The sequence below is a fragment of the Haloferax chudinovii genome (assembly GCF_042663345.1).
GTDB classification, from domain to species: domain Archaea; phylum Halobacteriota; class Halobacteria; order Halobacteriales; family Haloferacaceae; genus Haloferax; species Haloferax chudinovii.
The window spans coordinates 16753-126869 of sequence record NZ_JBHTAB010000001.1; the positions used below are offsets into that span (position 1 = coordinate 16753).

The 110117-nt window shown below is 68.0% G+C and carries 108 protein-coding genes and 5 pseudogenes (1 of these 113 running past the window's edge); 46 read left to right on the forward strand and 67 right to left on the reverse strand.

Annotated features, from left to right (window positions below; translation table 11 throughout):
• Together sod and ACFQI8_RS00125 are read right to left on the reverse strand one after the other, a co-directional pair.
• Nucleotides 1–272, reverse strand: a pseudogene (gene sod, locus ACFQI8_RS00120) (superoxide dismutase [Mn]); the annotation flags it as partial.
• A gap of 106 nt (nt 273–378) precedes the next feature.
• Entirely contained in the window at nt 379–1374 is a 996-nt protein-coding gene (locus ACFQI8_RS00125) for a halo transducer protein (protein WP_390242030.1), read from the reverse strand.
• A gap of 185 nt (nt 1375–1559) precedes the next feature.
• Between ACFQI8_RS00125 and ACFQI8_RS00130 the strand changes: the two genes are divergently transcribed.
• From ACFQI8_RS00130 to ACFQI8_RS00150, 5 genes are all read left to right on the forward strand, one after another.
• Nucleotides 1560–2753, forward strand: a complete 1194-nt coding sequence (locus ACFQI8_RS00130; RefSeq protein WP_390242031.1) for a substrate-binding domain-containing protein — start codon at nt 1560–1562, stop codon at nt 2751–2753.
• 62 nt (nt 2754–2815) lie between these two features.
• Complete coding sequence (pstC, locus tag ACFQI8_RS00135) at nt 2816–3949, forward strand: phosphate ABC transporter permease subunit PstC (protein WP_390242032.1); 1134 nt, start codon at nt 2816–2818, stop codon at nt 3947–3949.
• Nucleotides 3949–5571 carry a phosphate ABC transporter permease PstA gene (gene pstA / locus ACFQI8_RS00140; RefSeq protein WP_390242033.1) on the forward strand — a complete coding sequence of 541 codons (1623 nt, stop codon included), beginning with the start codon at nt 3949–3951 and terminating at the stop codon, nt 5569–5571. Before pstC ends, pstA begins: the two co-directional genes overlap by 1 nt.
• A 2-nt stretch (nt 5572–5573) precedes the next feature.
• Nucleotides 5574–6521 carry a phosphate ABC transporter ATP-binding protein PstB gene (gene pstB / locus ACFQI8_RS00145; protein ID WP_390242035.1) on the forward strand — a complete coding sequence of 316 codons (948 nt, stop codon included), beginning with the start codon at nt 5574–5576 and terminating at the stop codon, nt 6519–6521.
• 229 nt (nt 6522–6750) lie between these two features.
• On the forward strand, nt 6751–7839 hold the full coding sequence (locus ACFQI8_RS00150) for a PhoU domain-containing protein (RefSeq protein WP_390242037.1): 1089 nt from the start codon (nt 6751–6753) through the stop codon (nt 7837–7839).
• A gap of 123 nt (nt 7840–7962) precedes the next feature.
• Here ACFQI8_RS00150 and ACFQI8_RS00155 read toward each other — a convergent pair whose 3' ends face one another.
• Nucleotides 7963–8550, reverse strand: coding sequence for a DUF2238 domain-containing protein (locus ACFQI8_RS00155; RefSeq protein WP_390242038.1), 588 nt, complete (start codon nt 8548–8550; stop codon nt 7963–7965).
• A gap of 72 nt (nt 8551–8622) precedes the next feature.
• On the reverse strand, nt 8623–9669 hold the full coding sequence (locus ACFQI8_RS00160) for a pyridoxal-phosphate-dependent aminotransferase family protein (RefSeq protein WP_390242039.1): 1047 nt from the start codon (nt 9667–9669) through the stop codon (nt 8623–8625).
• A gap of 177 nt (nt 9670–9846) precedes the next feature.
• Here ACFQI8_RS00160 and ACFQI8_RS00165 point away from each other — a divergent pair, with 177 nt between their 5' ends.
• The 3 genes from ACFQI8_RS00165 to ACFQI8_RS00175 all read left to right on the forward strand — a co-directional run bounded on the left by ACFQI8_RS00165 (nt 9847) and on the right by ACFQI8_RS00175 (nt 13239).
• A complete protein-coding gene (locus ACFQI8_RS00165) occupies nt 9847–10884 on the forward strand; it encodes an AIR synthase family protein (protein ID WP_390242041.1) in 1038 nt (345 codons plus the stop codon).
• A gap of 168 nt (nt 10885–11052) precedes the next feature.
• Nucleotides 11053–12381, forward strand: a complete 1329-nt coding sequence (locus tag ACFQI8_RS00170; RefSeq protein WP_390242042.1) for a cobyrinic acid a,c-diamide synthase — start codon at nt 11053–11055, stop codon at nt 12379–12381.
• A gap of 138 nt (nt 12382–12519) precedes the next feature.
• Nucleotides 12520–13239, forward strand: coding sequence for a cob(I)yrinic acid a,c-diamide adenosyltransferase (locus ACFQI8_RS00175; protein WP_390242043.1), 720 nt, complete (start codon nt 12520–12522; stop codon nt 13237–13239).
• Between the two features lie 54 nt (nt 13240–13293).
• On the opposite strand, the gene ACFQI8_RS00180 is transcribed toward ACFQI8_RS00175, so the two are convergent.
• From ACFQI8_RS00180 to ACFQI8_RS00215, 8 genes are all read right to left on the reverse strand, one after another.
• Entirely contained in the window at nt 13294–14385 is a 1092-nt protein-coding gene (locus ACFQI8_RS00180; RefSeq protein WP_390242045.1) for a LeuA family protein, read from the reverse strand.
• Nucleotides 14386–15636 (reverse strand): CaiB/BaiF CoA transferase family protein, encoded by a 1251-nt coding sequence (locus ACFQI8_RS00185; protein WP_390242046.1) that lies wholly within the window; start codon nt 15634–15636, stop codon nt 14386–14388.
• Nucleotides 15633–16781 (reverse strand): ABC transporter ATP-binding protein, encoded by a 1149-nt coding sequence (locus ACFQI8_RS00190; protein ID WP_390242048.1) that lies wholly within the window; start codon nt 16779–16781, stop codon nt 15633–15635. The genes ACFQI8_RS00185 and ACFQI8_RS00190 overlap by 4 nt, the downstream gene beginning before the upstream one ends.
• Nucleotides 16781–17647, reverse strand: coding sequence for a carbohydrate ABC transporter permease (locus tag ACFQI8_RS00195; RefSeq protein ID WP_390242049.1), 867 nt, complete (start codon nt 17645–17647; stop codon nt 16781–16783). The genes ACFQI8_RS00190 and ACFQI8_RS00195 overlap by 1 nt, the downstream gene beginning before the upstream one ends.
• A 1-nt stretch (nt 17648) precedes the next feature.
• A complete protein-coding gene (locus tag ACFQI8_RS00200) occupies nt 17649–18578 on the reverse strand; it encodes a carbohydrate ABC transporter permease (RefSeq protein ID WP_390242051.1) in 930 nt (309 codons plus the stop codon).
• The gene (locus ACFQI8_RS00205; RefSeq protein ID WP_390242951.1) at nt 18575–19810 is read right to left on the reverse strand and encodes an ABC transporter substrate-binding protein; all 1236 of its coding nucleotides are present in this window, start codon (nt 19808–19810) and stop codon (nt 18575–18577) included. The genes ACFQI8_RS00200 and ACFQI8_RS00205 overlap by 4 nt, the downstream gene beginning before the upstream one ends.
• 295 nt (nt 19811–20105) lie before the next feature.
• Nucleotides 20106–20744, reverse strand: coding sequence for a helix-turn-helix domain-containing protein (locus tag ACFQI8_RS00210; RefSeq protein WP_390242052.1), 639 nt, complete (start codon nt 20742–20744; stop codon nt 20106–20108).
• Nucleotides 20745–20888: 144 nt separating this feature from the next.
• On the reverse strand, nt 20889–21761 hold the full coding sequence (locus ACFQI8_RS00215) for a universal stress protein (protein WP_390242053.1): 873 nt from the start codon (nt 21759–21761) through the stop codon (nt 20889–20891).
• A gap of 125 nt (nt 21762–21886) precedes the next feature.
• Here ACFQI8_RS00215 and ACFQI8_RS00220 point away from each other — a divergent pair, with 125 nt between their 5' ends.
• From ACFQI8_RS00220 to ACFQI8_RS00230, 3 genes are all read left to right on the forward strand, one after another.
• Nucleotides 21887–22570 carry a hypothetical protein gene (locus ACFQI8_RS00220; RefSeq protein WP_390242055.1) on the forward strand — a complete coding sequence of 228 codons (684 nt, stop codon included), beginning with the start codon at nt 21887–21889 and terminating at the stop codon, nt 22568–22570.
• A gap of 124 nt (nt 22571–22694) precedes the next feature.
• Entirely contained in the window at nt 22695–23834 is a 1140-nt protein-coding gene (locus tag ACFQI8_RS00225) for a DUF7118 family protein (RefSeq protein WP_390242056.1), read from the forward strand.
• 69 nt (nt 23835–23903) lie between these two features.
• Entirely contained in the window at nt 23904–24677 is a 774-nt protein-coding gene (locus ACFQI8_RS00230; protein ID WP_390242057.1) for a hypothetical protein, read from the forward strand.
• Between the two features lie 51 nt (nt 24678–24728).
• Here ACFQI8_RS00230 and ACFQI8_RS00235 read toward each other — a convergent pair whose 3' ends face one another.
• Both ACFQI8_RS00235 and ACFQI8_RS00240 read right to left on the reverse strand, forming a co-directional pair.
• Nucleotides 24729–25196, reverse strand: a complete 468-nt coding sequence (locus ACFQI8_RS00235; RefSeq protein ID WP_390242059.1) for an FKBP-type peptidyl-prolyl cis-trans isomerase — start codon at nt 25194–25196, stop codon at nt 24729–24731.
• A gap of 116 nt (nt 25197–25312) precedes the next feature.
• The gene (locus ACFQI8_RS00240; RefSeq protein ID WP_390242060.1) at nt 25313–25747 is read right to left on the reverse strand and encodes a rhodanese-like domain-containing protein; all 435 of its coding nucleotides are present in this window, start codon (nt 25745–25747) and stop codon (nt 25313–25315) included.
• Nucleotides 25748–25849: 102 nt separating this feature from the next.
• On the opposite strand from ACFQI8_RS00240, the gene ACFQI8_RS00245 reads away from it, so the two are divergent.
• On the forward strand, nt 25850–26464 hold the full coding sequence (locus ACFQI8_RS00245; RefSeq protein WP_390242061.1) for a class I SAM-dependent methyltransferase: 615 nt from the start codon (nt 25850–25852) through the stop codon (nt 26462–26464).
• A 300-nt stretch (nt 26465–26764) separates the two neighbouring features.
• Here the strand turns inward: ACFQI8_RS00245 and ACFQI8_RS00250 are convergent, their stop codons facing one another.
• The 5 genes and pseudogenes from ACFQI8_RS00250 to ACFQI8_RS00270 all read right to left on the reverse strand — a co-directional run bounded on the left by ACFQI8_RS00250 (nt 26765) and on the right by ACFQI8_RS00270 (nt 31340).
• Entirely contained in the window at nt 26765–28372 is a 1608-nt protein-coding gene (locus ACFQI8_RS00250) for a hydantoinase B/oxoprolinase family protein (RefSeq protein ID WP_390242062.1), read from the reverse strand.
• The gene (locus tag ACFQI8_RS00255) at nt 28369–30384 is read right to left on the reverse strand and encodes a hydantoinase/oxoprolinase family protein (protein WP_390242063.1); all 2016 of its coding nucleotides are present in this window, start codon (nt 30382–30384) and stop codon (nt 28369–28371) included. The genes ACFQI8_RS00250 and ACFQI8_RS00255 overlap by 4 nt, the downstream gene beginning before the upstream one ends.
• A pseudogene (locus ACFQI8_RS00260) lies at nt 30384–30524 on the reverse strand (divalent metal cation transporter); the annotation flags it as partial. The gene ACFQI8_RS00255 and the pseudogene ACFQI8_RS00260, both read right to left, overlap by 1 nt.
• Nucleotides 30513–30641: pseudogene (locus ACFQI8_RS00265) on the reverse strand (ribbon-helix-helix protein, CopG family); the annotation flags it as partial. The pseudogenes ACFQI8_RS00265 and ACFQI8_RS00260, both read right to left, overlap by 12 nt.
• Before the next feature lie 270 nt (nt 30642–30911).
• Nucleotides 30912–31340 (reverse strand): DUF7575 domain-containing protein, encoded by a 429-nt coding sequence (locus tag ACFQI8_RS00270; protein ID WP_390242064.1) that lies wholly within the window; start codon nt 31338–31340, stop codon nt 30912–30914.
• Nucleotides 31341–31449: 109 nt separating this feature from the next.
• On the opposite strand from ACFQI8_RS00270, the gene ACFQI8_RS00275 reads away from it, so the two are divergent.
• From ACFQI8_RS00275 to ACFQI8_RS00285, 3 genes are all read left to right on the forward strand, one after another.
• On the forward strand, nt 31450–31656 hold the full coding sequence (locus tag ACFQI8_RS00275; RefSeq protein ID WP_390242065.1) for a hypothetical protein: 207 nt from the start codon (nt 31450–31452) through the stop codon (nt 31654–31656).
• 81 nt (nt 31657–31737) lie between these two features.
• On the forward strand, nt 31738–32337 hold the full coding sequence (locus tag ACFQI8_RS00280; RefSeq protein ID WP_390242067.1) for a TetR/AcrR family transcriptional regulator: 600 nt from the start codon (nt 31738–31740) through the stop codon (nt 32335–32337).
• A 61-nt stretch (nt 32338–32398) separates the two neighbouring features.
• Entirely contained in the window at nt 32399–33379 is a 981-nt protein-coding gene (locus tag ACFQI8_RS00285) for a DUF1028 domain-containing protein (RefSeq protein WP_390242069.1), read from the forward strand.
• Nucleotides 33380–33500: 121 nt separating this feature from the next.
• Here the strand turns inward: ACFQI8_RS00285 and ACFQI8_RS00290 are convergent, their stop codons facing one another.
• From ACFQI8_RS00290 to ACFQI8_RS00300, 3 genes are all read right to left on the reverse strand, one after another.
• On the reverse strand, nt 33501–33989 hold the full coding sequence (locus ACFQI8_RS00290) for a TQO small subunit DoxD (protein WP_390242952.1): 489 nt from the start codon (nt 33987–33989) through the stop codon (nt 33501–33503).
• A gap of 145 nt (nt 33990–34134) precedes the next feature.
• On the reverse strand, nt 34135–34722 hold the full coding sequence (locus tag ACFQI8_RS00295; RefSeq protein ID WP_390242070.1) for a nitrous oxide reductase accessory protein NosL: 588 nt from the start codon (nt 34720–34722) through the stop codon (nt 34135–34137).
• Nucleotides 34723–35017: 295 nt separating this feature from the next.
• On the reverse strand, nt 35018–36634 hold the full coding sequence (locus ACFQI8_RS00300; protein WP_390242071.1) for a long-chain-fatty-acid--CoA ligase: 1617 nt from the start codon (nt 36632–36634) through the stop codon (nt 35018–35020).
• 190 nt (nt 36635–36824) lie between these two features.
• Here ACFQI8_RS00300 and ACFQI8_RS00305 point away from each other — a divergent pair, with 190 nt between their 5' ends.
• From ACFQI8_RS00305 to ACFQI8_RS00315, 3 genes are all read left to right on the forward strand, one after another.
• Nucleotides 36825–38357 carry a cobyric acid synthase gene (locus ACFQI8_RS00305; protein WP_390242073.1) on the forward strand — a complete coding sequence of 511 codons (1533 nt, stop codon included), beginning with the start codon at nt 36825–36827 and terminating at the stop codon, nt 38355–38357.
• Between the two features lie 159 nt (nt 38358–38516).
• Complete coding sequence (locus tag ACFQI8_RS00310; RefSeq protein WP_390242074.1) at nt 38517–39173, forward strand: lactate utilization protein; 657 nt, start codon at nt 38517–38519, stop codon at nt 39171–39173.
• 269 nt (nt 39174–39442) lie between these two features.
• Nucleotides 39443–39586, forward strand: a complete 144-nt coding sequence (locus tag ACFQI8_RS00315) for an HVO_A0556 family zinc finger protein (protein WP_004967850.1) — start codon at nt 39443–39445, stop codon at nt 39584–39586.
• An 84-nt stretch (nt 39587–39670) separates the two neighbouring features.
• On the opposite strand, the gene ACFQI8_RS00320 is transcribed toward ACFQI8_RS00315, so the two are convergent.
• Nucleotides 39671–40939, reverse strand: coding sequence for an ABC transporter substrate-binding protein (locus ACFQI8_RS00320; protein WP_390242076.1), 1269 nt, complete (start codon nt 40937–40939; stop codon nt 39671–39673).
• Between the two features lie 95 nt (nt 40940–41034).
• Here ACFQI8_RS00320 and ACFQI8_RS00325 point away from each other — a divergent pair, with 95 nt between their 5' ends.
• Nucleotides 41035–42267, forward strand: a complete 1233-nt coding sequence (locus ACFQI8_RS00325; protein WP_390242077.1) for an ABC transporter substrate-binding protein — start codon at nt 41035–41037, stop codon at nt 42265–42267.
• Nucleotides 42268–42343: 76 nt separating this feature from the next.
• Here ACFQI8_RS00325 and hutH read toward each other — a convergent pair whose 3' ends face one another.
• Genes hutH through hutU form a run of 4 tightly spaced genes read right to left on the reverse strand, consistent with a single transcriptional unit; the run spans nt 42344 to nt 47915 of the window.
• Nucleotides 42344–43930, reverse strand: coding sequence for a histidine ammonia-lyase (gene hutH / locus ACFQI8_RS00330; RefSeq protein ID WP_390242078.1), 1587 nt, complete (start codon nt 43928–43930; stop codon nt 42344–42346).
• Nucleotides 43923–45161 carry an imidazolonepropionase gene (hutI, locus tag ACFQI8_RS00335; protein WP_390242079.1) on the reverse strand — a complete coding sequence of 413 codons (1239 nt, stop codon included), beginning with the start codon at nt 45159–45161 and terminating at the stop codon, nt 43923–43925. Before hutI ends, hutH begins: the two co-directional genes overlap by 8 nt.
• Complete coding sequence (gene hutG / locus ACFQI8_RS00340) at nt 45154–46104, reverse strand: formimidoylglutamase (RefSeq protein WP_390242081.1); 951 nt, start codon at nt 46102–46104, stop codon at nt 45154–45156. The genes hutI and hutG overlap by 8 nt, the downstream gene beginning before the upstream one ends.
• Nucleotides 46101–47915 carry a urocanate hydratase gene (hutU, locus tag ACFQI8_RS00345; protein ID WP_390242083.1) on the reverse strand — a complete coding sequence of 605 codons (1815 nt, stop codon included), beginning with the start codon at nt 47913–47915 and terminating at the stop codon, nt 46101–46103. Before hutU ends, hutG begins: the two co-directional genes overlap by 4 nt.
• 87 nt (nt 47916–48002) lie before the next feature.
• Between hutU and ACFQI8_RS00350 the strand changes: the two genes are divergently transcribed.
• Entirely contained in the window at nt 48003–48653 is a 651-nt protein-coding gene (locus ACFQI8_RS00350; protein ID WP_390242084.1) for a helix-turn-helix domain-containing protein, read from the forward strand.
• Nucleotides 48654–48656: 3 nt separating this feature from the next.
• Here the strand turns inward: ACFQI8_RS00350 and ACFQI8_RS00355 are convergent, their stop codons facing one another.
• Nucleotides 48657–49058 (reverse strand): VOC family protein, encoded by a 402-nt coding sequence (locus ACFQI8_RS00355; protein ID WP_390242953.1) that lies wholly within the window; start codon nt 49056–49058, stop codon nt 48657–48659.
• Between the two features lie 372 nt (nt 49059–49430).
• Between ACFQI8_RS00355 and ACFQI8_RS00360 the strand changes: the two genes are divergently transcribed.
• The gene (locus ACFQI8_RS00360) at nt 49431–50564 is read left to right on the forward strand and encodes an MFS transporter (RefSeq protein ID WP_390242954.1); all 1134 of its coding nucleotides are present in this window, start codon (nt 49431–49433) and stop codon (nt 50562–50564) included.
• Nucleotides 50565–50665: 101 nt separating this feature from the next.
• Here the strand turns inward: ACFQI8_RS00360 and ACFQI8_RS00365 are convergent, their stop codons facing one another.
• From ACFQI8_RS00365 to ACFQI8_RS00400, 8 genes are all read right to left on the reverse strand, one after another.
• Complete coding sequence (locus ACFQI8_RS00365) at nt 50666–51202, reverse strand: 3-isopropylmalate dehydratase small subunit (protein WP_390242085.1); 537 nt, start codon at nt 51200–51202, stop codon at nt 50666–50668.
• Nucleotides 51199–52512: a 3-isopropylmalate dehydratase large subunit gene (locus ACFQI8_RS00370; RefSeq protein ID WP_390242086.1), complete on the reverse strand. Its 1314-nt coding sequence runs from the start codon at nt 52510–52512 to the stop codon at nt 51199–51201. The genes ACFQI8_RS00365 and ACFQI8_RS00370 overlap by 4 nt, the downstream gene beginning before the upstream one ends.
• 1 nt (nt 52513) lies before the next feature.
• Nucleotides 52514–53473 (reverse strand): hydroxymethylglutaryl-CoA lyase, encoded by a 960-nt coding sequence (locus ACFQI8_RS00375; RefSeq protein WP_390242088.1) that lies wholly within the window; start codon nt 53471–53473, stop codon nt 52514–52516.
• Complete coding sequence (locus tag ACFQI8_RS00380) at nt 53470–54675, reverse strand: CaiB/BaiF CoA transferase family protein (RefSeq protein ID WP_390242090.1); 1206 nt, start codon at nt 54673–54675, stop codon at nt 53470–53472. The genes ACFQI8_RS00375 and ACFQI8_RS00380 overlap by 4 nt, the downstream gene beginning before the upstream one ends.
• 175 nt (nt 54676–54850) lie before the next feature.
• The gene (locus ACFQI8_RS00385) at nt 54851–56251 is read right to left on the reverse strand and encodes a dihydroorotase (RefSeq protein WP_390242091.1); all 1401 of its coding nucleotides are present in this window, start codon (nt 56249–56251) and stop codon (nt 54851–54853) included.
• Complete coding sequence (locus ACFQI8_RS00390; RefSeq protein ID WP_390242092.1) at nt 56248–56907, reverse strand: isochorismatase family protein; 660 nt, start codon at nt 56905–56907, stop codon at nt 56248–56250. Before ACFQI8_RS00390 ends, ACFQI8_RS00385 begins: the two co-directional genes overlap by 4 nt.
• A 66-nt stretch (nt 56908–56973) precedes the next feature.
• Nucleotides 56974–57951, reverse strand: coding sequence for an LLM class flavin-dependent oxidoreductase (locus ACFQI8_RS00395; RefSeq protein WP_390242093.1), 978 nt, complete (start codon nt 57949–57951; stop codon nt 56974–56976).
• Nucleotides 57948–58355 carry a nuclear transport factor 2 family protein gene (locus tag ACFQI8_RS00400; RefSeq protein ID WP_390242095.1) on the reverse strand — a complete coding sequence of 136 codons (408 nt, stop codon included), beginning with the start codon at nt 58353–58355 and terminating at the stop codon, nt 57948–57950. Before ACFQI8_RS00400 ends, ACFQI8_RS00395 begins: the two co-directional genes overlap by 4 nt.
• A gap of 223 nt (nt 58356–58578) precedes the next feature.
• On the opposite strand from ACFQI8_RS00400, the gene ACFQI8_RS00405 reads away from it, so the two are divergent.
• The 9 genes from ACFQI8_RS00405 to ACFQI8_RS00445 all read left to right on the forward strand — a co-directional run bounded on the left by ACFQI8_RS00405 (nt 58579) and on the right by ACFQI8_RS00445 (nt 68687).
• Complete coding sequence (locus ACFQI8_RS00405) at nt 58579–60012, forward strand: FAD-dependent oxidoreductase (protein WP_390242096.1); 1434 nt, start codon at nt 58579–58581, stop codon at nt 60010–60012.
• Nucleotides 60013–60176: 164 nt separating this feature from the next.
• The gene (locus tag ACFQI8_RS00410; RefSeq protein WP_390242097.1) at nt 60177–61499 is read left to right on the forward strand and encodes an ABC transporter substrate-binding protein; all 1323 of its coding nucleotides are present in this window, start codon (nt 60177–60179) and stop codon (nt 61497–61499) included.
• 93 nt (nt 61500–61592) lie between these two features.
• Nucleotides 61593–62558 carry a branched-chain amino acid ABC transporter permease gene (locus tag ACFQI8_RS00415; protein WP_390242098.1) on the forward strand — a complete coding sequence of 322 codons (966 nt, stop codon included), beginning with the start codon at nt 61593–61595 and terminating at the stop codon, nt 62556–62558.
• Complete coding sequence (locus ACFQI8_RS00420; protein WP_390242099.1) at nt 62555–63631, forward strand: branched-chain amino acid ABC transporter permease; 1077 nt, start codon at nt 62555–62557, stop codon at nt 63629–63631. The genes ACFQI8_RS00415 and ACFQI8_RS00420 overlap by 4 nt, the downstream gene beginning before the upstream one ends.
• Complete coding sequence (locus tag ACFQI8_RS00425; RefSeq protein ID WP_390242101.1) at nt 63631–64422, forward strand: ABC transporter ATP-binding protein; 792 nt, start codon at nt 63631–63633, stop codon at nt 64420–64422. The genes ACFQI8_RS00420 and ACFQI8_RS00425 overlap by 1 nt, the downstream gene beginning before the upstream one ends.
• The gene (locus tag ACFQI8_RS00430; RefSeq protein WP_390242103.1) at nt 64415–65119 is read left to right on the forward strand and encodes an ABC transporter ATP-binding protein; all 705 of its coding nucleotides are present in this window, start codon (nt 64415–64417) and stop codon (nt 65117–65119) included. Before ACFQI8_RS00425 ends, ACFQI8_RS00430 begins: the two co-directional genes overlap by 8 nt.
• Before the next feature lies 1 nt (nt 65120).
• Complete coding sequence (locus ACFQI8_RS00435; protein WP_390242104.1) at nt 65121–66449, forward strand: MmgE/PrpD family protein; 1329 nt, start codon at nt 65121–65123, stop codon at nt 66447–66449.
• Nucleotides 66450–66473: 24 nt separating this feature from the next.
• Nucleotides 66474–67847 (forward strand): MmgE/PrpD family protein, encoded by a 1374-nt coding sequence (locus ACFQI8_RS00440; protein WP_390242106.1) that lies wholly within the window; start codon nt 66474–66476, stop codon nt 67845–67847.
• A gap of 69 nt (nt 67848–67916) precedes the next feature.
• A complete protein-coding gene (locus ACFQI8_RS00445; RefSeq protein ID WP_390242107.1) occupies nt 67917–68687 on the forward strand; it encodes an IclR family transcriptional regulator in 771 nt (256 codons plus the stop codon).
• Nucleotides 68688–69384: 697 nt separating this feature from the next.
• Here the strand turns inward: ACFQI8_RS00445 and ACFQI8_RS00450 are convergent.
• Nucleotides 69385–70473: a guanosine monophosphate reductase gene (locus ACFQI8_RS00450; RefSeq protein ID WP_390242108.1), complete on the reverse strand. Its 1089-nt coding sequence runs from the start codon at nt 70471–70473 to the stop codon at nt 69385–69387.
• A gap of 418 nt (nt 70474–70891) precedes the next feature.
• On the opposite strand from ACFQI8_RS00450, the gene glmU reads away from it, so the two are divergent.
• From glmU to ACFQI8_RS00465, 3 genes are all read left to right on the forward strand, one after another.
• Complete coding sequence (glmU, locus tag ACFQI8_RS00455; RefSeq protein ID WP_390242110.1) at nt 70892–72172, forward strand: bifunctional sugar-1-phosphate nucleotidylyltransferase/acetyltransferase; 1281 nt, start codon at nt 70892–70894, stop codon at nt 72170–72172.
• Between the two features lie 95 nt (nt 72173–72267).
• A complete protein-coding gene (locus tag ACFQI8_RS00460; protein WP_390242111.1) occupies nt 72268–72489 on the forward strand; it encodes a hypothetical protein in 222 nt (73 codons plus the stop codon).
• A gap of 82 nt (nt 72490–72571) precedes the next feature.
• Nucleotides 72572–73015, forward strand: coding sequence for an Rrf2 family transcriptional regulator (locus tag ACFQI8_RS00465; protein ID WP_390242112.1), 444 nt, complete (start codon nt 72572–72574; stop codon nt 73013–73015).
• A 26-nt stretch (nt 73016–73041) separates the two neighbouring features.
• On the opposite strand, the gene ACFQI8_RS00470 is transcribed toward ACFQI8_RS00465, so the two are convergent.
• From ACFQI8_RS00470 to ACFQI8_RS00480, 3 genes are all read right to left on the reverse strand, one after another.
• Complete coding sequence (locus tag ACFQI8_RS00470) at nt 73042–73413, reverse strand: winged helix-turn-helix transcriptional regulator (RefSeq protein ID WP_390242114.1); 372 nt, start codon at nt 73411–73413, stop codon at nt 73042–73044.
• Between the two features lie 128 nt (nt 73414–73541).
• Nucleotides 73542–73898, reverse strand: a complete 357-nt coding sequence (locus ACFQI8_RS00475) for a hypothetical protein (RefSeq protein WP_390242115.1) — start codon at nt 73896–73898, stop codon at nt 73542–73544.
• Between the two features lie 114 nt (nt 73899–74012).
• Complete coding sequence (locus ACFQI8_RS00480; RefSeq protein WP_390242116.1) at nt 74013–74762, reverse strand: DICT sensory domain-containing protein; 750 nt, start codon at nt 74760–74762, stop codon at nt 74013–74015.
• A gap of 163 nt (nt 74763–74925) precedes the next feature.
• Here ACFQI8_RS00480 and ACFQI8_RS00485 point away from each other — a divergent pair, with 163 nt between their 5' ends.
• Complete coding sequence (locus ACFQI8_RS00485) at nt 74926–75159, forward strand: harpin-binding protein (protein WP_390242118.1); 234 nt, start codon at nt 74926–74928, stop codon at nt 75157–75159.
• Between the two features lie 39 nt (nt 75160–75198).
• Here ACFQI8_RS00485 and ACFQI8_RS00490 read toward each other — a convergent pair whose 3' ends face one another.
• From ACFQI8_RS00490 to ACFQI8_RS00510, 5 genes are all read right to left on the reverse strand, one after another.
• The gene (locus tag ACFQI8_RS00490; RefSeq protein ID WP_390242119.1) at nt 75199–75765 is read right to left on the reverse strand and encodes an ArsR/SmtB family transcription factor; all 567 of its coding nucleotides are present in this window, start codon (nt 75763–75765) and stop codon (nt 75199–75201) included.
• A 191-nt stretch (nt 75766–75956) separates the two neighbouring features.
• Nucleotides 75957–77774: a glutamine--fructose-6-phosphate transaminase (isomerizing) gene (glmS, locus tag ACFQI8_RS00495; protein ID WP_390242120.1), complete on the reverse strand. Its 1818-nt coding sequence runs from the start codon at nt 77772–77774 to the stop codon at nt 75957–75959.
• Nucleotides 77774–78943 carry a sugar phosphate nucleotidyltransferase gene (locus ACFQI8_RS00500; RefSeq protein WP_390242123.1) on the reverse strand — a complete coding sequence of 390 codons (1170 nt, stop codon included), beginning with the start codon at nt 78941–78943 and terminating at the stop codon, nt 77774–77776. Before ACFQI8_RS00500 ends, glmS begins: the two co-directional genes overlap by 1 nt.
• A gap of 511 nt (nt 78944–79454) precedes the next feature.
• Nucleotides 79455–80105 (reverse strand): DUF7344 domain-containing protein, encoded by a 651-nt coding sequence (locus ACFQI8_RS00505; protein WP_390242124.1) that lies wholly within the window; start codon nt 80103–80105, stop codon nt 79455–79457.
• A gap of 473 nt (nt 80106–80578) precedes the next feature.
• Entirely contained in the window at nt 80579–81112 is a 534-nt protein-coding gene (locus tag ACFQI8_RS00510; protein ID WP_390242125.1) for a DUF7344 domain-containing protein, read from the reverse strand.
• Between the two features lie 346 nt (nt 81113–81458).
• Between ACFQI8_RS00510 and ACFQI8_RS00515 the strand changes: the two genes are divergently transcribed.
• Nucleotides 81459–81737 (forward strand): PadR family transcriptional regulator, encoded by a 279-nt coding sequence (locus ACFQI8_RS00515; protein WP_390242126.1) that lies wholly within the window; start codon nt 81459–81461, stop codon nt 81735–81737.
• Between the two features lie 641 nt (nt 81738–82378).
• Nucleotides 82379–82798, forward strand: a complete 420-nt coding sequence (locus ACFQI8_RS00520) for a lactonase family protein (protein ID WP_390242128.1) — start codon at nt 82379–82381, stop codon at nt 82796–82798.
• A 71-nt stretch (nt 82799–82869) separates the two neighbouring features.
• Here the strand turns inward: ACFQI8_RS00520 and ACFQI8_RS00525 are convergent.
• From ACFQI8_RS00525 to ACFQI8_RS00560, 8 genes and pseudogenes are all read right to left on the reverse strand, one after another.
• Nucleotides 82870–83029, reverse strand: a pseudogene (locus ACFQI8_RS00525) (nitrous oxide reductase accessory protein NosL); the annotation flags it as partial.
• A 43-nt stretch (nt 83030–83072) separates the two neighbouring features.
• Complete coding sequence (glmM, locus tag ACFQI8_RS00530) at nt 83073–84398, reverse strand: phosphoglucosamine mutase (protein ID WP_390242130.1); 1326 nt, start codon at nt 84396–84398, stop codon at nt 83073–83075.
• A gap of 181 nt (nt 84399–84579) precedes the next feature.
• The gene (locus ACFQI8_RS00535) at nt 84580–84894 is read right to left on the reverse strand and encodes a HalOD1 output domain-containing protein (protein ID WP_390242131.1); all 315 of its coding nucleotides are present in this window, start codon (nt 84892–84894) and stop codon (nt 84580–84582) included.
• A 176-nt stretch (nt 84895–85070) separates the two neighbouring features.
• Nucleotides 85071–85712, reverse strand: a complete 642-nt coding sequence (locus tag ACFQI8_RS00540; RefSeq protein WP_390242133.1) for an NADPH-dependent F420 reductase — start codon at nt 85710–85712, stop codon at nt 85071–85073.
• A gap of 82 nt (nt 85713–85794) precedes the next feature.
• A complete protein-coding gene (locus tag ACFQI8_RS00545; protein WP_390242134.1) occupies nt 85795–87105 on the reverse strand; it encodes an MFS transporter in 1311 nt (436 codons plus the stop codon).
• Nucleotides 87106–87377: 272 nt separating this feature from the next.
• On the reverse strand, nt 87378–87500 hold the full coding sequence (locus ACFQI8_RS00550) for a hypothetical protein (protein WP_390242979.1): 123 nt from the start codon (nt 87498–87500) through the stop codon (nt 87378–87380).
• Nucleotides 87501–87745: 245 nt separating this feature from the next.
• Complete coding sequence (locus tag ACFQI8_RS00555; protein ID WP_004040969.1) at nt 87746–87952, reverse strand: cold-shock protein; 207 nt, start codon at nt 87950–87952, stop codon at nt 87746–87748.
• A 156-nt stretch (nt 87953–88108) separates the two neighbouring features.
• Nucleotides 88109–88701 (reverse strand): annotated as a pseudogene (locus ACFQI8_RS00560) (TetR/AcrR family transcriptional regulator).
• A gap of 140 nt (nt 88702–88841) precedes the next feature.
• Here ACFQI8_RS00560 and ACFQI8_RS00565 point away from each other — a divergent pair.
• Both ACFQI8_RS00565 and ACFQI8_RS00570 read left to right on the forward strand, forming a co-directional pair.
• On the forward strand, nt 88842–89138 hold the full coding sequence (locus tag ACFQI8_RS00565) for a hypothetical protein (protein ID WP_390242135.1): 297 nt from the start codon (nt 88842–88844) through the stop codon (nt 89136–89138).
• A gap of 3 nt (nt 89139–89141) precedes the next feature.
• Entirely contained in the window at nt 89142–89657 is a 516-nt protein-coding gene (locus ACFQI8_RS00570; RefSeq protein ID WP_390242137.1) for a winged helix-turn-helix transcriptional regulator, read from the forward strand.
• 41 nt (nt 89658–89698) lie between these two features.
• On the opposite strand, the gene ACFQI8_RS00575 is transcribed toward ACFQI8_RS00570, so the two are convergent.
• The 8 genes from ACFQI8_RS00575 to ACFQI8_RS00610 all read right to left on the reverse strand — a co-directional run bounded on the left by ACFQI8_RS00575 (nt 89699) and on the right by ACFQI8_RS00610 (nt 96560).
• The gene (locus ACFQI8_RS00575) at nt 89699–90238 is read right to left on the reverse strand and encodes a hypothetical protein (protein WP_390242139.1); all 540 of its coding nucleotides are present in this window, start codon (nt 90236–90238) and stop codon (nt 89699–89701) included.
• Nucleotides 90238–90528: a hypothetical protein gene (locus tag ACFQI8_RS00580; protein ID WP_390242140.1), complete on the reverse strand. Its 291-nt coding sequence runs from the start codon at nt 90526–90528 to the stop codon at nt 90238–90240. Before ACFQI8_RS00580 ends, ACFQI8_RS00575 begins: the two co-directional genes overlap by 1 nt.
• Nucleotides 90518–91393, reverse strand: a complete 876-nt coding sequence (locus tag ACFQI8_RS00585) for an FAD:protein FMN transferase (RefSeq protein ID WP_390242141.1) — start codon at nt 91391–91393, stop codon at nt 90518–90520. Before ACFQI8_RS00585 ends, ACFQI8_RS00580 begins: the two co-directional genes overlap by 11 nt.
• Nucleotides 91383–91688 carry a hypothetical protein gene (locus tag ACFQI8_RS00590; RefSeq protein WP_390242143.1) on the reverse strand — a complete coding sequence of 102 codons (306 nt, stop codon included), beginning with the start codon at nt 91686–91688 and terminating at the stop codon, nt 91383–91385. The genes ACFQI8_RS00585 and ACFQI8_RS00590 overlap by 11 nt, the downstream gene beginning before the upstream one ends.
• 164 nt (nt 91689–91852) lie before the next feature.
• Nucleotides 91853–92770, reverse strand: coding sequence for a DMT family transporter (locus ACFQI8_RS00595; RefSeq protein WP_465261703.1), 918 nt, complete (start codon nt 92768–92770; stop codon nt 91853–91855).
• Between the two features lie 258 nt (nt 92771–93028).
• Nucleotides 93029–94456: an FAD-dependent oxidoreductase gene (locus ACFQI8_RS00600; RefSeq protein WP_390242145.1), complete on the reverse strand. Its 1428-nt coding sequence runs from the start codon at nt 94454–94456 to the stop codon at nt 93029–93031.
• A 132-nt stretch (nt 94457–94588) separates the two neighbouring features.
• A complete protein-coding gene (locus tag ACFQI8_RS00605) occupies nt 94589–95947 on the reverse strand; it encodes a hypothetical protein (protein ID WP_390242146.1) in 1359 nt (452 codons plus the stop codon).
• Between the two features lies 1 nt (nt 95948).
• The gene (locus tag ACFQI8_RS00610) at nt 95949–96560 is read right to left on the reverse strand and encodes a hypothetical protein (protein ID WP_390242147.1); all 612 of its coding nucleotides are present in this window, start codon (nt 96558–96560) and stop codon (nt 95949–95951) included.
• A gap of 110 nt (nt 96561–96670) precedes the next feature.
• Here ACFQI8_RS00610 and ACFQI8_RS00615 point away from each other — a divergent pair, with 110 nt between their 5' ends.
• Nucleotides 96671–97243 (forward strand): hypothetical protein, encoded by a 573-nt coding sequence (locus ACFQI8_RS00615; protein ID WP_390242148.1) that lies wholly within the window; start codon nt 96671–96673, stop codon nt 97241–97243.
• Between the two features lie 38 nt (nt 97244–97281).
• Nucleotides 97282–97740, forward strand: a complete 459-nt coding sequence (locus ACFQI8_RS00620; RefSeq protein ID WP_390242149.1) for a hypothetical protein — start codon at nt 97282–97284, stop codon at nt 97738–97740.
• Nucleotides 97741–97761: 21 nt separating this feature from the next.
• Here the strand turns inward: ACFQI8_RS00620 and ACFQI8_RS00625 are convergent, their stop codons facing one another.
• From ACFQI8_RS00625 to ACFQI8_RS00645, 5 genes are all read right to left on the reverse strand, one after another.
• Nucleotides 97762–98226, reverse strand: coding sequence for a high-potential iron-sulfur protein (locus ACFQI8_RS00625; RefSeq protein ID WP_390242150.1), 465 nt, complete (start codon nt 98224–98226; stop codon nt 97762–97764).
• 110 nt (nt 98227–98336) lie between these two features.
• On the reverse strand, nt 98337–101018 hold the full coding sequence (locus ACFQI8_RS00630; RefSeq protein ID WP_390242152.1) for a heavy metal translocating P-type ATPase: 2682 nt from the start codon (nt 101016–101018) through the stop codon (nt 98337–98339).
• A gap of 95 nt (nt 101019–101113) precedes the next feature.
• A complete protein-coding gene (locus tag ACFQI8_RS00635) occupies nt 101114–102523 on the reverse strand; it encodes a hypothetical protein (protein ID WP_390242153.1) in 1410 nt (469 codons plus the stop codon).
• Nucleotides 102520–102777 (reverse strand): DNA-binding protein, encoded by a 258-nt coding sequence (locus ACFQI8_RS00640; protein ID WP_390242154.1) that lies wholly within the window; start codon nt 102775–102777, stop codon nt 102520–102522. Before ACFQI8_RS00640 ends, ACFQI8_RS00635 begins: the two co-directional genes overlap by 4 nt.
• A gap of 105 nt (nt 102778–102882) precedes the next feature.
• Nucleotides 102883–103947, reverse strand: a complete 1065-nt coding sequence (locus ACFQI8_RS00645) for a DUF7350 domain-containing protein (RefSeq protein ID WP_390242156.1) — start codon at nt 103945–103947, stop codon at nt 102883–102885.
• Between the two features lie 191 nt (nt 103948–104138).
• On the opposite strand from ACFQI8_RS00645, the gene ACFQI8_RS00650 reads away from it, so the two are divergent.
• Entirely contained in the window at nt 104139–105794 is a 1656-nt protein-coding gene (locus tag ACFQI8_RS00650) for a PAS domain-containing protein (protein ID WP_390242157.1), read from the forward strand.
• A gap of 89 nt (nt 105795–105883) precedes the next feature.
• Here ACFQI8_RS00650 and ACFQI8_RS00655 read toward each other — a convergent pair whose 3' ends face one another.
• Nucleotides 105884–106300 (reverse strand): VOC family protein, encoded by a 417-nt coding sequence (locus ACFQI8_RS00655; RefSeq protein ID WP_390242158.1) that lies wholly within the window; start codon nt 106298–106300, stop codon nt 105884–105886.
• A 181-nt stretch (nt 106301–106481) separates the two neighbouring features.
• Between ACFQI8_RS00655 and ACFQI8_RS00660 the strand changes: the two genes are divergently transcribed.
• The 5 genes from ACFQI8_RS00660 to ACFQI8_RS00680 all read left to right on the forward strand — a co-directional run.
• A complete protein-coding gene (locus ACFQI8_RS00660; protein WP_390242160.1) occupies nt 106482–106850 on the forward strand; it encodes a DUF7964 domain-containing protein in 369 nt (122 codons plus the stop codon).
• A gap of 432 nt (nt 106851–107282) precedes the next feature.
• Nucleotides 107283–107714 (forward strand): type IV pilin domain-containing protein, encoded by a 432-nt coding sequence (locus tag ACFQI8_RS00665; protein ID WP_390242161.1) that lies wholly within the window; start codon nt 107283–107285, stop codon nt 107712–107714.
• A gap of 239 nt (nt 107715–107953) precedes the next feature.
• On the forward strand, nt 107954–108394 hold the full coding sequence (locus ACFQI8_RS00670) for a type IV pilin domain-containing protein (RefSeq protein ID WP_390242163.1): 441 nt from the start codon (nt 107954–107956) through the stop codon (nt 108392–108394).
• Nucleotides 108395–108553: 159 nt separating this feature from the next.
• The gene (locus ACFQI8_RS00675) at nt 108554–109891 is read left to right on the forward strand and encodes a M20 family metallopeptidase (protein ID WP_390242164.1); all 1338 of its coding nucleotides are present in this window, start codon (nt 108554–108556) and stop codon (nt 109889–109891) included.
• Nucleotides 109892–109989: 98 nt separating this feature from the next.
• Nucleotides 109990–110117, forward strand: partial view of an aminotransferase class V-fold PLP-dependent enzyme gene (locus ACFQI8_RS00680; RefSeq protein ID WP_390242165.1) — the beginning only. 988 nt of this gene lie beyond the right edge of the window; 128 of the gene's 1116 nt are visible here — the first part of the coding sequence; it begins with the start codon at nt 109990–109992; its stop codon lies beyond the right edge, outside the window.

Here is a 110117-nt window from a genome sequence, read left to right on the forward strand (position 1 = left end):
GGCTCGTCGCCGCCTTCCGGCGACATGTTCTGCCAGAACAGGTCGTGCAGAATGTGTCCCGAACCGTTGTGGGTGACGTTGCGGAGCGCGCCGGCGGACGAGCCGAACTCGCCTGCTTCGCGGTTGTCGGCGAGGGTCTCCTCGGCCGCGTTCCAGCCGTTGACGTAGCCCTGGTGGTGGGTGTCGTGATGCCACGTCAGCACCTGCTCGGAGATGTGGGGTTCGAGGGCGTCGTACTCGTACGGAAGCGGGTCGAGTTCGTAGTCTGACATTGGTGTTCGCAGGTAGACCGAGGGAACGAACACACATGTACTTTCGCTGAACGCGATTTACGTAGTGGATGTGATATGTGTGGTTTCGAATAATCTCAGCGCTCGCTCACTCCTCGTCACCGACTCTGGCGTCGTCGAGTTCGGCCTGCACTGCGCCCCACGACACCGGCGGTTCGAACGCGGCGAGCGTCTCCTCGAACGACTCGATTCGCGCCCCGTACTCGTCGGTCCACGGCGGTCGGGCGAGTTCGTCGAGGCGCTCGCGGAGTCGCTGTACGCGGGCGTCGAGGTCGTCGAGGTCGGCGGCGGCCTCGTCGAGACCGTCGGTCTCCGCCTCCGACTCGGGAGCCAGCTCCCGGAGGTCGGCGAGTTCGGCTCGCACGTCGTCGACCAACAGGGCGGAGACGCGGACGCGGAGCGCGGCGTTGCACCACTCGGTCGCGCGGTCGTCGTCAGCGTCCCCGGCGGCGTCGGCGCTGTCTTCGGAACCCTCCGTGTCGGCGACGGCCTCGACCCGGTCTTCGAGTCCGTCGAGCGACTGTTCGAGCGCCGCCACGTCGCCGTCGAGCCCGCGCACGCGAACGTCGTGGTTCGAGAGCCACCGCTCGAACTCCTCGATATCGAGTTGTATGTCGTCCGCGTGCGCGGTGAGCGCCTGCGACTCGGACGCGACCTCCCGGAGCCCGAGCACGATGTCGTAGACGGACCGAGAGTCCTCGCGCCAGTCGGAGAGCCCCTGTAGCTCCTCGCCGAGCGACTCGACCCGCTCGCTCGCGTTCGCGACCTTCGCCTCGAACACGTCGAGACGGGACCGCACGGCACCGACGGCCGCCTCGTCGCCGGCGACCTCGCGGGCGTCGTCGAGGTCGATAGACGCGAGTTCGACGCGCGTCTCCGCGGTCGACAGAATCATCGACGTGTCCGTGACCGCCGAATCGACACCCTCGGCCGTCACCGCGCCGTCTTCGGTCACGTGACTGAGTACCGCCCGAACGGTGTCCGGGTCTCGGGAGTCGTCAGCGTCTACGACGCGGTCGACCGCGTCAGGTTTCGACAGACCGATGATACGTTCGGACCCTGTGGTTCCGTCCTGCTGAGCCATCGTCCGTACGTATCTCGGGAGCCGTTATATTTTCTGTCGTCTCGGTTACGTTCGAGTATATAGTTCTCCGTACTAATGTGTGAGCTAATATCGAACTATTTCGTCTCTTAGTGTTACGGTGAACTCTGATAGAACTAAACCGGTATTATAAACGCATTTTATTTAAAACCGGGTCAGTCCACGTGATGGCGCAAGATTCCAAGAAGTTTGCAGGCAGCGTATCACGTCGGCAGTTCCTCGTCGCGTCGAGTGCGGCGGGCGTCGCGGGGCTCGCGGGTTGTTCGGGGCAGTCGAACTCCGAGACCGACGCACCGGCGACCGAAGAAACGGAGACGGAAGCTCCGGAGACCACGACCTCGACCCCCGAGGAGACGAGCGAATCGAGCGCGCCGCAGATGCTCACCGCCGAGGGTTCGTCGACAGTGTATCCCATCGCGAACAAGGGGAGCTCCTACTGGAACTCCAACGCACCACCGAGCGACGGTGAGTACTGGGGTACGAGCGACGAATCTACCGTCCCCGGCTGGGACGAACTCGGCGCACCGGACATGCGTCTGGCCGACTACTTCGCATCCCTCTACGGCTTCGAGCCGACCGAGACGCAGGCGAACCCCGCGTTCGCAACGTCCATCGGCCTGAGCCACTCCGGGACGGGTTGTAAGTCCGTCCGCGACGGTCTCGTCGACATCGGTAACTCGTCGGGTCCGATCACGGCAGAACTCGGCATCAGCGAAGACGAGCGCGACGCGAACTACGTGGACCACGTCCTCGGCCGCGACGGCCAGCCCGTCGTCGTCTCGAAGGACGTTCACGACGCGGGTGTCACGGAGCTCACCGGCGAAGAAGTCCGCCAAATCTACCAGAACGAGATTACCAACTGGAGCGAAGTCGGCGGTCACGACCAGGAAATCTACGTGGTCGGCCGTGCGGAAGGCTCCGGGACGGACACCTCGTTCCGCCTCAACATGCTCGGTAGCGCCGACGCCTCGATGGAGGGTGTCGACACCCGTAAGGGCCAGAACCAGCAGGTTGCGACCGTCGTCCAGCAGAACGACGGTGCCATCGCGTACATGGCGCTCGCGTTCACCGGTCCGGAAGTCATCCCTGTCGGTATCAACTTCGAGGGGACGCTCTACGCGCCGGACAAGAGCGCGGAGCACACCATCTTCGACAGCGACTACCCACTCAACCGTGACCTCCACCAGTACACGACCATCACGGAGGACACCCCGAGCGGGACGGACATGCGCGAAGCCGCCTTCATGAACATGTTCCTGACCACGTTCGGTCAGAAGCTGTTCGTCGAGGACAACAACTACATCCCACTGCCTGACAAGGACCTCCAGTCCGAGAAGGACAAGCTTCCGAGCCAAGCGTAACGCGACTCGGACGCGGTAGCGGTTCCTGAACCTCGTTCTTTCCATTCATTGACGCTCCAATCATGAACATACTTCCAAACTCCGACGGTGCCGGCCTCCGAGCGGCGGCTCGGCGAGGGCTCCGGCGCGGTCGCGACTTCGTCGACGAGACGCCGCCGGACGCGCTCGTCACGGTCACGGTCGCGGCGGTGTCGCTCCTCGCGGCGTTCGCGGGCTTTCTGGCCGCCTCGTCGCTGACGGCCGTCCCGTTCGCGGTGTTCCTCGTCGCGACGGGCTACGGCTGGCTCAGACATCAAGAATTGACAGCGCGCGTGCTCACACTGACGACGACGGTCTCGACCATCCTCGTCCTCGGTCTCATCCTCGTCTTCATCTTCGCGGAGGCGTGGCCGACCGTGCAGTACGCGACCGTGAACGTCTTCGGCGTGCCGATTCCGGGCCTGCGGCTCTTCATCGAGACGCGCTGGAGTCCGGTGACGCCGCCGATTCAGTACTCGCTCGTCCCGATGATTCACGGGACGGTGCTCGTCACCATCATCGCGACGGCCGTCGCCGCCCCGCTGGGCGTGGCCGCGGCGCTCTTTCTCAGCGAAATCGCGCCGAAGACCGTCCGCGAGGTCGTCAAGCCGGGCGTCGAGATTCTGGCGGGCATCCCCTCCATCGTCTACGGCTTCATCGGCTTTACCATCCTCAGCCCGTGGGCGGCCGACCAGTTCGACATCGTCGGCCAGGGGACGTACCTCTTCGTCGGCATCGTCGTCGGGCTGATGGCGCTTCCGACGGTCGTCTCGGTCGCGGAGGACGCGCTCAACAGCATCCCCGAATCGATGAAAAGCGGCTCGCTCGCGCTCGGCACGACCGACTGGCAGACGATGACCTCCATCACCCTTCCGGCGGCCTTTTCGGGCGTCTCGGCCGCGGTCCTCCTCGGCGTGGGCCGCGCCATCGGCGAGACGATGGCGGCGACCGTGATGCTCCGCGGCAGTCCGGGGCTCACGAAGCCGCTGTACAACGTCTTCTACGGTAACGACACGCTCACGTCGCTCATCGCGGCGAACTACGGCGACGCCGACGGCCTCCAGCTCTCCGCGCTGTTCGTCGCGGGCGTCATCCTGTTCGTCACGGTGCTGTTCCTCAGCATCGGGTCGCAGTACATCGAGGCGCGCATGCGCCAGAAGCTCGGGGGTGCCGACTGATGGCGGGCGCGACCAAATCCGAGCTCGTCAGCGAAGACACCTCCGACACCGAGGCGGTCGCCGCCGGCGCGGTGGGACTCGCGGCGGTGCTGTTCGCCCTCTCGCTCGCGGCGATGTTCGAGCTCGTGACCGTCACCGACCCCATCGCGGGCGTGCCGATGGTCGCGCTCCTCGGCGGGCTGTTGGTCCTCCTCGGACTCGCGGTCATCGGCTTCGGCGTCGGCTCTCGACTCGGCTACGTCGCCACCAACCCCAGACCGACCGCCGGACTGGTCGCCTCGGGGGCGTTCGCGCTCATCTGGTTCGTCGTCGGCGGGCTGGTCGCCTCGCAGACGCTCGGGCTCGGGACGGCCGGGTGGGTCGTCGCATCGCTCGTCGCCGGTGGGGCCGCGTTCGCGGTGAGCGCGGTCCCCCGCGAGGACATCGGCTCGACGCTCCCCGCGGGCGCGCTCGCCGCGTTCGCCGGTATCGTCTTCCTCACCGGCGTCATCGGCCCGTCGTGGGTGTGGGACCTCGGGTGGGAACAGCAGGCGTCGTTCAACGCCGAGTTCACGATTCCGATCCTGACGGCGTTCTGTTCCCTGCTCGTCGGCTGGGCCGCCGCGAAGGCCTACGGCGGGTTCGGCGCGCGCGGCCGCCACATCGGCGCGTACGTCCTCGTCTACCTGAACGCCCTCTCCATCATCGCGGTGCTGTTCCTCCTCGTCGCGTTCACGGTCCTGAAAGGCCTGCCGGGGCTGTTCAACAGTCTCGCGTTCGGCGCGGGGGTGGGCCCCGAAGTGACGCTCGTCGGCGTGACGTTCTCGCTTCCCGTCTCGTGGCCGTTCGTGATGAACGGCGTCGCGCTCCTCAACGACGTGAACGGCGTCCTCCCGGCCATCGCGGGTACGATTTGGCTCGTCATCGGGGCGGTGCTGTTCGCCGTCCCGCTGGGTGTCGGCGCGGCCGTCTTCATCACCGAGTACGCGGACCGCGGGCGCTTCACGCAGGTCGTCGAAATCGCAACCAACGGCCTGTGGAGCACGCCCAGCATCGTCTTCGGGCTGTTCGGACTGGCGTTCCTCGTCCCCCGGCTCGGCAACAAGAAGTCGCTTCTCGCGGGGATGCTCACGCTCGGCTTCATGCTCCTCCCGCTCGTCGTCATCACGAGCCGGGAGTCGATGCTGGCGGTCCCCGACGAGTACCGCGACGCGAGCGCGGCCCTCGGCGTCACGAAGTGGCAGACCATTCGGAGCATCGTCCTCCCGGCGGCGCTCCCGGGCATCCTCACGGGCATCATCCTCGGCGTCGGCCGCATCGCCGGCGAGACCGCCCCGATTCTCCTGACTATGTCGGGGAGCGTCGCCCCGCCGGGCAGTCAGACGGTCGACGTGGTCGGCGGCTTCCAGTTCTCGCTTGCCCCGCCGTTCGTGACCAACCCCGAACTGATGCGGGCGACCTCGGCGCTTCCGTATCAACTCTACTCGCTTATCACCGCGGGCGTCGGGCAGTCGTCGAACATCGGCGCTATCGACGAGTTCCGGTGGGCGACGGCGCTCATCCTGCTCGTGGTCGTCTTGGGCTTCTACGCGGTCGGCATCGCGACGCGATACTACTTCCGGAGTAAACTGCAACACGAGTAACCATGAGTGAAACCAGACAGACGGCGGACGGCGGACAGACGACGACGGACAGTGAACCTGACGGCGCGAGCGCCGGCACCGACCAGCCGCTCGAGGTCACGAGCGGCGAGACGCGCGAGCGCACCCGCGAGGAGTGGGTCGAACACGAGTTCGAGGGCGACGCGAAGCTCTCGGTCTCCGACCTCGACGTGTACTACGGTGACGACCACGCGCTGAAGGGCGTCTCCATGGAGATTCCCGAGAACAGCGTCACGGCGCTCATCGGCCCCTCCGGCTGTGGGAAATCGACGTTCCTCCGGTGTCTCAACCGGATGAACGACCGTATCAAGGCCGCGCGCATCGACGGCTCGGTCCGGCTCGAAGGCGAGGAGATCTACCAGGAGGGCGTCAACCTCGTGGAACTGCGCAAGCGGGTCGGCATGGTGTTCCAGTCGCCGAACCCGTTCCCGAAGAGCATCTCGGACAATATCTCCTACGGGCCGCGGAAGCACGGCGACCTCGACACCGGCCTGCTCGCTAACCTGCTCGGCCGGAGCGACGACGACGCGGTCGACGAACTCGTCGAGCGCTCTCTCCGGCAGGCGGCGCTGTGGGACGAGGTGCAGGACCGACTCGACGACAACGCCCTCGGGCTCTCCGGCGGCCAGCAACAGCGGCTCTGCATCGCCCGCGCGCTGGCGACCGACCCCGAGGTGCTCCTCATGGACGAGCCCGCGTCGGCGCTCGACCCCATCGCGACCTCGAAAATCGAGGACCTCGTTCACGACCTCGCCGAGGAGTACACCGTCGTCATCGTCACGCACAACATGCAGCAGGCGGCGCGCATCTCTGACCAGACGGCGGTGTTCCTCACCGGCGGCGAACTCGTCGAGTACGGCGACACCGACCAAGTGTTCGAGGACCCGGAGAGCCAGCGCGTCGAGGACTACATCAGCGGCAAGTTCGGGTAGCGTTCGGGTTCGACCCCGAGCCGACGCCGACCCGCGCCGAGCGTCCCCGCGCTGACGACGCCGACTTCGACTTCCCGACGTGACGACGGTTCTCGACGACCTGCGGCCGTCGAAGCCGGATAGTCGGCGGCGGCGCTCGCGTTTCGTCAGTCGAATCGCTCCCTGCGGCGGGGCCGGCGTCACCGCGGAACTGGCACGCAGACAACACGGTTTCAGACACGCCAACACAATGGAGACACGCAAGATACAGCAGGTCAGCAACGGGACGTTCACCGTCTCACTCCCCAGAGAGTGGGCGGACGGCGAGGGAATCACCGCCGGCACCGTCGTCAACCTCCACACGCACCTCGACGGGATGCTGGTCATACAGGCACCCGAGTGCGAAGACGACTCGTCGATGCAGTTCACGGTGACCGTCCGCGGGACCGACGCCGAAGAGGGGGACGGTCCGGCCGACGGCGACTCCCTCGAACAGACGCTCCGGGCGGCGTACGCCGCCGGGTCGAAACAGGTCGTCGTCGAGGCCGACGGGACGTTCGACGCCGAACAGCGACAGGCCGTCAGGCGGGTCGCCCGGAACCTCGTCGGCGTGACCATCACGGAGGAGTCGGACGCGTCCGTCACGGTGCGGAACGTCCTCGACGCGAACGAGGTCTCCATCCGCCAGTCGGTCCGACAGCTCCAGTTCGTCGCCGCCTCGATGTACCGCGACGCGACTGCCGCGCTCACCGGTGCCGCCCCCCTCGACGGGTTCGCGGAGCGCGACGACCGCGCCGACCGGCTCTTTGCGATGGTCGACCGGCACTTCACCCGCGGGCTCGACCGCCTCGACGAGGTGGACGCCCTCGGCGAGACGCGCCCGGAGCTGTTCCGCCTCCACACCGCGGCCCGCGAGTTAGAGCGCGTCGCCGACCACGCCGAGCGAATCGCGACCGTCGCGTCGGCGGTGCCCGACCCGCTTCCTCCCGCGGTCGCCGACGAGGTGTCCGAGCTCGCCGAGCTCGTCCCCGAGGCGCTCGAAGCCGCGGTGCAGGTCGCGCTCGACGGCGAGGACCCCGACGCGGCGCGGGAGGCGCTGACGGCGCGAGACCGGGTCCGCGAGGGCGTCGGAGATATCGAGCGGCGGCTGTTCGAAGAGACGGACGCCGACGTCGACTACCGATTCGCCCACGCGCTCCACGCGCTCGAACGGGCGGCCGAACACGTCGGCAACGTCGCCGAGGTCGGCCTTCGGACGGCGGTCCGAACCCGCAATATGGACGAGCGACCGACCCGCGAGAGCGGGAGCGAGTCCACGGAACACACCCAGAGCGCCTGAACACGCAGTTTAGTGCCCCGCTGAAGCGATCAGTGGCTGTTGGTTTTGTGAGATTCCCCCGAGTGAGAGGCGCGCATCGCGCGAAATCCTAGTATCGAAACCGCGAGTCGACGGGCGGACCGCTTAGTCCTCCCTCAGCGGGACGAGGTTCGTCAGGGCGCGGTCGCCGAACAGGACGACGAGCGCCGCGCCGACGAGGTTAAACAGGAGGTCGAGCGCGGTATCGGTTCGGCCGTAAGAGACGAGCACGGGGTCGATGCCGAGCGCGTCGGCCCCGCGATGGATAGCGTACTCGGCGAGTTCCCAGAGCACGCCGGCGCAAGCGACAACCGCGACCACCCGCGTCGAGGGGTCGCGGCCGCGGCGACGCGAGAGCACGTGGACGACCCCGCCGAGAATCGTCGCGGAGTGAGTGTGGGTCAGGTGGTCCCACCACCACACGTCGTCGTAGGGACCGAGCATCCCGACCGAGTGGGTCAGCATCGCCGACTCGACGTAGACGCGTTGCCACGGGCGGAACTCGACGCCGACCAGTCGCTCGAAGGCGTCGGGGAGGTACGTGCCCGCGAGCGCGAACGCGGCGTTCACCATCGCCGCGGGGTTGCGACGGCGGAGTCCAGACAGAAACACGACGACGATTGCGTATCTGATGCCGTCGTCCGGTCGCCGTCGTCCCGTCGACTCGCTCGTCTCGGTCACGATTGTTCTCACGGTGACTGTCGTCGGCTTCGGGGAAAAACGTTGACGGCCGGACGGCGCTCGGTCGCAGACGGGACGCCGGTCTCAGACGACGGACGAGAGCGCGTCCATCACGCGGTCGACCTTCTCCACGTCGGCGTTGTAGCCCATGTGGCCGACCCGGAGAATGTCGTCTGCGAGGTCGGCGAGGCCGGTCGCGAGGACGATGTCGTGGTCGGTTTCGAGTTCCGCTTGGACGCGCTTCGCCTCGCCGGGGAGGTGGAACGCCGTCACCGTCGGGGCGCTCCGCTCGGCGTCGGTGTAGAGGTCGAGGCCGAGGTCGGCCCCGCGCTCGCGGCAGTGCGCGGCGGCCTCCTCGTGGCGCTCGTAGACGGCGTCGAGTCCCGCTTCGAGGAGCATCGACAGCGACTCGTCGAGGGCGGCGACGTTCGCGCCGAGGTGCGTGTACGGGAAGCCCTCGCTCGTGTCGCGCCACGGGAGCAAGTTCGTGTAGAGGGAGTCGGGCTCGCGCTCCTCGACGACCTCCCACGCGCGGTCGCTGACGGCGGCCGTCGTCAGCCCCGGCGGCGAGCTGAACGCCTTCTGGGACGCGCCGAGGTTGATGTCGATGCGCTCGCTCGGGACGGGCGTCCCGCCGAGCGAGGAGACGGCGTCGACGACGGTCAACACGCCGCGGTCGTGGAGGCGTTCGAGCACCGGCGCGATGTCGTTGAGTGCGCCGGTCGGCGTCTCGCAGTGGACCATCGTGGCGACGTCGAACTCGCCGTCGTCGAGCGCGGCTTCGACGCCCGCCGCGTCGAGCGGGTCGGTATAGTCGGCACCGACGACGGTCGGCTCGCCGCCGTAGCTCTCGACGAAGTCGGCGAAGCCGTCGCCGTAGAGGCCGTTCGAGACGCAGAGCACGTCGTCGCCGGGGGCGACCGTGGAGGCGATGGCGGCTTCGAGGCCGAGGATGCCCTCGCCGCCCATGACGACCACGTCGTCGTCGGTACCGTAGACGCGCTCGAGTTTCTCGCAGACCTCGTCGTAGGTGTCGAAGAAAGACTGCTCGATGTCGGGGTTCGGCATCGGGTCGCTCAGTCGGTCACGGACCCGCGGCGGGACGGCCGTGGGGCCGGGTGTCATCAGCATGGATTGCCGTTTACGGACAGAGCGTCTTAGCAGTACGGCATCGGCGGCGGGCGTCCGACCACCGCCCGCCCGTCAGGGGTGGCGGTCGGCGGACGCGGCCGGCTGGCGTCGAACGCGGCCGTCCGCGCCGGCGGCGGACGGGAAGGCACAAAAGCGCCCTCGCCGTCAGCCACGTGTATGGGCAAACTCTCACCTGCGGACCTCGACCGCTACGTCTTCTCGCGGACGGGGGCACCCAGCGACGACCTGCTCGTCGGGGCGAGGTACGGCGAGGACGCCGCCGCCGTCGCCACCGGCGAGGGGACGATGGTCGTCAGCACCGACCCCATCTCGCTCGCCGCCGAGCGCATCGGCACCCTCGGCGTCGCCATCGCCAGCAACGACGTGGCCGCCTGCGGGGGCGTCCCCGAGTGGCTCGTGAGCACCGTCCTCCTCCCCGAACCGGACGTGGACCTCCTCGACGACGTCACCGCCCAACTCGACGCGGAGGCCAGCAGACTCGGCATCAGCATCGTCGGCGGCCACACCGAGACGGTCGCCGGGCTCTCGCGCCCGCTCCTCTCGCTCACCTGCATGGGGCCGACCGACCGATACGTCCCGACGAGCGGCGCGGAACCCGGCGACGCGGTGATTCTCACCAAAGGGGCCGGCGTCGAGGGCACCGCCGTCCTCGCCACCGACTTCCGCGCCGACCTCGACGCGGCGGGCGTCGAACCCGCGGCTATCGACCGCGCCGCGGGCTTCTTCGACGACATCAGCGTCTTGCCCGAGTCGGCGGTGCTCGCGCCCGCCGCGACCGCGATGCACGACCCGACCGAGGGCGGCGTCCTCAACGGACTGGTCGAACTCGCCTGCGCCTCGGGCGTCCGCATCGAGGTCGAAGCAGACAATGTGCCCGTCCGCCCCGAGACGCGGGCGCTCTGCGACGCGATGGGCGTCGACCCGATGCGGATTCTCGGCTCCGGCGCGCTCCTCGCGGCGGTCCCCGAAGACGAGGCCGACGTGGCTCTCGACGCGCTCGACGACGAGGGAATCGAGGCGACGGTCGTCGGAACCGTCGAACCGGCTGACGACGGCGCGAACGCGGGCGCAGACGGAGACTCGGTGTCGGGGTCGGACACGGACTCAGACTCGGCGTCTGATGCGGGGGTCGTCTACGACGGGGTTCACTACGCCGACGGCGTCGAAGACGACATGTACGACCTCTGGAACTGAGGCGAACGCGAGTCGCAGACGCGGTTCGTCGACGACGGCAGAACCCAACACAGCTTTTGCTACTGAAAATACAGTTGCAGTAATGACGACCGAACGCCCGTCTCGACTCGCGAGCGACCCGCCGGACGCGCCGAAAGCGCCGCCAGCGGCCCGGACCCCGGTGGTCGGATGAAAGGCGTCGTCGTCGCTGGCACGGCCTCCGGCGTCGGGAAGACGGTCACGACCCTCGCGGTGTGCCGCGCGCTCGAACGCGAGGGCTACACTGTCCAGCCGGCCAAGGCCGGCCCCGACTTCATCGACCCATCGCACCACGCGGCAATCGTCGGGGAACCGTCGCGGACGCTCGACCCGTGGCTCGAAGGCGAAGACGGCATGCGCCGGACCTACGCCCGCGGCGAGGGCGATATCTGCGTCGTCGAGGGGATGATGGGCCTGTACGACGGCGACACGTCGACCGCGCGCGTCGCCGCCCTTCTCGACCTCCCCGTGGTCCTCGTCGCGGACGCGAGAGCCGGGATGCAGAGCGTCGCGGCGACGGCCTACGGCTTCCGAACCTACGCGGACCGGATGGGAATCGACGCCGACGTGGCCGGCGTCATCGCCTCTCGCGCCCACGGCGGCCGCCACGCCGAGGGCATCCGCGACGCGCTCCCCGAGGAACTGCCGTACCTCGGCCGAATCCCGCCGAGCGACGACCTCGAAATCCCCGAGCGCCACCTCGGCCTCCACCTCGGCGACGAGGCCCCGCTGTCCGACGCCGCGCTCGACGCCGCGGCCGACGGGATTCGCGCCGACGCGCTCGCGGACGTGGCGCGAGAACCCGAGTGGGACGCCGAGGAAGTCGAAGCGAGCAGTCGAGCCGAGTCATCCCAAGCGACGAACTCGGACGGTCCTACGGTCGCCGTCGCCCGCGACGAGGCGTTCTGTTTCGTCTACCCCTCGACCCTCGACAGACTGGAATCGCTCGGGACCGTCTCGTACGTCTCTCCGGTCGCCGGCGACGACCTCCCCGACTGCGACGGCGTCTACCTCCCCGGCGGCTACCCCGAGCGGTTCGCCGCGGAACTCGCGTCGTCGCCGACGCTCTCCGGGCTCGCCGACCGCGCGGCCGACGGCCTCCCGGTGTTCGGCGAGTGCGGCGGACTGATGGCGCTTTCCGAGTCGCTGACGACGACCGACGGCGACACCCACGAGATGGCCGGTATCCTCCCCGCCGACGTGACGATGCGGGAGCGCTATCAGGCGCTCGACCACGTCGAACTCCGCGCGACCGACGGGACGCTGACCGCCGACGCGGGCGAGACGCTCCGCGGCCACGAGTTCCACTACTCGTCGGCGGACCCGGCGGCGGACGCCCGGTTCGCCTTCGACGTGGAGCGCGGGACCGGCATCGACGGCCGCGAGGGGCTCACCGAGTACCGAACCCTCGGCACCTACGCGCACGTCCACCCGGAAAGCGGGGCGTTCGACCGCTTCGTCTCGCGGTTGGTGGACTGAGCGCGGCGAGAGCAGAGAGCGCGAGAGCGTAAAGCCGCGAGGGCGACGAACCCCTATATACCAAGCCGCGACAAGCACCGACCGACGACCGACCGACGACCGGCGACCGACTGCGACACCCACTTCGAACTCACTACGATGACCGACACACCCGACGGAACCCCCGAGACAGACGACGAGACCACCCCCGACTCGGTTCGGGCGAACACGCCCGGCCGCGGCGTCCGCCCCGAGGCGACCGCCATCGAACCCGCCGCGCCCGACGAGTTCGGCCTCGTGCAGGTGTGGTGGGGCGACGGCAAGGGCAAGACCACGGCCGCGATGGGCATGGGCTTTCGCGCCGCCGGCCACGGCTACCGCGTCCACATGCTCCAGTTCCTGAAGGGCGGCGCGGACTCCGTCGAGGCCGTCCGCGGGGAGTACAACGCCATCGCGGCGATGCCCGGCTTCTCCTTCGAGAACCTCGGCCACTACGGCTGGGCCGGGATGGCCGACGGGAGCGACGACGACGACCACGAGGCGCAGATCGCCGCCGGTCTCGACCGAGCGCGCGAACTCGTCGACGCCGCGGCCGACGCCGACCTCTCGGAACCGCTCGCCCTCGACGGCCCGCCGGAGGACGGTGTGCATCTGCTCATCGTCGACGAACTCCTCTACGCCGTCGCGATGGGACTGCTCGACGAGACAGACGTGCTCGACCTCGTGGAGCACAAGCCCAAGAACCTCGAACTCGTGTTGACCGGGAGCCACGAGGAGCCGACCTACCTCTCCGACGCCGCGGACCTCGTGACCAACGTCCGAAAGGAGAAACATCCCATCGACGCCGGCCAGCGCGCGAGAAGAGGGACCGAGTACTGAGAGCGGTGGACAGCCCGACGGAGCGTCGACTTCGCGCCGAGACGCGCTGACAACTCAGAGCCGTCGGGCGATGTCCAGCGCCTCGTCGGTCGGCACCGGCTCGTCGAGCGCCCGGAGCGTCTCGACGAGCGCCGCGACCAGCGATTCGTCGGGGTCGGGGTCGCCGACGCGCTCCAAGAGCCGTCGGGCCGCGCCGGTCCCGCTCTGCGGGCCGAAGTAGAGCGTCCGCGACCCGCCGAAGACGGCCGGGTCGAACGGCTCGAACGTCGCCGGGTCGTCGAGCATCGCCGCGGTGTGGAGCCCGGACTCGTGAGAGAACGCGTCCGCGCCGAGCACCGATTTCTCCGCCGGCACCGACTCGCCGAGCGCCGTCAACACGTCGTTCGCCCGGGGGATGAGCGTCGAGGCGTCGAGGGCAGGGAGGTTCACGGCGCGGCTCGTCTCGGCCGCGACGACGAACTCCTCGACGGGGACGTTGCCGGCGCGCTCGCCGATGCCGGCGACCGACACGTCCACCTTCTGTACGTCGTGGGCGACCGCGGTGAGCGCGTTGGCCGTGGCGACGCCGAGGTCGTCGTGGAAGTGGACGCCGAGGCGGGCCGGGTCGGCGTCGAGGTCGTGGAGGAACGACGACACCTCGAACGGCGTCTTCGAGCCCACGGTGTCCGCGATAGTGAGGTACGTCGCGTCTATCGAGTCGAACAGGCCGTCGAGGAACGCGGGGTCGGTCCGGAAGCCGTCCATCGCGGTGAAGTGGACTTCCAGCCCGGTCTCGGCCGCGGAATCGACCGTCTCGCCGACCAGCGAGCGCAGTTCGTCCTCGTCCGTCCCGAGCAGTTCGGTCCGCTGTCGCTCGCTGGTCGGCGCGAACACGTCGATGACGTCGACGCCGGCGTCGACCGCGGCCTCGACGTCCTTCGGGACGGCGCGGGCGATGCCCGTGAGCTTCGTCTCCACGTCGACGGCGTCACAGACCTCGCCGGTCTGTGCGCCCGCAATCGGGAAGCCGACCTGCACGTAGTCGACGCCGAGGCCGTCGAGGGCGCGGACGGCCGCGACTTTCTGTCCCGTCGCGTAGGACGCCCCGGGGCGCTGTTCGCCCTCGCGGCAGGTCACGTCGAGGAGGACCGGCTCCGCGGCGGCCACTCAGACCCCTCCCGAGCGCCGAAGCGCGTCGATGGCCGCGTCGTCGTAGCCGAGCGACGAGAGAATCGCCTCGGTGTGTTCGCCGAGCTTCGGCGGGTCGGTCGACTCGGGGCGGTCGAAGCCGCTGGCGACGACGGGAAACCGCGGGACACTGACCGACCGCGAGGTTCCCTCAGCGGTCTCGACCTCGGTGAAGAAGTCGGTCGCCCGTAGGTGGGGGTCGGTGGCGACCTCGTCCATGGAGTTCACCTTAGCGACGGGGACGCCGACCTCGCGCAGGCCGGCGACGAGGTCGGCCGCGGGGAGCGTCGCGCACTCGGCACGGAGCAGGTCCATGAGTTCGTCGAGGTTCTCCCGGCGGTCCGAGAGCGTGTCGAACCGCTCGTCCTCGTGGAGGTCGAGGCCGAGCGCTTCGCAGAGCGCAGTCCACTGGCGCTCGCCGGAGGGACCGATGAACACCCACTCGTCGTCGGCCGTCTCGAACACGTCGTAGGGTGCCCAGTTGGGGTGCGACGCGCCCATCGGCCCGGGCACGTCGTCGTAGGTCTCGGTGTACGCGAGCCAGTAGCCCATCATCGAGACGGTGGACTCGAACAGCGGCGCGGTCACCTTCGACCCCTCGCCGGTCCGGTCGCGGCGGTAGAGCGCCCCGAGGACCGCTATCGCGCCGTAGAACGACGCGGCCATGTCGGCGATGCTCGTGCCCGACCGGACCGGGGGCATCCCCTCGTGGCCGGTGACGCTCATCAGCCCCGACAGCGCCTCCGCGATGGGGTCGAGCGCGGGATACGACTCGTAAGGGCCGGGGTTGAACCCCTTGATGGAGCAGTAGACGAGGTCCGGGTGTGTCTCTTTCAACTGCTCGTAGCCGATTCCCAACCGTTCGGCGGTCCCCGGCGCGTAGTTCTCGACGACCACGTCGGTCTCGTCGAGCAGGTCGAAGAACGCGTCGAGCGCCGCGTCGGACTTGAGGTCGAGCGCGAGGCTCCGCTTGTCCCGGTTGACGTAGTTGAACGAGCTGTTTCCGACCGGCGACGACCCGCGGATGAGGTCGCCGCCCTCCGGGTGTTCGACCTTGATGACGTCCGCGCCGAGGTCGGCGAGGAGCATCGAACAGAACGGCCCGGCGATGATGTGGCCGAGTTCGAGCACGCGCACGCCGTCGAGCGGGAGCCCGCCCGTCCCAGAGGCTGTCCCAGACGCGGTCGCGTCCGCGGCAGTCTCGGTGCGCTCGGCGCTGTCGCCGCTCATGGAGTGACGCCCCCCGCCCCCGCGGGCGACGAGCGCTCGCCGGCGCGCTCGGAGCCGAAGAGTATCGTCTCGCCGTCCTCGCCGAAGACGAACGCGTTGGCGAGGTCGAACGACACGTCGAGGCGGTCGCCCGCGACCGCGTCGTCGACGGCGTCGCTCACCACGTCGAAGGAGGTGCCGTCTTCGAGGCGGCCGTGGACAACCGACTCGGTCCCGAGCGTCTCGACGACCTCCACGTCGACCGAGAGCCGACACGCCCCGTCGGAGCCCACGTCGAGGTACTGCGGCCTGATGCCGAGTCTGACGCGACCGGCGGTCGGGGCGTCGATGCCGGCCGGGAGCGAAAGCTCGAACCCGGGGCCGACGAGCGCGGTCCCGCCGTCCCCCGCCTCGACCGCGCAGTCGACGACGTTGGTCGAGGGCATACCGATGAACTGCGCGACGTACTCCGAGTTCGGGTAGTCGAACAGCTGTTTCGGCGGGTCGACCTGCGCGAGTTCGCCGTCCCGCAGGAGGACCACGTGGTCGCTCATCGTCATCGCCTCGGTCTGGTCGTGGGTGACGTAGACGACGGTCGTGTCGAGCTCCTGGTGGAGCCGCTGAATCTCGACGCGGAGGTCGGATTTGAGCTTCGCGTCGAGGTCGGACATCGGCTCGTCCAGAAGCAGTACGTCGGGGTCCTGCACGAACGCGCCGCCGAGGGCGACGCGCTGTTGTTGGCCGCCGGAGAGTTCCGCGGGCATCTTCTCCAACTGCTCCTCGATTTGGAGGACTGCGGCGGCCTCGTCGATACGCTCGTCGCGTTCGGCCTTCGGGACGCCGTGAACCTTCAGCCCGTAGCCGATGTTCTCGCGGACGGACATGTGCGGGTAGAGCGCGATGGACTGGAACACCATCGAGACGTTGCGCTCCTGCGGCGGGAGGTCGGTCACGTCCTCGTCGCCGAACGAGACCGTGCCCGAGGTGGGCGTCTCAAGCCCGGCCAACATGCGCAGGGTCGTCGTCTTCCCACAGCCGGAGGGGCCGACGAAGGTCGTAAACGAGCCTTCGGGGATGTCGAGGCTGAGGTCGTCGACGGCGACGTGCGTGTTTCCGAGGGTGCGAAACTCCTTTCTGACGGTGTCGAGGTGGATGCTGGTTGCCATTATTCGAGGCCTCCAACGCTGAAGCCCTGGAGGAGGTATCGTTGCAGGAACAGTGCGATGAGGAACGGCGGAATCGAGATGAGAAGCGAGACGGCCATCGTCTCGCCCCAGCCGATGTTGACGCGGTCCAAGAACAGTGACGCGCCGACGGTGATGGTGTACATCTCGTCGCGACTCATAACGACGCGCGCCATGGTGAAGTCGTTCCACGCGACGGCGAACGCGAAGATGGCCGCGGAGATGTAGCCGGGCCGGGCGACCGGCAGGACCACGTCTCTGACGGTGCGCCAGCGACTCGCGCCGCGAACCCACGCGGACTCTTCGAGCGCGATGGGAACAGTCTGGAAGTACTGCCACATCAGCCAGATACAAAAGGGCGCTGAGATGGCCGTCAGCGCGAGGGTGAGCGCGAAGTGGCTGTTGAGCAGGCCGAGCGTCGAGAAGACGACGTACAGCGGGATGGCGAGGACGATAGGGCTGAACATGTACGAGAACAGCACCGCCCGCGCCGCCAGCGACTTCCCGGTGAAGTCGAAGCGCGTCAGGCCGTAGCCGGCCGCGACCGCGATGGTCGTCGAGAGGACGGTCGACCCGAGGGTGACGACGAGGCTGTTGACGAAGTACCGAACCGTGTCGGTCGACCCGAGGAGGACGAGGAAGTTCCGGAGCGACGGCTCGGTGGGAAGCAGGTTCACCCGCCCGCCGGCGAACGTCGTCGCCGGTGACTGGATGGCGATGACCACCATCACGTACACCGGGACGATGGTGAACACCGAGATGAGAAGCGCCGTCAGGTAGACGGCGATTCGCTGGAGGCGTTTCTGGGTGTCGTGGGAGACGAGGCCGCGACCGGTGGACGTCGCCATCTCACGCCACCTCCGTTTCGGGGGCGAACGCCCGGAAGTAGACCACTGCGACGCCGGCGAGGAGGAAGAACATGACGCCGGCGAGCGCCGTCGCCATGCCGAAGTTCACCTCGCTGAACGCGAGTTGGTAGACCCGAATCGGGAGCGTCGTCGTCTGCTGGAGCGGGCCGCCGCGGGTCGAGAGGTAGATGATGTCGAACTTGTTGAACATCCAGATACCCCTGACGAGGAGGATGATGAGAATCGCGCCGCGGAGGTGCGGGAAGGTGATGTCGCGGAACGCCTGCCACGTGGTCGCGCCCTCGACCCGCGCCCGCTCGTAGAGGTCGGGGTCGATGGCCTGCAGGCGGGCGAGCAGGATGAAGAAGGCGAAGCTGGCGAACTTCCAGACGCTCGTGACGACGACCGCCGGCATGGCGAACTCCAAGGTCGAAAAGAACGCGATGGGCTTGTCGATGAGCCCGGCGTCGACGAGGAACTGGTTCAGAATCCCGATGTTGGGGTCGAGGATGAACTTCCACATGAAGATGACCACGAGCGTCGGCAGGAGGTACGGGAAAATCATCAGCGTCCGCAGGGCGTCGCCGCCGCGGATGCGCTGGTTGATAACGAGCGCGAGCCCCAGCCCGATGACGAGGCTCAGTCCGGTCGTCGCCACCGCGTAGACGACGCTGTTCCAGAGGAAGCCCCAGAACGCGCCGTTGCCGAGGAGTTCGGCGTAGTTGCCGAGGCCGACGAACTCGGGGCTCCGCACCGGCGACGCGAACAGGCTCATCCCGAGCGCGTAGACGATGGGGATAACCCAGACCACGACGAAGAACGCGAGCATCGGCACGAAACACGCCGCCAACAGGAGCGTCGTGCCGTCCACGTCGCGCTCTCGGAGGGCCGACCCGGCGGCCGCCAACCGCGATTTGAGGGCCGTACTCATTGCAACCCGCGGAGCTGGTCGGCCAGCCAGTCGACCGTCTCGTCGGGCGTGAGCCCGCCGACGAGAAGTTGGTCCGCGGCCTGTCCGAAGAGCTGTTCGCTGTAGGCGTCGGCCGCGACGATGTTCGGCGCGCCGTCATCACCCGTGGCGAGGACGCTCGTGAAGGCGTCCCAGTTGTCGCGGACGAGGGCCATCACGTCGGGGTGCTGTTGGATGACTTCGTTTTCGGCCACCTCGGGCGCGTCGAGTTGCGCCCGCGTCGGCGGGAACTGGAACAGCGGCGCGGAGAGCACGAAGTCGAAGAAGCGCGACGAACTCGTGAAGAAGTCGACGAACGCCTGCGCGCCCTCGGTGTTCTGGCCGTCGTTGCGGACGAGGTGGCCCTCCATGTACGACCACCACTTGTCCTGTCCGGCCCCGCTCGGCGCGGGGAACGGCATCGGGCTGAGGTTCTCGACGAGGTCGGGGCGGTTGGCCTGAATCGTGAGGACGGGGAGGCCGCCGACGCTGGCGATGGCCGCGGCGTTCTCCTGTTGGAGCGCGCCGATGGCGTCGCCCCACGCCCATCCCGAGCCGTTCGGCGAGTGCTCGGCCATCGACTGGACCCACTCGAACGTCTCGACGGCCGCCTGTCGGTTGTCGCCGTCGTCGAGTCTGACCTCGATGCCGTCGGAGGGGCCGCCGTACACCTCCACGTCGTTCTGCCAGAGGTACTGCGTCATCTGGGTGTCGGCGTTGTTCGTCTGTCCCGACTGGACGACGTAGCCCTCCATCGACCCGTTGGCCGACACCTCGTCGGCGGCGTCGACCCACTCGCTCCACGACGCGGGCATCTCCGAGTACACGTCGTTTCGGTACCACCCCATGAGCGGTTCGACCATCGCGGCCGCGAAGTACGACTCGCCGTCGACGGTGACCGGGTCGGGCAGGTCGTTGTCCTGAACGGCCGCCGTGACCGGCGCGAGGACGCCGTCGCGCTGGAGCCGATACGCGTCCGTCGAGGTGTCGAAAAGCAGGTCCGGCGGGTTGCCCGCGGCGACCATCTTCTGCATCTCGGCGTCCGAGGAGGTCCCTTTCGCCGTGTAAATCATCTCGACTGTGTGGTCGGTCTCCTCCTCGAACTCGGCGATAATCTCGTCCATCACGTCCTTCGAGTCGCCCCGGTCCGAGAGGTATCGAATCGGGTCGTTGGACGCGCCGCCACCGCCCCCCAGACAGCCCGCCGTCGTCACCGCCGCCGCGCTTCCGACCGCCGCGAGGAACGTCCGGCGCGACGACCCGCGCGTTGTCCGCCCGTCGTCACCGCGTGAGTGATTCCCATCTATCATGGTAATTGCAAACAATACGTACACCGGTAGAGGCCACGGGAGTAGTGCCTACCCCTGTTGGCTCTTTATATTGGAATGCCGCGGGTATGGTGACGTGTTTCAGGTGTACGAGGTCCGTAAAGACCGACGTGTGACCCGCAGAAAGTCGAGTAAAGTCCGACGCGTGACCCGCAGAAAGTCGACCCGGACCCGATTGGGGTCAGGTGCTGTCGGGGTTCGCGGGTGTCGTCGCGTCGGCGAGCGCGTCGCTGAGGAGTTTCTTTTCGGCCCGGCGGAGGTGTTCCAACACGGTCGGTCTGCTCACCTCGAACGCCGCCGCGATTTCCTCGACGGTGACGCCCCGGGGCCAGTCGTAGTAGCCGCGTTCGAGCGCGTAGCCGACGACCTCGGCCTGCCGCTTCGAGAGCCGCGTGGAGGGACCGACGAACGGTTTGAGTCGGCGGAGTTCGACCGTCCCGAGCGACCGGAGCCCCGAGATGATGGCCTTGAGGTCGGCCCGCCGGAACACGACCACGTCGAAGACCCGCGAGCGCCCGTAGAACTGGCTCATTCGTTGGAGCATCCCGTGGTTCTCTCGGATGATGGGGAGCGCGCCGGACGACCGCTTGGTGATGAGCAGTTGGTCGTCGCCGACGAGTTCGAGGTCGCGGACGACCTCGCTGGCGGCGAGCCGGTCGGCCATCTCGTCGCGGCGCTCCCCGGCGTCGACGACAAAGCGGATGTCCGTCTCGCCGAGCACCTCGCAGTTGGTCACGACGACCGGGCCGTCGACGAGGTCGCTCACGTGCGACAGCACGTAGTCCTCGTTCAGTTCGAGGAGGATGGTCGCGCGGAGCATCGCTACCGGGACCTCCGGCTGTCGGGAAGTCTGGGCGGGCGTCCGAGACGGTCCGTTTCGGCCACGGTTACTGCGCCGATACGTCGCCCGCGGGTAATAGCTGTATCCCGATGCGGACGACCCGCCGCCCGCGACCCGCTCGGGTTACTCCTCGTCGGGCGACACCGTGATGACGGGAACCGGGACGCTCCGGACCGTCTCCTCGGCGACGCTCCCGAGGAGGATGCGGTCGACGCCGCTTCGCCCCGTCGTCCCCATGACGACGGCGTGGATGTCGTTGCCCGCGACGTACTCCCGAATTGCCTCGCTCGGCGAGCCGTGTTCGATGGTCTCGGCGAGCTTCGTGACGCCGTGTTCGTTCGCCTCCTCGACGACCTGCGAAATCGCCTCGTTCGCCCCGCGCTCGCTCTCCTCGCCGGAGAGCATCGACCGCACGTCGAAGCCGAGCGCGGAGTCGTCGACCACCGAGAGGACGTGGACCGTCGCGTCGAGTTCGGCGGCGAGTGCGAGGCCGTGGCTCGTCGCCCGCTTCGCGGAGCGACTGCCGTCGGTCGGGATGAGGACGCGCTCGTAGGGGAACGTCAGCTCCTCGTCGGGCTTCATGCGGGCGGTGAGCACCGGGCGGTCCGACAGGCGGACGACCTTCTCCGTGACGCTCCCGCGGAGCTGTCGGGAGATGCCCTCCCGCCCGTGGGTCGGCATCACGATGAGGTCGTAGTCGTACTCCTCGGCGTACTCGGCGATGGTCGGTGCGGGGTTGCCCTGCACCACGTCAGTCGAGTAGTCGACGCCGAGGTTCTGGAGCGTCTGGGCCGCCTCCTCGACGACGCGTCCGCCCTCGCGTTCGAGCGCGTCGACCACGTCGTTGTCGACGACGGTGACGCTGTCGCGGGTCGTGTCGGCGACGAAGAGCAGTCGAATCTCCGCGTCGTCCCAGTGGGCGAGTTCGCTGGCGTGGTGGAGGACCGCGCTCGACGACGTGCTCTCGTCGACCGGCAGGAGGATGCGCTCGTACATGGCTTGTCATACACCCGGTCGCCCGTAAGTCCTTTCGCCGGACGACGCCCGTAGACCACCGTCTCCGGCGTCACGACCCTCGGCGCGCCACACAGTTATCAGACGGCAGTCACAACGGGACGGTGATGGCACCGACAGACGAGTCGTCCCGCGGCGGCGAAACGCGGCCGCGACGCAACCGACGCAACCGACGTCGACAGCGCGGCGACGACGAGACCGGTATCGACGCGTGGCTCGACGCGACGGTCTACTTCGGGCTCGGACAGCACCTGCTCCTCGCGCTTCCGATGCTCTGGGTCGCCTTCATGACCGTCTCGACGCCCGTGGTGGTCACGACAGCGGCCGTCGTCTCGCTGTCTACCGCCTGTCTCGCCGTCGGCGCGCTCCGGTTGGAAGCCGTCTCTGTCGGCGCGCCGTGGCACCGCATCGAGGACAGCGAACTCGGTCTCGGACCCGACGCGGGCTACGGCGCTCTCGTCCGACGAGCGGCCTACCTGAACGCGACCCTCGGCCTCGGGACGTTCCTCGGCGCGCGGGCCGACCTCGTCGGCGCGGGGCTCGTCGGCTCGGTGGCCGTCGCCGGCGGCGTCGCGCTCTGTGCGATGCTCGCGCTTCCACGACTGCGGGCCGCGCCGGCCCGCACGTCAGCCGCGGCCGCCGGTGCCTACTACGGCGTCTCGCTCCTCGTCGTGGCCGCGTTCCCGGGCATGGTCGACCTGTTTTTCCTCGCGCCGTCAGTCGGACTCTGCGTGCTCGCGGTCGCGGTCGCCGGCGCGTTCGACGTGATGACCGGTCGAGAACGTCGCTGACGGCCTCTCGGCTCCGCGGCGTCCCGCCGCCGTCCGCGGGCATCAAGTTTTCAACCCTCGCGCACCGACTCCTCGGCCATGACACCGATTCCGCGAACGGGACGCCCCCCCGAGGTGCCGCGGCGTGGCTGACGCCGCGCTCGCCGACGACCCCGTGGCGGCGCTCCGCACGGCGGCCGACACCCTCCGCGGCCGGCGCGAGGCGGTCGACGACGTCGGCCGCGAGGAGCTTCGAACGCTCGCGACCGCCGTCCGCGACGTGACGGGGATTCTCGACCGATACGAGGAGCGTGCGACCGACGACCTCGAGGGCTACGTCGAGTTCCGCGAGGCGCTGTCGAACCGGCTGGAGGAGGTCCCCGCCGACGTGCGCCACAGCGACGCGTTCATCGACGCCAACGAGTCGCTCACGACCGGCATCACCTCGTCGCTGTCGGCGTCTGACTTCGAGCGGGCCAGACGCGAACTGGACCCAGCCCGCGAGGAGGCGGCGCTCCTCGACGAGTTGGACGAGGCGAGAAGCGACTACCGGAGCGCCCGCCGGCGGCTACGGGAGCGCGCGGACGAACTCGACGCGCGAATCGACCGTCTCGAACGCGTGCGGGAACTCGGCGACGCCGACATCGACGCGCCGGTGGACGAGCTCCGCGACCCCATCGAGCGGTACGACGACGCCGTGACCGAGGCGTTCGACCGGTTCCGCGCCGAGTCATCGGCCCGCGAAGTGCTCGCGTGGCTGGCGGCCGCCGAGTCGTACCCGCTGGTCGAGACACCCAGTCCCCCCGACCGACTGCGCGAGTACCTCGAAACCGCCGCCATCGGCGACGAGCCGATTCCCACGCTCGTCGAGTACGCCGGCTACTCGCGGTCGAAACTCGACCACTACGTCGACGACCCGAAGCGGTTCTCCGCGGCCGTCGGGACGACGAAACGGTTTCTGGAGACGCTGGACGCCGACCCGCTGACCGTGTCGTGGCCGCCGGGGTCCGCCTCGGAACTCCGCTGGCGGACGAAAGAACTCGTCGCCGTCGTGAGTCGATTCGCCGACGACGAGACGGTCGCCCGCGCCCGGGAGGTCCACGAACTGACGTACGAGGAGTCGTACGACCGCCTCCGCGACGCCGCGGTCGCCCGCGCGGAACTCACCGAAGACCAGCGCGACCGCCTCCGGCGGGGCGTCGTCGAAGACGAGTTGGCCGCCGCCCGCGAGGAGCGCGAACGGGTCGGCGACTGCCTCGACGCGAACCCGGCGCTGGACGAGTAGGCGACTGCGGACGCGTAGAGGCCTGACAGCGACAGAAGACACTTACCCAAGTCGGCGGAACTCCCGACGATGCGTCTCCGGAAACTCGCCCTCCTTCTCGCGGTCGTCGGTCTCGTCTGTCTCCCCGCGCCGGCGTACCTGCCCGCGCTCGCGGACGCGACGTCGCCGCCCCCGAAAGTCTCGAATTCGTACCGAGCCGAGACGGTGTCGTTGGCGAACCAATCGGATGTCGAGCACATCGTGCGCCGTCACGGCCGGGCGGTCTCGATTTCGGTACATCAGGTGGGCCAGCGGTACTCGGCCGGCGAGTACCGCGCGCCGAACGAGACCCGCGAGACGCTGGAGACGGCGATGCGGAAGGGAACCGCCCGAACCGCGGCAGTGGGCGCGCAAGCCGACCTCCGTGCGATAGCGCGGAACAACACGTACGTCCACGACGCCTACGGCGAGCGCGAGCAGTACTACCGGTTCAGCGTGGAAGAAAACGGCTCGCTCGTCACCGCCCGAAACGTCACGCTCCAGCGCGTCGCCAACGCCACCGTCGAGCGAGGGGCGTACAGCTACGAGCGCCTCTCGCCGGAGGCGAGGGAGACGGTCGATAGAGTTCTCCGGAACTCCTCGGACGGGGACGGCTACCGGCCGCGGGTGAACGACGCCTTCGTGGACCGGCTCCCGGCACTCGTCGAGAAAGAGGGCACGCTCCACAGCATCACCGCCTACACGCACGTCGACGACTTCGGCTTCGGGACCGCGCTCGTCGTCGGCCTCGGAGTCGCGGGCGTCGGCGCGGTCCTGCTTCTCGTCGGGGGCGCGGTGTACGCCGTCGCGTGGTGGCGCGAGTAGCGGGAGAAAAAACGCACCGAGCCGCGAGACAGCGGCTCAGTTCAGTTCAGTTCAGTTCGCGTCGAGGATTTCGACGTCGAAGACGAGCGTCTCGCCGGCGAGTTCGTGGTTGAAGTCGATGCGGACCACGTCGTCGTCGGCGTGGACGATTTCGCCGAGGCCGCCCTGCTGGGTCTGGACGTACAGGCCCTCCTCGGGCTCGTCGCCGAGCACCTCGCGGAGCTGTTCGGTCTCGTGCTCGCGGATGAGGTCCTCGTCGTGCTCGCCGTAGGCCTTTTCCGGCGGAATCTCGATGCTCTCCTCGTCGCCGGCGGACATGCCGACGAGCGCCTCGTCGAGCCCCTCGATGACGGTTCCCGCGCCGACCTCGAGCGCGAGCGGCTCGTAGTCGCGGTCGGGCTGGGCCTCCGCGAGACCCTCGGCCTCGGCCACGTCCTGACGCGATGTGTCGAAAACCGTGCCGTCGGGGAGCTGTCCGACGTATTCGAGCGAAACGGAGTCGCCGGTTTCAATCGTCATACCGCGTACTCTCTGCCGGAGACGGATAAGTGGCCGTACTGCCGCCGAGGGTGTTATATCGATGTCATGTCGAGGCGAGGCGAGCGCCCACGCGCTCGGCGCGCCACAAGCGAGCCTCAGAACAGTCGCCAGACGAGCGACCGGAGTCTGTAGCTCAGCGACCCGCGCTGGTAGCCGTTCCACCCGCTCATGCCGCCCGCGAACGTCGCCGCGTCGTACCCCTCCTCGCGGAGGAGACTCGTCGCCCGCTTGGCGACGATGCCCATCTTACAGACGACGACCACGTCGCGGTCCCGGGGAATCTCGTCCAGCCGGCGCCGAAGCGGGGCGTCGTCGCCCGACCGGAGGTCGTCGTAGACGGGGACGTTTCGGCTCCCGTCGGGTCCGTTCGCTCCACTCACTTCCCCGACGTAGTCACGTTCGCTGACGCTCACGTGACTCCCGTCGATTGCGCCGCGCCGGTAGTTCGATTCCGGGCGGACGTCGAGAACGAAGAGGTCGTCCCCGTTGTCGAGGCGGGCGTCGAGCTCGTCGGGGCGAATCGAGGGCACGGAAACCACCACGTCGCTGGCGCGGAAAGCGCTGGTGCTTCCGCGTCCCGCCCGCCGAGACCGACGCCGTAGCTTGAACACGGCGGTCCGCGTAGCGCCCGTATGGAGTGGGACGAACGCTACCGGACCGGAACGTACCCGACCGACCCGGAGCCGTCGCCGGTGCTACGGGCGTACCTCGACGAACTGCCCGACGGCCGCGCGCTCGACGTGGCCGCCGGCAACGGCCGCAACGCGCTGTTTCTCGCCGCGAACGGCTACCGAGTGGATGCGCTCGACCAGTCCGGCGAGGGGCTGAGCATCGTCGACGAGCGCGCGCGGTCCCGCGGCTTCGCCGACCGCGTGGAGACGATTCGGGCCGACGCGACGACCCACGAGTTCCCCGAGTCGACGTACGACCTCGTCACGATCAGCTACTTCCGGACGCTGGACCGCCTCGCCGACATCAAGGCGGCGCTGAAACCCGGCGGCGTCCTGTTCTACCAGCACCACCTGCGGGCCGACCCGCCGGCGACGGTGGGGCCGAGCACCGACAGATACCGCTTCGATTCGAACGAACTGCTCCGCGCTTGTCTCGACCTCACCGTGCTCTACTACGACGAGTCGACCGAGCCGCGCGACGACCGGCAGTCCGCGACGGCGACGGTTATCGCGCGGAACACGCGGGGCGGGGCGCAGTCGTATCCGCGGCGCAAGCTGACGGGACGGGACGCGTGACAAGGCGGCGTGACTGCCCGCCTGTTCGACCCGACTCTCGGCCGTGAGTTCGCCATTCAGTTCTCTATCCAGAGAGTTCGTCGTCCCCGACGGGGAGACAGATGAAGGCGCGTCGCCGGACCGGGACGATGACCGAGCGGTGGCCTGACCAATCGCGTGACGCACGGCCGATGACCGTTCGAGCGGTTTACAAATTGTACAAATTGTGAACTGTGTGCCCCGACGCGGTCGGAGTCACCGATTCGAGAGCGGCGAGAGAGACGATTACGACCGCTCGAACGGGACGCGAGGCGGTCGACGCTACTCCGTCTTTTCGTCCTCGCGGTCCCGGCGGGCGGCGTCGACGTCGCGGTCGGTGGGGTCGCCGTAGCCGCCGCCGCCCGGCGTCCGAACCGTGACAGTCGTGCCGGCGGGCACGTCGCGGGTCGTCTTCGACGGGACCGCCTCGCCGTCGACGAGGTTCTGTCCCGTCGCCCCGTCCTCGCCGCCGGCGATGCCGCGGGGGGCGACCCGCCGGCGCTCGGTGAGAAGCGAGACGGTCGCGTCGGTTTCGACCGTGACCGACCGAACGATGCCGAGGCCGCCGCGGAACTCGCCGCGGCCGCCGCTTCCCTCGCGGAGGCCGTACGCCTCGACGAAAAGCGGGTACTCGGCCTCCAGGGCCTCGACCGGCGTGTTGAGCGTGTTCGTCATCCCGACCTGCACGCCGTCCATGCCGTCGCCGCCGGCGCGACCGCCGAACCCGCCGCCGATGGTCTCGTAGTACGTGAAGCCGTCCGAACCGCCGGCGCGACTGCCGATGGTCAGGTTGTTCATCGTGCCCTGTCCCTGCGCGGGGACGCGCTCGGGAGCCGCGTCGGCGAGCGCCGAAAAGACCACGTCGGTCACGCGCTGGCTGGTCTCGACGTTGCCGCCGACGACCGCCGCGGGGGCGTCGGGGTTGAGGAGCGAGCCCTCGGGAACCTCGACCGAGATAGGGTCGTAACAGCCCTGATTCGGCGGAATCTCCGGGTCTGTGACGCACCGAACGACGAAGTAGACCGCGCTCTTGGCGACCGCGAGTGGGGCGTTGACGTTGCCGGCGACCTGGTCGGCCGTGCCGCCGAAGTCGAAGGCGACGGTGTCGCCGTCGACCGTCGCGGTCACCTCGATAGGGATGTCTTCGTCGGTCACGCCGTCGCCTTCGAGCACGTCGCGGGCGCGGTACTCGCCGTCGGGCAGGTCGCGCAGTTCGGCGGTGACGCGGTTCCGGGAGTAGTCCATCACGGCGTCGAACGCCGCGAGGACGCGGGCGCGACCGTGTTCCGCCACGAGGTCGGCCAACCGCTCCTCGGCGCGCTCGTTCGCCGCGATCTGCGCGCGGATGTCGGCGCGGCGCTCGCCGGGGTTGCGGACGTTGGCTAAGAGGAGCGACAGCACGTCGTCGTTGGTCTCGCCGCCGGCGATGAGTCTGACCGGTGGCAGTCGGAGCCCCTCCTGATAGATTTCGCGCGCGCCGGCGGGCATGCTTCCGGGCGTCATCCCCCCCACGTCGGCGTGGTGCGCCCGCGAGACGGCGAAGCCGAGCACCTTGTCGTCGACCGCGAGCGGCGACACCATCGTCACGTCGGGCAGGTGCGTCCCGCCCTCGAAGGGGTCGTTGAGGACGAACACGTCGCCCGGCTCCGGGTCGTAATCGAGGACCGTGTCCACGGCTTCGGGCATCGCGCCGAGGTGGACCGGAATGTGCTCGGCCTGCGCGACGAGGCGGCCGTCGGCGTCGAACAGCGCCGTCGAGCAGTCGCGGCGCTCCTTGATGTTCGGCGAGTACGACGAGGTGATGAGCACCTGTCCCATCTCCTCGGCGACGCTCTCGAACTGGTTGCGTATGATTTCGAGCGTCACGGGGTCGACCTCGGGGTCGCTCATTCGCCGTCACCCCCGCCGGTGAGGACGAGCGTCCCGTCGGCTCCGACCGTCCCGCCCCACGCCGGGGGCACGACGACGGTGCTCTCGTGCTGTTCGAGGATAGCCGGCCCCTCCACGGTCGCCCCCGCGTCGAGACCGTCGCGGTCGTAGACGGGTGTCTCGCGGAACGCACCGTCGAAGAAGGCCTCGCGGGTGTCCTTGCGGGCGTCGCCGCCGCCGCGGTAAGTCACGTCGAGCGGGTCGCGCTCGACCACGGCGGTCGCCCGGACGTTGACGAGTTCGACCGGGTCGTCGAGGCGGTAGCCGTAGGCGCTCTCGTGGGCCTCGTGGAACCGCGCTTCGACCGCCTCGGCGTCGAACGGCTCGCCGACGGGCACGGTCAGTTCGAAGCTCTGGCCGACGTACCGGAGGTCGGCGGCGCGCCGAACCGCCGCGTCGGCGGGGTCGGCCACGTCGTCGAGCGTGTCGGCTTCGAGGTCGGCGTAGGCGGCGTCGACCGCCCCGGCGTCGAGGCCGGAAAGCGGGCGGCGGAGCGTCCGCACCGAGTCGTGTTTCTGGTCGGCCGCGAGCAGGCCGTACGCCGAGAGGACGCCGCAGGCCCGCGGGACGACAACGGTCTCGATGTCGAGGCTCTCGGCGAGCGCGGCGGCGTGCATCGGCCCGGCACCGCCGAAGGCGACGAGGCCGAACCGCCGCGGGTCGTGGCCGCGCTCGACGGTCACGGCGCGAATCGCCCGCGTCATGTTGGCGTTGGCGACGCGGTAGACGCCGCGGGCGGCCGCGAGCGCGTCGTCCAATCCGGCCTCGTCGGCGAGTCCCGCGAGCGCGTCGCGGGCGGCGTCCACGTCGAGGGAGAGTTCGCCGCCGAGGGCGGAACTGCCGCCGATATAGCCGAGGACGACGTTCGCGTCCGTCACGGTCGGGTCGGCCCCGCCGCGGCCGTAGCAGGCCGGGCCGGGGTTCGCGCCCGACGACCGCGGCCCGACGCGGAGCGCGTCGCCCGAGTCGACCCACGCGACGGAGCCGCCGCCCGCGCCGACGGTGTTCACGTCCACCATCGGCGTCTTGATTGGCCGGCCGTTGATTTCGGCGTCGGTGGTCCGCTCGACCTCGCCGTCGCGGACGAGGCTCACGTCGCTGGAGGTGCCGCCCATGTCGAAGGTGACGAGACCGGTGAGGTCGTCGCCGGAGTCGATCGCGGTCGCCGCCGCGCCGACGACGCCCGCGGCCGGCCCGGACAGCGTGGTCGTCACGGCGTGCTCGCGCACGGTCGAAGCCGGGGCGATGCCGCCGTTGGCCTGCATTATCTGTGGGACCGGGACGCCGAGGTCCGCGGCCCGCGATTCGAGGCGGCCGAGGTAGCTGTCGATGGCCGGCGTCACGTAGGCGTCGACCGCGGTGGTCGAGGTGCGCTCGAACTCGCGGAACTCGGCGAGCACCTCGTGAGACGACGAGACCGGCGCGTCGAGTTCCTCGCGGAGCACGTCGGCGACGACGCGCTCGTTTTCGGGGTGCTGGTAGGCGTGCAACAGCGAGACGGCGACGCTCTCCGCGCCGGCGTCGCGGATGTCGTCGACGAGCGCGCGAACCTCCGACTCGTCGACTTCGGTCTGGATGCCCTCGACGGTCGCCCGCTCTGTCACCTCGAACCGGCGGCGGCGCGGGACGAGCGGGGCGGGCTTGTCGGCGGTCACGTCGTAGAGGTCGGGGCGGGCCTGTCGGCCGATTTCGAGCACGTCGCGGAAGCCCTCGGTGGTGACGAGCGCGGTCGTCGCGCCGTCCTCTTCGAGGAGGGCGTTGACCGAGACGGTCATCGCGTGGGTGAACGCGTCCACCTCGGCCGGGTCGACGCCGGCGTCGTCGCAGGCCTTCTCGATGCCGCGGACGACGCCGACGCTCTGGTCGTCCGTGCTCGGGACCTTCGCGGTGACGAGCCGGCCCTCGGGAGTCAACAGCGCCACGTCGGTGAAGGTGCCGCCGACGTCGACGCCGATTCGCGTCTCTGTGTCCATCAGAACACCCCCATATCGGCGGCGACCGTATAGAGCGGGAGACCGAGCCAGACGACGAGAAGCGTCACTAGCCCGCGGACGATGTTCTGGAGCGTGGAGTTGGCGTGGGACCCGAGGCTGTCGCGGTCGTTCATCACGTAGCGGACGAGCGCCTCGCGGACGACCTCGCTTTGGGCCTTGTCAGTCCGACCGGCGAGCCCGTCGAGCGCCGACTGGGCGTCGTCGTCGAGCGACACCGTGATGCGATTCGTGACCATGAGACCCTAACTCTCGGTGGAGTTCTTAAGCGATGTGCAGACGACCGCCGTGAGCCGAAACGGCGTGACGAACCCAGCGGAGCCGTCAAAAAGTGTGGAAATCTTAGAAATTGTGCGGGTGATACGGGCGTCAGTCGTCGCTCCGCTGTCGCCGGGCGGGCGCGGAGTCCGAGAGCCGGACGAGAGACCGCCCTCGTAGGCGGGCCACACAGGAGTTCGACAGCCTGAGTCGTCTCGGTCGCGTTGGTCGTCTCGGTCGTCTCGGTCGCGTCAGTCTCGTCCGGGACCCCCCGCTGACGAGGGGTCGGCCTCACCGTCGAACTCGGGGGGCGAGTCGAGTTCGGTCGCGCACCACTCACAGAAGTCCAGCGACGGGTCGGCGGCGCGGCGGCAGTTCGGACAGGTTCGACCCGGCGTCTCGGACCGCTTCGACGCGCGGTTCTGGACCCGAGCGACCACGTACGCGTCGATAGTGGCGAGGAGGGTGACGACGAACAGCGGCGCGGCGGTCCAGACGTCGCCCGCGCCTCGGAGGTACGTCGCAATCGCGCCGGGACCCGCCAGGAAACCGACGCCGAGGAAGGCGGCGAGCCACGCGAACGCGCGCTTCCAGCGGCGGAGATACACCTGCCCGAGCCCCGCGACGAGCGACGAGAGGAGCGCGGCGAGAAGCGGATGCTTGACTGCGCGGTCATTCATATATTGAATATCTGTTCAGACACGTATAGCGGTTCGGGTCGCCGAACCGGTGTACCGCGACCGGTGGTTTAAATATTAAATTTGTGTTCAATAGCGACGTGAACTCGCAATGAACGACACAACAGCACGGAGATATCTCGCGGTCGGCGGGCTGAGCGCGGTGCTCTCGCTTTTCGTCCTCCCCATCGCGGGGGTCGTCTCAGTCTACAGCGGCTACAAGGTACACGGCCACGCGAAAAACATCTACAGTTACCTGCTGGCGGGGGTGGGTTCGCTCTCGGTGCTGTTCTGGGTGGCCTACTTGGTCCGGGTCTGAGCGCGGTCGTCGGCGGGATGACTCGCCGACGCCCGCGACGACCCGAAAGCGACACTTCCGTCGAACGCGAACTGCCCGAGTATGACGCAGGACGGCCGCGCCGAGGAGTTGGAGCCGGCGAAGCGACGCATCATGGAGGCGACGTACAGGGCGCTACGGAAGCACGGCTACGGCAACCTGACGATTCAGCACATCGCCGACGAGTTCGAGAACAGTAAGGCGCTCCTGTACTACCACTACGACGGGAAAAACGAGCTCCTCGTCGACTTCCTCGACTACGTCCTCGCGGAGTTCCTCGACGGCCTCCCGCGGGGGGACCGCACGCCCAGAGAGGAACTCGAAACGCTGGTCGACGCGCTCCTGCCCGAGACGCTCTCCGAGGAAGCCTACCGGCTCCAACTGTCGATGTTCGAACTCCGGGTGAACGCCCCGCACGACGAGAACTGCCGCGATGAGTACCGCCACGTCGACGCCGAACTCAAGGGGCTACTTCGAGACGTCCTCGAACGCGGAATCGAGGCCGGCGAGTTCGAGGCAATCGACCCCGACGCCGAGGCCGAGCTGTTCCTCTCGATTCTGACCGGGACGCGCGCCCGCCGGCTGACGGTGTTCGAGCCCGACGAATCCATCGAGTCGCTCCGGACGGCCATCGAGTCGCACATCGACCGCATCTCGACGTAAACGGGCGGGAGTCTCCTCGAACACCGAACTCTTATTCGCCCGGCGTCCGTCGGTTCCGCCCATGACACCGCGACCGTCGACCTTCTCCATCGTCGCCCGCGACCCCGAACAGGACGCCGTCGGCGTGGCCGTCCAGTCGAAGTTCGTGAGCGTCGGCTCCGTCGTTCCGTTCGTCAGCGCCGACGCCGGCGCAATCGCCACCCAGAGCTTCGCGAACGTCGCCTACGGCCCCGACGGATTGGACCTCCTGCGCGAGGGACGCTCGGCCGAAGAAGTCGTTTCCGAACTGACCGACGCCGACGACGAGGCCCCGAGCAGGCAGGTCGGCGTCGTGGGGGCCGACGGAAGCATTGCGGCGTTCACCGGCGACGAGTGCTTCGACGTAGCCGGCGACATCCAAGGAGAGAACTACACGGTCCAGGGGAATATCCTCGAAAACGAGGCGACGCTCGACTCGATGGCCGAGGCGTTCGAGACGACCGAGGGCGGGCTCCCGGAGCGCCTGCTCGCGGCGCTCCACGCCGGCAACGACGCCGGCGGCGACAAGCGCGGCGAGCAGTCCGCGGCGATGTACATCGCCAAGCCCGAGGGGGGCTACGACGGCGGCAACGACCGCTGGGTCGACGTGCGCGTCGACGACCACGACCGCCCGATAGCCGAACTCGAACGCGTGTTCAAGCTGTACGACATCACGCTCTTGGAGCGCGAAGCGCCCGCCGAAACCAAGTCGCTGTCGGGTGAGACGGCCGAAGCGGTCCTCGAAACGCTGTCGAACCTCGGCTTCTACGACGGGACGCCGAGCGGCGAGTTCGACGACGAGGCAGTCGCGGCGCTCGAATCGTTCCGGGGCATGAACAACTTCGAGAACCACTCGCTTTCCGTCCTCGAAGACGCCATCGCCCGCGGCTGGGACGAGGTCGACGGCGAGAGCGAGAGCGAAGGCGAACCGCCGGGAGAAGACGACGCGACGGACGAACTCGACGGGGAGACGAAGCTTATCGAGGCGATTTGGCAGGGGCTCAGCAGGCTCGACAGGAAGTAGTCGGGAAAATCAGTCTCGTCGTTCGGAGTGTTCTTTCGTTCGTCGAAGCGCGCCGGGCGCGGTGGCGTTGGTGGGTCACCGCGGCGCACCGACAGGGCCGCGCGGGGGAAGGAAGTCCCGCTCAGCCGAGGAGGTTCTTGAGCACGGGGTGCTGTTGAACGAACTCCATCTTCTCGATGACGGCGTCGAGGCCGAGGATGCGGCCCGCCGCGAGGGTCCCGACGATGGCGAACATCATCAGCCCGAACAGGTCGCCGTTGACCACGCCGTGGGCCCACTCGGCGTTCCCCAGGTAGAAGAACACCATCAGGACGCCGCCGAAGAAGGCGGCGAGCCGGACGAGTGCGCCCACGAGGAGTCCGAGACCGATGAGCGTCTCGCCCCACGGAACCATGACGTTCGTGAGGTCGAGGAGCCACGGAGTCGCGGCGGCCCACGCGAAGAAGCCCTGAAGGGGCGAGGCGGCGGGGGCGTTCGCGAGGTAGCCCGCGGCGCTGAACGGCTCGCCGACGATTTTCGTCACGCCGGCGTGGAAGAACCAGTAGCCGGTGATGAGGCGAGTCAGCACGAGCACGTAGCCCGTGACGCCCTGCGAGTAGTCGAAGTCCATTCTGTTCCCCAGCATCTCGATTTGTGAGTTAGCGGCCATTGTCTTTCACCTAACAAATGAACGAACGGCCGCCGAGAGCATATAAAGAGAGCGTGATTTCCGAATCTAAGGAATCGGGAACGACCGAAAGAGAGCGCCTGAGCGCTCAGCGCCGGACGATGAGGTCGCGCGAGATGTCGGCGCGCTCGTAGACGGCTCCGTCGTGCGCGTCGGCGAAGGTCTCGGCGTCGCCGTCGTCGGAAAACGGGACGAAGTCGGGGCCCATCGACCCGTTGACGTCGGTGCCGACGACGTAGACGAGTTCGGCCATCGGCGCGAACGCGTCGGCGTCGAGGTGCGCGGAGATGAACGTCTGGCCGCCGTCGTCGAACAGGTCGTACTCGACGCGACTGTAGTCCGTGAGGTAGCCGCCGGCGCGATTCCAACCGTCGTCCTCGCGGTCGAGCGCGTAGGAAAACGTCTCCCAGGCGCTACAGAACCGCGCCGGGTTGTCGTGACTCTCGGGGCTGTGGTCGTCGTAGAACAGTTGCCCGGCGGGGCCGGGGTACTGGTCGATGACCATCCCGCAGGCGTCGCACTGCTCGCCGCCGGTCAGTGCGATTGCCTCGGGAGCGTTGCCGCCGCCGTCGGTTCCGACGCCTCCCAGACACCCCGCCGTGGCGGCGACGCCCGCGGCACCGACCGCGGACAACACGGTTCGACGAGCGACGGGTCGGTCGCAGTCGTGGCACATACGCCAAGCTAGTCGGGGGGTGCTCAAATGGTGATTGGTGCGGAAAGCGAACCAAACGCCGCACCGTGCGGCCGAATCGTCACTCGTCAGCCGAATCGAGGACGGGCGAGGCGTCAGATTGCCGGGTCGCCGGATTGCCGGACTGCCGGGTCGCCGGACTGCCGGGTCGCCGGACTGCCGGGTCGCCGGGTTGCCGGATTGTCGGGTCGCCGGGTTGCCGGATTGTCGGGTCGCCGGGTCGCCGGACTGCCGAGTCCCCAAGCCACCGAGCCGCCGGACGGGTCGATGACGACGGCTACCCCTGTCCGACCATCCGCTCTTCGTCGTCCCACTCGCGTTTGCGGAGTTCGTACTTCTGAATCTTTCCGGTCGCCGTCTTGGGAATCTCCTCGACGAACTCGAACTCGCGGATGGCCTTGTAGCCGGCGAGGCGGTCGCGGGTGTACTCGGTCAGCTCCTCGACGGTGACGCCGGGGTTCTCCACGTCGCCGTTCGCGGGGACGACGAACGCCTTCGGCGTCTCGCCCCACTTCTCGGACGGAGAGGGGATGACCGCCACGTCGCCGACGGCGTCGTGGTCGAACAGCGCGTCCTCCAGTTCGACCGAGGAGATGTTCTCGCCGCCGGAGATGATGATGTCCTTCTTGCGGTCCTGAATCGCTATCATGCCGTCCTCGTTGACGACCGCGAGGTCGCCGGTGTGGTACCAGCCTTCGAGGCGGTCGTTGAAGGCGTCGTGGGTCTCGTCGGGCTTGTTCCAGTACTTCTCCATCACCTGATTGCCGCGGACGACCACCTCGCCGATGGTGGCGTCATCGCGCGGGACCTGCTCGCCGTCCTCGTCGACGACGCGCAGGTCGGTGCCGAGCGGGGCGACGCCCTGCCGCTGTTTGAGCGAGAAGCGCAGGCCTCCCTCGTCGGGGATGAGGCGGTTCGCGTCCGAGGTGGCGATGAGGGGGCCGGTCTCGGTCGCGCCGTACAGTTGGGTGAACTCCCAGCCGAACTCGGATTCGGTGTGACGAATCGTCGCGCTCGGGGCGGCGCTTCCCGCGGCGGTCACGCGGACCGGGTTGTCGCCGGCGTAGGCCGGGTCGTGCTCCTCGGCGTACTCGCGCAGGATTGACAGCACGGTCGGCGCACAGCAGAAGAAGGACACGTCTTCCTCGGTGATGGCGTCGAACACCGGCTCGGCGTCGACCCCCCGGGTGCAGACGTGTTTCGCGCCGCGGCCGGTGACGGCGTAGATGTGGCCCCAGCCGTTGACGTGGAACATCGGGAGCGTCCAGAGGTAGACGTCGTCGTCCGCGATGTGGTGGTGAATCGTCACCAGTTGGGCGTGGAGCGACTCGGTGCGGTGGGTTCGGCAGACGCCCTTCGGGTCGCCGGTCGTCCCCGAGGTGTAGTTGATGGTGATGAGTTCGTCCTCGGACATCTCGGGGCGCTCGTAGTCGTCGGCGTCGGCCTCGTCGAGGAACGCCTCGAAGTCGAGCCACTCGCCGTCGACGGCGGCGGGGTCGTTCGTCACGAACACCTCGGCGGGCACGTCGTCGCGGACGGCCTCGATGTTCCCCGCGTACTGGTAGTCGGCGTAGACCACGCTCGCGCCGGAGTCCGAGAGCAAGTACTCGTAGTCCTCGGTCGTGAGCCGGTAGTTCAGCGGGACGTGGAGCGCGCCGCACTGCATCGCGCCGAAGGCCGCTTCGAGGTGGTAGTGCGTGTTGGGGTCGAGCACCGCGACCCGGTCGCCCTTCTCGACGCCGCGCGATTGCAACGCCGCCGAAAACCTGTCCACCCGCTCGCCGAACTCCGCGTAGGTAAAGCGCTCGCCGTCGACGCCGACGACGGCCTCGTAATCGCCGTAGTACGTCCGGGCCCGGTCGAGGAAGTCCGTCACGAGTAACTGTTTTTTCATTCGTGATAGACCGGGCGGGCGAGCGAACTAAACGCACCACTTCCGGCAACATTTCACAGGGCCGACGTGACCGCCCCAGTATGACGGGGAAGGTCGTCGAGGGGCGGACCCTCAGCCCGACGAGGCGCGGTCGAACCCACCCGACGCCGAAACGAACACCTTTGAACCGAGCGGCCCTGACTCCCGGCAGATGACGACGCCGACCCTCCTCGTCGCGGGGACCGCGAGCCACGTTGGCAAGAGCACCGTCGCGGCCGGGCTCTGTCGCCTGTTCGCCGACCGCGGCCTCTCGGTCGCGCCGTTCAAGGCCCAGAACATGAGCAACAACGCCCGCGCGGTGGCGACCGCCGACGGCGACGGTTTCGGCGAAATCGGCGTCTCGCAGTACGTGCAGGCCCGCGCCGCGCGAGTCGCGCCGACGACCGACCACAACCCGGTCCTGCTCAAGCCCCACGGCGACGGGGCGTCGCAACTGGTCGTCCACGGCCGGGCGGTCGGCCTCAACTCCGCGGGCGGCTACTACGCGACCCACTGGGAGGACGCCCGCAACGCGGCGGTCGAATCGCACCGTCGACTGGCGAGCGCGGCCGACGTGGTCGTCGCCGAGGGGGCCGGCTCGATTGCCGAGATAAACCTCCACGACCGCGATTTGGCGAACATCGAGACCGCCCGCTTCGCCGACGCCGACATCCTCCTCGCGGCCGACATCGAGCGCGGCGGCGTCTTCGCCAGCCTGCTGGGAACGCTCGAACTCCTCCCCGACGACGTGCGCGACCGCGTCGTCGGCGCGGTCATCACGAAGTTCCGCGGCGACCCGAGCCTCCTCGAACCGGGGCTCGACGAAATCGAGGAGCGGACCGGCGTGCCAGTCCTCGGCGTGCTTCCCTACGACGACCCCGGACTCCCGGAGGAAGACAGCCTCGCGCTCCCCGCGGAAGGCGAGCGCGCCACCGTCGGCGACGACGACGGCGTCGCGGCCGAGCGCGCGGTCACCATCGGCGTGCCGCGACTCCCGCGCATCTCGAACGCGACGGACTTCGGCCCGCTCTCCGAGACGCCGGGCGTCCGAGTCGCTTACCTTCCGCTCGACGCGACGCTCGACGGTATCGACGGGGTGGTCCTCCCCGGAAGCAAGAACACGGTCGACGACCTGTTCGCGCTCCGCGACGCCCGCTTCGGCGACGAACTCGCCGCCTTCGACGGCCCGGTCGTCGGCATCTGCGGCGGCTACCAACTGCTCGGCGAGACCATCGAGAACGCCCACGTCGAAGGCTCGGGAGACGACGAGACGGTCGAAGGACTCGGCCGCCTGCCGATAGTCACGCGGTTCTCCCGCGACAAACGAGTCGAACCCGTCTCCGTCGAGTTCGACGGCGCGGGACCGCTGGCCGGCGCGACGGGGGCCGTCGACGGCTACGAGATACACATGGGTGACAGCCGAATCGTCGGCGACGCGACGCCGGTGTCGGGCGACGGCGCGGCGCTCGGGAGCGTCGCGGGGACGTACATCCACGACCTGTTCGCCAACGACTCGCCGCGGAACGCGTTCGTCGACGCCGTGTACGAGTCGGCCGGGCGCGAGCGGCCGGCGACGGGAGCGGCGGGAGCGGCCGAAGCTGACGCGGACGCCGGGGCGTCGGGCGACCCCTCCGACCGCGCCGCCGCGCTCGTCGCCGACAACCTCGACGTGGCGGCGCTCTGCGACGCGCTCGGACTAGGGTAGCGGGGTCGCCGAAGCGGCGTAGACTCATCGGCGCATCGGCGGGGCGGGCCGGTAACACGCCCGTAACCACCTGACACCGCCGTCAGCGAGCGTTTAACACCCGATAGACACTACAGTTGGTCGTCGGAGCACCCACCCAACTCCACCACCAACTCACACATGTCTCAACAGAAATCCGACTACGCAGACGACGCCGACATCGACGCCGACCTCGACCGACTCCCCGACGACGAGGCCGTCGAAGTGGCCGTCGAGAACCTCGAAGCGAGCGGGTTCGACGTCGTCGTCGTCGACACGGCCGACGAGGCCCTCGAAACTCTACAGTCGCACATCCCCGCCGGCGTCTCCGTGATGAACGGCCACTCGACCACCCTCGAAGAGATCGGGTTCGACGACTACCTGAGCGGGGGCGACCACGAGTGGGAGAGCCTGCCGGACCAGATTTGGAGCATCGACGACGACGCGGAGCGACAGGCCGCCCGCCGCGAGTCCCAGACCGCCGACTACTTCCTCGGCGGCATCAACGCCATCGCCCAGACCGGCGACCTCGTCGCCGCGGACCTCTCCGGGAGTCGCATCGGCGCGTACCCCTTCGCCGCCAGCAACGTCGTCATCGTCAGCGGTATCAACAAAATCGTCCCGACGCTCGACGACGCGCTGGACCGCCTCGAATCCGTCGCGTACCCGCTGGAAAACGAGCGCGCGAAGGAGGCCTACGGCGCAGAATCGATGATTGCGAAACAGCTCATCTTCCGGCAGGAAGTCGAGGAGGGCCGCACCACCGTCGTCCTCATCCGCGAGCAACTGGGCTACTAACGTCCGACTCGCTTTTCCCCCTCGACGCGTTCCCACGCTCTTCCGGGCGGCTTCGCCGTCGCCTCCGGGCACCCCCATCACCACGTCACCGGGCACCCCCACCACTACTTCATCGGGCCTCACCGTTTTGTGCGTCTCGCGTCTCACAGCGCGAGTCGAGACTGTCGCCGGCGGACCGACGACTCGAACGAGTCGGCCTCGGGAGTACTACGGTCGCGGATATATCGAACCGTAGAAATGTTCTTGGGACTGGAGCCGAATCGTGGGGTATGTCCGAACCCGCGCATCTGCTCGACACGTTCGACGAAGAAGACTGCACCTACTGCGACGGCGACCTCGTGACCGGGAGCTACAAAGACAACGACGCCATCGTCTGCGACGACTGCGGGACGCCCGCGGTCCAACTCTGGTAGGCGACAGACCGGGTCGAACGACGCGGGCGAACCGCCCGCCGGCGTCGAGCGGCGAGAGAGACAGCCACGGAAAAACCGATCGCCTCAGTCGCCGGTGACGATGTCGGCGACGCGGTCGCGGTCGAACAACTGCTCGTCCTCGGGAATTTCGGGATACGCGCCGCCTGCGTACTCCGGCCACGCGCCGAACCGGTCGGGATAGAGCTGTTTGGCCGTCATCTCGGTCTGGAACAGGTTCATAATCGGCCCCTGTACCGGCGTCCCCGAGGGGAAGACGCGGTCGTTCCGGACCGCGCTGAGTTCGCTCCCGACGGGGTGATCTTCGAGGCTCTGGCGAATCGACGCCACGTCGTAGTACGAGTCGATACCGTAGCTATGGAGCAGTACGTCGGGGTCGATTTCGAGCATCGTCTCGAAGTCGTATGACGTCTCGAACGTCACGTCACCGGCCGCGAAGGCGTCGGTGACGCCGAGCGGACGGATGTGCGAGGTCGCGAATCCGGGTGCGTCGATTTTCGTCGGGTAGAACGTCTCGTCCATGTAGATGACGACGCCGACGGTCGGCCGCTCCGATTCGGGCGGGAGCTCCGACTGAATGGTGCTGAGGAGGTCGTCCCGTACCGAGTGGAGCGCCGCGAAGCGGTCTGCCTCCCGGAACACCTGCCCGACTTTCTCGACGATTTCCCAGAGCGTGTAGTACTCGTAGTCGTCGGCGTACGGCTCGGGCGGTCGGGCGTGCGCGCGACTGTAGGCGTTGCCGAACCACGGCGCGACCTGCTCGCGAATCTCCTCGACGTCCGACCGGTCCCAGCCGTCGAAACTGGCCACGAGCGCCGGGTCGACGAGGTGCAGGTCGGAGTCCAGTTCGTAGACGACCTCCTTGTCGATGTCGACGCTCCCGGACCCCGAGTTGAGTTGCGCGAGGTCGCTCCGGTCGAACGAGACGCCGTCGAGGCGCTCGTAGTAGGCGTCGAGCGTCCGGCCGCCTGCATCGCTGTCGAAGCCGAGGGAGTTCACCGCGTCGCCGTGGCCGAAGGCGACCGCGGCGTCGGCGTAGACGAGGTTGTACACCATCACGCGCTCCGGGACCGACTCGAACGTCACGTCGCCGGCCGGCGACATCGACACCGTGTATCCGGCGGAGTCACCGTCGGCCGCAGTCTCCGCGTCGGAAGCCGCTTCGGTCGTGGTCGTCGTCGCGGTGGCGTCCGCCGCGTCCGCCGCGTCCGTCGACGAATCCGCGTCGTTCTGTCCGGCACAGCCAGCCAGCAGGCCGCCCGCGAACAGCGCGCCGCCGCGCTTGAGATACGCGCGCCGCGTGGGAGTCACCCGGCTGGTGAAGTCTCGGCTCATACTTTTTGGCTGGCCTAAACAAACAAATGCGTTTCGAAAGTTTCGGGGAGCCTAAATCGGTACGCATATATGGATTAGGTCGGCCTAAATATACGATGGCAGACAGCGACGAACCGACGCGCAGGAAGTTCTTGACCTACGGTGGCTCGGTTGCAGTCGGCGGACTGCTCGCCGGCTGTACGGGTTCATCCGGGTCGGACACGACCACGACGGATGCGGGCGCGGCGGACGCCACCGCGACCGACTCAACGACGACGAGCGAGTCGACCGCGGGGTCCGCGGGCGGCGGCGACTCGTACACGGTGTCGATGGCTCCGATGGGCGACGTGACGTTCGAACGCGTCCCCGAGCGCATCTTCACGCGGCTGACTCACCACGCGGGGATGGCGTTCGCGCTCGGCCGCGGCGACGCCGTCAACGCGATGCACGCCCCCGACTACTACGACGCGCTGTGGAACCAGTTCACGCCGCGACTCCCCGGCGTCGAACTCGACTGGAGCGGCCTGTACTCGTCGTGGGAGCCGTCGAAAGAGCGGCTCTACGAACTCGACAGCGACGTACATCTCGCCGACCCGGCCAGCGTCTCCGCGCTCGGCAGTTGGAGTCGGGCCGACCTCGACGAAATCGAGGAGAACGTCGGCCCGTGGTTCGGCAACGCGTTCAGCGCGCGGCACCAAGCGCCGCCGACCGAGTGGGCCGACGCCTACGACTACTACGGCCTCTGGGAGATATTCGCCAAGGTCGCACAGGTGCTCCGAGAGGAGGCGAAGTACGAGGCGCTCGCGGCGGTCCGCGAGGAACTGCTCGCAACGATTGCGGCGGACCTCCCCGCGGAGGCCGACCGCCCGACTGCGGTGCTCCTCGGCCCGAGCGACCTCGAGTCCATCTACGCCTACAACCTGAGCACGCCGGGGTTTCTGACCGCCCACACTCGCCCGCTGAAGCCGGTCAGCGCGTTCGGCGACGACGTGGAGTCCGGGACCACCGTCGACTTCGAGACGCTCCTCGAAGCCGACCCCGACGTGATTCTCACGCTCGGCGGGATGCATCCGAACACGAGCATGCCGGACATCCGGGCGGGCCTCCGCGACGACCCCGTCGGTGCCGAGATTTCGGCCGTGAAAAACGAGCGCGTCTACGCGCAGGGCGGCCGCTATCAGGGACCGATACTCAACCTGTTCCAGTTGGAGATGACCGCGAAACAGCTCTACCCGGACCGCTTCGGCGCGTGGCCGGAGTACAGCGAGGGGCCGTACCCCGAAATTCCCGGAGAAGAACAGCTGTTCGACCGCGACCGCGTCGCCGACATCATCAACGGGAACCGCTGAGTCGGCGACCACGGACACCGTGTCGGCGGCGACCTCGCGGCGGCGGCGAAGGTGGCGGCGACGACGCGCCCGCCGGTCAGCCGGAGAGCCCGGCGTCCGCGACGGCCGCGTGAATCGCGCCGAACCGGACGAGGTCGGCCGCGGTCTCCAGTTCGCCGTCGAGGCGGCGGTCCTCGTCGAGGGGCGGGACCACCGACCGAATCGCGTCGCGGACGGCCCCCGTGCCGGTGCCGAGGTCGAGGCCCTCGCCGAGGAACTCCGCGGCCTGCGCGCCGCAGAGGAGTTCGACGCCGACGATGGTCGCGACGTTCTCGGCGACCGTGCGGGCGTTGAGGGCGCTCTGGCCGCTCATGCTCACGTGGTCTTCCTGCCCGCCGCTGACGGGCGTCGAGTCGATGGATGGGCGACCGAGCGACCGGCACTCGTTGAGGAGCGCCGCGGCGGTGTACTGCGCGATCATGTACCCCGACCGGAGGCCGCTGTGTTCGGTCAGGAACGGCGGGAGATACGACTCCTGTACGTCCGGGTTGAGCATCCGGTCGGTCCGGCGCTCGGAGATGGCCGCGAGTTCGGTCAGCGCGCCGGCGGCGTAGTCGAGGCGGAGCGCCAGCGGTTCGCCGTGGAAGTTGCCCGCAGAGACGACGGCGGCCACGTCGGTGCCGGGCGCGCGCTCGTCCACCGCGCCCGCCGGGAAGACGAGCGGGTTGTCGGTAACGCTGTTGAGTTCGACTTCGACGGCCTCGCGGAGGTGCGAGACGGCGTCTCTGACCGCGCCGTGGACCTGCGGGAGACAGCGAATCGAGTAGGCGTCCTGCACGCGCTCGCAGTCCTTGTGCGATTCGAGGACGGTCGAGCCGGCGGTGAGGCGGCGAATCTCGGCCGCGCTCTCCTGCTGGCCGGGGTGGGGGCGGACCTCGTGGATGGCGGGGTCACAGTTCGCCGTGGTGCCCATCGTGACCTCGGTCGTGAGCGCGCCCGCGGCGTCGGCGGCCTCGATTGTTCGCTCGGCGTCGACGACGAACAGCGCGGCGAGGCCGACGGTGAGTTGCGTCCCGTTGATGAGCGCGAGGCCCTCCTTGGAAGCGAGCGTCACCGGCTCCAAGCCGACGGCGCGCAGGGCCTCGTCACCCGGCAGTCGCTCGCCGTCGACGCGGGCCTCGCCCTCGCCGATGAGGACGAGCGCCATGTGCGCGAGGGGCGCGAGGTCGCCGCTCGCGCCGAGGCTCCCGCGGGAGCGGACGACCGGCTGGACGCCCTCGTCGAGCATCGAGACGAGCAGGTCGACCACCGAGGGCCGAATGCCAGAAAAGCCCTTGGCGAGCGTGTTGGCCCGGCTGACCATCATCGACCGGACCTCCTCGCGGGTGAGTTCGCGGCCCGCGCCGGCGGCGTGGCTCCGGACGAGGTTCGTCTGGAGTCGCTCGATGTCCTCGCGGTCGATGTGGGTCTCCACGAGGTGGCCGAAGCCGGTGTTGACGCCGTACACCGGCTCGCCGGACTCGAGGACGGATTCGACGCGCTCGCGCGACTCGCGCATCCGCTCGCGCGACTCGGCGGCGAGTTCGACCGGGGCGTCGTGCCGGGCGACGGCGGCCACATCTTCCGGCGTCAGCGACGTGCCGTCGAGCGTGACCGACTCGGGGAGCGACGCGGCGTCACTCACGGGCGACCACCCCCGATTTCAGCACGGTCGAAACGGGGTTCGTGTCGAACCGGTACGAGAGGTGCGACGCGGTCGGTGCGTCGAGTACGACGGCGTCGGCAGGGGCTCCCGCGCGGAGCGTACCCGTGCCGTCGTCGAGGTCGAGCGCGCCCGCGGCGGCGCTCGTGACGCCCCGAATCGCCTCGTGGGGCGTCATTCGCATCCCGACGCTGGCGAGGGTGGCGACGAAGCTCATGCTTCGAGCGAAGCAGTTCGGGTTGAAATCAGTGGCGAGCGCGACCTCGTGGCCCGCGTCGAGGAAGCCGCGGGCGTCGGCGTAGTCGGCTCCGAGACCGAACGCCGTGCCGGGGAGCATGACCGGTGTGACGCCGGCGTCGACGAGCGCCTCGCGGCCCGCCTCGTCGGTGTGGAGCAGGTGGTCCGCGCTGGCCGCGCCGACCGCGGCCGCCACGTCGGTGCCGCCGATGGCGGCGAACTCGTCGGCGTGAATCTTCGGCGTGAGACCGCGGTCGCGGCCCGCGTCCAGAATCCGACGGGACTGCTCAGCGGTGAACACGCCGCGCTCGCAGAACACGTCGCAGAACTCGGCGACGCCCTGTTCGGCGACCGCGGGGAGTTGGTCGGCGACGACCGACTCGGTGTACTCCTCTGCGTCCGTCCCGCGCGGGACGGCGTGCGCGCCCATGAACGTCGGAATCACGTCCACCGGGTGGCCCGAGCCGGCCGCGTCGATGGCCGAGAGCATCCGCAGTTCGGTCTCGGTGTCGAGGCCGTAGCCGGTCTTCACCTCGACCGTCGTCGTCCCGTGGGCGAGCATCGCATCGAGGTGCCCGGTGAGGTTCGCCACCAACTCGTCGTCGGACGCCTCGCGGACCGCGTCGACGGTGCGGAGGATGCCGCCGCCGTCGGCGAGAATCTCCTCGTAGGTCGCGCCCTGTAACTTCGCCACGAACTCGTCCGAGCGGTCGCCCGCGAACAGCGCGTGGGTGTGCGGGTCGACGAAGCCCGGGAGGACCGTCTTGCTGGTCGCATCGATGGCGGTCTCGGCGTCTGCGACCGGGTAGTCCGAAAGCACCTCGTCCGTCGGCCCGACGGCGACGACCTCGCCGTCGAGCGCGGCGAACGCGGCGTCTTCGAGGACGACGACGCCGGTTCCCTCGTCGGGGCCGACGACCAGTTCGGTCGCGTCGTGTACGACCGTGAGGCCGGCCGTGGAACCCGCGTCAGTCACGCGACGTCACCCCCGCGAGGAAGTGGGCGACCGCACGGGCGGCCGCGCCGACGGTTCGGCCGTCCTCGTCGTCCAGCGGTGGCGCGCACTCCACGACCTCGAAGCCGGCGACGCGGGGGTCGGCCGCGACGCGGCGGAGCATGGAGAACAGTTCGCGGGTGGTGACGCCGCCGGGGGTCGGCGCGCTCGCGCCCGGCGCGGCCGTCTGGTCCAACACGTCCACGTCGAGGCTGACGAAGACGCGGTCGCAGGCGGCGACGGCGTCGAGGGCGAACTCCGCCGTCTCGACGGGGCCGCGACCGACCTCGTCGGCGGTGAGGATGGTGCCACCGGAGTCGCGCAGGAAATCGGCGTAGGCCGTCGAGGTCTCGAAGTGACGCGCGCCGACGACGGCGAGGCGGTCGAGTCCGGCGTCGAACAGCTGGCGGTAGGGCGTCCCGCTCGTCGGGCCGTCGGCGGGGTCGCGGCAGTCGAGGTGGGCGTCGAAGCTCACGACCCCGACCGAGTCGTCGCCGCCGAGAAGCGGCGTGACGTTCCCGACGGTCAGGGAGTTGTCGCCGCCGAGGAAGACCGGGAGCGCGCCGCGCTCGTAGACGGCCGCGGCCTCGTCGGCGACGATACCCTGTACGTCCGCGACGTGGTTCTCGGGGTCGTCCCCGTCGTTGTACGCCGCGATTGAGAGGTCACCGAGGTCGGCGACGCCGGCGACCGGCCCCTCGTCGAAGTGGTGGGTCTTGACGCCGGCGAGGGCGCGCCGAATCGCGGCGGGGCCCTCGCGGGCACCGCGCCGACCGATGACGGCCCCGTCGTAGGGTTCGCCCACGAGGACGGCGCGGAAGTCGCCCGCCTCCTCGGTTCCCGTCGGGCGGATGACGTGGCCGAACTGCTCGTCGTTCGGGTCCGACGACGTTCCCTCCCACGCGGGCGGGTCGGTGAGAGTCATTCGTCACCTCGGCCGGCGGATTCGACATCTTCGGCCGCGCGGTCGGCGCGGTCGGCGCGGTCGGCGCGGTCGGCCGCGTCGTGGTCCCGCATCGGGATGCGAACGTCCGACCGGGTCGCCTCGTCCAGGGCGTCCTCGTAGCCGGCGTCGGCGTGGCGGATGACGCCCATGCCGGGGTCGGTCGTGAAGACGGCGCGGGCCTTCTCCGCCGCGAGGTCCGAGCCGTCGAGGACGACGTGGTTGTTCGTGTGCAACGAGTTGCCGATGCCGACGCCGCCGCCGTCGTGGACGCTCACGATGTCCGCGCCCGCGGCGGTGTTGAGGAGCGCGTTCAGGATGGGCCAATCGGCGACCGCGTCGGTGCCGTCGCGCATCGCCTCGGTCTCGCGGTACGGGCTGGCGACCGACCCCGCGTCGAGGTGGTCGCGGGTGACCACGACCGGCGCGGAGAGCTCGCCCGAGGCGACGAGGTCGTTGATTTTTAGGGCGAAGCGGGCGCGCTCCGTGAGGCCGTCGTCGTCGGTGGCGTAGCCGAGCCAGCACACCCGCGAGGGGAGCCCTTGGAACGACACCTGCTCCTGTGCGAGGTCTATCCAGCGCATGAGCGACTCGTGTTCGGGGAACAGCGCTCGAATCGCCTCGTCGGTGCGGTGGATGTCGGCGGGGTCGCCGGAGAGCGCGGCCCACCGGAACGGCCCGCGCCCGCGGCAGAACATCGGGCGGATGTACGCCGGGACGAAGCCCGGGAAGTCGAAGGCGGTGGTCATCCCGCGGTGGTTCTGGACCTGCCCGCGGATGTTGTTGCCGTACTCGAAGGCGATTGCGCCCGCGTCCTGCAAGTCGAGGATGGCCTGCACGTGGCGCTCCATCGTGTCGAGGCTCGCGTCGACGTATTCGTCGGGGTCGTCCTCGCGGAGTCGGTCGGCCTCCGCGACGGTGTAGCCGCTCGGGTAGTAGCCTTCGAGCTCGTCGTGGGCGCTGGTCTGGTCTGTGACCACGTCCGGAATCTCGTCGCGTTCGAGCAGTTCTTCGAGCATGTCCGCGGCGTTCATCTGGACGCCGACGCTGTAGGGTTCGCCCGCGTCGACGGCGGCCTGCGCGTTTTCGAGCGCCTCGTCCAGCGAGTCGGCGAACTCCATCAGGTAGTCCGTCTCGACCCGGCGCTCGATGCGGTCGGCCTGCACCTCGGCGGCGATGCAGACCCCGTGGTTCATCGTCACCGCGAGGGGCTGTGCGCCGCTCATCCCGCCGAGGCCGCCGGTGACGACGAGTTTCCCCCGCAGGTCGGCGTCGTAGTGCTGGCGAGCGAGTTCGGCCAGCGTCTCGAACGTCCCCTGAATGATGCCCTGCGTGCCGATGTACGCCCACGAGCCGGCGGTCATCTGGCCGTACATGATTTTCCCCTCGGCCTCCAGTTCGTGGAAGTGCTCCCAGTCGTCCCAGCGGCCGACGAGGTTCGAGTTGGCGATGAGGACCCGCGGGGCGCGCTCGTGGGTCGGGAACTTCCCGACCGGCTTGCCCGACTGGACGAGGAGCGTCTCGTCGTCGTCGAGGTCGCGGAGTTCGGCGAGAATCGCGTCGTAGGCGTCCCACGAGCGGGCGGCGCGACCGGTCCCGCCGTAGACGACGAGGTCCTCGGGGCGCTCGGCCACCTCGGGGTCGAGGTTGTTGTTGAGCATTCGGAGCGCCGCCTCCTGTCGCCACCCCTCGCACTCGATGTCCGTCCCGGTGGGCGCGCCCTGATACGCGCGCCACTCGTCGCTCGGGTCGCCGAGTCGGTCCCGCTGTGCCGACGATTGCTGGTCGTGCATACCACAGACTTCGGGCGCGAGACGGGTAGCGATTCCCCCACCACACGGTGCGTGATTTATATATTCGCGCCGAACTACGGTCCGCGTATGTACGAGGCGAGCCTCCGAATCAGGGACGACAGCGCTTACGCGGCGGCGACGGCGGGCAACGCCGCGAGCGTCGAACTGTGGTGCAACGAGCACTGCGACATGCTCCACGTCAGCGGCGGGGTCGGAAGCGACGTGCTCGACCGCGTCGGCGACACCGTCGGCGTGGCGGCGTCGGTCGAACGCGGCGACGAGTTGGTCGTCGTCACCGCCGACTGCCTCCGAGACCACGAGATAGACCACATCGAAGGCTACGTGCGGAAACACGGGCTACTGCTCGTCCCGCCGCTTCGCTACCGCGGCGGCGCGAAGGTCTGTCGCCTGCTCGCCGTCTCCGCCGACGACCTGACGGCGTGCTTCCGCGACCTCGTGGACAGCGGCTTCGACGTGAGCGTCGAGTCCAAGCGCGCGGTGTCGTTCGCCAGCGGGAGCGGCCCGCTTTTGGCCCCCGCCGACGCGATGCCCGCGCTCACCGGCCGCCAGCGCGAGGCGCTCCGACTGGCCCACGCCGGCGGCTATTACGACCTGCCGCGCGGTATCGAGACCGCGACCATCGCCGACGAGATGGGCGTCTCGCGGCGGACCGCCGAGGAACACCTGCGCCGGGCGGAGCGAAAAGTGATGGACTCGGTCGCGCAGTACGTGCTGTAAGGCTCAGTCGTCGGCGGGCGCGGCTTTCAGCTCCAGCGTGTAGCCGAACGGGTCGGTGACGTACACCGCGGGCGCGACGCCCGTCGCCCCGAGTGGTTCGAGTTGGCGGTCGATTTCGACGCCGGCGGCGTCGAGGTGGTCGCGGAGTTCGTCGATGTCGTGGGCGAACTCGATGGCGACGTGGTCGAAGGCGGTCCGCGCCGGCGGGTCGAAGTTCTCGGCCGGCCGGAGGTGGATGACGCTCGCCGGGGTGAGTCGCACGGAGAAGAAGGGCTTTTCGCCCGACTCGTACAGGTCGCGGTTTTCGATGTCGAAACCGAGCGCGTCGCGGTAGAACCCGACGGCGGCGTCGAGGCCGTCGGCGGGGATGCGGAGGTTCACGTGGTCGATTGCCGTCGCGTCCATGCCCGCCCCATCGCGGGCGTGGGTGGTAAAAATTCGTGCGGCGGCCATCGAGGACAGAGGAGCTCCGAATCGGGTTAAATAAACAGTGTCAGGTTTAGAGCCGATAAAAATTTTACAAATTTTAAAATTTGTAGAAATTGTCGTCTTATACCGGCTCGGAGGGCTATTTTATGACGTAGCACCACCTACACGAGAAGTGATAATAAATCTATTATCATTTATTTTCGCTCATCGCGGGCTTCGGGACCGCGACGCCGACAACCGGAACCAGCGTTCCGGAATCGTAACCCATTGGTAGCAGGTCGGAGTACGCAGGGTGTGAACCAACAGCCGACATCCGACGAGCGCTTGCTTGCGGGCTACCCGGGTCGGATGTTAGTCACCGTGTCGCTGGCGTGGGCGGTCCTCCAGACGGGCCGGTTTCTCTTATCGCCGCTGTTGCCGACGATTATCGAGGAGCTACAGATAACGGAGGCGACCGCCGGCATCGCGCTGGCGCTGTTTCAGGGCGTCTACGCCGTCACCCAGTACCCCGGCGGCGAGTACTCAGACCGCTGGACGCGAGCGACGCTCATCGTCCCCGGACTGGGCATCCTCGTCCTCGGCTTCCTCACGTTCGGTCTCGCCGGCGGCCTCGCGGGCTTCGTCGCCGCCGCGATTATCACGGGACTCGGAAAGGGGCTGTTCGCCATCCCCTCGCGGGCGCTCCTGTCCGACCTGTTCGTCGAACGCCGCGGCCGGGCACTCGGCATCTACGCCGCCGGCACCGACCTCGGCGGCCTCGTCTCCTCGGGGCTCGCCATCCTCGCGGTGACCTACGCGACGTGGCGGACGCCGTTCCTCCCGGTCGCCGTCGTCCTCGCGGGGCTCACCGTCCTCTACGCGCTCTGGTCGAGAGACGGGTACGTCGTCGGCTCGCCCGAACTCCACGTCTCGGGAACGCTCCGTCGCCTCTTCGCCAGCGCGGAACAGCGCCGGACGCTCCTCGCGTTCGGGCTGTTTTACTTCATGGTCGGCGGCTTCATCAACTTCTTTCCCACCTACCTCATCGAGGCGAAGGGGTTCGACCAGCAGTTGGCGAGCGCGACGTTCGCCATCGTCTTCGCCGTCGGCATCACCATCAAACCCGTCGCCGGCGGCCTGAGCGACCGGTTCCGCCGCGAGTCCATCGCCGTCGTCGGGATGCTCGTGGCCGCTGGCTCGCTCGCCGTCCTCTCGGCCGTGGCGGCGCGCCCGCTCATCTACGTCTCCGTCGTCGCGCTCGCGGCCGGCTACAAGACGGAGTTCCCCCTCGCGGACGCCATCATCATGGACAACGCGCCCGATGCCGACCGCGGGGCCGACCTCGGGGCCGCGCGGGCGCTGTTCCTCGGTGCGAACGCGATGGGGCCGGCGTACGTCGGCATCGTCGCAACCTACGCGAGCTACGTCGCCGCGTTCGCGGGGCTCGCGGTCTGTCTCGTCGTCGCCGCCGGACTCCTCTACTGGGACGCGCGGAAGGAATGAGAGAACATAAAAACTACCGTCTCGGAACGGCGTTCGCGGGTGCCTCTGTGCGGTCGTCGGTCGGTGCGGTGGAAGCGGTATGACGTGAGCTGAGTGCCCGCTCAGCCGTCGAGTTTCGCCTTCGTGTAGGCCTTCAACCCTCCCTGTTCGACCAGCGACTGGAGGAACTCGGGGAGCGCCTCCGCCTCGTAGGTCTCGTCTCGCGTGTGGTTCGTCACGACGCCCGCGTCGAGGTCGACGTGAATCTCGTCGCCGTCCTCGATGGCGTCCGCGCCGGGGCAGATGAGCACCGGCAGGCCGAGGTTGATGGCGTTGCGGAAGAAGATGCGCGCGAACGACTGCGCGACGACCGCCGAGACGCCCGCGCCGACGAGCGACAGCGGCGAGTGCTCCCGCGACGACCCGCTCCCGAAGTTCTCGCCGGCGACGACGAAGTCGCCGGACTCGACCGACGCGGAGAACTCGGGTCTGAGGTCCTCGAAGGCGTGGCTGGCGAGTTCGTCGGGGTCCGACGAGACGATGAAGCGCGACGGGGTTATCTGGTCGGTGTCGATGTTATCGCCGAAGACCCACGCGCGGCCGGGTTCGGCCGGGTCGGGACGGCCGCCGTCGCCGGTGACATCGGAGGTTTCCGTCATGGACGCACCTCCGCGAACACCGTGTCGTCGTAGCGTTTCGTCTCGACCTCTCGGGGGTCGGTGATTTCGCCGTACAGCGCGCTCGCGCCGACGGTCGCCGGACTCGACAGGTAGACCGACGACTCCATCGACCCCTCGCGACCGGGGAAGTTCCGGTTCGCCGTGGCGAGACAGACGTCGCCGTCGCCGAGGACGCCCTGATGGTAGCCCGCACAGGGGCCACAGCCGGCGCTCTGGATGACCGCGCCGGCGTCGGTGAGCGTCTGGAAGACGCCCGTCTGGAGCATGTGCTGGTAGACGGACTTCGAGGCGGGGACGACGACCAGCCGGACGTTCGGGGCGATGGTCTCGCCTTCGAGGATGTCCGCGACGATTTTGATGTCCTCGTACCGGCCGTTCGTGCAGGTGCCGACGAACAGTTGGTCGACCTCGGTGCCCGCGACTTCGGTCACGTCGACCGCGTTCTCGGGGTTCGACGGCTTCGAGACCTGCGGGGCGAGGTCGGCCGCGTCGTAGCTGTAGACCGCCTCGTAGTCGGCGTCGTCGTCGGAGACGAACGCGTCGGCGAGGTCGACGTCGTTCCCGGTCTGGCGTTCGAGGTACGACTCGGTGCGCTCGTCGGGCGCGACGAGACCCGTCTTACCGCCCATCTCGATGGCCATGTTCGACAGGACGAGGCGCTCGTGAATCGGGAGCGACTCGATGGTGCTCCCGGCGTACTCGGCGGCCATGTAGGTACAGCCGTCGAAGCCCACGTCGCCGATGAACCGCAGGATGAGGTCCTTCGCGTAGACGCCGTCCCCGAGGTCGCCCTCGACCTCGAAGCGCAGGGTCTTCGGGACGCGGAACCAGAGTTCGCCCGTCGCGAGCGCGGTCCCGAGGTCGGTCGAGCCGACGCCGGTCCCGAACGCGCCGATGCCGCCGTAAGTCGTCGAGTGGGAGTCCGCGCCGATGACGAGGTCGCCGGGGCCGACGAAGCCCTCCTCGACGAGCACGGCGTGGCAGATGCCGTCGCCCACGTCGAACTGATGCGCGCCGTGTTTCGCCGCGAACTCGCGGACCGCATTGTGGTTGTTCGCGGCCTGCACCCCGTCTGCGGGGGCGTGGTGGTCGATAGTGAAGACGGTCCGGTCGGGCGCGAACAGCTCGCCGTCGTCGCCCGTCACCTCGTCGAACGTCTGGAACGCGAGCGGCCCGGTGATGTCGTGGGCCATCGCCACGTCCACGTCGGCCTCGACGTAGTCGCCGGCGCGGGCGTCGGTGCCCGATTTCTCCGAGAGCAGTTTCTCCGCGAGGGTCTTGCCGGACATCTCAGTCCGCCTCCCCGTCAGCCGCGACGGTGTCGAGGACGCCCTCGACGGTGCCGCCCGCGAGGACGTGACTCGTCAGGCCGAGGCCCAGTCGGTCGGACACGTCGTGGGCGGCCGCCTCGATGCGGCCGAAGTCGACGCCGTGGCCGACGCCCATGCGTTCGAGCATCTGGACGAGGTCCTCGGTCGGCGTGTTGCCGACGCCGGACATGTCGCCCGGGAGGACGACGCCGCCGCCGAGCCCGCAGACCGAGGCGTCGAAGCGGTCGACGCCGACGGCCATCGCCGCCAGCGTGTTGGCGAGGCTCATCCCGTTCGTGTCGTGGAGGTGCAGGCCCATGTCGAGGTCGGGATGGGCCTCGAACGCGGCGGTGAAGCGCTCCGTGATTTCGACGGGGTTGGCGAGGCCCATCGTCGTCGCCAGCGTCACCTCGTCGACGCCGGATTCGACGACGCTGTCGACGACCGCGAGCGTCTCCGCGGGGTCGATTGCGCCCTCGTAGGGGCAGTAGAAGCTCGTCCCCATCCCGGCTTCGACCTCGATGCCGTGGTCGTGGGCGAGGTCGACGATGTCGTCCATCTCCGCGAGCACCTCCTCGCGGGTGCGGTTCTGGTTTTTCTCCGTGTAGGTCTCGCTCACCGTGACGAGCGCGTTCACCTTGTCCACCTCGGCCTCGACGGCGCGCTCCATCCCACGGAGGTTGGGGACGAGCGCCCGGTAGGTCACGCCGTCGCGGCGGGTGATTCGCGTCGCCACCTCGTCGGCGTCCCGAAGCGTCGGGACGGCCTTCGGGTGGGTGAACGACGAGAGTTCGATTTCGTCCACGCCGGTGTCCGAGAGGGCGTCGATTATCTCGACTTTCTCGTCGGTCGGGACGAACTCGTCGAGGCGCTGGAACCCGTCGCGCGGGAGCATCTCGACGACGTGGACGCGCTCGGGAAGCGAGTCGAGGAGGCTCATATCACGTCCTCCGCTTCGAGGTCAGAAACCACCGACTCGTCGTAGCCGAGCCGGTCGCGGTAGACCGCGTCGTTGTGTTCGCCGAGCGACGGACCGAGGTGGTCGACCCGCCCCGGCGTCTCCGAGAACTTCGGGAAGGCGTTCTGGACGACCGCCTCGCCGAGGTCGGGGTCGTCGACCGTCAGGAACGCCTCGCGCGCCGCGTAGTGCTCGTCGTTGAGGATGTCCTCGACGTTGTAGACGGGCGCGAGCGTCGCGTCGGCCGCCTCGAACGCGTCGAGCACCTCTTCGCGGCTGTGGTCGTCCATCCAGTCTTGGATGATGGCGTCGAGTTCGTCGACGTGCTCCAGTCGGTCCTCGTTGGTCTCGAACCGCGGGTCGTCTTTCAGGTCGGGGCGGTCGATGGCGTCGAACGTGCGCTCGGCGAGCGGTTGGGCGCTCGCGGAGATGGCGACCCAGCGGTCGTCGCCCGTCCGGTAGACGTTCCGCGGGGCCGACGAGGTCGAGCGGTTGCCCGACCGCGACTCGATTTCGCCGAGTTGGTCGTAGCGGAGCGGTTGCGGCCCGAGCAGGCCGAAGATGGGTTCGATGAGGCTCGTGTCGATGTACTGGCCGCCGCCGCCGTGGACGTCGCGGTGGTAGAGCGCGAACATCACCGCGAACGTCGAAAACAGCGCCGCGATGTTGTCGGCGAGGCCGGTCGGCGGGAGCAACGGGGGCGAGTCGGGGAAGCCGTTGAGGTAAGCGAACCCGGACATGGCCTCCGCGAGCGTCCCGAACCCGGGGCGCTCGGCGTACGGGCCGGTCTGGCCGAAGCCGGACATCCGGAGCATCACGAGGTCGTCGTTGACCTCGGAGAGTCGCTCCCAGCCGACGTTCCAGCGTTCGAGCGTGCCGGGTCGGAAGTTCTCGATGAGGAGGTCGGCCTCGCCCACGAGGTCCTCGAACACCGCCGCGCCCTCGTCGGTGGAGATGTTCAGCGTGATAGACTGCTTGTTCCGCGAGAGGTACTTGTGCCAGAGGCCGACGCCGTCTTTCTGTGGACCGAAGCGGCGGATGTGGTCGCCGAACGCCGGGTGTTCGATTTTGATGACCGTCGCCCCGAAGTCGGCCAAGAAGCGGCCGACGGTCGGGCCGGATATCATCGACCCGGCTTCGAGGACGACGAGGCCGTCGAGTGGTCCGTTCGTGTCGTTCGTCATATCGTGTGTGTCTTCTCGTTCTGTGTCGCGTGTGGTGGTCGTCAGGTGGTGCGTGTGCGCGTCCGCACGGCCGGTCGGGGTATGCGCCCGGTTCCGCGTGGCCGGTCAGTCCGCGTCGGCGGCGAGTTGGGTCGGGGTCGAGCCGTTCGGGTGGTGGCTCCGACCGCGCGACGGCTCACACCGGCCGGTCGATGTGGGTTCCGTTCCCTTTCGTGCCGACGATTTCGCCGTCGTCGTAGGCGAGTTCGCCCTTCACGACGGTTTGTGTCGGCCAGCCGGTGACGTCTCGGCCCTCGTAGGGGGAGTAGCCGCTGACGCTGTGTAACAGTTCCGGCGTGACCGTCTTCGTCTCGTCGAGGTCGACGACGGCGAGGTCGGCGTCGCTTCCGACCCGGACCGTCCCCTTCTTGGGGTAGAGATTGAACGCCTTCGCCGCGTTGGTGCTCGTCACCTCGACGGCGCGTTCGAGCGAGATGCGGCCCTCGTTGACGCCCTCCGAGAGGATGAGCGGGAGCATCACGGGCGTCGAGGGGAACCCGAGCAGGCTGTCGCGGATGCCCTCGCCGAACTTGTTCTCGGCGAGGTTGGCGCAGTGGTCGGTCCCGATAGTCGAGATGGTGCCGTCGGCGAGGCGCTCCCAGAGCGTCTCTTGGTCCTCCTCCGACCGGACCGGCGGGTTCACCTTCATGCGCTCGTCGCACTCCTCGGTGGTGAGCGTGAGATAGTGAATGCACGTCTCGCCCCACGCCCGGTAGCCCGCGTCGTGGAGCGCGGCGAGTTCGTTTGCGGTCTGGCCGGCGGAGATGTGGACCGCGTAGAAGCGGTCGTCGTAGCCGTGGACCTTCGCGAGCGCGGCCCCGGCGACCATGCTCTGGGTCTCGGCGTAGCCGGGGAACTCCTCGACCATCACCTCGTAGCCCTCGTCCTCGCTGGCGTCTGTGTCGTCGGACTCGGAGGTGACGTAGACGTTGCCGCCGGCGAGCGCGTTGGTGATTTCGACGTTCTCGGAGTGGTAGCCGAGCGTCGTCGGCACGTCCTGTTCGGCGAGTTTCCGCACGAAGGCGTCGCCGAAGTCGTCGTGCATGTCGCAGTCGACGCCGAACTTCTCGCGGGCGGCGTCCTTGTAGTTCATGTACCACTTGAACGTCGTGATGCCGAACTCGTCGATGATGGTCGGAATCTCTTCGACGTGCTCCATCGAGAGCAGGCCGAGCGAGAAGAAGTAATCGTGGTAGTAGTTCGGCTCCGCCTCGTCGAAGTAGCCCGGCATAATCTCCTCGTAGGCCCCGGCCCGGCGGAAGTAGTTCCCGATGGTTGTCACGCCGCCGACGAGGTCGGATTTGGACTCGGACTCGGCGTCCGCCGCCAGCCCGCGGTAGATGCCGTGGTGGGTGTGCGGGTCGATTGCGCCCGGGAGCACGTGCTTGCCCGTCGCGTCGATTTCCGTCTCGCCCGAGAGCGTTCCGGGCGCGGCGACGGCGGAGATGGTCCCGCCGTCGGCCGCCACGTCGGCCGCGAACGTGCCGTGTTCGGGCGTGACGACGGTGCCGTGCGAGATGACGAGGTCGTGGGTCATAGCGTCTCGACCCACTCCTCGACCGCCTCGGTCTCCAGCACCTCGGCGTACTTCATCCACAGGTCGAGGAGGCCGATTTTGTGCGACGCCTCGATGCGGTCGAAGATGCACTCCTGCGGCAGGACGACGCTGAGGCCGTTCTGCTTGGCGTCGACCGCGGTGGCGCGGACGCACCCGCTCGTGGAGTTGCCGACGATGATGACCGAGTCGTGGCCCCCGCGGACGAGCCGCGAGAGCAGGTCGGTCCCGTAGAACGCCGACGCGTAGGACTTGTCGACGACGGTGTCGCCCGCCTCGGGCGCGACCGGGTCGACGATGTCGAGGTCGGGGTGGTCGGGGTCGTCGTAGCTCGACGGGACGACCCGCGTGTACGTCACCGGAAGCCCCTGCTCCCGCGCGAAGTCGAGGAACGGGTCGATGTGCTCGATGGCGTCCCACGCGATGTCGCCCATCGCGGTGCGGTACTCCTCGATGGCGTCGAGGATGGGGACGTTCTCGCCGACGATGAGCCGCTGCATGTCGATGACGAGAACCATCGGGTTCTCGCCCATGCCGCGGGACTCCCACGACGAGGCGCCCTCCTTGTCGTAACCTGCCTTCGTGATGACCTGTTTATCCTGTTCAGATAGCAGGTCCTCCCAGATACGGTCTGTCATGACTCGCTTCGTCTGAGATGCGGTGGCATCCAGCATAAAAGTACGGCACGGTCCGCCGGAGTCATGTTACGGGGCGAACACTTCCAGCGTCCGTGCGACCCACTCGCGGTCGACGCCGGCGGGCGCGCGGACGACCGGGAGGTCGACGCCCATCTCGCGGAGTTCGCCGAGTCGTCCCCGCACGTCGTCCGGGGTACCGACCAGCGCCACGAGGTCGAGGAACTCCGCCGAGAGTTCGCGCGCCCCGGCCTCCGTCGTCGGCGCGGCCCGGACGGCCTCGACCTCGTCGGCGAACCCGGCCTGCTCGGCCGCGCGGTCGTAGTACCCCGGCACGTCGCGCAGGTAGTAGGCGACGTGTTCGGCCGCCGCCCGCCGCGCCTCGTCGGGGTCGTCGTGGACGGCCGTGAGGACGTACATCGCCACGTCCACGTCGCTCACGTCGCGCCCGGCGCGGGCGGCCCCGGTGTCGAGCCACCCCAGCGCCTCCTCGAACTGCGGGCGGGGATAGAGGTTCGGAAGCCAGCCGTCGGCGACCTGTCCGGTGAGTCGGACGTTCGCCGGGCCGAGCGCGCCGTTGTAGATGGGTATCTCCTCGCGGACGGGTTCGAAGGCGTCCCAGAAGCTCGTGCGCTCGGGCGAGAAGAACTCCCCGTCGAAGGAGTCGGCGTCGCCGCGGAGGTAGCGCCGAACGAGTTCGACGTACTCGTGGAGGCGCGACAGCGGGCGGTCGAAGGGGACGCCGTGGAACGCCTCGACGACGCCGGGGTGGGCGACGCCGAGGCCGAGAATCGCGCGACCGTCGGAGTGGTCGTCGAGGGTCGCCGCGGCCGCCGCGAGCGCCGCCGGCGTCCGCGAGAACACGTTGACGATGCCCGTCGCGAGCCCGATGTCCTCGGTGTGGACGGCCCAGCGTTCGAGTTTGCCGAAGGCGGTCTTACCCTGTCCCTCGGCGGCCCACGCCGACTCGTAGCCGAGTTCCTCGGCGCGGACGACGAGCGACGGGTCGTCGCGGAGCGCGAAGAGGACCGCGGTTCGGTCGCTCATTCCTCCGCCGGGACCGCGGGCGCGTCGTCGACCGGGACCGGGACGACGCCGTCGACGGCGAGGTCGTTCCAGATGTCGAGGCGCTCGATGAGCCCCCGACGGACGACGTAGATGTCGACGTAGCGAACGTCCGAAAAGTCCGCGTCGTCGTTGTCGACGCCGTAGAGCGACCCGACGCTCACGACGGTATCGCCCGCCTCTATCCAGCGGTCGAACTCCTTTGCCGCCCACTCGTACCGCGGTTCGAGATGCGCGAGGAAGTCGTAGGCCGCGGTCGGTCCCTCGAACGCCGCCCCCGGCAGGGTGATGACGGCGTCCTCGGCGAACAGGTCGCCGACGGTGTTCCGGCGGTCGTCTTCCATCCGGTCGAAGAACTCCTCGACGATGTCTCGTGGTGAGTCCATGTGGTATGGGTGCGCTCAATCCACATAGTTGTTCACTCTGGAGTTCTCGACTGTCCGTTATCCCTGAACGATTGAGCGGGCGAGACATGAACGTTGAGCGGGCGAGACATAATCCGTTACTCGCGCGGGCGCGAGAGGGAAACCGACAGACTTCGGGAAGGCGCAGAGAGACTGTCACCGGCGAAGGCGGTAGTTTTACGATAGAGTCTCCCTAGCAGACTGCATGGACGAACTAGCCCGGCGGACGCCGAGCGACGGCGTCACCGAAGTCGTCTCCGTCGACGACATCGAGTGGGACATCGACACCGACGTGCTCGTCGCGGGCGGCGGCGGGACCGGTCTCGTGGCCGCGCTCGCGGCCAGCGAGAACCCCGACGTTCGCGTGACGGTCTTGGAGAAAGCGCCCGAATGCGGCGGCAACACCTCGCTTTCGACCGGGATGATTCCCGCGGCGGGGACGCGACTCCAGCGCGAGGCCGGCATCGAGGAGACGCCCGTGGACATGGCGCGCGACATCTTGGAGAAAAACGACTACGAGGCCGACGAGGAGCGCGTGCGGTACCTCTGCGAGGAGAGCGCGAACCTCATCCACTGGCTCGTCGACGACTGGGACGTCACGCTCCACATCGTGGACGATTTCAAGTATCCCAAACACTCCGAGTACCGGATGCACGCCCCGGAGGGTCGAAACGGCGAGAACCTCGTCGCCGAACTGGTCGAGCGCGTCGAGTCGACGCCGAACATCGAACTCCTGACCAACGCGCCCGTGAAGCGACTCGTCGCCGACGACGGCGCGGTTCGGGGCGTCGTCGCCGGCCTCGGCCACGACGAGGCCATCGAGGCCGAGCGGGTCATCCTCGCCACCGACGGCTTCGCCGGCAACCGCGAGATGGTCACAGACTACTGCGAGGCGGACGTCGAGCGGGCGCTGTACTTCGGCGCTGACGGCAACACCGGTGACGGCGTCCGCTTCGGCACGGAACTCGGCGGCGAACTCGCCTGCATGGACGCCTATCAGGGCCACGCGACGGTGGCGAGTCAGACGGGCATGCTCTCGACCTACGCGGTCACGATGAACGGGGGCATCCTCGTGAATCAGGACGGGGAGCGATTCGGCGACGAGTCCGCGGGCTACAGCGAGTTCGCCATCTCGGTGCTCAAACAGCCCGGCGAACAGGCGATTCAGCTGTTCGACGAGCGCATCTTCGAGAAACTCCGCGGCCAGTTCGAGGACTTCGACGAGGCCATCGAGCAGGGAACCTACCACAGCGCCGACTCGGTCGCCGCCCTCGCCGAGCGACTCGGTGCCGACGGCGAGGCCGCCGCGGAAACGGTCGCCGACTACAACGAGGCCGCCGCGGCGGGCGAGCCGGACGAAGTCGGTCGCGTCGACGGTGCGAATCCGCTTGAAGCGCCCTTCTACGGGGCCAAAGTCACCGGCGCGCTCTTCCACACGCAGGGCGGCCTCGTCGTCGACGAACACGCCCGCGTCCTCCGGACCGACGGGAGCACCGTCGGGAACCTCTACGCCGGCGGCGGCACCGCCTGCGGCATCAGCGGCCACGGCGCGGGCGGCTACCTCTCCGGCAACGGGCTGACGACCGCCCTCGGCTACGGCCGCCTCGCCGGCATCCACGCCAGCGAATCGCTCGACTGACGCCGCGGCGGGGGCTCCGCCCCCGAGCGGAGCAGTCGAACCTACTCGTTTTCGACGCAGTTTGCCGCTCGGAACCCGATTCGTCACAGGAATATCCGCAGAACGTGACAACACGAGTACGGGAGGATTTATTACAATAGGCACTAACCTCGATACCGATTGCCATGGGTAAGACTCTCAAGTCTTCGACGAGCAACAGGCGACGCTTCCTCAAAGCAACGGGCGCGAGCGTCGCGGCACTGACACTGGCCGGCTGTGCGAGCGACGACGGCGGGAACGGCGGCGGTGGTTCCGGCGGCGACTCCGGCGGCGATTCCGGTGGGTCCGGCGGCGACACGGGCACCACGACGGGGACGCCCGAGCAGTCCGTCGACGAGGTCATCATCGGATCGAACCACCCGCTTTCGGGCAGTCTCGCCGCGACGGGCGTCGGGATGAGCAACGCCATCAAACTCGCCGCGATGCGGAAAAACGAGGAGGGCGGCATCGAGTCGCTCGACGGCGCGGAAGTGACCGTCATCGAGGGCGACAACCAGGGCGCACAGGAACTCGGCGGGCAGGTCAGCGAGGAACTGCTCAGCGAGGGCGCGGACGTCCTCACCGGCTGTTACTCCTCGCCGGTGACGACGGCGGCGACGCAGGTCGCGGAACGACAGGGCGTCCCGTTCGTCATCTCCATCGCGGCGGCGGACAACATCCTGCAGGGCCGTGACTTCAACTACGTCTACCGGCCCCAGCCCCCGGCGCGCCGGTTGGCGAGCGACTACGCCGACCTCGTGCCGTCGGTCATCCGCGACGGCGGCGGCACCGTCGACACGGCGGGGCTGTTCTACATCAACAACAGCTACGGGCAGGCGATTCGCGACAGCCTCCGCGAGTTCCTCCCCGAGCAGAACGTCGAAATCGTCGAGGAGACGGCCATCGAGTTCGGCGCGTCGAACGCCAACACGCAGGTGTCGCGGCTCCGGAGCGCCGACCCCGACACCATCATCGCCACGACGTACGTCGCCGGCGGCGTCCTGCTCGCACAGGCGTTACAGGACCAGGACTACCGGCCGCCGCACCTGACCGCGTCCGCGTCCGCGACGTTCACCGACGACGACGCCGTCAGCGACATCGGCGAGTTCGCAAACGGCGTGCTGGACAACAACTACGCGCTGAACCCGACGGTCGACAAGACCGCCGAGGTCCGCTCGCAGTTCCTCGACAACTACGACCAGGAGTTCTCGGCGTCCGTCGGGATGTCCTACACCGCGGCGGAGGTCATCATCCAGGCGGTCGAGGAGGCCGGAAGCGTCGACCCCGACGACATCAACGAGGCGCTCAAGGGACTCAGCTACGAGGACCACATCTCCGCGATGGGCGCAATCGAGTTCGACGACCAAGGTGAGAACATCAACGCGCTCGGGCCGGTGAACCAGGTCCAGGACCTCTCGGTCAGAGTCGTCTACCCCGAGGAGTACGCGGAGGCCGAGCCACAGGTCTAACCGCACCCCCGCGCGCCGTCACGTCAACGAACCGTCTCGAACGATAGCCACCTTTTATGGGGGTTGACAACAATTCCCGAGCGTAGAAACCGCATGGGACACCTAGTCACATCGGTCGCGCCCCTGCCGCTACAGGGCGGTGGCCTCGGCCGATTCATCGACCCGTTCGCACAGTTCCTGACCGATATCACCAATCTGGAGCCCGTCCTCCTACAGTTGCTCGCGTTCGGCCTCCTGCTCGGGGGCGTCTACGCGCTGACGGCGCTCGGGCTGACGATGATATTCGGCGTGATGGACGTCATCAACTTCGCCCACGGCATCTTCCTCGTCGTCGGGATGTACTCGGTGTGGTTGGTCTCCGAGACGGCCGGCATCAGCCCGTTCATCGGGATACCTATCGCCGCCGCCGTGCTGTTCGCCTTCGGGGTGATCGTGCATATTCTCACGGTCGAGCCCATCATCGAGGCACCCCAGCAGAACCAGCTCATCGCCACGCTGGGCGTGCTCTTCATCGTCCAGTCGGCCATCGAAATCGTGTTCACGCCCGACCCCCAGCAGGTCGAACTCTCGCTCGGGTCGGTGCAGGTCGGCGACGTCTTCATCCCGCTCGGGCAGTTCTACGCGCTCGTCATCGCGCTCGGAACGATGCTCGCCGTGCGGGCGTTCCTGAACCGGACCGACCTCGGCCGGAAAATTCGCGGTACGGCCGACAACCGCAACGGCGCGCGCTACGTCGGCATCAACGTCCGCCGTATCAACTACCTCACCTTCGGCATCGGCGCGGCACTGGCCGGCGTGGCCGGCGGCTCCATCGCGCTGTTCCAGCGGTTCGACCCCTTCACCGGCGAGACGTACCTCATCAACGCCTTCGTCATCGTCATCCTCGGCGGCCTCGGCTCGTTCCCCGGCGCGTTCGTCGGCGGCCTCATCGTCGGGCTGATTCAGGTGTTCGGCGGCTACTACCTCCCCGGGACCACCGCGCAGGTGCTCATCTTCCTGCTTTTCATCGGGACACTCCTCGTCAAGCCCGAGGGCCTGTTCGGAGGTGCTGAGGCGTGAGCGCAATCGAGTCCGTCCGCGACCGCTACCGGACGTTCGACGACGGGCGGTACGCGCCGCTCGTCAAGGGCGTCGCCCTGTTCGGCCTGCTCGCGGCGCTCCCGACGCTCATCGAAATCGACGTCGCCGGGATGGAACTCGCGGCGACGCTGAGCATTCGGATGCTCATCCTCACGGTCATCTACGCCTACACGGCGCAGGCGTGGAACATCATGTCCGGCTACACCGGGCAGTTCTCGTTCGGGCACGCGGCGTTCTTCGGCGTCGGCGCGTACGCCACGCAGGCGCTCGTCGTCGACTTCGCGGTGAACCCGTGGGTCGGAATGCTCGTCGGCGGCGTGCTCGCGGCGGGGTACGGCCTCGTCATCGGCGCGCTGTCGTTCCGCTTCAACCTGCAGGGCCACTACTTCGCGCTGGCGACGCTGGCGTTCGCGGAACTGCTCCGCTTTGTCGTCACCAACATGTCCGAACTCCACGGTGCCAACGGCTACTTCAAACCGTTCCCGCGCGACTACGGCGCGGAGTACGGCCTCGCGGCCTTCCAGTTCCAGAGCGACCTGCCGTACTACTACCTCATCGTCGGCTTCCTGCTGGTCGTGACGCTCGTCTCGTGGGTCATCAAGAACTCGTGGGTCGGACTGTACTTCTTCGCCATCCGCGAAGACGAGCGAGCCGCCGCCAGCGTCGGCGTGCCGAGCTTCCGGTACAAGCTCATCGGCGTCGCCGTCAGCGCCTTCTTCACCGCCCTCGGCGGTGCCTACTGGTCGATGTACTTCAACACCATCCGCCCCGACACCGTGTTCGCGCTGTTCAAGAACGTCGAACTGCTCCTCCCCGCGGTCATCGGCGGCCCGGGGACGCTTCTAGGCCCCATCGTCGGCTCGTTCATCGTCACGCCGGTCAGCGAAATCGCGCGGACGACGTTCTCCGACATCAACGGCCTCGACCGCATCATCTACGGCGCGTTCCTCGTCGCCATCGTCATCTACTCGCCGCGCGGCGTGGTGAGCTGGCCGAGTCAGGCGCGCGCGCTCTGGAACCGCGTCCGCGGTGACGAGGAGGTGAGCGAGTGATGTCGGCAGATGAGACGAGCGCGCCGGGTGCTGACTCCCCGGACGCCGACATCGACCGCGACGGCGAGCGGATTCTGTCGGTCGAGGGCGTCGGCAAGCGCTTCTCCGGCCTGCAGGCGCTCGACGACGTCGACATGACCGTCAACCGCGGCGAGATTATCGGCCTCATCGGACCGAACGGCGCGGGCAAGACCACGCTTTTCAACTGCATCAGCGGGGCGTTCCCGCCGACGAGCGGGACCGTCCGACTCGACGGCGAGGTCATCTCCGGCCTCCCGGCGCACAAAATCGCGCGGGCGGGGCTGGCGCGGACGTTCCAAATCACGCGCCCGCTAGAGGAGCTAACGGTCGTCGAGAACGCGATGGTCGGCGCGCACATCCACACGCGTCGCCGGAGCGAGGCGCGCGAAATCGCCATGGAGACCCTCGAATTCGTCGGGCTCGCGGACAAGGCCGAAGCGGAGGCGGGCGAGCTCACCGTCGGCGCACAGAAGCGCCTCGAACTCGCCCGCGCGGTCTCGACGCGCCCGGAAATCCTGCTTCTCGACGAGATTATGGCGGGGCTCACCCCGTCGGAGTCGAACCAGATGCTCGACCTGTTCCGCCAACTGCGCGAGCGCGGGACGAGCCTCCTCATCATCGAACACGACATGAAAGCCATCATGAACATCTCGGACTACGTGAAAGTGCTGGACCAAGGGAAGGGAATCGCCTTCGGCGCGCCGGAGACGGTGGTCGAAGACGACCGCGTCATCGAGGCCTACATCGGGGGGTTCGACGTCGATGCTTGAACTGCGCGGCGTCCGCGCCGGCTACGACGACATCGAGGTGCTCCACGGCGTCGACATGCGCGTCGACGAGGGCGAAATCGTCGCGCTCATCGGCTCGAACGGCGCGGGCAAGACCACGACGATGCGAACCATCTGCGGCATCCTCTCGCCGAGCCACGGCGAGATAACCTACCGCGACGAGGCGATTCACTCGAAGGCGTCCCACGAAATCGTCGAGCGCGGCATCGTGCAGGTCCCGGAGAACCGCGACCTGTTCACCAACATGACCGTCATCGACAACCTGCTTCTCGGCGCGCAGACCGAGGAGGCGAAGGCGAGCCGCGAGGAGAACCTCGACGAGATGCTGGAGCTGTTCCCCCGGCTCGCGGAGCGCAAGAACCAGCGCGCCGGCACCATGTCCGGCGGAGAACAGCAGATGCTGACGCTCGCCCGCGCGCTCATGGGCGAACCGGACCTGCTCATCCTCGACGAGCCCTCTATCGGTCTCGCGCCGCACCTCGTCCAAGAGGTGTTCGACGTCATCGAGGACATCCACGCGCAGGGCATGACCGTCCTCATGGTCGAACAGAACGTCCAGCAGACGCTCAAGCTGGCCGACCGCGGCTACGTCATGGAGAACGGCCGCATCAGCATGACCGCCGACGGCGACCAACTCCTCGAAGACGAGGGCGTCGTCGAGGCGTACCTCGGGGTGTGAGATGACAGACGAAGCGCTCGCGTCGTTCGTCGCCGACCTCGACCGGGCCGACCTCCCCGCGTCGGTCGCCGCCCGCGCGTCGCTCGTCGTGGCCGACACCATCGGCGCGGTGCTCGGCGGCGCGTCGGACCCCGCGGTCGCCGCGTTAGCGCGCCGCTGGGCCGACGAGAACGGCGGCGAATCGACCATCCTGGGGACCGCGGGCGAGCGGACCTCGGCGTACCGCGCCGCGTTCGTCAACGCGGCCGCCGGGAGCGTCCTCGAACTCGACGAGGGCCACCGCTTCGCGGCCGGCCACCCGGCGATTCACGTCCTGCCCGCGCTCCTCGCGGACGGCGAGTCGGCCTACCGGAGCGGCGACGAGTTCCTGACGGCGTTCGTCGCCGGCTACGAGGCGGCGGTCCGCGCCGCCGAGGCGGTCGTCCCGCTCGCGGACAGCCTCCACCCCCACGGCGTGTGGGGCGGCGTCGGCACCGCCGCGGCCGTCTCCCGACTCCGCGGCCTCGACGCCGAGACGACGCTCGACGCGATGCGAATCGCGGCGAACTACGCCCAGCACACCCGATTCGAGGCGGCCACCGAGGGCGCGACCGTCAGGAACGGCTACGTCGGGATGAGCAACCTCTCGGGCCTGCTCGCGGTCGACCAGGCCCAATCCGGGTTCACCGGCCTCGACGACGGCGTGGTCCGCCACCTCGAACCCGTCGCCGCCGACGGCCCCGACCGGAGCGCCCTCGCCGACGGACTCGGCGAGCGCTGGGAAATCGAGCGCGGCTACTTCAAGGTCCACGCGGCCTGCCGCTACACCCACGCCGCACTCGACGCCGTGGCGCTCCTCGTCGACGAGACGGGCGTCGTCGCGGCCGACGTCGAGTCGGTCACCGTCGAGACGTACCCCGCCGCGGCCGCGCTGTCCGAACCCGCGCCCGCCAACGCCCTGCAGGCGAAGTTCTCGGTTCCCTTCGCCGTCGCGTCGGCGCTGACGACCGGTGAGACCGGCAAGGAGGCGTTCACCGACGAGGCGCTGACGAAGACCGCGCTCGGGTTCGCCCGCCGCGTGGACGTGGTCGCCACCGAGGAGTTCGCCGCGCGCGCCCCCGACGAGCGCGGCGCGCGCGTCACCGTCGAGACGGGCGACGGGGAGCGGTACGCCCGCGAGGTACGCGCCGCCCGCGGCGGCGAACGCGACCCCTTCACCGAGTCGGAACTCAGAGCGAAGTTCGACCGACTCGTCGCGCCAGTCATCGGCGACGGCGGCGTCGACGGACTCTGGACCGCGGCGACCGAACCCGCCGCCCCCCGCGTGCTCTGCGCCCTCACCCGGGGCTGAGCACCCCCGACACTCACTGAGACCATGATTTCACACGAGCCAGTCGAAGACTGGGAACGACAGGTGTACGGCTTTCTGACCGACGAACTCCCCGACGACGTGCGCGCCGACGGCGAGCGAATCGTCGCGGACGTGCTCGCGGCGACCGTCGCGGGGGCGGCCGCCCCGCAACACGGGGGCGTCTTCCGCGACGCGAAACTGGCCGACGGCCCGGCGTCAGTCCTCGGGACCGACCGCCGCGTCGACCCGTCGCAGGCGGCGCTGTTGAACGCGACGGCGGCGATAACACAGGAGATAGAGGAGGGCCACAACCGCGGCGGCCACGTCGGCGCGAGCGTCGTCGCGGGCGCGGTCGGCGTCGCCGAAAACCACGACGTCGACGGCGAGGCGTTCGTCGAGGCCTGCGTCCGCTCGTACGAACTCTGCGCGCGCTTCGAGTACGCCATCTTCGCCATGAAGGCCCGGATGAACGAGGCGATTCCGTGGCTCGTCCGCGACCCACACTCGACGTGGACGACGCTCGGGCCGGCGCTGACCGCCGCCGTCTGCGCGGGGCAGTCACCCGACGAGGTGCGCGAGACGGTCCGCACCGCGCTGAATCTCGCGGTCGTCTCCATGCACGACCCCTTCGCGGAGGGCGCGCCGTCGCGGAACGTCACCGCCGGCTTCTCCGCGCAGGCCGGCGTGAGCGCCGCGACGCTGACCGCCGCCGGCCTCCGCGGGTCGCCCGCGGCGATGGAGGCCGTCTACGAACCGTTCGAAACGCTCCTCGCGGACGGCGAGTTCGCCGCCCTGTTCGACTCGCTCGGCGACGACTGGTGGATTACCGAGGCCTACCAGAAGCCGTACCCGTCGTGTCGCTACACCCACGCCCCGCTCGACGCCCTGCGAGACGCCGGCGCGGACGACCTCTCACCGGACGACGTGGACCGAATCGACGTGTACACCTACCGCAACGGCGTCGATATGAGTCACGCGCGGCCCGAGACGCTCACCGCGGCGAAGTTCTCGACGCCGTACGTCCTCGCCCGCTGGGTCGCCGACGGGCGCGTCGAACTCGACGACTTCCTCGACGACGCGCTCGGCGACGAGGCCGTACAGGGGCTCTCGGAGCGCGTCCACCTCCACGCGGACGAGGCGTTCGAGCGGGCGTTCCCCGATGACTGGGGCGCGCGCGTCGAAGTAACCGCCCGCGACGGGAGCCGATACGTCGGCGAGCGCGCGTACCCCCGCGGCGACTACCGCGACCCGCTGTCGGCGACTGACCTCGCCTCGCGCAACCGCGACCTGCTCGCGTTCGGTCTCGGCGACGACGACGCGGACGCGGCGCTCGACGCCCTCTCGGAGGTCGGGTCGAACCCGGTCCGCGAGACTGTCGCCGAGCTGACGCGGCGGTAAACCGAACGCTCGTTCGTTCAGCCCGAACGAGACGACAACAATTATTACCTCACTCGGTCAGAGATAACTATGAACACGGACGGAAACGACGCGGCAGGAACAATCGGCGCTACGAAAACGTCGTTCGGCATCGTCGAACACATCAGAGACCACGACGCGAGCGGGGTGTCGGAGATTGCGAACGACCTCGGTATCTCGAAGAGCACGGCACACAACCACCTCAAAACGCTCGCGGGGCTCGGTTACGTCGTCAGGCAGGGCGACGAGTACGCGCTGGGCCTGAAGTTCCTCGACCTCGGCGACCACGCCCGGACGCGACACGCACTGTACCACGCGTCCATCGGCGAGATGGACGACCTCGTCGAGGCGGTCGGCGAGCGCGGACAGGTGATGGTCGAGGAGAACGGCCGCGGCGTCTACATCTATCAGGTGAAGTCCGAGCAGGGACTCCAGACCGACTCGCACATCGGCACGACCGTCGACCTCCACACCACGGCGGTCGGCAAGTCCTATCTCGCCTTCTGCGACGAGAAGCGCCGAAACGAGATTCTCGACGGCGAACTGACGCGCCTGACGACGAAGACGATAGACGACCGCGACGCCCTCGAAGCCGAGTTGGCGACCGTTCGCGAGCGCGGGTACGCCTTCAACGACGAAGAGCGCATCACCGGCATGCGGGCGGTCGGCGCGCCGATTCTCTCCGACGACGAGACCATCCTCGGCGCTATCAGCGTCTCCGGCCCGACCACCCGGATGAAAGGTGAGTGGTACCACACGGAGGTCCCCGAGATGGTGACGCAAGCCGCCCGCGTCATCGGCATCCGAGCGACCTACTCGTAGTCTTCAGCAATACAGAACAACTGTTCGGTACGGCTGTGCTTCGTGCGAGATTTGACCCCCTGCAGTCCGTTCCCGAAATCGGTCGGACGCGAGCCGACCGACAGCAAACGTATTACAAAATTACGCTTGTCACGGGTGAGGCGAGCCGACTCCTGCAACCCGTGACACAGGTACGGTAGTCACGCGAGTCAATCGAGTTCGGCGGTGCTCGTCGGTAAACGTTTCAGAATTAGTTATATACTCATAAAACTGATAGGTCTCGGTTAGTGAAGTTCACGAGAGCGATGAGTCCGTTTCGAACCGAGATTCCACCGTCCGCGATTCAGGCGCGTCGATGTCGATTCAAAGCGGACGAAAAATTCATTTTCCTCGTCATTGTCCCGTCTTTCGGGCTAAATTTCGGTGTTTAAAAATTCAAATAAAATATGTTAGTCGGGTCTGACTGCGGGAGACTGCCGAGCGTTTACATTCATATCGAAGACACCTACTTGAGAACGGTAACTACCACTATACGAAGATTCGAGTCAAATACTATCGAATCTGGGATATTGTTCGAGCGCGACGACGCCGGTGTGTCAGCGCGAACGCTATCGCTCGGCGAGGGCGCGGCCATCGGCGTGGCGGTCCGCGTCGTCTCGCGTCGCGTCGGGAGTCACCGCGCGGTGTTGTGTTGGGGGTCGGTTCCCCGACCGCGGAGTCAGTCGGCCATCGGGGCTTGCAACTCGCGTTCGGCCTCCTCGTCGACCTCGACGGGACCCTCGGCGAAGACGACGCCGTGTGCGCCTTCTCGCTCTTTCGCGCTCGCCGCGACGCGGACGAACGAAGCCCGTTCGCGGGCGTCTGCGATGGTGTGGCCGCCGCAGTAGCTCACACCGGAGCGAATCCCGCCGAGGAACTCCTCGACGAGCGGTTCGACCGGTCCCTTGTGGGGCGTGAGCGCCTCGACGCCCTCGCCGGCGTCCACGTCGCTCTGTTTGTCCTCGCGTTCGTCGGCGGCCTCCGCCGAGGCCATCCCGCGGGAGCGCTTGTACGTCTCGCCGTCGACCTCGACGACCCGGCCCGGAGCCTCGTCGGTCCCGGCGAAGAAGCTCCCCATCATGACGGTGTCCGCGCCGGCCATGAGCGCCTTCGCGGCGTCGCCGGAGGTCCGAATCCCGCCGTCGGCCATGACGTGGATGCCGAGGTCGTGCGCCCGCTCGGCGCACTCCGAGACGGCCGTGAGCTGTGGGTAGCCCGCGCCCGCGACCTCACGGGTCGTACAGTGCGAGCCCGGCCCGACGCCGACTTTCACACAGCCCGCGCCGGCCTCCCAGAGGTCTTCGACCGCCGCCGGCGTGACGACGTTGCCCGCGACGATTTCGGGGTCGAACTCGTCGCGAATCCGTTCGACGGCGTCGAGACACCGCTCCATGTGGCCGTGAGCGATGTCCATCACAATCGCGTCCGCGCCGGCGTCGAGGAGCGCCTCGGTCCGGTCGAGGTAGTTTTCGTTGATGCCGACCGCGCCCGAGACGGTCCCGCCCGCCTCGGCGACGCGCCGGACCTGTTCGGCCTGCTCGTCCACGTCGAGAAAGCGGTGGACGACGCCGAGCCCGCCGAGGCCCGAGAGCGCGGCCGCGAGGTCCGCCTCGGTGACGGTGTCCATGGCCGCGCTGACGAGCGGCGTATCGAGGCGCAAGTCGGGCGTCACGTTGGTCGAGAGGTCCACGTCGCTCCGGCTGTCGACCGGCGAGCGCTGTGGAACCAGCAATACGTCTCCGTAAGAGAGTCCTGTGCGAATCTCCATCGTAACCCTCCACAGCCGAAGGGTGGGATGGTAATAACGCTCACGAACGCGGTTCGCGTCGCCGCGGAACGAAACTATTACTCGCTGGTGCTCGTCCGTTCACTAACACACGGCGCCGCGTCTCGTGCGAATCTCCAACCCATCGTAACCCCAACGTATTCGCCGTTCGCGGGCCGTGTGGCTCGAACCGTCCGCGAGCGACCGCGACGCGCGACGGCGGAGTTTCAGAGTCAAATCCGGCTCGGAGTTCACAAGTGTTTTGAGAGATTGATAGTGACAGGAAATTGCCGTACCGACCGTACCACCTCGAGTCGGTATCGGTAGGTGGAACAGAGGCAACCCACAGCGTCGCGATTGGTCCCCGCCTCGGTATCGTCCGGACCGAAGAAATTTCTTCCGCGCAGTCCCTTAGGGGGGTATGCAGACTGTCATTCTCGCCGCCGGCCGCGGCACCCGGATGCGTCCGCTCACGGACCGCCGACCGAAGCCGATGCTCCCCGTGGCCGACCGACCGCTCGTCGCGCACACCGCCGACGCGGCCATCGAGGCGGGCGCGACGGACATCACCCTCGTCGTCGGTTACGAGGCCGGAGACGTGCGCGACTACTTCGGCGACGAGCGCGGCGGCGTCCCCGTCGCGTTCGCCGTCCAGTCGGAACAGCGCGGGACGGCCGACGCCGTCCGCGCCGCGGCCCCGCACCTCGACCCCGACGAACCGTTCGTCGTCCTCAACGGCGACGCGCTGTACGACGTGCCGTCGCTGTCGACGCTGTACGAGGGGACGCCCGCGGTCGGGTCGTTCCGGGTCGCCGACCCGAGTTCCTACGGCGTCCTCGACACCGACGACGAGGGCTTCGTCACCGACGTCGTCGAGAAGCCCGCGGACCCGCCGTCGGACCTCGTCAACGCCGGCGCGTACGTCTTCCCCGCCGAGGCCCACGACTGGCTCGACGTGGCCGAGAGCGACCGCGGCGAACTCGAACTGACCGACGTGCTCGCGACGACCTGCGAGGCCTACGACGTGCGCGGCGTCGCCTTCGACCGCTGGCTCGACGTGGGGCGGCCGTGGGAACTCCTCGAAGCCAACGAGTGGAAGCTCGGCGAACTCGAACCGCGAATCGACGGCGACGTGTCCGAGCGGGCCGAACTCGACGGGCCGGTCGTCGTCGAGGCGGGTGCGACGGTCCGCTCGGGCGTGGTCATCGAGGGGCCGGTGCTCGTCCGTCGCGGGGCCACCGTCGGCCCGAACGCCTACGTCCGCGGGCACACGCTCGTCGGCGAGAACGCCAAGGTCGGCCACGCCGTCGAGGTGAAAAACAGCGTCCTGATGGAGGGCGCGACGGTCGGCCACCTCTCGTACGTCGGCGACAGCCTCCTCGGCCGCGACGTGAACTTCGGCGCGGGAACCAAAGTGGCAAACCTCCGTCACGACGGCGAATCCGTCCGGCAACTGCTCAAGGGCGAACTCGTCTCCTCGGGTCGCCGGAAGTACGGCGTCGTTCTCGGCGACGGGGTGAAAACCGGCATCAACGCCTCGCTGAACGCGGGCGTCAGAATCCCGACCGGCGGGACGGTCAAACCCGGCGAGTCCGTGCTCTACGACCGCGTGGGCGAGAACGACGCGGGCGACGAGACGACCGCCGACGAGACGAGCGACCACGCGTCGACCGACGACGAGGCGGCCGCCGGCGAGGACTGACGCGAGAACCGCCTCGGACCCGATAGCCGTCACAGTGTTGATAGTTGAGCCACCAAACAGGTATCAGACACAACGGGAAATCGGCACGACAGTACATGGACGTGACCGAGGGAGAGTCGACGTCGAGACGCGTGCTCTACATCAACGACGAGCGGCTGTTGGTGCTGACGAAAACGAGGAGTGAACCGACCGCCGCACAGGCCGACTCGCCCGAGTCTGTCGACTCCGAGTCTACTTTTCGGCCGTTCCGAACCCTATCCGGTCGGTTCTCGCCACCGGATTCTGACACCGAACCCCCGTTCCGGGCCGGGAGTTGAAAAACGTCAGTTCCGCGGAGAAGCCGGCGAAATCGGCGCATCACCGTGAAATCTAAAATGCCCGTAGCACCAAAGAACGTGTATGTCGAACAGCAGCCGATTCGTCGTCGCGACGCACGTGCTGACTCACTTGGCGGTGCGGAGCGACGAACGGCTGTCTTCCGACCGTCTCGCGTGGAGCGTCAACACGAACCCGGTGGTCATCCGTCAGCTCCTGTGTTCGCTCCGCGAGGCGGACCTCGTCGATTCCAAGCGCGGCCCGACCGGCGGCTTCACGCTGTCCCGCGAGCCGGACGCCATCACGCTTCGCGACATCTACGAGGCGGTGGAGGACGCCGAGCCGTTCTGTTTCCACACGAACGAACCGAACGACGAGTGTACCGTCGGCGAACACATCCAGCCGGTGCTCGGCGAACTGCTCGAGCCGGCGATTCAGGCGATGCTCGACGAACTCGACTCGGTCACCGTCGCGGACGTCCACGCGGAAATCGTCGAGACGGCGGGCGGCGACCCGCTCGAAGCGTAGCGCGACGTCGCGTCGCGTCGCGACGTTCAGACCGTCGACTGCACCGTCTCGGCTTCGGCCGCACCCTCCTCGTGTTCGGCGTCGAGCCACTCGGTGGCCCACTCCTGTATCTCGTCGAACACCGGGCACAGCGAGACGCCCTTGTCGGTCAGCGAGTAGTACGTCGCGACTGGCGCGTCCTCTTCCATCCGGCGGTCGACGAAGCCGTGTTCCTGCAGGTCGTCGAGGACGCGAGAGAGCGTCCGCGAGCTCGCGCCGGTCGAACGCTTCAGCTCGTTGAACCGCTTTTCACCGTCTTGGAGGTCGTGGAGGACGATGAGACGCCACTGCGACCCGATCTGCTTCAGCGAGTCGATGATGGGACAGGGGGCGTCGTCGAGGTTCGTATCCGTGGCCATACCTCAACATCGGCTCCGACCCTCTTTAGCGGTTCGGTTAGTACACCTGCTTTCGAAACGTTACCTGGTTCGGCTCCGGACCGACAGACCGACCGGCTGACCGGTCGCCGACCGGAGCGCCGGTCCCCTCAGGCGAGCAACCGCGAGAGGAGCAGAAACACGCGCTTGAGATTCTTCGAGAGGCTCGTCTGGTTCTCCGAGAACAGCACCACGTCGTCGTCGAGTCCGTGTACCTTCAGGCACCGACCGCGGTCCGACAGGTCCTTCAGTTCGATGCCCCGGACCGAGTCGAGGGGGATGACGAGATAGCGGTACTCCTCGTCTTGGATGTCGGCGTTACAGTGGTCGCCGTAGACGTGGATGCTCCGCTCTGTGACCGCGAGTTCGTAGCCGATGTAGCTCATCCCAGCGATTTCGGCCCCGGCGCGGCCGCCCTTGACTTTGCCTTTCAGGTGCGAGGCGTCGAGGAGGATTCCGTCAACCATACCGCACGGTTCCGGGCGGGCGTTCCTAAGTATTCGCGCCCGGTTCTCCGGATTGATTCTGCGGGCGAGAGCGAAGAAGCAACTCGAGTCAGCGGCTGGACTGCTGTCGGGCAGTCATCTGGCGTCGGGCGTCGGCTCGCCCGAGCCATCGGATTCGATAATCGAGTACGACGAGACGAGGTGGTTGACGATGTAGTCGACCATCGAGGGGTCGTACGTCCAGAAGCCGGTGAACCCGAACCCCGGTTCGGTCTCCTCGGCGACGAGGGCGCACTTGTAGTCGCCGATGCCGTTGCCGTCGTAGGCGACGAACCAGGAGCGCCGAATCTCGTCGGTGCGCGCGAGGTGGAGTTGGAACTGGTCCGCCTGCGGGACCTCGCCGTTCGGATAGATGTACGCGTGGACCGAGAGGTCGTCGCGGCCGCCGAGGCGGCGGTACGTTTCGAGTTGCGGGCGAAGGTTCCCGCCGGACTGAAAGCCCGAGTGGAGTTCGCCCGCGCCGACGCGCCACGCGCGGTCTTCGATTTCGCGGGTGGCGTTGAGCATCTGCTGACGGTCGTAGGAGGTAAACAACGTCTCGTCGAGATGGTCGAGAATCGGCTCGTACGAGTCGCGTTCGAAGCCCGGTTCGACGTCCTCGGGGCGTCTGAGGAGGTCGTCGACCGAGACGGCCGTGTGGAATGTGTCGCCGGTACCCAGCACGGCGTAGTTCGAGGGGCCCTCGTCGGAACTCGCAGACTCCACCGAGACGTTTCGATTCGCGAAGTGCTCGGCGAGTCGCTCGACGACGTCGGGAGTCGGATTGAACACCGTCAGAGTTCGCTCCGCGGCGGCGACGCCGGAGATGAGTTCGCTGAGAGACATTACCGGTTACACGGAACGCTCTAGCGGGTAATTATTCTTTGCAACAGTGTGGTATAATCGAGGCGGAGGTCGGCGAGGCGGCCCCGAGACTCCGGCGAGTAAGGAGGTCGTTACCGAAGGTGTACAGATTCCTAACTATGCCTCGCGAGCGTGTACATTCGGTATGATTTCCGACGCACCCCACTCTCGGTCGTCCGCGGGAGTCGACGACGAACTCGGCGCGGACGATAGCTCGTGGTTCGCCGCCGAGGTACCCGACATCGTCGAGGGGCTCGCGTCCTCGCAGTCCATCGGCCCCCTCACCGCCGCGGCCGCCCGCCAACTCATCGCGGTCGGCCGTGCGAGAGACGCGCTCGCGCTCGTCCTCGGCGAAGTCGACGGGTCGTGGCGGCGGTGAGACGGCGCGACGAGCGAAGCCGTATCGGCGGGCAACGAGCTACTTCTCGCGGGAGTTCGTGTCTCTGACGTACAGTTCCACGAGCGAGTCCAGCAGGCGCGGGGCCAGCCGGAACCGAACGTCCACGCTGTTTTGCTCGCGGTCGTACGCGAGCTGTTGGACGTCGATGGCGGCCAGAAGCGTGCGCATCGCGTCGACGACGTAGTTGTTCGACCCCGCCTCGACGCGGAGGCTGTCGCCGAGGTGAATCGAGAGCCCGTCGACGACCGTCTCGTAGCACGTCTTGCTGGGCGCGTCGACCCGCTGGGTCCGTTCGACCAGTCCGAGGCTCGAAAGCGTCTCGATCCGGCGGTAGATGGTCGATTCGGAGACTTCGCAGTTCTCGGCGAGCTCCTCGGCGGTCATCGGCGCGCGGTTGCACGCCAGCAGTACGTCCCGGGAGACGTCGTCTCCGAGCGCGTCGAGGAGGTCGCCGTCGGACGACCCCGGAGGGATATCGCTCTCGTCGGTCGCCGCGGTGACGTCGCTGTCGCTGTCGTCGGTCAGTGGGCCGGGGGGCTCGTCCGAGGCCGAAAGAACGTCGTCCACGAGGTCGCGTCGGGTCATCGGGTGTTACCTGACGCGGGCGGGTAATATGTAATCGGTGCCTACAATCGAGATAATCTTCGCTTATCTCCGAACAGTCTCGAATCCCTGAAAATAGCGGGTCTGAGGGGAAAATCGAACGACTGCGGCGGGTTAATGGGAACGAAACGTCGGAACGCGGCGGGGAGACCCGCCGCACCGCTCGCCAATGCTCACTCGACGGTGACGCACTTGGCGAGATTTCGCGGCTTATCGATGGACCGTTCGAGGAGGTCCGCCGCGTGGTACGCGACGAGCTGGAGCTGGACGTTGGCGAGGACGCCGGCGATGTCGGGATGGGTGTCCGGGATTCTGAGCACGTGGTCGGCGAACTCGGTCACCTCACCCGAGCGGTCGCTCGTGATTGCGATGACGGGCGCGCCGCGAGCTTGGACCTCCTTGACGTTGCTCAGCGTCGCCTCGTCCTCGTGGCCGGTGAAGATGGCGAACACCGGTGACAGCGGCGTGACGAGCGCCAGCGGGCCGTGTTTGAGCTCCGAGGCGGCGAAGCCCTCGGCGTGCTCGTAGGATATCTCCTTGAACTTCAGCGCGCCTTCGAGGGCGACGGGGTGGGCGACCCCGCGGCCGATGAAGAAGTACGCGTCGCTCCCCTCGTACTCGATGGCGATTTCGCGGGCCATCGAGGTGTCGAGCACCTCCTGTACGTCGCCCGGGAGCCGCGACAGCGCCTCCATCAGGTCGCGCGCTTCGGGCGACTTCGCGCCGGTCACGTCCTCGACGATGCGCTCGGTGAGGAGCGTCAGCGCCGTCACCTGCGACGAGAACGTCTTGGTGGCCGCGACGCCGATCTCCGGGCCGGCGCGGATGAGCAGTTCGTCGTCGCACTCGCGGGTTATCGACGAGCCGACGACGTTCGTGACCGCGAGGGTCCGCGCGCCGGCGGCGCGGGCGCGGCGCACCGCGTCGAGGGTGTCGGCGGTCTCCCCCGACTGACTAACCGCGACGACGAGCGTGTCTGACGTCACCGGCGGCTTGATGACCGAGTACTCGCCGGCCATGAACGCGTAGGCCGGGATGCCCCGAGAGTTGAGTAACGACGCCGCGTACATCCCGGCGTGGTGCGAGGTGCCCATGGCGAGGAGGTGGACCTGCGTGACGTCGGCGAACGACTCCGGCGGGAACTCCGCTAATTCGACGCCGCCGGCGTGGGTGTTCAGCCGGCTCTGGGTGGTCCGCCGGAGCGCGCCGGGCTGTTCGTGAATCTCCTTGTACATGTAGTGCTCGTAGCCGCCCTTCGTCGCCGTCTCGGGGTCCCACTCGACGGGTTCGACGGGGCGGTCGACCGCGCGGCCGGCCGAGTCGGTGATGTCGTAGCCGTCCGAGCGAGTGACGACGAAGTCGCCGTCGTGGAGATAGACGACGCGCGCCGTGTGCTGGATGAACGCGGGCACGTCGCTGGCGAGGTAGTACTCGCCGTCGCCGACGCCGAGGACCAGCGGCGACCCCGAGCGAGTCGCGAAGATGGCCTCCTCGTCGCCGATGATGGCCGCGAGGGCGTAGCTCCCCGAGAGACTGCCGACCGCGGCGCGGAACGCCTCCTCGGGGGTCGCGCCGTCGCGGAGGTTCTCCTCGATGAGGTGCGGGACGACCTCGGTGTCGGTCTCGCTACTGAAGACGTGACCGCGGGCTTCGAGGTCGCTCCGAAGCGACTGGAAGTTCGAGATGATGCCGTTGTGGACGACGGCGATGCGACCCGACTCGTCGGTGTGGGGGTGCGCGTTGCCGTCGGTGACGCCGCCGTGGGTCGCCCAGCGGGTGTGGCCGATGCCGTAGTCACCGGCGATGGGGTTCTGCTCGACGGCCGCGACGAGTTCTGAGACCTCGCCGACGCGCTTCGTCAGCGAGATGCCCGACCCGTTTTTCACGGCGATGCCGGCCGAGTCGTAGCCGCGGTACTCCAGCCGCTGGAGTCCGTCGACGAGCGAATCAACCGAGTTGTCCGCGCCGATGCAGGCGGTGATGCCGCACATCAGTGGGTCACCTCCACGCGCTCGCGGACGTCGCCGTGTAAGACCGTGCCGGCCCCGACGACCGCCTCGGCACCGACGCGACTGCCCGCCGTGAGCGTCACGTTCGCGCCCACCTCGGCGCGGTCGCCGATGATGCTCCCGAGGCGGCGGTCGGTGTAGAGCCGCCCTTCGAGGATGACGTCGGCGTGACCGCCGGGTGAGACGACGCCGTCGCCGACGGTCGCGCCGGGGCCGACGACGGAGTCCCGGAGGACGACGCCCGCACCGACCCGCGCGTCGGTCGAGAGAATGGAGCGCTCGATGACGCTGTTCGCGCCGACCGAGACGTTGTTCTGGAGGCACGAGCCACCGCTGATGACCGCGCCCGGCCCCACGTCGCAGTCGTCGCCGACGACCGCGTGGTCGCCGACGACCGCGCGCTCGTGGATTCGCGCCGAAGCGGCGACGGCCGAGCCGTGTCTGCGCGCGAGAAGCGTCTCCGTCACGGAGAGGAGTCCCCACGGGTGGGAGGGGTCGAGCCAGCCGCCGTTGACGAGGACGGACGTGACGTTCCCCTCGAGGTAGTGAACTACGTCGGGAAGCCGCGTCTCGCCGTCGTGCGGCGGGGTGCGCCGGAGCGCCTCGAAGACGGTGCCGTCGAAGACGTAGACGCCCGCGTTGACGAGGTAGCCCTCGCTGTCGACGGCGTGTTCGTCGATGTCGGCGATGCGACCGTTGTCCTCGACGACGACGCCGTACTCCTCGGGCGTGTCGGACTCGGCGACCGCGATGGTCGCCACCGAGTCGGTCGTCGAAAAGCGTTCGAGCACCTTCGAGATGATGTCGGCGTCGACGACGTTGTCGCCGTTGCAGACGACGAAGGGGCCGGTGACGAGTTCCTCGGCGAGGAGGAGCGCGTGACCGCTTCCGAGTCGGGCGTCCTGATGGACGAACTCGATGTTCGCGTCGGGGTACGTCCCAGAGAGGTGCGACTGGATGCGGTCGGCGCGGTGGCCGACGACGACGACCACGCGCTCGATGCCCGACTCGAACAGCGCGTCGAGGACGTACTCGACGACCGGCCGGTTGGCGACCGGGAGCATCGGCTTCGGTTGGAAGGTAGTGAGCGGCCGGAGCCGTCGCCCCTCTCCGCCCGCGAGGACGACCGCCTCGGTGATGCAGTCGTTCATTCGCGCCCTCCCGCGAGCGATAGGCATTCGGAAGGTGACCGTGACGGTAAGTAAGTCATGAAGGAAACAGGGATGGCGACGGGGATTGTTATACAGCGCGTTCCCCGAACCGGTCTCGGGTTAGGTTCGCGTGTGAGACTGTTGCAAGCGGAGACCGAAGTCCGAAATCGGCGGGGCAGACGGTTCGGACGCGCCTAATCGGAGTGCGTTCACCCCCACAATGTCGCGACGTGACGAAACCGCCGCGTCGGTCGCACGGACTGCGAATTGCACCCACGAGGCGGGAACCGGAGAGGTGAGGTGAGGTGAGGTGAGGTGAGGTGAGGTGAGGGGACTAGAAAGGGGCAAAGCGGAGACTGGGAAGCGAGCGGAGCGGAGACTGAGAAGGGAGCGGAGCGGAAAGAGGGGAGCGGCGGCCGAGCGACGTCGCTGTCCGAAAGCAGAGTGAAATAAAATCCGGGTGCAGTCGGTCGAAATCGGTATCGTCGCGGACGCGTGAGGACCGACCGACTCAGAGGTCGAGGCGGTCCTTGTACGACTCCATCGCGGTGATGGCCATGAGCGTCGCGGTGCTCAACACGGCCCAGCCGGCGGCCGGAACCTGTTCTAGTCCGGGGACGCCGAGCAGTCCGCCGGAAACCGTCGCGGCCACGCCGGCGGCGATAGCGAGATTCCGCTTCGGCGACGCGGCGAGCGACGCAGACTGCTCGTCGTCGTCCTCGGTGCTGACGATGTCGCCGTCGAGGTACTGGTCGAGCTGTTTCGCGGTGTCGAGAAGCGTGATGTCACCGCGGTTTTTCTCGAAGTCGACGATACCCGCCGAGTCCATCTTGGGGAGGTGACACTGGTACAGACCGATGTACACGCGCTTTCGTTGACTCGACGACAGCGCCTTGATCTCGATGCCGTTTTCCTTCGCGGCGATGAACTCGGCCATGTCGCCGAGCTTCGCTTCGCCGTCGTTCTCCTTGAGGTACCGGAGCGCGTCGCGCCGGCGTTGGTTCTTCAGAATCTCGAAGACGACGTTCTTCGAGAGCGCTTCGATTTCGGGTTGTTGTTGCTGTTCCGCGACCGCTTGAGACTCACCAGTCGTCTCCGCGAGCTGTTCGTTCGTCGTCTGTTCAACAACGCCGGTGTCGGCTTGCAGTGAATCGGTAACCATTGTTCCTTCCTCCCCCACTGTGTGGTCGGGTGCTACCGCGTAACGTGGTCGGTCGAGAGGGGAGACCACGAGACGCCTTGCACAGACCACAACCTTTGGATGCGCCCCACCAAGCGCGCCCCAGATGCAGAGGGTCAGTGAACTAATAGGTTAAACGAGGATATATACTTGTCTGAGAATCCCACACTCTGATTTCTCCGACTGTTAGGGTTGCAAAATCTGCGAGTAAAGTGGTTGTAACAATCTATACTAACTCAGACTTTCAATAGATCCGATAGTAAGGAGTTCCTACCAGAGGGTCGCGGGGGACGCCAGTTTCGCTCGAATTCGTGGCGGGTTCGAGAATGACATAAAACACAGCTGTTAGTTAGGTTCATGCATACGGCGATTCAGCAGTAGCATGGGCTGAGAATACGCGAGCGGTTCGGGGCGGGATATCTACGGCAGTCGCGAGAAGACGAATTATTCGGCGGTTATTCCACGAGCGCTTCGAAGGCGTCGGCCGAGGTCCCCGCCTGCCGCTCGGAGCGGTACTGCGCGAACACCAACACGAGGAGGGCCGCGGAGACGAACACCGCGACGGCGCTCCACGAGATGAGCGCGAATCCGGGGAGGCCCGCCCACAGGCCGAGGATGAGCGCCCAACTGAGCGCGCCGAGTAGCGCGTAATACCGGCTCCACGACTCGCTCGTCCCGGATTGCATCCAGAAGAACCCCTGCTTTGCGACGTTCGAAACGAGATCGACGGACCGCTCTTCGTCGTCGTAATCGACCAGTCCGGCGCTCTCGAGTTTCGGGAGATGCGTCTGGTACAGCGAGATGTACACGCGCTGTCGCTCTTCGTCGGTCACGTCCTCGACCGCCGTGCCGTTCTCCCGCGCGGCGACCATCGCCGCGAGTTCTTTCAGCGAGATCGCTTCGCCTGCCCGATGGAGGAAGTAGAGAATCTGCCTCCGTCGGGAGTTGCTGAGGATTCGGAATAGCTCGTCTTTTGATAGCGTTGTCATCGTCGTGTGCGGGGGTGGTCCCGCACGCGATGTGAAGAGGGACCCGACCCGGTTGGGTCGTACTACACCACACCCGACCTTTGTTATCATGACGTTTCCGGGAGGTACCGAGTCGGTTGCTACCGGCTATTAAGTTCATCTTCACACGACTGTTACCGGGTCGCAGACCGTCAGCGGGAGGGGGTTATCTCGGTCTCAGAGATGATTACATATCCCAGCGGTTTCGAGAAAAATCCGCGGGGCGAAACGGGAGCAAACTCGCGGCAACGGCGGTAAGGAACCCAATTGTCCAGTATAGAGGTGGCTAACAATACCCGATGACGGCGATACTTAGATTCGAGACTACATGTTCGAACTGACTGGCTTCCAGCGCGACCTGCTGTACGTGATCGCCGGGGCAGAGCGACCGTCCGGGCAGGAGATTAAAGAGATGATCAGCAAGGACGTCGGAGAGGTGAATCACGGTCGCCTCTACCCGAACCTCGACGCTCTCGTCGAACAGGGATACGTCAACAAGGGACAACACGACCGTCGAACGAACTTCTACGAGATGTCCGAGAAGGGACGCGAATCCATCGTCGAGCGCCGAGAGTGGGAAGACCGGCGCGTCGGGTTCCTCGGATAGCACCGCCCTGACGGAGAGACGCACCGTCCGTTCGAACGCCCGCGGGCGCGAGTGGGACGCTCGCCCCGGGAAAACCGAAGGCGAGAACGACTCGTCGCTGGTGGCCGCATCGGTCCCCGCGGTCTCGTTCGGTCCCTCCTCCTTCCGCCGACGATTCGACCCGAGCGACCGCACCGATACCGAACCGGAAGCCAGACGGGCGGTCGACGACGACCGAGCGCTTTTCGCACGTCGATGCTCGACGGGCTGGCGCTCCGCGGACGGTGCTCGACGCCGAGGTCGCCCGTCTGGTCCGGCGAGTTTCGCGGCGTGAGCACGACGCGGCGGCCGCGGACGGCGCGGGTACGGCGCGCGGTACGGAACCATTTATCAGAAAAAAGTATATTCGCCCGACGTAGAAGTTGCCAGATTTCGAACACACATATCGACACCGCAAATCCGAAATTAATTCGAGAATAAAATTCAGATTAATTCGAGAATAAGTCGCCGCAGTCGAGCGTTTTTGTATATCACTCGACTCGTACGAACCCATCAGTAATTTTGACAGTAACGGCGGCAATAATATCATCGATAGACATTCATGTATTCCTACTAATGTAATTATCGCAACATTTATGGGGATAATCCGCAACCCCTGAGACATGGTAAGAGAACGGTCCACCGGGCAGGACCCAGAGACCACGACTGACGACGACGTCGGTAGACGCAAGTACCTCGCGCTGTGCGGGTCGGTATCGGCCGCTGGTGCGCTCGCGGGGTTCTCTGGGGTCGGCTCGGCGACAGAACAGGCAGACGAGTCAGCCGACGCCGACGGGCACACGCTCGTCGTCGCAGGCACCGGCTCCGTCTCGTCGTTCGAAGTGACGGTCAGCGGGTCCATCTCACCACTCCAGCAGAACGGTGCACTCAGCACGACCGGAACGGTCGGTCCCGCCGCCGAGGGTACCGTCAGCGACGACTCGCGGCGCTACCAGTTCGCGGGTGACGTCACCAACTTCCAGTCGACAGACGCGGTGTCGGTGTACGTCGACGGCGTCCGCGTCCCCGACGACTCCTTCTGAGCGCCGCGAGCGTCCGTTGTTTTCGAGCCGTATCGAAAGCGGCGGCGCTACGAGCGCATGTGGCCGCGGAGTCACTCGGGCGTCACGTCGTCGAACACCACGGTCTCCGGCCGTGTTCGGCGACGAACTCGTCGGCATCCGCGTCGGACGAGAACGGAATCAGGCCCTTTCCATCCCACCGAACACCTCGCTTTCGACGACGTAGGTCATCTCGGTGGCGTCACCGAAGGAGAGGAGAGGAGAGGAGAGGAGAGGAGTCGCGAAAACGAGCGATTCAGGCGACGACGCGCGCGCCCTCGACGAGCGAGCGGACGTCCTCGAACAGGCGGTCGGCGTCGCCCTCGTCGCGGGCCTCCGCGGTGATGCGGACCAGCGGTTCGGTCCCGCTGGCGCGGACGAGGAACCAGCCGTCGTCGGTATCGACGCGGATGCCGTCGATGGTGTCGACTTCGTCGTACGCGGCGTGGATGTCGCGGGCGATGCGGTCCATCGCCTGGTGTTTGTCGTCGAACGAGAGACTCGCGCGGCGGGTGGCGTAGCCCGCCCCGCCGAGGTCGGCGACCTGTTCGGACAGCGGTGCGCCGCGGGCCACGAGGTCGGCGAGCGTGAGCGCCGCGTAGTGGCCGTCGGGCGCGAGCGTCTCGTCGGGCCAAATCCACGCGCCGGAGGGCTCGCCGCCGAAGACGTAGCCGGGTTCGGCGACCGCCTCGGCGACGTGGACGTCGCCGACCGGCGTGTAGGTAACGCGCCCGCCGGCGGCCTCGACCACGTCCTGTACGAGCAGGCTCGTGTCGACGGGGACGGCGACGGCGTCGCCCGGGGAGACGGCGTCCCGCGCGAACAGCGCGAGCAGTGCGTCGCCGGAGACGTACGCGCCGGTCTCGTCGACCGCGACGAGTCGGTCGGCGTCGCCGTCGTGGGCGAGGCCCACGTCCGCGTCGAGCGCGGGGACGGTCCGGCGGAGCGCCGTGAGCGTCTCGGCGTTCGGCTCGCTCTTTCGGGCGGGGAAGCGACCGTCCCGCTGGCCGTCGATGGTGTTGACCGTCGCGCCGAGTTCGTAGAGCGCGTCGACCGAGACGCGGCCCGTTCCGTTGCCGAGGTCGAACGCGACGGAGACGTCGTCGAGGTCGTCGAACGACGAGACGAGGTGGCTCACGTGGCGGGCCGCGGCGTCGGGCCACTCGCGCTCTTCGCCGTGTTCGTCCCACGCGGCGAGCGACACCTCGTCGCGGTTGAGCCGGTGGACGATGTCGCGCGTCTGGGCTTTGTCGAAGGCGCGGCCGCTCGGCGTCCAGAGCTTCAGGCCGTTGTCTGCGGCGGGGTTGTGAGACGCGGTGATGCCGATACCGGCGTCCGCGCCGGTCCAACCGACCGCACGGGCAACCGTGGGGGTCGAGGCGACGCCGAGTCGGACCACGTTCGCGCCGCACTCGCGGACGCCGGCGCTCACGGCGTCCGCGAGCACGTCGCCACTGAGTCTCGCGTCCTGTCCAACGACGACGGTGCAGGCGTCACAGCCGACCGCGCGGCCGATTCGAAGGGCGAGTTCGGCGGTCACGGTTCGGCCAACCGGACCTCTGATTCCACTCGTTCCGAACATACCGTGGGAGACGGTGACAGAACGTTTTGGTATGTTTCACCTACTGTCACGAACGGGGAGTCAGGCGGCACCTACTGGGAGCGCGGATGGACCGCGGACCGCATCGGCGTTCCCGGGGCCGCGTCGCCACTCGACGGGACGAGTGGGTGGTGAGTGGTCGATGGTTAGGCGGCGCGTCGCCTCACTGGAGGGGCTGGGTGTCGCCGATGGGGACCACTTCGATAGAACCGAGCGCGTCGAGCGTCACGCGGTAGCCCGCGTACGAAAACGAGAGGAGGGCGTCGTCAGAACGGCCGAACACCGTTTCGAGTGCGTCTGGGTCGATAGTCTGTGCGAGCGGCGGGAGTTGCGTCGGCCGGACGCCCTCGATTGCCGCAATACTCAATACAACGTTCGTACTTAGTAGCTCGGAAGAGTCGCGGTCGACGCGGTACGACCCAGTCGATTCGTCGTACGTCACGCGCGAGTCTTTCCAATCGTTCGTCTGTGCCATCATAGGTGCCTTGACAGCCGTTTGTGTGCGACGGTGGCTCTTAAATCCATGCTATTTGGGAACAGTTGTAATCCGTGAATGTCACGAAAACGGACGGGTACGGCCGCGGTACTCCGCGAGCGCAATCTGGTACCTGACATACACAATCAAAAACCGTGATGGTTGTGTGAAGACGACGGTCAGCCCTGTCGAGCACGAAGCGTTCGGACGGTCTCCCGCGCCTCGTCGACCGTGATTTCGCGCTTGTAGAGCGCCGAACCGGGTTCCAGCAGTTCGCCGCCGGAGACGAGGCCGCCGACATCGACGGGACCGAAGCCGATGTCACGGACGAGGTCGGCGACACGCGCCTTGGCGTCGGAGTCGTCGCCGGCGAGGAACACCGCGAGGCGCTCCGATTCGGGGAGGTCCGGATGTCCGAGGTCACGGAGCGTCTCCCAGTGGATGGTGTTAAACGACTTGACCAGCCTCGCGTCCGGGAGTTGGGTCGCGACGAGTTCGGAGGAGGTGTCGTCGCCGAGGTCGATAACGTGGAAGTTCTCCGTGTAGGGGTTCATCGCGTCGACGACTATCTTCTCCGCGAACTGGTCCGCGTCGGGAAGCGAGTCGCGCTTTCGGAACGGAATCGCGAGGAAGACCACGTCGCCGAACCGAATCGCACGCGACGGTTCCACCGCGCGCAGTTGCGGGCCGAGCGTCTCCGAGAGGTCTGCCATCGACTCGACCCCGCTGTCGTTGGCTATCGCCACCTCGTGGTCCGCCTCCACGAGGAGTTGGGCCAGCGTCCCACCGAGTCGGCCAGCGCCGAGTATTCCTATATCCATGAACAAAGATGTATGTTATTCAAGTTGAATCTTTGCGTGGTCAAAGCGAGGCCGGCGGCCCCTCCCCAGTCGGGAGCGAGCGTCAGGCTCCGCCGGCGTACGCCTCGAACTCCTTCCCGCGCAGGGCGAAGTAAGCCACGCCGACCGCACCGACGAGCGACGCGACCGAGAACGCGAGCGTCGGGTCTCTGGCGTAGAGCCAGCCGCCGAGCGCCGCGCTCGGGATGACGATGGTGTTCCGCAGGAGGTAGTACGCGCCCGTCACCCGCCCGCCGGCGTTTCGTTCCGCCGGGCCGACGATGAGCGCCTTGTGAGCGGGGAGGCCGGCGAACCGGAGCCCGGAGAAGGCGAACAGGGCGACGACGACCCACTGGTCCGCCGGCGCGAAGATGAGGAGGACCGGGAAGACGGCGTACACCGCGAATCCGAGTCCGACGACCGGCTTGAGTCCGGTCCGCTCGGCGAGTTTCGAGACGGGGAGCTTCGTCAGGAGCGCGACCACCATCTCGACGCCGAGGAGGACGCCGAAGAAGGCGTCCGGACGGAGCGAGACGCCGAAGCCGGTGAAACCGACGGCGAGAAACTCCGTGACGACGATGACGAAAAAGACGTACACCATCCCGTTGGCGAACCGGACGAGCGTGTCCGCGACGAGGAGCGGCCGAAGCGTCTCCGGGAGCGACCGGAGGTCGTCGCGGAGCTGTGCGAGCCCCTCGAACGACTTGCCTAGCGAGTCCTCGCGCGCGTCGTAGAGGACGTGTTGGGCGACGGTGGCGACGATACCGAAGGCCGCGGCGACGATGAGGACGTACCGGAACCCCTCGACGAACGTCGCCGTCGCCGCCAACAGCGCGGCCGCGATGAGCGGTCCGAGGAGGAAGCCGACGCGGCGGAAAATCTCGGTGCTGGCGAAGCCCATCGCCAGCCGCTCCGGCGGGACGCTCTGTTTGACGATGGCAAACGTCGCGCCGAGGCCGAACGACTTCCACGCCTGCGTGAGAAAGAGGCCGACGAAAATCCAGAGCCACGGTTCGAGCGAGACGCCCGCGAGCGTCACCTCGGGGACCTGCGGGGCGACGAACCAGAAGAGAAAGCCCGCCGACGAGACGGTTCCGAACAGCGTGAGCGAGAGGCGCGACCCGAGTCGGTCGGAGAGCGCGCCGCCCGGATACGGGTACAAGGCTCCGATGAGGTTGCCGACGCTCCCGTAGAGACCGACGACGGTCGCGCCGGCACCGAGCACTCGGAGGTACTCGGGGACGTACCGCCCGGTCATCTGAAACGAGAGGCTGAACGCGAACATCGCCACCGAGAGGACGAGCACGTCGCGTTCGAGCCCGATGAACTGCCGAAAGGAATCGAAGCTATCGACGGCGTCCCGACGTGTTTCCATCGTCCGAGTGGTTCGCGGGAAGGCTCAAGAAAGTACGGCCCGGTCGGCTCAGCCGTCTTCCGGCGGCCGGTTCTCGTTCGTTTCGCTCGATTGCCATACAGACGAGTGTGAGAGTGAAGTGACAAGTATTCGCGGACAGCGTCAGAGTAGACCCCAGATTGCCGCAACTCGCCTCGAAACGGCCAAAAGTAACGGGTTCGGAGTTGATATTGCAGGATAAATACCACACTGCCGACGCTGACAGAACCGGAAATCGTCGGCCTGTTGAAAAATCACTTGTCCGGGCAAGGCCGGCGGCCGCCCTTCGTCGTGACTATCGCGCCGAAGCCAGCGAACAGCGCCGCGAACCCCGCGAGGATGTGGATTCCGAGCGTCGCGTCCTCGACGAGGGTCATCGCGAGACCTCGATGGAGACGGTTGACGGGCGTGGACGCTCGGTGTGATTCGGCAGGGCGGGAGGGTTGTGTAGGCTCGGCATGGAATCGAATCGGTTGGGGGAGGGATATGATTCGCTGAGTGAGTACTTACTTAAAGTAAGGAGCGGACACGACCGGCTCCGTCGGGAGCCTCGGCTCGCCGTGTAATCGTCTGAAAAGTCGAGGTATTGTCTGCCGCTATAAACAGCAGTCGTGTCTCGGTGTTACTGCCGAACGACGTTCGCCGCGCGGGGTCCCTTGGGCGAGGACTCGATGTCGAACTCGACTTCGGTACCTTCCGTGAGGTCGTCGCCGCCGACGTCTTCCATGTGGAAGAACACGTCTTCGTCGTCGTCGAGGTCGCCGTCGTCAGTAGAGATGAAACCGTAGCCGCCAGTGTCGTTGAAGAAATCAACTTTGCCGTGTGCCATTACGAACAAACCGAGGGCCTGTCGACGGATAACCCTTCCGAGAGTCAAGGTACCACGACCCTTCGGCCGGCACTCGCACACCTATCGAACGTCCGTTTCGCCAGACGAACGCCGGACTGAACCGGGGTGACAGAAACAGACGGGCGAACGCGGGCCTCACGCGACTACCAACGAGTCGATGTACGCCGACAGCGACGCCCGGAGGTCGTCGCCGACGCCCTCCATCCCGAGCGCGAGGGCGAACCCGGTGTAGCCGTCGGTCGCCGAGAGGACGAACGCGGCCGTTCCCTCGGGGTCCACCTCGCGGAAGACGCCCCGTTCGACGCCGTCGCGGACGATGTCGGCGATGACGCCGAGGGTGTGACGCTCCATCCTGAGCAGGGGTTCGCGGAGCGTCTCGTTGTGCGGCGCGTGCGAGAGGAGTTCCATGACGGCGATGTTGACGCCGGCGGCGGCGCGTCGCCCTCGTCGACGAGGAGGACGTCGCAGACCGCTCGAAGCCGTTCTTCGGGGCCCTCCGCGTCGATTTCGTCGAGGCTCCGCGCGAGGTAGTCCTCGGAGGTTTCGAGGAACGCGACTATCATCTCGTCTTTCGAGTCGTAGTAGTAGTACAGCCCCGCCTCGCTCGTTTCGCTCTCCGCGGCCACCTTCTTCGTCGTCACCCGAGCGTAGCCGTGCTCGGCGAGCGCCGCGCGGACCGCGTTCGCTATCTGTGCTTTCTGCTCGGGCGGCACGGCGTCGGCGGGCATAATGAGTGAGTGTTCGCTCGTTCGGCTACTTGTGTCCGTTGCTCCGCGGGCCGACGATTCGACTGGTGTACGAAAACGGCTTTGTCCGAACGGCCCGTCGAGCCGACACCGTCGGGCAATCACCCGCGGGACAGTCCATCATGGCCACCCTCGCACAACAGGTCGAGCAGGCGACGAGTCTCGGAATCTTCCTCCTCGGAACCACGCTCGCGGTGCTCAGTCTGCTCGCGTGGCGGCGGGAGCGCGACGTGCGGATGGCCATCATCTCGGCGTCCTACGCGATGTTCTCGTTGTATGGGCTCTCCGTGTTTCTCGAATACCATCTCATCGACTGGGAGGTGGCGACCGCGGGAACCGTCGAACTCCTCGAACACGGGTCAGCGGCGCTCATCCTCGTCGGGCTGGCCGGCTTCTTCGCCGCGCTCTCGCGGGACTGACGAATGGACGAGTTCGAACTCGACTCCCGGCGAGACATCTACGCCGCGGTCGCCGACCGGCCGGGACTCCACTTCCGCGGGCTGTTGGACCGACTCGACGTCGCGCAGGGAACGCTCCAGTACCACCTTCGGGAACTCGCGGACGCCGGCCTCGTGGACGTCTCCGACGACGGGAAGTTCACCCGCTACTACCCCGCCGGCGAGTTCGACGACGAGGACCAGCGCCGGATGAACGCCCTCCGGCGACAGTACTCCCGGCGCATCATCGCGCACCTCCTCGCCGACGGCCCGCTCACCACGTCAGAACTGAGCGACCGCCTCGAACGGTCTGCCTCGACGGTATCGTGGCACCTGTCGAAGTTGGACGACGCCGGACTCGTCAGCCGCCGGCGCGACGGCCAACGCGTCTACTACGCGGTTCGAGACCCCGAACGCGTCCGCTACCTGTACGTGGTTCACCGGCGGAGCTTCACCGACGGCGTGGTCGACCGACTACTCGGGTTGTGGGACGCCTACTGAGACCGACGCGCGGTCCGGAACCGCCCGCCCTCAGCTCAGGCTCAGGACTCTCGGGCGGTCACCCGCGCCGACGCGTGGCTGAGGGCTCTGAGCGCCAGCACGTACGCGAGGAAGCCGACCAGCGCGACCAGTCCGGGGATGGCAAACCCCGCGAGGTCGGTCCCGACCGCGGCGGCGTGGAGGGTCGCGAAGCCGAACCCGCCGTAGGCGAACGCGTGGACGACGCGGGGCGACCACGGGCGGGCGAACCGCCGCGGGTCGAGAAACCCGAGGACCGCGACGACGAGCACGACGAGCGCGCCGACGCCGACGGCCGACCCCGCGAGCAGGTACGGCAGGCCGTAGTCGGGGACCGGCGCGGCACCGTCGAGAACGCTCCACACGTCCGCGAGGCCGATGACGCCGTGGGCGAGGACGAGCATCGTCGCGAGGGCGGACACCTCGACGTGGATTCGCCTCGCCGCGTCCCGGAGCGGGCCGAACGCCTCCGCGTTGTACAGGATGCCGGTCAGGACGGCGAGGTACAACGCCGGGTAGGAGACGAGCGCCAGCGCCCGGTCGAGATACCAGACGAGCACCATCAGGAGGCCCTCGTCGTCGCGACCGCGTCTGGACAGCCGTCACCGTCCCGGAAGCCGTTCTGCGTCTCGGGGCGAGTCGGGCACGCGTCGGCGTCGTCAACGAGGCCGTCGCCGTCGTAATCCGCGGGGGCCTGTCGCTCTGCGACCGAGGCGGCCGGGTCGTCCGCGACGGTCGGCGATTCGAGGTCGGCGCGGGCGTCGGCGACGGCCCAGACCGCCGCCATCGACGCGACGAGGACGAACACCGCCGCGAGCGCGACGAGGCGGTTCGTCCGCTCCCTACGCGACATGGTCTGAGAACCCCGTCGTCGCGTGGAACACGCCGTCGTGGACGACGAACGCTTCGAGTCCCGACCAGCCCTCGGCGAGCGAGAGCGCGTCCGCGAGCGGCAGGGCCCCGAGCGTCGTCGCCAGCGCGTCGGCCTCGGTGCAGTCGCGCCGGGCGACGACCGTGACGAGGTCGTGTCGCGTCCCGACCCGCCCGCCCCGCGGGTCGTAGATGTGGTCGACGCCGCCGCGGCCGCGCCGGTGACCCGACGAGGTTGCGACGTTCCACGAGGTGTCGAGGACGCGGAGCGGGCGGTCGCCGCCGAACGGGCTCTCGACGGCGACGGGACCGGTCGGAGCGCTGATGTCGCCACCGCCGTCGACGAAGCCGGTCCGGGCGAAGCCGTCGAGTTCCGCGGCGGCCCGGTCCACGATAAACCCCTTGGCGAGCCCGTTGAGGTCGAGTCGCCCGTCGGCCTCGACCGTCGTCCCGTCGACGGCGACCTGCGCCGATTCGGTGGGGTCGGCACCGTCGGGGGGCGCGCGGGAGTCGCCGGCGATGTACTCCTTGACTCGGGCCTCGGTCGCGCCGGCACCGATATCGAAAGCGCCGTCGGTTCGTTCGCGGTATTCGAGGCCGCGACGGACGACCGCCGCGACGGTCGCGTCGTCGATTCGGCCGGTCCGGTTGAGCCGGGAGACGGCGCTCCGGGAGTCGAAGGCGTCGAGCACGCGTTCGAGGTCGCGGGCAGTGTCGCGGGCGCGACGGGCCGCCGCGGGCGCGCCCCGGCCCACCGCGCGGACCAGAAACGCCGTGTCACAGCAGTCGAACGTCACCGTCGATTCGCCGAGCGCCGAGCGGGCCCGCGAGACGATATCAGTCGTCATCGCCCTCGTGTTCGTCTTCGTGTTCCTCGTCGCCGCCGTACTCCTCGTGTTCCTCGTCACCGTCGCCGTCGCCGTCACCGTCACCGTCACCGTTCGACTGGACCGCGGGCGTGAAGTCCGGGTTCGGCGTCGGCGTATCGTCGGCGGACGCCGTCGCGGCGTGGTCAGTCGGCGTCTGCGTGTCGGTTCCGGGGAGGAGCGTCGGCGAGACCAGCCCCGCCGCGACGACGGCCGTCAGGACCGCGCCGACGAGCGCCAGCGCGACGAGGGTGTGTTTCGGAAGCGGGATTCGCATCGTGTCGAAGCGGTCGCGGAGGGCGGATATACGGGTTCGCGTCCAACGCTCGAATACTCGGTCAATCGTCGAATGTTCGTCCAATCGTCGAATCGTCGGCTCGCGGGGTACCCAGCGGGCACGGACGAGCAGGGACGGGCCGGGCCGGGACGAGCGTCCTCTCGTCAGTCTGCCGTTCCGCCGCGCGCTTTCGCGAGCGATTCCCCGAGCGCCCGGCGCTTGATGAGCGCGAAGCCGGCGAAGATGGAGACGAAGCCGAGCGCGGTCACGGCGTCGATGAGTTGGCCGAGGAAGGCCCAACTGAGGAGCGTCGCGGAGACGGGTTCGAGGTAGCCGATGAGGTTTATCTGCGTCGGGCCGAAGCGCCCGAGCAGTTCGAAGTAGATGAGGAACGCGCCCGCGCCGCTGACGACGGCGAGATAGAGGAGGGAGCCGACGGCGACGCCGGACCACTCGACGGCGGCGAGCGACTCGCCGGTGGCGACGCCCGCGACGGACAGGAGCGCGGCCCCGAACAGCATCGCCCACGCCTGAAGCGTCCGCGCCGGGATGTCCAAGGAGAACGGCCGCGTCAGGACGGCACCGAGGGCGAAACACGCCGAGGCGACGAAGACGGTGGCGACGCCGACAACGTCGCTGGAGAGGAGCGCGTCCGGGTCCGGGCGGGCGACGAGACCGACGCCGAGGAAGCCGAAGCCGAAGCCGAGGACCCCGAGCGGCGTGATTCGGTCACCGAGGATGCCGGTCGCGAACAGCGCGGTCAGGACCGGACCGAGGCTGATGACGATGGCCGCCACCGCGCCGGGGACGTGCTCCTGTCCGAGGTAGAGAAACGCGTGGTGCGCGCCGATGAGGAGGCCGCCGGAGACGCCGACGAGCGTCCAATCGGTCCGACTGTGCGGCCGCCAGTAGTCGGTCGAGACGGCGGCGTACCCGAGGACGATGAGCCCCGCGAGGAAGAACCGAAGCGCCGCGAACTGGAGCGGCGGGAAGTACGCGAGGCCGATTTCGATGGCGACGAACGAACTGCCCCAGAGGAGCCCCAGAAGCACGAACAGCCCGGCGGCGACCCGGCCGTTCACCGACACCACGCTCCGCTCAGCTGGCGGCGGTACGACCACGCCCGACTCGGCCGCTCCATCGGTTCCGCCGACCGCTCCGGCCCCGTCAATCGTTCCGGCTCCGTCAACCGTTCCGACCCCGTCAATCGTTCCAACCCCGCCGACTCGGATTCGAGACGCCCGCGTTCAGTTGCAGTAATATCCAGCACGTGAGCGTATCGTTACCACACAATCAATAATAGTCGTTTTGTTCGGTTCGAATCTCGAACCGCTCGCGACCTACAGCGAGCCCCGAAGTACCTTCGCCGCGGTCAGAATCGGGTCCCAGACGGGGCTAAAGGGCGGCGCGTAGCCGAGGTCGAGTCGCTCCACTTCGGCGACGGTCAACTCCGAGGCGAGGGCGGTCGCCACGGTGTCGATTCTGACGGCGGCGCGGTCGGCCCCGACGATGGTGCCGCCGAGCAGTCGCCCGGTGTCGCGGTCGGCGACGAGCGTGACGGTCGTCTCCGCGGAGCCGGGATAGTAGCCCGAGCGCGAGCCGGCGGTGATGGTCTCCGAGACGGGGTCGAAGCCGGCGTCGCGCGCCTCGTCGAGGTCGGTCACGCCGGCGCGGCCGCATTCGAGGTCGAACGCCTTCACGACCGAGGTGTCGGCGACGGCCCCGATGGGTTCGGGGTCGCCGGCGACGGTCTGGCCGATGGCGCGCCCGGCGCGGTTCGCGGGCAACCCGAGCGTGTTCCACGTCGGCTCGCCGGTGACGACGTGGTCGATTTCGGCGCAGTCGCCCGCGGCGTAGACGCGCTCGACGCTCGTCCGCCCGTAGTCGTCGACCGCGATAGCGCCCGTCTCGCCGAGGTCGACCGCGTCGCCGACGAGCGCCGAGTTGGGTCGGAGGCCGATACCGACCATCGCCGCGTCGACCGCGAGTTCGTCGCCCTCGCAGACGACGGCCTCGACCCGGCCCGCGCCGTCGCCGCGGAGTCGCTCGACCGACGCACCGAGGTGGAGCGTAACGCCGTGGCCTTCGAGATGCTTCTCGACGCGCTCGCCCACGGCGTCGCCGAACGACTTGAGGACGTGGCCGGAGCGCTGGAACAGGTGCACGTCGAGGCCGTGGGCGGTGAACGCCTCCGCCATCTCGACGCCGACGAAGCCGCCGCCGACGATGGCGACTGACTCGGGGGGGTCCATCGCGCCGAAGCGGGCCGCGCGCGCCTCGTCGACGAACCCGCCGCCGCCGAGGTCGGCGACCGACGCCTCGTCCGGGTCGGTGAGGAACGACCGAATCGCCGCCGCGTCGTCCAGACCGTGAAGCGTGAACGCGCCGTCGAGGTCGATGCCGTCCATCGGTTCGCGGAGCGCCCGCGCCCCGGTGGCGACGAGCAGGTCGCCGTAGGGCTGTTCGAACGTCCCCTCGGGGCCGTCGACCGTGACGACCCGCTCGTCGGTGTCGACGGCGACGATCTCGTGTTCGCGCCGGAGGTCGATGCCGCGGTCGGCGGCCGCCTCGGGCGACAGCGAGAGCATGTCAGTGAGTTTCTCGACCTCGCCTTTGACGAAGTAGGGCGTGCCGCAGTGGGCGTAGGAGACCCAGCGGCCCTTCTCGAAGACGACGACGTCGCGGTCGGTGTCGGCGCGGGCGAACTTGCTCGCGGCGGAGAGTCCGGCGGCGTCGCCGCCGACGACGACGAATGGTTCGGCAGGCATCGTGAGAGAGTGGTACGCCCGCCGACACGTAATTTCCCCGGCCGGGCGGGGCGGGCGCACGGACGCGCCGGCGACGGTCGAGGGCGCGTCGGTGACGGTCGGAGATACGGCGAAAACGAGCGAAGCGGCCCGTCAGCGGCCGACGCCGCCACGCTCGGCGGCGAGCGTCCCGAGCACCCACGCGCTCACGTCGGGCGTCTCGCGCGCGGCGAACTCGGCGGTCGCGTACTGCGCGAGCGCGTTTCGCGCGGCCCGAGGGTCGCCGTCGTCGTAGTAGTCGTCGCGGAAGTAATCGTCTCCGCGGCCGACCATGTAGGCGATATCGACCAGTGCGCGCCGCGTCAGGTGCGGGTTCGACCCGTTCGACCGGGCGGCTTCGAGCGCTTCGAGCGCGCCGAGTTTCGCGTCTCTGACCGCGGCCGCGGACTCGACGGACTCGTACCGGCCCCGCTTGACCGCCGTGACAGCGTCTTCGAACGCCCGGCGGTGCGTCTCGGCGGTGTGCGCGCCCACGAGCGCCGTGGCGAACCGCCCGCTCCGGAGGCCGTCGCGGGCGTCTCGAAGCCCGCGTTCGACTTCGACGAACGCCTCCACCAGCAGGTCTTTGGCCGGCGTGGATTCGAGTGCCTCGGTGTCGAGCCCCTCGCCCTCGATAACGGCTTCGAGCCCTCCCTCCTCGGGGTACTCGGCCCGGCGGTCCTCGATGACTCCGGCGAGCGAGGACGCGGTCGACTCGAACGCGTCGGTGAAGTCTATCGGGTCGGCAACCGTCGCCAGATAGCGGTCGCGGACGTGGCGCGCGCCGTCGAGCGACGCCCGCGCCGACTCGACCGCGTCGAGGAGTTCGCCGACTCGCGGGGCGCTGTCGGCGTAGCGGCCGTACTCGTCGGCGTTGTCAAGAGACCGGACCGCCGCCGCGACGAGGCTCTCGACGGCCTCGTACACGACGAGCGCCCGGTCGGCTTCGTCGCCGAGGGAGCGCGTGCCGAACCGGAACGACTCGACGTCGGCGCGGACCGCCGCGGCCTCGTCGCGCACGTCGGCCTCCGTGAGGTCACCGACGGCGGCGTCATAGGTCCCCTTGGCCATCGCCGCGGCCCCGCGAGCGTAGCGCAGTCCCCGAAGCGCCTCGAAGGGCGACTCGTCGGTGTCCGAGGGGGCGAGGGCCGCGGCGGCGTCCGCGTACGCTTCGGCGTAGGCGTTCCGAACCCCCTCGTTCGGGACTTCCCCGGGAGACATCGTCTCGGGGACGGAATCGAGGAATTCGCGGGCGCGGCCGCGGCCCCGTTCGAGGTACGGCTCGGCGATTGGGGCGGGAACCCGGGCCGGGAACGCCGGCGACCCGAGTTGCCTGACCGCTCGGAGCGCCGCCGGGTCGAGCGTCGGACCGTCGGATTCGGATGCGCCCGCGTCGAGGGCGGTACAGCCCGCGAGTCCGGCGACCCCGACTCCGGCGAGCGAGGCGAGCACGTCGCGTCGCGTCCGGGACATCTCAGGCGTCCTCCGTCTCGGTTCGGAGCGACGGCGGGAGGTGACAACTGCGTCCGCCGCCGTGTCCCCAGCTCGACTCGCCCTGCGACGAGTAGGGCAGTCGGACCAGCGAGGCGACGACGTGGCGGTCGTCCGCGGAGCACTCGACCGACGCCGGCCGGAGCGGGTAACAGAAATCGAGGTGGACGACGCTATCCGGCGGATGCGTGACGTACAGCAGTTTCACGCGGTGGCAGGCGTCCGTCCGGTGCTGGGTGATGACGAGCGTCTGTTCGTCGAAATTCGTCTCGTCGATGAACGCGCGAGCCTCGTCGACGCCGTCGGGGTCGGCCGCGAACTCGACGCCAGCGCGTTCCTCGTCGGTGGTGACGAGGAAATCGTCGAGATACGACGACTCCGCGTCCTCGTCGTCGCGGGCGGTGTCCCGGAAGACGGCGGTCTCGTCGTCGTTGCGAACCGTCAGAACGTCGTAGTCGGTGACGAGCGCGTCCGGGGAGGGGCCGGACGGCTCGTCCGAACTGGAACTAGACCCCTCGCCGGAACACCCGGCGAGCGCGGCGACGAGGGACGCGCCGCCGGCGTGGAGGACCTGTCTGCGAGTCGGCAGGGACATATGTAAGTTCCCCAACCGAACGCCGTCGGTATGTGTGTTCCGATGTGTCGGGTCGCCGCCGGCCGAACCGCGGGACATTTCCCCGACCGCCGCCTCGTCTCGACCCATAGATGCGCGAGGACGAGTTGGCGACGCGGGTGGTCGAGCACTTCCGGGCGGCCTTCGACGACGTGGAGATTCACCTCGAAGAGCCGTACGACCACTACGGGAACCGCGGCGTCGCCGACGTGTACGTCAGGGTGCGGACGCCCGAGCCGGTGGACTACCTCATCGAACTCAAGGCCGACGCCGCCGTCCGCCACGCCACCGGCGCGAACGAGGTGCTCCGCCAGTACCGCCGCATGGAGCGCTACTTCTACAAGGACGACGAACACGCCATCCGGACGAAGCTCGGCCGCGAGGGGCCGGGCGTCCACGCGCTGTTGCTGTTCGCGCCGACGAGTCGCTGTGTCGAGCACGTCCGCGAACACGCCGCCCTGTACGAATCGGTCGACCCCGAGGCGACCGTCGAGGGCGTCGAAGCCGTCCGCAAAGTGGCCTTTCTGACCAACCTCGGCCGCGCGCCCGAGGGCGAACTCGGCTTCCTTTCTCTCAACGGGCCGCTCGCGTTCGACTCGGTGGCCTTCCGCGAGGCCGTCCCGTCGGGGTCGCGCCTCGCCGATGCCCTCTGGGGCGAGGACTAGCGGACACGCTCATACACCCCCCGTTCGTAGGGGCGGGCATGGGAACGATTCGAGAGTCGGTTCGAATCCCGTTGGGGGACCTCCGTCAGCAGGTCGCTGACAGCTTCGGCGTCGCGGCGTCGCTCGTCGAGATACACGGCATCCGGCTCGAAGACGGGGCAATCGAAGTCGACGCGAGCTATCTCGACGGCGAGGACGTGCCGGTCGTCGAACTGTTCGTCACCGACCCGTCCGGGCACACCGAGTCCTACGTCACCGAGTTGAACGGCGCGAAGAACCTCCTCATCGCCGGCGAGGACGTGCTCGTCGAACTCGTGGACTACGACCCAGAGCGCGGCGAGGTGTTCGTCTCGGTGAAACACCGACAGGACGGCGAGCTGGTGACCGTCCTCGGCTGTGGGGAGAAATGGGTGATTCCGGTCGAGCGCGACGGCGTCGAAGAGTCCATCCGCTGTCGGATACAGACCGCCGTCGGGCCGACGGGCGAGGAGTCCTGACCGCGGCGGAGCGTCGGAGCGCTACCCCTCGTATTCGACGTAGGAGACGCAGTGTCCCTCGGGTGAAATCTCGCCCGCGACGATGGCGCACGCGCCCACGCCGTCCCCGTTTTTGTCCTCGATGTAGTACCGACAGGTCGAACACTGCTTGCCGTCTTTCGGCTCGTCTTGGTACGAGACGGCCTCCTGCGACGAGAGGCTGTCTGGGTTGCGCTGGGTGCCGTCGAGGGACGTGGCGGTCACGTACGCCTCGGGGACGCCTCCGGTCGACCCCGACGACTCCGTCGTGGCCGCAGTCGTCGTCTCGGTCGCGCCACCACCGCCGCCGCCACCGCCACCGCCGGAACAGCCGGCCAACCCCGCCATCGCGGCGGTCCCGGCGAGCCAGATGAACCGTCTTCGGGTGCGCCCGGCGTCGCGGGTGTCCCGGCTCCGCGTCGGTCGGTCGGTCGCGTCTCGGCGTGGCGTCCGCTCGTCGTCTCCCATACCAGTTTCTGACGCGCGGCATCGGGAAAACCGAGCCAGCCGATTCTCGTGTGGCAAGAATTGCGAACACGTTGATGGTGTCACGCCACTAACTAGCGCGGATTCGCGACTCAGTCGTCCGGGCGAATCCGTGCGAGTCGCATCGCGTTGCCCGTCACGCCCATGGTCATCCCGGCGTCGCCCGCGAGCACCGCGAGCGCGACCGAGACGTAGCCGAAGGGCACGCCGACCGCGAGGACGGCCTTGATGGCGAGCGACGCCCAGATGTTCTGCCGGATGACGCCGTTCGCTCGGTGGGAGAGCTCGTAGAGGTACGGGAGTTTCGAGAGGTCGTCGGCCATGAGGGCGATGTCGGCGGTTTCGAGGGCGGTGTCGGTGCCGGCCGCGCCCATGGCGACGCCGACGGTGGCGGTGGCGAGCGCCGGGGCGTCGTTGATGCCGTCGCCGACCATGGCGACCGAGCCGTACTCGTCGAGCAGGCCCTCGACGGCGGCGACCTTGTCCTCCGGGAGGAGGCCCGCGCGGAAGTCGTCGACGCCGACCTGCTCGGCGATGGCGCGGGCGGTCCCCTCGTTGTCGCCGGTGAGCATGACGACCGAGAGGCCGGCCTCGCGGAGCTTCGCGACCGTCTCGCGGGCGTCGGGGCGGACCTCGTCGGCGACGGCCACGAGCCCTTCGAGGTCGTCTTCGGTCCCGACGACGACGACCGTCTTGCCCTCCGACTGGAGGCGCGGAATCGTGTCCTCGACGAGGTTGAGACAGCCGTGGCGGTCACAGAGCTCTCGGACGTCCTCGGAAAGCTCCTCGCCGGGGCCGGTGACGTGGACGTGTTCGAGGTCGAACCCGAGTTCCTCGAAGAAGCCGGGCTTGCCGGCGAAGTGCGGGACGCCGTCGAGGTCGGCGCGGACGCCCTTGCCGGTGACGCTCTCGAAGTCGTCGACCGCGCGGGCGGCGACGCCCGTGCCCTCGGCGTGGGTGACGATGGCCTCGCCGATGGGGTGTTCGCTCCGGGATTCGAGGCCGCGGGCGCACCGGAGCACGTCCTCCTCGGAGTTCCCGTTGAGCGGGACCACGTCGGTGACGGTGAGTTCGCCCTTCGTGAGCGTGCCCGTCTTGTCCACGGCGACGGCCTCGACCGCGCCCATCGCTTCGAGGTGCGTGCCGCCCTTGATGAGCACGCCGTTTTTCGCGGCCGACGTGATGCCGGAGACGACCGAGACGGGCGTCGAGATGACAAAGGCACAGGGGCAGGCGAGCACGAGCATCGTGATGCCGTAGACGAACCACGTCACCCAGTCGAGACCGAACGCCAGCGGCGGTATCGCCGCGACTGCGACCGCGACGACGACCATGACGGGGGTGTAGTACGACGAGAAGCGCTCGACGAACTGCTCGCGTTCGGTCTTGTTGGACTGGGCGTCCTCGACCATCGAGACGATGCGCGAGAGGGTGTCGTCGCCCGCGGCGGACTCGACGCGGACTTCGAGGTAGCCCGCCTCGTTGACGGTGCCCGCGAACACCTCGTCGCCCTCGGCCTTGTCGACCGGGACGGACTCGCCGGTGATGGGGGCCTGATTGACCGCGCTGTCGCCCGCGACCACCGTGCCGTCGACGGGAATCTTCTCACCGGGCTTGACGGCGACCACGTCGCCGAGTTCGAGGTCTCCGACCGGGACGACCGTCTCGACGCCGTCGCGGAGGACTGTCGCCTCGTCGGGCGAGAGATCCATCAGCTCGCGGAGGGAGTCGCGCGTGCGGTCCATCGAATAGCGTTCGAGGAGTTCGGAGACGCTGAAGAGGAACGCGAGCGTCGCCGCCTCGAAATAGAGGCTCGTCGGGCCGGAGATGAGGCTCGCGGCCACGGCGCTGAGAATCGCCGCCGACATCAGGAAGTCGATGTCGAGACTGCGGTTCTTCGCCGAGTAGTAGCCGTTTCGGAGGATGGCCTGCCCGCCGACCGCGGCCCCGAGGACGTACAGCAGTTCGGCGACCGTAAACGAGACGCCGAGGACGCTGGCGACGACGAGTTCCAGTCCGAGGAGGTACTCGGCGGCGATGCCCGCCGCGAGGAAGCCGCCGCTCACCCACGTTTTCACCGCGCGCGTACTGCGCCAGACGCTCTCGCGGCCCGCGTCGGAACCGCCGTGGGAGTGGCCGTGACCGTCGTCGCCATCGTCGCCGTCGGTCCCGGTGACCTCGTACCCGGCGGCTTCGATGGCCGAGACGACCGCATCGAGGTCCGCGTCGGCCGCGAGCGTGACGACCGCGGTCCCGGCCGTCGGGCGCGTCTCGTAGGAGAGCACGCCCGGTGCGCCGCGGAGCGCGTGTTCGACCTTCCCGGCGCAGGAGGCACAGTCCATGTCGGGGACGGAAACCGACACCTCGCGCGTCGAGGGGCCGTCTTCGACGGCGTAGCCCGCGCCCTCGACGGTGCCCCGGATGTCGTCGGGCGTGGTCCGGTCGGGGTCGTAGTCAACGACGAGTCGGCCGGTCGTCACCCGCGGGTCGATGTCGCCGACGCCGTCGAGGTTCCGGACGCTCGTTTCGACCTTGCTCGCACAGGAAGCGCAGTCCATGTCCGGCACGGAGAACTCCGCGCGGGTCGAATCGGCGGACTCGCCGGTGGGGTCGCCGGTGGGGTCGCCGGTCTGCGTCTCGCCGGTCGCCCCCGACGCCGACGCGCCCTCGACCTCGCAGGCATCGCCGCACCCGCACTCGTCGCCCGCTTGCGGGTCCGTGGACGCGTCCGCCCCGGCATCGGGACCGGGGTCGCGTCCGTCGTGTTCGCTCATACTCGGCAGTAGCCGGTGACGGATTAATAATTCACCTGTTAGAAACGGAGGGTTCGATATTGTTTATTCACAAATTAGAGCCGCTTAGTTATTAATCAGAGGAACGGCGGAGACGCGGTCGGCAGTGAGATGAGCCACAGGCTGAGAATCGTGTACAGAACCATCACGGCGACGAAGGGGAACTGGCTCCGGACGGCCTGCAGTCTGCTGGGGAAGGTCCGGTAGGCCTGCGAGTGCGCCACCCACACCGCGAGCAGGTGGCCGAGGAGGACGAATCCGACGTTCAGACCGCCGAACCACGCGGGGAGCGTGAGCACGACCGGGTTCGCCGGCGACGACAGGGGAGACGACAGCGCGTGGACGAGCATCGGCGACAGCGAGACGAGGAAGCCGAAGTAGTGCGCGAGGTGGTAGCCGGCGGCGATGGCGAGCAACGAGGGCGCGAACGTGACCGCGAGGTCGAGCGGCGTCTCGAAGGTGTCGATGCGGCGGGCGGTCACCCGCGCCGCGAGGACGTAGAGACCGAGGAAGACACCGAAGCCGCCGAGGTAGAGCAGTCCGTAGACCAAAAGCGGCGGGAGTCCGACGCCCGCGAGCCACCGGACGGCCGCCGCGCCCTGCTCGGTCGTGACGAAGCCGCTGAACGTGAGTTCCCAGACGAGGACGACCGCGACGGCCACGTCGCCGAGGTCGGTCAGGTCGTCGTCGGTGACCAGTCGCATCCCCGGCAGGCGGAACGAGAGCCCGTCGTCGTCGAGACGAACCGGTGCGACCCGGCCGTAGAAGTGCAGGAAGACGGAGACGGGGTCGGCGTTGTCGAACCACGCGTCCACGCCGACGACGACCGCGCCGGCGAGCGTGACGACCGAGTAGGCGACGAGCGCGGTCGCGAGGACCGAGGGCCGGGTCGTGACGGCGGTCGCGGTCTCGACCCAGACGAGCACAAGAATCCCCGCCACCGCGGGCCAGCGGCCGAGTCGCTCGGGATAGGTGACGAAGCCGTTCGGAACCGCCGAGACGACGGTTCGCCACGGGTTCAGCGCGCGCCACGTGTCGGCGACGAGGTACGAGAGCATCGTGTAGCCGGCGCGGAGTCCGGCGAAGACGACGATGACCGTGAAGCTGACGGTCGGAACCTGCGGGCCGGCGTAGCCGAGGTAGACCGCGAGCGCGAGGACCGCGAGGCCGAGGACGCCGCCCGTGACCCGGAGCGCGCCCAGGACGCCGTCTGAGACGCCCGCTTCGGGGCCGGTCTGCCACAGGTGGACGCGCTCGATGAACCGGCGGTCGGTGACAAAACTGGCGAGGAGCGCGGAGGCCCCGACGGTCGCGCCGCCGGTGGCGAGATAGAGCCACCGCGGGACCGCGAGGTTGTCCTGCGACGCGCCCGCGAGGCCGACCGCGGCGTTGCTCGCGGCCGCCGGGTCCGCGAGGAGCGACAGCAGACTCGCCACGAGGAGGCCGAGGCCGAATCGTCTGAGGGAGATGGGTCGGAGTCGGGTCATGATGCGAAGACGATAAACAGCATGAGGAAGCCGAAGTACAGCAGGACGAGGACGCCGAGCGCGCGGACGCGGAACGACTTGAGTTCGTCTTCCTCCTCGTAGTACGCCTCGCGGTACGCCTCGACCTCCGCGGCGTCGAGGGCGTCGGGGTGTCTCGCGCCCCGGTGGAGGACCAGCAGTCGCTCGGTCGGATACGCCTCGCCGCACGCTGTGCAGATGTGGCGGTCGCGCGTCGCGTCGGTGTCCGTGGTCATCCGATAGTCACTCGAAGTTCGGTGGGGTTGGCTTCTGAACGTTTCCATCGCGGGCGTCCGTCGAGGGGGGTCCGGCGGCAGAGTGCGAAGCGACGGGTCGACGCCTCAGACATCGAACCGCATCGGCTCGAACGCCATGAACGCCGTCTCGTAGCCGTCGTGGCGCGCGACCTGCGGCGGCACGTCCACGGAAAGCGTCAGCGCGTCGCCGGATTCGACGCCCTCGACGCTCGCGCCGTAGTGGTAGCTGAGGTCGGGGTCGAGCGTCCGGGCGAGTCGCGCGCCGTCGAGGACCGTCGTTCCGCCGCGGTCGAGCGTGGCTCTGACGCCCATCATCGGCAGGACGAACTCGTTGTGCGGCGTCCGCGCCGAGACGTAGAGGTACGCGCCGTTGACGCCGAACCGGGAGCCGTCGTCGACGACGAAGGCGTCGAACAGGGCGTCGGCGCTCGTCCGCCGCCCGAGGTGGCGACCGGGGAGCGCGTCGACGGCGGGGGCTTTGCCGGTCGGGACGCCCATCATCTCCATCGCGGGGACCGCGCCGCGCGACCCTGCCTCGTCGCCGAGACGCGTCAGTTCCACGTCGTAGAGGTCGTCGGTCTCGAACGCGAACTCGAACGTCGCCGTCTCGGCCGCGCCGAACCCCCCGGCGAACGAGCCGGTTCGGGAAAGCGAGGTGCCGCCGACGTGGACGCGAGCCTCGTAGTCGCCCTCGCCGTCGAGGACGTAGTTCGAGCCGTAATGCATCCCCATCTGCTGGGAGAGCATCGGGTAGGCGACCTCCTCGCTCACGAGGTCGCCGTCGCGGAGAATCTCGATGGAGACGCCGGCGTCGAGCGGGAGAACGGTCCCCGTCTCGGCGTCCCACAGCGACGCCATGAGGTGAATCGAGTCGTCGGCCTCGACGACCGTCCGCTGGAGTTCCGAACCGGCGGCCGTCCAGAAGCGGTGGGGATACGAGTAGGTGAGCGCGACGCCGTACGGTCCGGCGGTCGTCTTGCCGTACAGCTTCATCCCCTCGGTGATGGCGGGCAGATAGACCGCGGCCGGCCGGTCTTCGACGAGCGGCGGGTCGCGCCACGCCGACTGTCGTTCGAACCCGCCGAGACACCCCGCGGTCGCCGCGAGGGCTCCGATTCCGAGCGTCTTGATGGCGTCTCGTCGTTTCATGGTATCTCGGACCTCGTCGGCCCGTGTGGTGTGCCGCCGCGCGTCCCCCGCGAGACGGTGATTGGCTCCGCTAGCGGCCCGGTGCCAATGTCGGTTGCGCTTCCGCGTCGGCTTTCGAGGGGTGTGTCGTCGTTATCAACTGACGGTTCGCCGCATCACGTTTATAAACCCGCTCCCGTTCCGTTCGAACGATGAACGACTCGCCGCTCGACGGTCTCGACGCCCGCGACATCGCGTTGGCGTACCTCGGCTTCGGGACCGCCGGCATCCTCGGCGGCGAGTTGCTCCTCTCGGTCGTGCTGGGTGTGCCCCCAGCCCCCGAGGCCCAACTCGCCAAGGGGTTGGCCTTCGTCGCCGTCTCCACCGCGTTCGTCTGGGCGCTCGTCGCTCGGAAGGACCGCCGAATCGAGCGCCAACAGGCGTCGATTCGGTCGTCGCTCGACCAGCTTCGGACCGTGGTCGCCGCGTCACCGGTCCCGATTATCGCGGTCACGACCGAGGGGCGCGTGACGAGGTGGAACGACGCCGCCACGGAGACGTTCGGGTGGGAGCGCGAGGAGGTACTCGGTGAACGACTCCCCTACAGCGCGAGCGAAGACGGCGAGAACAGCGAAAGCACCGAGGAGATTATCCGGCGGACCATCGCCGAAGACGGCCTCTCGAACGTCGCGGTCAAGCGGCAACGCGCGAACGGCGACCTCGGAGAGTTTCGCCTCTCGACGGCGGTCGTCCGCGACGCCGACGGCGAGGTCCTCGAAATCGTCGGCGTCTTCGTCGACGTGACAGCACAACAGCGGCGGGAGCGTCGCCTCCGCGAGTTCGAACAGGCCGTCGAGCAGGCGGGCCACGCGATTTACCTCACCACGCCCGGCGCGGAGATTACGTACGTCAACCCGGCGTTCGAGGAGACGACCGGCTACGACGCCGCGGAGGCGGTCGGCGAACCGGCGTCGATACTCAGTTCGAGCGAGATGCCGCAGACGTACTACGAGCGGCTGTGGCGGGTCGTCCAGTCCGGTGAGACGTGGCAAGAGCGAATCATCGACCGACGGAAGGGCGGCGAGCTCTACACCGCGATACAGACTATCGCGCCCATCGAGAGCAACGGCGACATCGACGGCTACGTCGCCATCCAGTCCGACATCACCGAGTCGGAGCTGACCAGACAGCGGCTCGGCGTCCTCAACCGGATGTTCCGGCACAACCTCCGAAACCGGATGAACGTCATCGAGGGCTACGCGGAGCTGATTCGTCAGAACGACGCCGCGATCACCGACGAGGAACTCGCCGATGCCGCCGGGGCCATCGTCGAAGCGGCGGGCAACCTCGCGTCGCTCTCCGAGAAGGCCCAGACGGTCTCGGAGGCCCTCGAATCCGAGGGGGCGCCGCGGCGCGTCTCGACGCTCATCGAGGACGCCGTGTCGGGGGGCGAATCGACGTATCCGGAGGCGACGATACGGACGGACATCGGGACGGGGCTCCACGCGCGAGTCGACAGCCGCGTCGGCGCGGCGCTCGACGAGCTAATCACGAACGCGCTCAAACACGGCGGTGAGACCGTTCACATCGACGTGTGCCGAACCGAAGACGACGACTCGAAACTCCTCGTGCGAGTCGCCGACGACGGGCCGGGTATCCCCGACGAGGAGTGGCGAGTTATCAAGCGCGGCGAGGAGACGCCGCTCGAACACGGGACCGGGATAGGCCTGTGGCTGGTCCACTGGGTCGTCAAGAAAGCGGGCGGGAGCATGGAGTTGGAACCGTCTCCCCTCGGGGGAGCGGCCGTGACGCTGAGGCTTCCGGTCGGGTCAGAGCGGCCGCGGACGTGGTTTCCGAGCGACGAGTGACCACCCCCGGTATTGCGCGGTATTGCGGGTTGAGAACAATTCGAACGTCGAGCTCCGAGCGGTGACGCCCGTCGAGCGGAGCGGCCGGGTCAGGCGTCGAGGAGTTCGACGAGGTTCCCCTCGGGGTCGCGGACGAACGCGATTCGCGTGCCGCTTTCGGTCGTCTGCGGTTCGCTGAGCGTCTCGGCGTCGGCCGGGAGCTCTGCGACCGCGGCGTCGACGTCGTCGACCGAGAGCCCGAGGTGGGTCGCACCGGGACGGTTGAGCGTCGGCTCGTCGGCGTCGGCTCCGGTCGGGTCGTACTCGACGAGTTCGACGCGCACGTCGCCGCCGTCGAGGTGGGCGAACCGTGCCGACACGCCGTCCACGGAGACGGCGGTGGCGAACTCCTCGCCGCCGACTTCGAAGCGGGAGACGACCGGCAGGTCGAGCGCGTCGCGGTAGAACGCGAGCGTGGAATCGAGGTCGCGAACGGTGATGCCGACGTGGTGGGCGTTGGTGTGCACGGTTCGTCTGCGCGCGCAGAGCCTCAAAGGCGCTTCGCTCGGAACGCGGAACGCGGGGAGACGTGCGCGAGGCGTGCGTTCGGAACCACGCCGCCGCCGGAGACCGTATCGCATATACCCGCTCGGCCGCCCACGTAGATACGATGGAACCGAGAGGTGCGCGACGCGAGGTGGTGCGACCGTGAGCGAACCGTTCGTCGAATCGCTCCCCGGACGGGCGGTCCCCAAATCGTTTGTCGCCGAACTCGAAACGAAAGAGGCGATTCAGCAGGCCGTCGCCGTCCGCGGCTACAACCTCGAACGCGACGGCGAGACGGTTCAGCACGCCTACCAACTGGTCGTGAACGTCCGCGGGAAGTACATCCTCGGCCTCCACCTCTCGAACGGGACGTGGCGCGTCGTCTTCGACACGCGCGACCACCCGAAACTCGCACAGGAGGGCCCGCGAGCGGCCTACGAGGCCGTCCACGACGCGCTCTACGAGCGCGCGCCCTCCGACGCGAAGATAGATTTCGAGTCGACGCCGCAGTTCTGGAACGCCTCGCAGTAAGGGCGCAGACGACTCTGTGGCCGGTTCGAGGGCCCCAACTCCGTGAGCGGCGTGTGTGAAACGCGCGTGAGCGGCGCGCGCCGCGGCCGACGACCCGTCCGACCCCACACCACCGTGTCCGCAGAAACCCGAGGCGTGACGGTTCGAACCGGCGTGTCGCGCGGGCGAGAGAGTCCGATTGGGGGTATCGGGCGCCAACGGGCCAGTTCGCCACCGGTCGCACCCCCGATGGTACGCAGGTGGGATGGAACGGCTTAAATCTCGAATTCAGGCGTTAGGAGCGTCCTAACCCCTCTAATAGACCGGTAAGCCACTGCGAAATTAAATATATCCGGAACATACGGAAGGCCAACAGGAGCCGGAACATGTGGCCGCTCGCGGTCCCGTGCAAGTGGGCACGAGGTGGGTCTGAGGCCGGTCCTGGGTAAAACAATGGATATCAAGAAATTCCTTAGCGAATCACGCGCAGTCTCGCCGGTCATCGGCGTCATCCTCATGGTCGCGATTACCGTCATCCTCGCGGCCGTCATCGGTACCTTCGTCCTCGGTCTCGGCGACCAGGTCGGCGACACCGCCCCGCAGGCGAGTTTCAGCTTCGACTACGACGGTGCACAGGAAATCACGATTACGCACGAAAGCGGTGATTCCATCGCCAGCGACCAGCTGAGCATCGTCATCCCGTCGGACTTATCGACGCCAGTCGTGTCGAAGAATGATGGCTCGGACGACAACATGAACGCCGGTGAGACCATCGTTGTCGACCTCGATGGCACTGAAACCCTTGACGACGGCGACGAAGTGCGCCTCGTCTGGACCTCCGAATCCGGCTCCAACTCCGCGACCCTGCAGACGTACACGCGCTGAACGGTCCGCGGCGGCACAGCCAACCGAACCTTGATTTTTTCGAACGTCACTCCGTGAGCGACAGCACCATCCGATTCTGGTACGAATCACGCATGAGACGTGAAACACCTTCTCAGTACTAGTTTATACCTTCTGAGAACGTCAGACTATCTGTTAGGTTAGAACGCAGGCGTTCGAGGACCGAGTCGAATTTTTCCGACGGTCCCCCCTCGTCCGGCAGACCTAGGAGAAACACAGCTATGCAAATCAAGACAATGTTCACGGAGTCTCGTGCAGTCTCGCCGGTCATCGGCGTCATCCTCATGGTCGCGATTACCGTCATCCTCGCGGCCGTCATCGGTACCTTCGTCCTCGGTCTCGGCGACCAAGTCGGCGACACCGCCCCGCAGGCGAGTTTCAGCTTCAACTACGACGGGACGGAACTGACCATCACGCACGAAAGTGGGTCACAGATTGACGGCGACTTAGTCACCATCGCTGGTGATGTCAACGTCACCGATGCTGGCGACGGAAACAAATGGTCGACCCTCGGTTCTGACACCATCAGCGCAGGTGAATCCGTCGTCGTGCAGGACACTGATGAAGACGGCTTTGCCAGCGGCGATACCGTCCGCGTCGTCTGGACCTCCGAATCCGGTTCCAACTCCGCGACCCTCCAGCGGTGGACCTACAACGCCTAAGCCGGATGGCCGAAGCGAAACCGACCCCCACCGAGCCCCATTCGGACTAACGATTTCTTGCGGACCTGTCCCACAGAGGCATCCGTATCCCTCGCAGTAGTATTGTAATTTTAGCACAAACTTATTCGTCGTCAGTACGTAGAGTCGGACAGAGAGTCCATGTCCAGCGACCCACGCGCCGTCACCTACCTCCGCGAGCACCGCGAGGACGTCGTCGACCTCGCGGCGGCGCTCGTCGGCCGCGACACGCAGAACCCACCGGGAGACACGCGGGAACTCGCGTCGTGGCTGGAATCGTTCTTTGCAGACCTCGGTATCGACACCGAGCGCGTCGCCTCGGACCCGACGAAGCCGAACCTCGTGGCGACGCTCCCCGGTGCGACAGACCGGACGCTCGTCCTGTTGGGGCACCTCGATACGGTCCCGTTCGAGGCTTCCGAGTGGACGCGCGAGCCGCTCGGCGAGCGGGAGGGCGACCGGCTCTACGGACGCGGCGCGACCGACATGAAAGGAGCAATCGCCGCGATGCTCGCGGTGGCGACGGCGTACGTCGAAACCGACACGGTGCCGGCGACGAACCTCGCGTTCGCGTTCGTGAGTGACGAGGAAGTCGCCGGGAGCGCGGGACTGCCGACGCTTCTCGACCGGCGCGGGCTCGGCGCGGACGCCTGCGTCATCGGCGAGACGACCTGCGAGAGCGACCGCCACTCGGTGACCGTCGCCGACCGAGGGAGCATCTGGCTGGAACTCGAAGCGACGGGGACCGCCGCCCACGGCTCCCGGCCGATGCTCGGCGAGAACGCGATTCACCGGCTCTACCGCGCCGTGAGCGACATCGAGTCGACCCTCAGCGAGGTCCGGTTCGACGTCGACCCCGCGGTGCGGGCGCTCGTCGACGACTCCGTCGAGTACTACGCGCCGCGGTTCGGCGAGGACGCGGCGCGGACGCTGTTCGAACGGCCGTCGGTGAATCTGGGCGTCCTCTCGGGCGGCGACCGGGTGAACGTCGTCCCCGCCGCGGCGCGGGCGAACCTCGATATTCGCGTGACGGCGGGGGTCGAGACGGCGGCGGTGCTCGACAGTGTTCGGGAGGTCGTCGCCGGTCACGACGGCGTCGAGATTTCGGACGCGGACTGGTCGGTCGGGACGTTCGAGGACCCTCGCGGCCCGCTGGCGAACGCGGTGGTCTCGGTCGCTGAGGGCGTCACCGGCGGGCGCGTGTACCGCCGAAGCGCGACCGGCGGCGGCGACGCGAAACGGATGCGAAACGCCGGCGTTCCGACCGTCGAGTTCGGTCTCGGGACCGAGACGGCCCACGCGGTCGACGAGTTCACCACGGTCGGGGCGCTCGTCGGTAACGCCGAGGTGTACGCCCGCCTCCCCGACGAGCTGTTGCGGCAATTCGATAGTGGTACCAGAACGTTTGATTCGACGGGCGCATCACCAGCAGATACGACTCCTTCACGGCGCGAACGACGAGAGAACGACGCACGATAAGACCCGACGCACGGTAAGACCCGAAAACCGACCCACGATAAGGCCTGACGATTCGCACTATGCCCGACGATTCACGCTATGCGACCCGATAATTCACCATGACACCCGACGAACTCCGAACGACGATTCCGGCCCTCGACGACGTCACGTATCTCAACACCGGCGCACACGGCCCGAGTCCGCGCCCCATCGTGGAGCGCGCGACCGACTTCCTCGAATACCACGA

Bases quoted from the DNA above. Each gene is read 5' to 3' on its own strand.
- ACFQI8_RS00310 (WP_390242074.1), top strand. From the start codon at position 38,517: ATGTCTCAACAGAAATCCGACTACGCAGACGACGCCGACATCGACGCC.
- ACFQI8_RS00575 (WP_390242139.1), bottom strand. From the start codon at position 90,238: ATGGTGCTCGTCTGGTATCTCGACCGGGCGCTGGCGCTCGTCTCCTAC.
- ACFQI8_RS00430 (WP_390242103.1), top strand. From the start codon at position 64,415: ATGCTTGAACTGCGCGGCGTCCGCGCCGGCTACGACGACATCGAGGTG.
- glmU (WP_390242110.1), top strand. From the start codon at position 70,892: ATGCAGACTGTCATTCTCGCCGCCGGCCGCGGCACCCGGATGCGTCCG.
- ACFQI8_RS00625 (WP_390242150.1), bottom strand. From the start codon at position 98,226: ATGGGAGACGACGAGCGGACGCCACGCCGAGACGCGACCGACCGACCG.
- ACFQI8_RS00475 (WP_390242115.1), bottom strand. From the start codon at position 73,898: ATGGTTGACGGAATCCTCCTCGACGCCTCGCACCTGAAAGGCAAAGTC.
- ACFQI8_RS00390 (WP_390242092.1), bottom strand. From the start codon at position 56,907: ATGACAGACCGTATCTGGGAGGACCTGCTATCTGAACAGGATAAACAG.
- ACFQI8_RS00300 (WP_390242071.1), bottom strand. From the start codon at position 36,634: ATGAAAAAACAGTTACTCGTGACGGACTTCCTCGACCGGGCCCGGACG.
- ACFQI8_RS00650 (WP_390242157.1), top strand. From the start codon at position 104,139: ATGAACGACTCGCCGCTCGACGGTCTCGACGCCCGCGACATCGCGTTG.
- ACFQI8_RS00220 (WP_390242055.1), top strand. From the start codon at position 21,887: ATGGCACCGACAGACGAGTCGTCCCGCGGCGGCGAAACGCGGCCGCGA.
- ACFQI8_RS00470 (WP_390242114.1), bottom strand. From the start codon at position 73,413: ATGGCCACGGATACGAACCTCGACGACGCCCCCTGTCCCATCATCGAC.
- ACFQI8_RS00665 (WP_390242161.1), top strand. From the start codon at position 107,283: ATGGATATCAAGAAATTCCTTAGCGAATCACGCGCAGTCTCGCCGGTC.
- ACFQI8_RS00645 (WP_390242156.1), bottom strand. From the start codon at position 103,947: ATGAAACGACGAGACGCCATCAAGACGCTCGGAATCGGAGCCCTCGCG.
- ACFQI8_RS00195 (WP_390242049.1), bottom strand. From the start codon at position 17,647: ATGGCGACGTCCACCGGTCGCGGCCTCGTCTCCCACGACACCCAGAAA.
- ACFQI8_RS00510 (WP_390242125.1), bottom strand. From the start codon at position 81,112: ATGACAACGCTATCAAAAGACGAGCTATTCCGAATCCTCAGCAACTCC.
- pstB (WP_390242035.1), top strand. From the start codon at position 5,574: ATGAGTGAAACCAGACAGACGGCGGACGGCGGACAGACGACGACGGAC.
- ACFQI8_RS00315 (WP_004967850.1), top strand. From the start codon at position 39,443: ATGTCCGAACCCGCGCATCTGCTCGACACGTTCGACGAAGAAGACTGC.
- ACFQI8_RS00190 (WP_390242048.1), bottom strand. From the start codon at position 16,781: ATGGCAACCAGCATCCACCTCGACACCGTCAGAAAGGAGTTTCGCACC.
- ACFQI8_RS00505 (WP_390242124.1), bottom strand. From the start codon at position 80,105: ATGGTTACCGATTCACTGCAAGCCGACACCGGCGTTGTTGAACAGACG.
- ACFQI8_RS00230 (WP_390242057.1), top strand. From the start codon at position 23,904: ATGCGTCTCCGGAAACTCGCCCTCCTTCTCGCGGTCGTCGGTCTCGTC.
- ACFQI8_RS00485 (WP_390242118.1), top strand. From the start codon at position 74,926: ATGATTTCCGACGCACCCCACTCTCGGTCGTCCGCGGGAGTCGACGAC.
- ACFQI8_RS00605 (WP_390242146.1), bottom strand. From the start codon at position 95,947: ATGTCCCGGACGCGACGCGACGTGCTCGCCTCGCTCGCCGGAGTCGGG.
- ACFQI8_RS00325 (WP_390242077.1), top strand. From the start codon at position 41,035: ATGGCAGACAGCGACGAACCGACGCGCAGGAAGTTCTTGACCTACGGT.
- ACFQI8_RS00405 (WP_390242096.1), top strand. From the start codon at position 58,579: ATGGACGAACTAGCCCGGCGGACGCCGAGCGACGGCGTCACCGAAGTC.
- pstA (WP_390242033.1), top strand. From the start codon at position 3,949: ATGGCGGGCGCGACCAAATCCGAGCTCGTCAGCGAAGACACCTCCGAC.
- ACFQI8_RS00450 (WP_390242108.1), bottom strand. From the start codon at position 70,473: ATGGAGATTCGCACAGGACTCTCTTACGGAGACGTATTGCTGGTTCCA.
- ACFQI8_RS00415 (WP_390242098.1), top strand. From the start codon at position 61,593: ATGGGACACCTAGTCACATCGGTCGCGCCCCTGCCGCTACAGGGCGGT.
- ACFQI8_RS00635 (WP_390242153.1), bottom strand. From the start codon at position 102,523: ATGACCCGACTCCGACCCATCTCCCTCAGACGATTCGGCCTCGGCCTC.
- ACFQI8_RS00210 (WP_390242052.1), bottom strand. From the start codon at position 20,744: ATGCTCCGCGCGACCATCCTCCTCGAACTGAACGAGGACTACGTGCTG.
- ACFQI8_RS00375 (WP_390242088.1), bottom strand. From the start codon at position 53,473: ATGAGCCTCCTCGACTCGCTTCCCGAGCGCGTCCACGTCGTCGAGATG.
- ACFQI8_RS00235 (WP_390242059.1), bottom strand. From the start codon at position 25,196: ATGACGATTGAAACCGGCGACTCCGTTTCGCTCGAATACGTCGGACAG.
- ACFQI8_RS00565 (WP_390242135.1), top strand. From the start codon at position 88,842: ATGGCCACCCTCGCACAACAGGTCGAGCAGGCGACGAGTCTCGGAATC.
- ACFQI8_RS00365 (WP_390242085.1), bottom strand. From the start codon at position 51,202: ATGACGGAAACCTCCGATGTCACCGGCGACGGCGGCCGTCCCGACCCG.
- ACFQI8_RS00520 (WP_390242128.1), top strand. From the start codon at position 82,379: ATGGTAAGAGAACGGTCCACCGGGCAGGACCCAGAGACCACGACTGAC.
- ACFQI8_RS00515 (WP_390242126.1), top strand. From the start codon at position 81,459: ATGTTCGAACTGACTGGCTTCCAGCGCGACCTGCTGTACGTGATCGCC.
- ACFQI8_RS00350 (WP_390242084.1), top strand. From the start codon at position 48,003: ATGTACGAGGCGAGCCTCCGAATCAGGGACGACAGCGCTTACGCGGCG.
- ACFQI8_RS00590 (WP_390242143.1), bottom strand. From the start codon at position 91,688: ATGCGAATCCCGCTTCCGAAACACACCCTCGTCGCGCTGGCGCTCGTC.
- glmM (WP_390242130.1), bottom strand. From the start codon at position 84,398: ATGTTCGGAACGAGTGGAATCAGAGGTCCGGTTGGCCGAACCGTGACC.
- ACFQI8_RS00540 (WP_390242133.1), bottom strand. From the start codon at position 85,712: ATGGATATAGGAATACTCGGCGCTGGCCGACTCGGTGGGACGCTGGCC.
- ACFQI8_RS00175 (WP_390242043.1), top strand. From the start codon at position 12,520: ATGACCGACACACCCGACGGAACCCCCGAGACAGACGACGAGACCACC.
- ACFQI8_RS00545 (WP_390242134.1), bottom strand. From the start codon at position 87,105: ATGGAAACACGTCGGGACGCCGTCGATAGCTTCGATTCCTTTCGGCAG.
- ACFQI8_RS00400 (WP_390242095.1), bottom strand. From the start codon at position 58,355: ATGGACTCACCACGAGACATCGTCGAGGAGTTCTTCGACCGGATGGAA.
- ACFQI8_RS00385 (WP_390242091.1), bottom strand. From the start codon at position 56,251: ATGACCCACGACCTCGTCATCTCGCACGGCACCGTCGTCACGCCCGAA.
- ACFQI8_RS00200 (WP_390242051.1), bottom strand. From the start codon at position 18,578: ATGAGTACGGCCCTCAAATCGCGGTTGGCGGCCGCCGGGTCGGCCCTC.
- ACFQI8_RS00370 (WP_390242086.1), bottom strand. From the start codon at position 52,512: ATGTCCGGCAAGACCCTCGCGGAGAAACTGCTCTCGGAGAAATCGGGC.
- ACFQI8_RS00465 (WP_390242112.1), top strand. From the start codon at position 72,572: ATGTCGAACAGCAGCCGATTCGTCGTCGCGACGCACGTGCTGACTCAC.
- hutG (WP_390242081.1), bottom strand. From the start codon at position 46,104: ATGACTCTCACCGACCCGCCCGCGTGGGAGGGAACGTCGTCGGACCCG.
- ACFQI8_RS00130 (WP_390242031.1), top strand. From the start codon at position 1,560: ATGGCGCAAGATTCCAAGAAGTTTGCAGGCAGCGTATCACGTCGGCAG.
- ACFQI8_RS00215 (WP_390242053.1), bottom strand. From the start codon at position 21,761: ATGTACGAGCGCATCCTCCTGCCGGTCGACGAGAGCACGTCGTCGAGC.
- ACFQI8_RS00160 (WP_390242039.1), bottom strand. From the start codon at position 9,669: ATGCTGATGACACCCGGCCCCACGGCCGTCCCGCCGCGGGTCCGTGAC.
- ACFQI8_RS00410 (WP_390242097.1), top strand. From the start codon at position 60,177: ATGGGTAAGACTCTCAAGTCTTCGACGAGCAACAGGCGACGCTTCCTC.
- ACFQI8_RS00165 (WP_390242041.1), top strand. From the start codon at position 9,847: ATGGGCAAACTCTCACCTGCGGACCTCGACCGCTACGTCTTCTCGCGG.
- ACFQI8_RS00250 (WP_390242062.1), bottom strand. From the start codon at position 28,372: ATGAGCGACCCCGAGGTCGACCCCGTGACGCTCGAAATCATACGCAAC.
- ACFQI8_RS00150 (WP_390242037.1), top strand. From the start codon at position 6,751: ATGGAGACACGCAAGATACAGCAGGTCAGCAACGGGACGTTCACCGTC.
- ACFQI8_RS00305 (WP_390242073.1), top strand. From the start codon at position 36,825: ATGACGACGCCGACCCTCCTCGTCGCGGGGACCGCGAGCCACGTTGGC.
- ACFQI8_RS00295 (WP_390242070.1), bottom strand. From the start codon at position 34,722: ATGTGCCACGACTGCGACCGACCCGTCGCTCGTCGAACCGTGTTGTCC.
- ACFQI8_RS00600 (WP_390242145.1), bottom strand. From the start codon at position 94,456: ATGCCTGCCGAACCATTCGTCGTCGTCGGCGGCGACGCCGCCGGACTC.
- ACFQI8_RS00185 (WP_390242046.1), bottom strand. From the start codon at position 15,636: ATGAGCGGCGACAGCGCCGAGCGCACCGAGACTGCCGCGGACGCGACC.
- ACFQI8_RS00640 (WP_390242154.1), bottom strand. From the start codon at position 102,777: ATGACCACGGACACCGACGCGACGCGCGACCGCCACATCTGCACAGCG.
- ACFQI8_RS00125 (WP_390242030.1), bottom strand. From the start codon at position 1,374: ATGGCTCAGCAGGACGGAACCACAGGGTCCGAACGTATCATCGGTCTG.
- hutU (WP_390242083.1), bottom strand. From the start codon at position 47,915: ATGCACGACCAGCAATCGTCGGCACAGCGGGACCGACTCGGCGACCCG.
- ACFQI8_RS00615 (WP_390242148.1), top strand. From the start codon at position 96,671: ATGCGCGAGGACGAGTTGGCGACGCGGGTGGTCGAGCACTTCCGGGCG.
- ACFQI8_RS00280 (WP_390242067.1), top strand. From the start codon at position 31,738: ATGACGCAGGACGGCCGCGCCGAGGAGTTGGAGCCGGCGAAGCGACGC.
- ACFQI8_RS00555 (WP_004040969.1), bottom strand. From the start codon at position 87,952: ATGGCACACGGCAAAGTTGATTTCTTCAACGACACTGGCGGCTACGGT.
- ACFQI8_RS00440 (WP_390242106.1), top strand. From the start codon at position 66,474: ATGATTTCACACGAGCCAGTCGAAGACTGGGAACGACAGGTGTACGGC.
- ACFQI8_RS00270 (WP_390242064.1), bottom strand. From the start codon at position 31,340: ATGAATGACCGCGCAGTCAAGCATCCGCTTCTCGCCGCGCTCCTCTCG.
- ACFQI8_RS00285 (WP_390242069.1), top strand. From the start codon at position 32,399: ATGACACCGCGACCGTCGACCTTCTCCATCGTCGCCCGCGACCCCGAA.
- ACFQI8_RS00610 (WP_390242147.1), bottom strand. From the start codon at position 96,560: ATGTCCCTGCCGACTCGCAGACAGGTCCTCCACGCCGGCGGCGCGTCC.
- ACFQI8_RS00550 (WP_390242979.1), bottom strand. From the start codon at position 87,500: ATGACCCTCGTCGAGGACGCGACGCTCGGAATCCACATCCTCGCGGGG.
- ACFQI8_RS00380 (WP_390242090.1), bottom strand. From the start codon at position 54,675: ATGACGAACGACACGAACGGACCACTCGACGGCCTCGTCGTCCTCGAA.
- ACFQI8_RS00425 (WP_390242101.1), top strand. From the start codon at position 63,631: ATGTCGGCAGATGAGACGAGCGCGCCGGGTGCTGACTCCCCGGACGCC.
- ACFQI8_RS00580 (WP_390242140.1), bottom strand. From the start codon at position 90,528: ATGTCGCGTAGGGAGCGGACGAACCGCCTCGTCGCGCTCGCGGCGGTG.
- ACFQI8_RS00480 (WP_390242116.1), bottom strand. From the start codon at position 74,762: ATGTCTCTCAGCGAACTCATCTCCGGCGTCGCCGCCGCGGAGCGAACT.
- ACFQI8_RS00445 (WP_390242107.1), top strand. From the start codon at position 67,917: ATGAACACGGACGGAAACGACGCGGCAGGAACAATCGGCGCTACGAAA.
- ACFQI8_RS00170 (WP_390242042.1), top strand. From the start codon at position 11,053: ATGAAAGGCGTCGTCGTCGCTGGCACGGCCTCCGGCGTCGGGAAGACG.
- ACFQI8_RS00360 (WP_390242954.1), top strand. From the start codon at position 49,431: ATGTTAGTCACCGTGTCGCTGGCGTGGGCGGTCCTCCAGACGGGCCGG.
- ACFQI8_RS00630 (WP_390242152.1), bottom strand. From the start codon at position 101,018: ATGAGCGAACACGACGGACGCGACCCCGGTCCCGATGCCGGGGCGGAC.
- ACFQI8_RS00675 (WP_390242164.1), top strand. From the start codon at position 108,554: ATGTCCAGCGACCCACGCGCCGTCACCTACCTCCGCGAGCACCGCGAG.
- pstC (WP_390242032.1), top strand. From the start codon at position 2,816: ATGAACATACTTCCAAACTCCGACGGTGCCGGCCTCCGAGCGGCGGCT.
- ACFQI8_RS00275 (WP_390242065.1), top strand. From the start codon at position 31,450: ATGAACGACACAACAGCACGGAGATATCTCGCGGTCGGCGGGCTGAGC.
- ACFQI8_RS00585 (WP_390242141.1), bottom strand. From the start codon at position 91,393: ATGACGACTGATATCGTCTCGCGGGCCCGCTCGGCGCTCGGCGAATCG.
- ACFQI8_RS00460 (WP_390242111.1), top strand. From the start codon at position 72,268: ATGGACGTGACCGAGGGAGAGTCGACGTCGAGACGCGTGCTCTACATC.
- glmS (WP_390242120.1), bottom strand. From the start codon at position 77,774: ATGTGCGGCATCACCGCCTGCATCGGCGCGGACAACTCGGTTGATTCG.
- ACFQI8_RS00535 (WP_390242131.1), bottom strand. From the start codon at position 84,894: ATGATGGCACAGACGAACGATTGGAAAGACTCGCGCGTGACGTACGAC.
- ACFQI8_RS00355 (WP_390242953.1), bottom strand. From the start codon at position 49,058: ATGGACGCGACGGCAATCGACCACGTGAACCTCCGCATCCCCGCCGAC.
- ACFQI8_RS00290 (WP_390242952.1), bottom strand. From the start codon at position 33,989: ATGGACTTCGACTACTCGCAGGGCGTCACGGGCTACGTGCTCGTGCTG.
- ACFQI8_RS00570 (WP_390242137.1), top strand. From the start codon at position 89,142: ATGGACGAGTTCGAACTCGACTCCCGGCGAGACATCTACGCCGCGGTC.
- ACFQI8_RS00490 (WP_390242119.1), bottom strand. From the start codon at position 75,765: ATGACCCGACGCGACCTCGTGGACGACGTTCTTTCGGCCTCGGACGAG.
- ACFQI8_RS00670 (WP_390242163.1), top strand. From the start codon at position 107,954: ATGCAAATCAAGACAATGTTCACGGAGTCTCGTGCAGTCTCGCCGGTC.
- ACFQI8_RS00435 (WP_390242104.1), top strand. From the start codon at position 65,121: ATGACAGACGAAGCGCTCGCGTCGTTCGTCGCCGACCTCGACCGGGCC.
- ACFQI8_RS00245 (WP_390242061.1), top strand. From the start codon at position 25,850: ATGGAGTGGGACGAACGCTACCGGACCGGAACGTACCCGACCGACCCG.
- ACFQI8_RS00320 (WP_390242076.1), bottom strand. From the start codon at position 40,939: ATGAGCCGAGACTTCACCAGCCGGGTGACTCCCACGCGGCGCGCGTAT.
- ACFQI8_RS00255 (WP_390242063.1), bottom strand. From the start codon at position 30,384: ATGGACACAGAGACGCGAATCGGCGTCGACGTCGGCGGCACCTTCACC.
- ACFQI8_RS00500 (WP_390242123.1), bottom strand. From the start codon at position 78,943: ATGAACGACTGCATCACCGAGGCGGTCGTCCTCGCGGGCGGAGAGGGG.
- ACFQI8_RS00620 (WP_390242149.1), top strand. From the start codon at position 97,282: ATGGGAACGATTCGAGAGTCGGTTCGAATCCCGTTGGGGGACCTCCGT.
- ACFQI8_RS00395 (WP_390242093.1), bottom strand. From the start codon at position 57,951: ATGAGCGACCGAACCGCGGTCCTCTTCGCGCTCCGCGACGACCCGTCG.